This is a genomic window from Bacillus sp. B25(2016b) (genome assembly GCF_001679765.1).
GTDB classification, from domain to species: Bacteria; Bacillota; Bacilli; order Bacillales; family Bacillaceae_G; genus Bacillus_A; species Bacillus_A thuringiensis_K.
On the sequence record NZ_CP016285.1, the window covers coordinates 915,192 to 1,030,534 of the forward strand.

Here is a 115,343-nt window from a genome sequence, read left to right on the forward strand (position 1 = left end):
CTAGACTATTAAAATTCTTTCGATTCCAGACACCACGTTGATCATCAAAGGACTCCCCTTGTTGCGCACGTTTTACCCACTCAATAATCTGGGCATCGCTCTTCACACCGAGTTGTTCACGAATTTCTCGCAATGATTTTCTCTCTTCTAATCGAAGACGAACTGCTTCTCGCTTTAGTTCTTCTGTATATTTTTGAAATGATTGTCCTTTTCTTGCCATAAAAAAATCCCCTCCAGATAAAACAGTATTGAGTCCATCATATCAGATGGACTCTTTTTTTACTGTCTACCTATAGGGGATAATACCATTTGTACTACTCTTTTCTTCTCTGTCTCATTTTAAGAAGAATCCATTGGTAGGTTTTTTATAAGGAGATTTTCTAATGAAGAAAGTAATCATTTGGGTTGTATCTGCTCTGGTGCTCATAGCAGGAGGATATTTTACTATGGAATACTTAAAACAAAAAGAAAAAGAAGAAAAGTTTTGGAAGGCACAAGAGGCACGAGTAGAAAAGTATATTCATTACAATATTCAAGATGTAAAATCGATTACATTTAAAGAACACAGTGTAAGTCCAATGGGTGTTCCTTCTGTAGAAGGATATATAAATAATGATAAGGAATTATGGTTTGATGCAAGTATAAGTACTACAGATAAATTTGAGGATAAGTTTGGTTGTTCTGGGGAATTAGATAAAATGATTAAAAAACCAGCAAAATCGGTATCGGAAATTGAAAAAGAAGAGAAAGAAAAAAGAAAAGAGTAGTCTTTGAACTACTCTTTTTTTGTATCCTATTCTAAGAAAAATGTATTGGTAAATGTTTTTTATAAGGAGAATTTCCAATGAAGAAAGTAATGATTTTGATTGTATCTGCTGTGATACTCATAGTAGGAGGGTATTTTACTATGGAATACTTAAAACAAAAAGAAAAAGAAGAAAAGTTTTGGAAGGCACAAGAGGCACGAGTAGAAAAGTATATTCATTACAATATTCAAGATGTAAAATCGATTACATTTAAAGAACACAGTGTAAGTCCAATGGGTGTTCCCAGATTAAAAGGTTATATAAATAATAATGAAGAATTGGATTTTATAGCTTATATTAGTACTACAGAAAATTTCGAAGATGATTTCACACGTTCTGGAGAACTTGGAAAACTTATAAAAGACCCTGAAAAGTCGGTATCTGAAATTGAAAAAGAAGAGAAGGAAAAGAAACAAGAGTAGTCTTTAAAATGTACCCTATAGAATAGACACTTGAAAAAAGTCTATTCTATAGGGTACATTTTAGTAAGTACTGATTTTTGTATTTTCTTTTTTTTATTCATGTTTTAACCTCCAATATGTGCTGGTAAAAAACAAGTACGGTAATTAGAATTCTGGTACAAAAACCTCAAAATATTTACAATTAATCTCCAAAACTTGGACACATTTATATTATTACTCTAAACAAACGTAGATTTCTCCTTTTCCACATGCATATAAACTTCAGAAATAATCTTTCTTCCTTCACTTTATATTTTGATTATACGAAGCAAAGTTCTCGTTTTTCTTACTTGATACTTACAAATTCCTTAAGTAGAGGATATTTTAAAAATGGATTTGTAGCGGTACTCCTATGTTAAGAGATAGCTTAAGGACCGAGGATTTTATTGTTTTTATAAAGAGTTGATGTTATGTTTGTTTTGTAATATATGGTGTTTTATGTATGTAGGAGGATTTATTGAAGAAATTATTAATATTGTTTTTATTAGCTACATTTTGTCTACAGATTACAGGATGTTCTAATAATATGGGTGCACTAAGGGAGAAGTCTAAAACTTCAACACTTGTGAAGTTTAAACACATCAATAAAGGGTGGTACAAACATATGTAATAATTTGTATCACCCTTTGTTGATGTTAGAAGTCATAAGGAAAAGGTTGATAGTTAGATACTTTTCATAAAGAAAAGACACCCATATAAGAGTGGCCTTTCTAATAGTTTTTTAGCAGAAGCAACTGCATCCGATAATGATTAATAGTATAAAGAGTACAACAAGCAAAGCAAATCCTCCAGCAAAACCACAGCCTTCTCCGCAACTACCACCATAGCCCATAATAGTTCCTCCTTTAGGTAAGAGGATTAAAACTAAGGGCCATTCATGTATTTTAACGGGTTCACTTTACTTTATGTTTTTAAGAATGAATGGAGTAGGTCCTTTTTTATTTTATCGAAAGTAAACTTTTAGCCAGCAGTTTATTTTCATACTATTAATTTTTATACGTATTTGGTGAAAAATCAAGGAGCTGCAAAAAAATACTATACCGAAAGTTCGGTATAGTAACGTGCATATAAAAGATCCCACTTTGCTATATCCCAAAAAGAGTCATAAAAATCTATGTTTTTTTAATTCAGTTGCAAACTACAAAACTTCTTTTTAAAGAAATGTATGTACATACAAATTATATTTTATTCCATAACTCTCTAACTTTTGTTCGTGGTAGTCTGATATTGAAAAAATATAATATTTGGTACGACATCACTTTGTTTTTTTATAAAGTTTTGTAATTAAACTATAATATTGTATTTTTTTTTGTATTATTGAAATTAGTAATAATAAAATGTATTATTGAAAAGCACAATTTATAATTCAAGTAATCAGGACTATGCGCCCATTATAATTTGAACATTCAGAAATTATAATATTGTCTAAAAATGAGGTGAGATTCATAGAAACAGTACATATTAAATGGTATGGAATGTATAGTATAAATGATTTTTATAATAGGGAAGAAGCTTCTAAGAAGGGGATATTTGCAATCTCTAGAGTATGTGCTAAGAGTGTAACATTGCTATATATAGGACAAACCAAAAGAAGCTTTATACAAAAGATAAGGGAACTTAATAAGGAGTGGCCTTTCGATGAGAGCGAATTAAAGATTACATTAGGAATAATAGAATTTCCTAGTGGTGAAATTTACTCTGAAAAGAAGGTAAAAGAGATAAAATCCCTTTTGATTTTACGACATACCCCATTAGAAAACGAAACATCTTTATTATACTATAGAGGGAAATTTAATTTAAAAATTATAAATAAGGGAAGAAGAGGTTTAATTGTTAAAAAGCTTTCTACAGGAGATCTAATATGGACATAATTGGAATCACCTTTGAATAAAATTGAAGGTTTCTTAAGTGCAGAAGCTTATCAATTTTTAATGTATTAAACTATTTTGAATAACATATGTCAGATACTTGAAAAAACACAAATTTTATTATGATATGAAATCCTGTATGGAAAGTGTAGTTTATTTCTATTGTTTAATAAAAATATTAAGAATTTTAGGGATAATACATAAAGAGTAGAGGAGAAAGTAAACACGGAGGTTTGAAGAATGGGACAAGTAAGCAGATTTCAAGAAAAACAACAGAATCGTCGTCAAAAGGCAATTTTTAATATTGCATTTACTTTGGTATTAGTGACAGTTGGTATAGTGACATACCAGTTATTTACCGCTTCTAATACATCAAAGAAAGCAATTGCTCAAGAAAAGAAAGTAACAAAGATAGAAGAGAAGAAAACTGAAGATAAAGAAACAGCAAAGATAGAAGAGAAGAAAGCTGAAGATAAAGAAACAGCAAAGATAGAAGAGAAGAAAGCTGAAGATAAAGAAACAGCAAAGATAGAAGAGAAGAAAACTGAAGATAAAGAAACAGCAAAGATAGAAGAAAAGAAAACTGAAGATAAAGAGGCAGCACAGCTAGAAGAGAAATCAAAAACAGAAAAATCGGTAAAAACGAACGGAACTGAAAATAATGAGGAAGAAAAAACGACATCTCAAGAAAAGGGTTCTCAAACTAATCCTTCTTGGAAGCCAATTGGTACCGAGCAAGGAGCAAAACCTGAAATGAAATTTAAAGAAGGAACAGTAGATTGGAGTGAGATGAAAAAAGCAATTTCTTATGCTGTTGATGTTCCAGAGAGCCAATTGATTTTCGATTTTATTGGGAATAATGGTAATAATAAAGCCTACGGTAATGTACGAGATAAGCAAAATAATAAAAAATATAAGGTTAATATTGATTGGGTAGAAAATCAGGGGTGGAAACCAGTATCTGTACAAGTGGTAAGATAAATAATAGAAATGTAATGATGTAAATCAGCTGTCCATATGGACAGCTGATTATTTTTTTGCTTAGCGTATTTTTTTGAAAATGCTGGTAGTACCTCGTTGAGAAACATGAATTAAATCTATATTTTGTTTTATTTACCTCACTACTTTATCCATAATTTCTTTATATTTATAATAGTAATTAGTTTCAAATAAATAGTTGTACGGAAGAAAATGTTCCTTGTAAGTAGTAAGCATCCTTTGTAATTTTAATTTATAATTATTTATAAAAAAGAAAAGACACCCTAAGGTGCCTTCCTTCGACTTGAACCATCTTAATTTTAATAATATATTGGACTCCCATCCAAATATTATTTTACCATGTTAAATTGTTTTATTCATTGAGAAATATAGTTTCATTTTATACTTAAAAGAATTCTATAGGCTAGAACCACCTATTAATTAGGGGAAACTGACATGTTAAGCTAATATTATAATACTTCTAGAACGGAAATTTTGAGCAATATGTATACGAGCCACATATTAAAAAAAGACACTCTCAAGAGTGCCTCTCCTTAGCAGCCGAATCCGCCGCCCCAACAGCTAGCGCCAACGATGATTAATAAGATGAAGAGCACAACAAGTAAGGCAAATCCGCCGCCGAAACCACAGCCTCCACCACAACTACCGCCATAGCCCATATTAACTCCTCCTTCCATAAAGACCATTTATTAATGGATTTAATTTACTTTATGTTTTTAAGGATGAATGGAGCAGGTCCTTAAAAAATAAAAGGATTTTGGAAGTTAAAAAGAGTTGACGACCTTATTTTTGTCACCGGTATTTCGTCTGCTACATATTGTATTTTATTCTGTGTATTGGGGGAAGGAGGATCTTATGGCTAATTCTGAGATGATTTTACGTTTACTTACGGATTTAAAGATTGAACAACAATTGTTGAAAGAACAGTTAGAGAAAATGCAAACAGCTGTGACTATTCTTGAAGAAAAATCAGTGACGCTTAAAGAAAAACCAGCGACTCTTAAAGAAAAAACAATGACTCCTGAAGAAAAACCATCTGTTACAAAGCAAAGAGCTTTTTCTGGACGCCCAACATCTTTTCGTGATTGGAGAGCAGCTGCTCAAAAAAATTCATAAAATTATAAAAAAAGAAGACATCAATTAAGCTGTCTTCTTTTCTTATCCAATCCAAATGAGTTAAGAAGGTATATCCATATTGCTTTAAAAATAAGAAGAAAATAACGATTGTCGACTCCTATTTTAGTATAGCGTATAATAATCTATATATATATGTAATTTTACATAAATATATAGATTATATAATGTTAAGCATATATATTTTAGTTGTCTGTTATTTGTTTTAATTCATTTATTCTTATTATTTTTTAAGAGCCCCAGTAATGGGGCCTTTTTATAATTGTGTTAAAGTAGAAACCCCTCAAGCATAAGGAGGGGTTACATAACTAGGAAAATAGTTATTTGTGTTTAATGAGAGGAAGTTCAGGGTGTTGTTTCTGAATTTCTTCTAAATGATTTTCGCTTTTGCCTTTTAAAGTTTGATCGAAAAAGCTAGTTACTAGTTTATTAATCAGTTTGTAGTTTGTGGCTACATCTTCGCCAGGTTCATTAATAATAGGTGAAAATGCTGCTAAATCTGTAAAACTAGTATGGTTTGTTTTTGGAATTACCACTGTGTACACGCCCGGTTTTTCAATGGTTTTATTTCTTAAATAGACTATTTCCAATAATTCATTTGGGATTCCGGTTGTCTTTGGATTCTCAGCCTCTTTCATAAAATGAATCGTAGCTTCAGCATTCATCAACATGAATGGTTTTTGAGGACCGTCTTTAGGCATTGGATCGCCATACAATCCACCATCCATATTAATTGCAGCTTTAATACGCGTATCCTTCACTAACATTTGTGCGGCAGTTGCTCCACCAAAAGAGTGACCGAACATTCCAATTTTGTCATAGTCAATTAAGTCTGCAATAGTTTTAAAACTTTTATCGAAATTGCCTTCTATTACTTCATTTAAAACAAAAGTAGTATCCTGTTCCCATTTTTGAACTATGGTATTTAAGGCGGTAGGTGTATATTCAATTGGTATAGAGTCTACACGGTTTCCATTAGGGAAAATCGTTGTTGCTGCATATCCTGTAAAATTAAGAGCGATTACTACATAGCCTTGACTAGCTAATTCCTCTAACTGGAATGTATTTTGTTGACCATATAATCCCATCCCATGGCCGAATAAAAGGAGGGGGAATTTTTCTTTATCTTGAAGTGGCTTAGCATTCTGATAAGAATGTGTTTTTGTCAGCCCTAAATGTGTCGTTACGATATATGGAGCACCGTTTGTTACTGCCAATTGTTCAGCCAGCTCGTTTATGTTCTCAAAATAGGCAGAAGGCTTCCCTGATCCTTTTGCGGCAGGATAGTATACTTGTATCATTAACTCACGATTTCCATGATTATTTGGTACAGTGGTTTCTTTTCGATTTGTATCAATTAAATGAAAAGCTTTCGTTCCTACTGTATATTTTCCAGTAGGCTCTGGGAGTGTTATGATCGGAAAAAGTAAAGGTAATGTAAACATTGCGATAGCAGTTACGATAATTCCTAAACCTTTTAAAACTTTCATCACTAACTTTTTAGAAACGGCTGTAGTTTTTGGTTTCAAAAAAACTTGTAATGTTAAAACGAACAATAAGAAATAGGCGGGAATCATACGCCAGTTTGCACCAATTACAATGATGGTGGCAAATAATAATGCATAATTTATTAGTAAAAGGACTCCATTTTTTTTCGTCAAACCCCGTTTGATAAAGATGGGAATGATACTAGATAAAAGTAATACAGCAACAAAAATGATTTCTAACATTTTTAGCTCCTTTCCTAATCAATATAGATATAGATTGATAATTTACAACCTTCCCAATTATATAACTATAATTGATGATTGTATGCATGTAAGTAAGTTTAGAATGTTTTTATATGACATTAAAAAAGTACTCATACGAGTACTTTTTCTTAAATGAATTATTATTTATTTTTAAACCGTTCCCCATAAATGATAAACCATACCGATAACAAAAAATGCTAGTCCTACAAACAAAACGATTAAAGCAAGCACTCCATTTTTATTATGTTCCATAAAATTAGCTCCTTTTCATTTACTTATCTACAAAAAGCCTTTAGTCGTAATTATGGCTAAAGGCTTGGATCTTCATACTTTGTAGTTTATAAAAAAGTTGCACTTCTGTATTAATTTGGAATATGATTATTTAAAGAGAAGGTGATGAGTACATGCAGGACAAAAAACAATTCCCGCTTATATCTGGAAATCTCTCATTAGATTTAGTAAATACAGAGCTAGTTAGGCGTGGACAACGTTATGATTTATTAATAACAAATGAAGATGTATTAGAATGGCTACATGTAATAAAGGTTAGTCTTCCTTTTTGGAATGAAAAAACATTTATAAGGATTCAAGAGCGCACGAATCAAGTGACATCTATTATATTGGAAGTAAGAGAGGTACTGAGAAAACAGTTTGAGGTAATTGCTGATCAGCACGAAATTTCCAATGATTTTGTTACGTATTTAGAAACACAAATTGAGAAAGCACCATTTACATATAAAATCATTGAACAGCAGCTAGTATCTATCCCGGTTGGAGAAATCGAGGATGTACTCGCATCGTTAATTGCATTTGATGCTTTAACGTTAATAGCATCAAATAAGCTGATTTCCCTTAAAAGGTGTTCAAATCCTGACTGTGTTTTATTATTTATAGATAAGAGTGGGAAACGAAAATGGTGTTCTATGAAAATATGTGGGAACCGGAAAAAGGTAGCAAAATTTCAGGATCGAAAATTTGAAGAAGTCTAGAGAATCAACTTATAACAGTTGATTCTTTTTTTTTCTTCTTTAACTAACCTATAAAATTAATATTTACAGGTTAGTTATGTCGAGTTATAATTGTTGGTAAATAAAGGAGGAGAATGATGGATAATATAACAGCAACTAAGCAGGAAGATCCTCAACCAATAAGTGTACGATATTTTACAAAAATGAAAGGGAAAGGAAGAAGTCCATTACAAGTAAATATAAAGGACTCTTTAACAGGACTACTAGGGGGATTTTTAACAATTATTACCTTAACATATTTAACGAGCATAACCTCTACAGAATTATTAATGGCTCCATTTGGGGCGAGTTGTGTATTAGCGTTTGGAGTTTGGAATGCGCCATTATCTCAGCCGCGTAATATTATTGGAGGACATTTGATTTCAACTTTCATTGGTCTATCAATATATCATTTGTTTGGGAATGAATATTGGACAATTGCTTTAGCAGTGGGGATGGCAATAGCCGTTATGATGTTAACGAGAACGACGCACCCTCCGGCAGGGGCCGATCCGATTATCGTTATTTTAGGGGCAAATAGTTGGAGTTATTTAGTAACACCAGTTTTAATTGGCTCCGTTGTTATTGTAGTTATTGCTTTATTCATTAATAATATGAGTAGTAAAAGAAGCTATCCAACTTTTTGGATTTAGTTTATAAAGCGAAAAACAATTTAAGTAAGTATGTCGTTTTTACTATGTTTTAATTTTTTTATAGAAAAAAGCCTTTAGTCGTAATTATGACTAAAGACTCCATGTCTCAAACTTTTTAATTTAAAGAGAAAAGACACCTTAATGCGCCTTCCTCCGACTTGAACCATCTTAATTTTAATAATATGTATTGGACTCCCATCCGAATATTATTTTACCCCTCAGAACGAAAAATTGTGCTTACTTGCAATAAAAATCTCATTTTTTCGTTTTGGGGTGTTATAAAATCTTGAAGTTGATGGGCATAGGGTGGGACCCAAAACAGTACGATTTTATTTCAAAGACACAACGATTTTACTACACACTTTTTATTTATCCCACACTCTCATCTGCTAGTATTACTATTTTTTATTACTAATGTTGCCGTTTCACTCGGATGGCTAAGAGGAAAATGATGGCCATATGGAACAAAATCAACATTACCAAGATGCGATGGAGCAGAATAGGCTCTGTCATAATCCCCCCAAATAATGTGAAGATTATACTTTGTTACTTCATTGAAATCACCTTGATCGTTTTTCAGTAGTAAACTGTTAAGCTGAACCGTAGTATTTAAAATTCTAGGAGAAGTAAAACTGTTACTTATCTTTTCAATATAATGTTCAGGGATGCTCTCCATACTTTCAAACAAACCATTACTTAATAAATAACGCTCTATCAAATTAGTAGTTGCTAATTTTAATGTCCATTTGTTCATAAATTGAGGAACATTTAGTGATTTAGCATTTTTTTTAGCAACAGGTGGCTGAAGTAAAGTGATTGCATACTTCTTATCTATGTACTCTTGTACCAATGCTTCCAGAAGAATAAACGCACCGAATGAATGGCCAATTAGATGTGCACCATTCGTAGCTTTCTCCAATAACTTTTTCACTACATTCAAATAGATATCTAGAAGATTTTTCTCTCGTTTAAAAGGAGAACGTCCCAAACCTGGAAGATCCAAGATCCATATAGGTTGACCAGTTTTTTCATGAAGCTCTTGTGCTAAAGGAAATAAATCTTCTCCATCACTCAATAAACCATGTAATAAAATAAACGGTTTACCCTCTCCTTGTAATTGGTAAAGGGTAGTGTTATCGCATAATGTTCGTTTAAATAAATGATTATGCTGGCCATTTTGATACATCATTCGATAATCCAGATCAGCTACTACGGCAGGCAAAAATTTTATTACACTCGTCTTCTTAAACCAATCTCCTCCCATAATTTTTTTCGCTGAAACATTTGGGAAATTTTGTTTTGTAATAAAATTCAATCCATCAGAAGGAATTTTTGTTATTTTACTTACTCCACTATTCATAATTGCTTTCATAAGTGGCATTGGAACAGAGATTTTTGGTGCCCTCATATTCATACTTTCCGACATAATATTTAATAATTCAGCAATGTTCTGATCGTACTGTTTGTCTTCAACAAGTGTATATGTTTGAATAGTCGGTTGCTCCAATCTGAAAACCTGCATAATAAACTTCGCAAGCTCATCGTTTGAAATAAGTGGTAACCTATATCCCTTACCTCCAGGAATCATTGGCATGAGCCCTCTTCGCATACTCATCACAAGCAAACCTAATCCTGCTATCTGCTCTGTACTCCCTGTTTTACTACTACCGACTACAGTTGGCGGATTAATTACAGAAAGCGGATAACCTACTGCGGATGCCTGCTGACGGATATAGAGATCTGCTAAAAATTTTGTTCTCTCATATGGATTTTTTATTTTTAAATAATTGTTTCCTTCTGTAAACACATCAATTGCAATCTTGCTATTTTTATCATCAAAGGGACTCATATAACCTACAACATGAATAAATTGTTGCAAGCCCTTCAATTGATGAATACTTTTAGCTAATTCACTAATATGTTTGGCGCCATTTAAAAATACGGAAGCTGCCTCTTTACTTGTCGCTTGAATATCCATGGGGCCTCCTGCGTGAATAATCACATCCGTTTTCAATACCCTCTCCTTATCTTCAGCACTTAGACCTAAATCTATTTTCGTCAAATCACCTTCAATAAAGTGCATAACTTTCTTTTTTAAGCTGCCTCTTTCTTGAAAAAGGCGTATTGCTTTACTTTTCGACCTTACTAAAAGAAGAATTTTAACATCCTCTTTGGCTAATTCTTTCACTAATTGCTTTCCAACAAAGCCTGTTCCACCAGTTAAAAATACTGTTCTCATATAAAATCCCCTTTGTAGTACTAATTAGTACTAATTTGATGTAAAAAAAAAGCTTCTTTTATCGAAGCAATTTAAAAAAATGATCTGCTGTTTTCGTGATTACAGTTGCATCTTTCAATGTTTCTGAAATAAATAACGCTCCCTCAAGATTTGTAATAAAAAGTGATGCAACCTCATCAATATGAATCGTATTTCTGAATTCTCCATTCTCTACCCCTTGTTTAAGTAATAGAGAAACTTTCTCTTGTAATCCTGTAAAAAAAAGACCTATTTTTTCTTTTATTTGCGTGGCCTGTGTAGGACTTTGAATATAAAGAGTAATAAATGGACAGCTCCCCTTATACTCTCTCGACTGAACTCCTTGTGATAATTGCTTTAAAAACAGTTGGATACGATCTTCAACTAAAAATTGGTTCTGAGAAAGTACGTCATCAATTGCAGATTGATACATTTCAATCCAATAATCAACGACTTCTTCTAATAATTGTTCCTTATTAGAAAAGTGATAATACACATTAGACTTTGAAACTTTGCTTACACGTACTAATTCATCCATACTTGTATAAGCAAACCCTTTTTCTAAAAATAATGTTGCAGCTACTTCAATCACACGTTTTTGATTAATTAATTTTACCTTTGTCATAACTAGAACTATATAGTACTAATTTAAATATTGCAAGTATTTATGTTAATTTTAAAAAAATTTCCACTAACATTGATTTTACTGCAAAAAAAATCTTATTTTGAATAAAGTTGAACTGAACCCCGAAATTGTTAATTTATTATCGTCTAATAGGGGTCACCATATATGCCCATCAACTTAAGAAAAAGAAATGCCCCCAAAACGAAAAAATGAGCACCTTCTCAGAATAACTATCTGTAGAGAAAGAAAATTTTAATTTAGGGGGATATGAAAATATTAGCTTGATGATGATGGGGTAGTACCAACGAGTCGCTTAGAATTGTAAATCTGTCTTTTCATAATCCTACTCCATAAAGAAAAGACACCCTAAAGTGCCTTTTATCGATTTGAATTATTTATTGTATGTAGTTCATATTCGTTAGCATAAAACTCTTTTATTAGTTTTATTTCATTCGTATCTGGATTAAACTTAAATATTTTAATTTGATTAGATTCGTCTTTGTATGCAAATGTATACTCACCAACTTGGGTCATATTGCTGGTATTTAAGATAGGATCGCTACCGTGATCAGTAATTTCCACAGTTTTCTCACGATCCCAAAACGCGATGACAATAATCAAAATGATGAGGTATACACGTATGAAACGTAGTTCTCTTGCAACAGGATGTTCCATCTGTTAGTTTCCTTTACTGTTTGATAGAGTCTGTTTATAAAAGAGATAATTGCAATGAATATAAATAAAAAAGACACCGTAAAGTGTCTTTTTTATTTTAGTTATGCGCATTACTTAATAAGACGCTAGTTCCTCAGTCTGGCTATGAGTAACTATGTAGGGTAATTCTATTATAACATTTTAACCAGTAATGGGTCTATATGGAATTTTATTGATTTTCTTTTTGATTATTCAGAATGACTTACCAAGTATTTGGATGAGGAAAGCAGTGAGACAGAAGCGACTAAACTTGTTTTAGAAGAGTGTCTTCTTTTTTGTATCATTGTGAGTAAAGTGTAGAGTTATATTTCCCTTTACACGAAGATAACGGTATACTATAGTTAAGTTAAGTAAACTTAACTATTAAGCGAAACGAAATAAAAGCATGGAGGAATAACGCTATGACTAGAACTTATAAAGAAGTAATTAATGAAATGAACCGAGCTTATAATGAATTCTACATTTTACTATTTCAGGAGTTAAAAGATGAGTTCGGTCTTACAGGACAGCAAGAGAGCATGCTATTTCATATTAATTTAAATGAAAACACGACAGCAAATCACATTGCGACTACCTTTAATGTATCCAAAAGTGCCGTTAGCCAAGTTTTATCGAAATTGGAGAAACAGAAGATGATTTCAAAACAAGTAAACCCTAATAATAAAAGGGAGTATTTTCTTACACTTGGTCCAAACGGTAGTAAGTATATAGAGCGGTTGTCTGAGTTAGATGATGTATTAATTGAGAAATACTTTTCTAAAATCGATATAAATGCCCTAGAGCAAATGACAGAGACGTTAACGAAAATAAATAAAGTGATATTGGAAGAAAAGCAGAAGGATCTTGATTGTAATGAGTAAGAACTTAGATGAAGCAATTAGTAGAAAGGAGGGGAAGCATGTGATGAGTTACATACCAAATATGATTACGATAGCAAATTTTGTGTGTGGGCTTTTGGCTATTCATGCTGTTTTCGTTGACGATATGTACGGTGCAGTTATGTTCATTATTACAGGTATGGTCCTTGATTTGTTTGATGGCATGGTCGCTCGGAAACTTGATTGTGTTTCAGAAATTGGTGGAGAGTTGGACTCATTTGCGGATTTAGTTACTTTTGGTGTGGCACCATCTATTCTTGCATATAATGCCTCGTTAAAAGATTTGCAGTCTATCGGGATGATATGCGCGCTCGCTTATAGTATTTGCGGAATGCTTCGGCTTGCGAGATTTAACACACAGCAAAGCAAACTCCCGACATTTATCGGAATGCCGATTCCATTCGCGGCAATGTGTCTCCTTATTTTATGTTTTTTAAAGAATCCAGTTTCCGTGGTGTTTGGTACATGCGTACTCGCTTATTTAATGGTGAGCAAAATCAAATTCCCTCATTTAAAAAAAGATATAGCTGAAAGCTTGAAGCTTGGAAGATTGGATTGATGATACGGAACTACAATGAGAAAGATAAAGGAGAATAAAATGATTCGTATGGCATTAAGATCATTCAACATACAAATGTATTGTTTGCTAGGCGTAATGTTATTGGGATGGCTCGTGACACCTTTTTCAGCCCAGTTTGTCGGGATAAGCATTGGCCTTTTGGTGAGTATGTACTGCGCCTGGATTTTAGGAAGGCGTATTGAAAAGTTTGGAGATAGCATTGTAAAAAAAGAAAAAGCACCGATGCTCGGAATGATAAATCGGTTCGCAGCGGCAATACTTGGCGCGATTATTATGTATGAAATTGAACATCATGAATTCATGTGGACATTTGCAGCTGGAATTATGGGTGGGTATTTCTTGATTATTATTAATTTTGGGTATTACAGTATGAGGGATGCGAAGGAATAGAGTGAAAACTAAGTTTAAGCATACTGTTGCCTAACAATGAATAGCGGATTATTAAGAAGAGCAATAATTAAACCCAACATAAGATTTAAGAAAAATTTTATATTTACCCCACTTTTTATTTTAAAAGTTTTTCCTATCCTATAAACAAGTTACATCAAGGAGGAGACTGAAAATGAAGAAGTGGGGATTTTATATTTTTAATATATTCCCTATATTCGAAGACAAAGTAGAAGATTAAATATATGAACAAAGTACCAGTTCTTGAACTATGTTCTAAAATAATAGATGAAAATGTAAAGTTAGGGGATTCCACATGCATACAGGAGTTTTGATGAGTTATTTATATACTTATTTTTTTACTATTATGTTTTGTATTATGTTTCAAATTGGATTTTATTTTAAAGCGAAAAGAAACATATCTATTCGGCATTTTCTATGGGTATATATTTTTCTATTCTATCTTTCGCTAGTGTATAAGGTGACGCAGATTGCGACTGTATGGGATATAAGTAGATATGAAACGTGGATTCGTGTAAATCAAATCAATTTGACTCTATTTGATACGGCGGGTAGTACTACGTATCTTTTGAACATCGTACTGTTTATGCCATTAGGTTTTTTATTGCCGACTATTTGGCCGCAGTTTAAAAAAATGAAAAACACCGTATGCGCGGGATTCTTTTTTTCATTGGCAATTGAGTTAAATCAATTACTAAATAATAGAATTACAGATATTGATGATTTATTTACGAACACCCTCGGGGCGATTATTGGGTATTTATTATATAGCGTTTTATTTAAAATGATATGTAAAAGAGATGAAAAAAAGTTTGATACGAATTCTTCTCTAGTCATAAAATACGAGGCTGTTTTTTGTTTAGTGTGTTCATTTGTAGGTGCGATGTTAATTTATTATCCAGCTTTATTTGGAAGACCTGTAATTATTCAGTGAGGTGATTAAGAATTTCTTGTTAACGCCTGTACGATATTTCAATTTGCAAAAAGCCTTTAACACGTTATAGTTAAAGGCTTTTATCATCATAATTTTTACTTACCAATTACCCACTCTAACATCCGCCTTCAACCACTTCACCCAATCCAAGTCCTCTACTTTAAGCAAACTAAGCGAAACACCCTTCATATCTAAAGAAGTCAACAGCGTACCAACCTTTACGAATGTAACTTGCAATCCTTCAAGTTCACACAAACGGCGAATGTCGTTTGCGAAAATGTATTGTTCCATTAATGGTGTCGCACCGAGTCCGTTAATAAGGATGGCGAAGTTGTCGCCTTTTCTCCAACGATAAATGCTTTTTAGTTTGTTCATCAGTTCAATCGCTAATATTTCAGAAGAGGACAGCGATTCTTTGCGGTAACCTTTTTCACCGTGAATACCGACGCCGTAAAAGACTTCATCTTCGTTTAATGTGAATGAAGCTTGTCCTTTCACTGGATCGTTGGCAGGTGAAAGGGCGACTCCTAATGTGTGTAAGTTTTCAGTGATAGAACGGCCGAGTGCAGTCAGTTCTTCTAAAGAATGTCCTTCAAGAGCGGCTGCACCAAGTATTTTTTGAATGAAAACAGTACCAGCGACGCCGCGTCTTCTTTTATTAAAGGAAACATCATCTTCAATTGAAACGTCGTCATTTACGATGATGTGGTCAATTTTTCTTCCTTCTTCTTTAGCAATTTGCTTTGCCGCTAGAAAGTTTTCAACGTCATCTTTAAAGTTTTTAATGATGAATAAAATACTTTTATCTTTCGGCATAAGGCGAGTTGCCATTATAATTTGTTCTACTGTAGGCGGAGTGAAAATGCTGCCGTTTACGGCCGCTGTAAGCATTCCTTTTCCTACATAGCCAATATCAGCAGGCTCATGTCCGCTACCACCGCCGCTTATAATAGCGACGTCTTGCTTCATTTTTTGGATATCTTTTACATAAATGATGTTATGTGTTTCGTCGTAATTTACTTTGTCATTATGTTCAAAATAAAAGCCATGCAGCATATCTTGAACGATATTTTGTACATCATTCATAATCTTTTTCATTGCTTTTGCCACCCTTTAATTACTTTGCTGATTGCTCCAGTAATAGTAGTAATTGATTGTTTATCATATTTTTCATGAGAGAAGACATAATGGAAGGATCTACTTCGCATTTGCTTTCAATCCAATCTTTTATCGTTCCGGCGAAGCCGTGACTATAAAAGGAGGCAATCGTATTTTTTGTCTCATCAGAAAGGCTGAATCCACAGCTCACAGATAATTCATCAATAATCTTCATATATAAGTTTTTCGTATGCTCAAATAAATAGTGATTAAACGAGTTTTGTTCAATAACTTTAAAAGCATTTCGGTAAAACTTTTGATTTTCATAAAAGTAATCAAATAATAAATCAAAAATGTTTTCCCACGTTTCATAGTCAAGAAAATCGATAATGTTCTCTTTCGTTTCTTCTCTATAAATCCAGCTTAATAGTTCAAATTTATCTTTAAAATGATAATAAAAAGTTTGCCTACGCATTTGACAGTGTAACATAATATCGCTCACTGATATTTTATGAAACGACTCTGTTTCCATTAAATACTTCAATGAGTTCGCGATTATCTTTTTAGAAATTATAGAAGAGGTCATCTCAATCATCCCTAGAATGTTAGTAATATGAAAATCCTACCCATAAATGAGAACGGTGTCTTTAGACAGATTGTCCATTTTGTCCGTTTACTATAAAACGCTTTCATTTTAACATGGATAGTAAGAAGAAGATTTCAAATATATCACAATATATTAAAGGAATTGAGGGATAATCACAATGAAAAAGATTATAAACAAACCAGAAACATTAGTAATGGAAATGTGTAACGGAATGGTTATGGCTCACCCAGAGCTTGAACTTTTGAAAAAATATAAAGTTATTAAGAAGAAAGAAATGAACGAAAACAAAGTAACGTTAATTAGTGGCGGCGGTAGTGGCCATGAGCCGGCACATGCAGGATTAGTCGGAAAAGGAATGTTAGATGCGGCGGTGTGCGGAGATGTTTTTGCTTCTCCTTCACAAATTCAGGTATACCAAGCAATTAAAGAAACAGCTAGTAAAAAAGGAACGTTATTAATTATTAAAAATTACAGCGGCGATATTATGAATTTCAAAAACGGAGCTCATTTAGCGACGGAAGATGGAATTGAAGTCGACTACGTAAAAGTGGACGATGATATTGCGGTAGAAGATAGTCTGTATACAGTAGGACGCCGCGGCGTTGCAGGAGTTATTTTAGTTCATAAAATTGCCGGCGCAGCAGCGGAAGCAGGGATGGATTTAGGAGCGGTGAAAGCTGTAGCGGAAAAAGCAGCTGCTAACGTGCGCACAATCGGTTTAGCATTAACTTCTTGTACCGTTCCAGCGAGTGGATCACCTACTTTCACACTTGCGGAAGATGAAATGGAATACGGCGTAGGTATTCACGGCGAACCAGGAATTAAACGTGAAAAAATGTTGTCAGCAGATGAACTAGCGAACCGTATGACAAACGATCTTGTAAAAGATTTAGGAGTAAAAGAAGGCGAAGAAATTGCACTTCTAGTTAACGGTTTTGGCGGAACACCACTGCAAGAGCTCTACTTATTTAACAACGCAGTTACGAGAGAACTAGCTGCAAGAAACATTAAAATTAATAGAGTATTTGTCGGTAACTATATGACGAGTATTGATATGGCTGGTATGTCTTTAACGGTAATGAAGTTAGATGAAGAGCTAAAAACATTACTATCAAAAGAATGTAATACACCCGCGTTTAAAGTAGACGGTCCAGTTGAAAGTGTAGAGTATGTAAATGTACTGGAAGAGACCGAAGAGAAGGAAGTTTCCTTTGAACTAGAAACTGCGGAAGAACACGCTGTTATTAAAAATAATGTCATTACATTAAACAACATGATTTATCTCGTTGATAAAATGAGCGATATTATTATTAAAAATGAAGTACCGTTCTGTGAGCTAGATACGCATGCTGGTGACGGCGACTTCGGAATGAGTGTAGCAAAAGGATTTAAGCAATTAAAACGTGAGTGGCATTCGATTGTAGATCAAGAGAACGTAACGATCGGATTATTCCTTGACGGTTGTTCTATGATTATTATGGAACATTGCGGCGGCGCTTCTGGTCCAATTTGGGGCGGAGCATTCCGCGCAGCTAGTAAAGCAGCAGGCGAGAAGCGTGAGTTAACAGTGAAAGAATTCGCTGCAATGCTGCAAGCAGCATTGCAAGGCATCCAATCGATCGGTGAAAGATCATTCGGCAGAGGAGCAGTAGTTGGTGACAAAACACTTGTTGACGCGCTTGCTCCATGTGTAGATTCTTGGTTAGATAGCGCCTCAAACGAAGTAGACGTAAAAACTGCCTTTGAAAAAGGTGCAGAAGCAGCGGTTAAAGGAGCAGAGTACACGAAAGAAATCGTAGCTCGCATGGGCCGCGCTGGTACAGTTGGCGAAAGAAGTTTAGGATACCCTGATGCAGGTGCACATGCGCTTGGGGTTATCTTTACGGAGATTGCGGGTAGTTTGAAATAGGAATTGGAAAGTCCCTCTGCCTTAAGGTGGAGGGACTTTTCTATAATTGATTAATATATAATTTCGTTAGATGTTTTCTCTGTAAAGATATGTATGTTTATAAATACTAAGATAATAGTTTTAAAAGAAGAAACGTGAGTTCCTATAAATAGGGAGTTTAGGTTGTTTAATTGTGTTTTGGAAAACTTCTCAATTGATAAAAAGTACTTCAAAAGGAATAAATTAATAATGGAAGATATGAAGGAACGGGGAAAAAAAGATAGAAAAGAAGTTAGAGCTAAGGGATGATAATCTTATGAAGATGGTCAGGGAGATTCACGATGCTAAACGTACTAATGTATCAGCTCAGGAAGAAATAGCGGCAGCCAAGTTTAAGATTTTGGAAATGAGTATCATTTTTTACTTGTAGGGTATTTTACTGTTTTCGCTCAAATGGATTGTCTTATACATCTAAGTTGTTTCTACATAAATATCTGTAATCTCACCTATTACTATATCTTAAAAAAATTTGCAACAGTACCAATAAAGCGTTATAAAAAGTATTTAAAATAATAACAAATAGGTATAATGATTCCCACTATAGAAAATACAATACTTCCTAAATTAAATGCAGAAAGTTTCGCACGATGAACTTGAATTTCACCTAAATCTACCCCTCCACTAAAATGCTTATCCATAACTTTAGCGACGTTTTGTTGTTGATTAACAAAATAAGGTATTAGCCATATACAGCAGAACAAAATAATACTACCAAAAAAGAGTGTGTCAATAATTGAAGCTTTCCAATTTAATGAAGTAATGACTATGAGAACAAATTCTCCCACCATAACAATTATCATAGTTCCTACATATCTGGTTTTTTCAGAAACGTTTTTAAATACAGTCTCGTCCATAATTTTTTCTATTTTAGTCCATATTACACTGATTAACACGATTAGGCTAATTAAGAAAATAGTAAATAAGGCTTTAACTAAAAGATACTCAAACACTACCGACACCACCTAGTAATTTCTAAATTAGAATATAAAGTTGATTTTTTTAACTCTATCAAAAGATTAAATTCAATAATCTATTAACTAGCTTATCGAAAAATTTATTGATTTAAAGATACAACGCTATATGTATTAGTTATATAGGATAAGATCTCCCAAAATTCCTTTTCTAATATATATATCTTCTAATCATTGTTGGACTTCAATTGTCTAAATATTTTATTTAGCACTTTATATCAGTTAACGATTAGAATTTTCTGAATTAAAACTCCTTGATATATGTTAAGAACATAATTATTATTATGATATTTCGATGTGATTGCTGCTAATGCTTTATCTTCAAGGGGAAATATAAGGTTTTCGTTACCATAATACTAATAATGACCTAACAAATTGAATGGTTACCATAAAATACTAAAAATGCCCCCTCAGCAATTTACAGTATAGTACACTTTTAGGAAAAATGGAATATCAAAATATTTTATTATTAACAATAATGAGAATTTTTATAACGATTATAATTATTGTTCGGATTAAAGATAACTCATTTTTGGTGATCTGTATTCATTTTTTCTAGAGTTTATATTAACTTAGAAAACTTTGTAACAGAACCATAAATAAGATCAAATATCATAAGTTTTTTATTTTTTATACAGTAACCATGTGTCAGCCAGTCCCCTTTTTAATTTAGAATATTCTGTTATTTTTTATCAATTTATAATTGCGGGGTGAATTGTTATATAATTTGCGGAATTATGGTAATATTTAGGTAAAAAGAAGTGGTTGAGGAGGACGTAGTGATATGAGCACAAATATTTTAATGCATGAAGCAGTTATGCAACAACTTAATGATTTTTATCAAATGATGTTGTCGCAGCAAATTATAAAAGCAACTGAATTAAAGAAATAGATGAAAAAATTGAACAGATTAAACATGCAGAAGAAAAAGAAAATCAAAATCAAAATTTATTATTATATTATTCTTTACTAGACCTAAAATATAGAATGCTAACTGATCGAGTAAGTATTCGAAAAGATAGTTTTGAAGCAATTGATACATTCGATGAATCGACAGATACACTCACAACTTATTACTATCATTCTTTTAAAGCAGAACATGCTTTAATGTTTAGTAACTATAATGAAGCCCGAAGACAATATGAAGAAGCTGAGAGCCTATTAGAACATATTTCTGACGAATTAGAGCATGCAGAGTTTTATCAAAAATATGCGGTGTTAAATCATCATATGTCTAGTATGCTAATATCTATTGAATACGCAAATAAAGCGAAAGAAATCTTTGAAAGACATGCTGGATACGAGGTGAAAGTCGCTTCTTGTGAAAACACACTAGGGACAGCTTGTATATTCTTAAAGCAATTTGAAAAAGCGGAAGAACATTTGAATCGTTCCATTGATCTTTTGCAAAAACATAATGTGGAAAAATTGATTTTAGTAGTAAGGCATAATTTAGGATTATTATACGCAACTCAAAACTTATCTACATTAGCGATTCGTCATTTATCAGAAGTGACAGAGAAGAATCCTGCCCATTTTAAAGCATTGTTCTTACAAGCACGTGAACACTATAAGCTAAGAGAAATAAATATTGCAAAAGAACTTATTGAAAAAGGATTAGCAGTTTGTATAGAATTAGGAAATGAAGAGTATGTATATCATTTCAATATTTTACGTTCTCTTAATGAAGATGAAGCAATTGAACTCTTAGAAGAAGAAGTGGAAAAAAGTATTTCTTACTTCGAAAAGCAGGATTTATGGGATTTCGTAGAAGAATATGCAGAAGTATTAGCGGTTCGCTTCCGCAAATTGAATAAGCATGAAAAAGTTAGTGATTATTTCAATGTATGTTACGAAGCGAAACAAAAATTACTAAGAAAAGGGGCGTTAAAATAATGAAGAAGCTTATATTAGCGGCGTTAGGATTAGTGATAACATTATCATTTAGTAACAATACAGGTGATACACAACATGCTCTAAAAAAGGAAGAAATTATACAATACTCACATGCTGATCATTTTTAATTGCTAATTAACAAAGGGACTCCATAATTGGAGTCCCTTTGTTAATGCGGTAACGATTTAGTTTATCTGATTATAAAAATGCAAAGGGTTTCTAAATTTGCAGAGGTAATTATTTGTTAATCTTTTAAAACTTTGGCTTAGTAATACCGAGGGTTATTATAAATATATTAATCATATAATTTGTCCATATCAAAATGAACGTTTTTTGCATCTAATATATTGTAAATATATTTTATTTTGAAAGAATGTGATTATATGGCTTATAAATCTACGGGAGTGTTTCGAGTTCCAGTTTCTAGAAATGGGATTATTCCAACTGCTCTCAACATTATGTTAAACAATGATTCACGTTGCCATACTAGTAATGTAACGGTAACTGTTAAGAGAAGCCGAAACACTTTTTTCCCAACTCAAAATGAATTAGTTGAAATCTCTCGTACTTTTGTTTCTTTAGAACCAAACAGAACAACTAAGATTGTGTTGTTTACTCCAGAATTCCAAGTAGAAGATTTCCTTGATGTCATCATTAGTGGAAATAGAGAGGATGTTAAGGATGTTCTTGTATATTCTTTCTTAGCAGATTCAGTAGGTCATAATCTGCCATCTACTGTTTTCAGAAATGCAGAATACACTTTTGCTTGCTGACACCGTGATGATGTATTCTTTACTGTCGTATATCTGAATTGAAATGTTACAAATAGCACTTCACGGCATACAATCTATCGGTGAAAGATCGTTCGGCAGAGGAGCGGTAGTTGGTGAAAGAAGTTAAGGATATCTAGATGCAAGTGCGTATGCGCTTTGGGTTATCTTTACCGAGATTGCGAGTAGTTTGAAATAGAAATTAGAAGATACCTTCTACCTTAAGGTGGAGGGAGGGTCTTAATATTGTTTTTTGATATATATTGCTAAATATGTTCCCATAATTCATTCTATTGTATTGAGAATAATGTCATCTACATCAAAAAAACGGCTTATAAAAGGAATTAGTATTTGAAGGAGTTCCACCTCAAACATACTCCTATGCATATAAGTATGTTTGAGGTGGATTTATTAGCGAATTTTATATATAGCATGAATGAAAATGAGATAAATAAAACAATATTCCCTATTATGTTTTTAAGAATTAATTGAGCAGGTCCTTGTAAAAATAAAGAAAAGACACCAAAAGGTGCCTTCCGCCGGCTTAAATTATTTTAATATTATCGATCTAAGTTTAAAAGCTATAGGGATTTTTTCTGTGGGTTTTGTAAGTAGTTTTTACGAAATTATGAGTGTTTTTTATTTTGTATTTCAATAAGTTCATCTGGTATCACTTTTGTATAATATTCTTTTTCTGTTAGTTCAAATATAAATAATGCTTTTTTCCAGTTATAAATAACCTCTTCTACATTATGTTGTTTAATTTTTAATAAACACTGCACTGACCTTTTAAATAGAATAGTTCACCTAGTAGGTATAAAGTATTTAGATTAATTGCTAATTTGATACCTTTATCAATGTACTTTATTGCCTCTTCATGTTGATATGTGAAGTCGAAACATTTTGCTAAATTTAACATGAGTTTTAATTTAATTTCTTTATCTCTAGGAAAATCTAGCTTATTAAAATTAGTTAAACATTTTTTGAATATATTAATACTTTTTTCATATTCTTTATTTTCCGCATAAAATATAGCCATTGTTTGCATAATATCTATTTCTCTTTCTGATAAAAAATCAGAATTAGTTAAAGTCAGTTTTAATGCATTATTTAAAAAATCTAAAGCAGTTTTTATTGATTTATCCACCACAAATATAGCAATTGCTTCATGCCATATTAGAAATTGTTTCTCATCTTTTGTTTGAAAATTATTTAAGTTTTTCTCTTTTTTTACTATTTCATAAAGTTCTTTATATTGTTTTTGTTTTAAGCAATCTTTTATTACATATTTTAATCTTTTGTTTTGAGTTAGTGCAAATATGTTATTTGGATCAATACCAAGTCTTTCTGATAATTGATATAACAATATACTAGATGGATAAATCATACCTTTTTCAATCTTACTAATTTGACTTTGTGAACATATTCCATGACATAATTCGGATTGTGATATATTTTTTTTAATTCTAAGTTCTTTAATGGTAATACCCAAATCGTTAAATTCCATTTTGCCACCTACTATTTAGCACTTTATTAATATAAGAACATTCTCTAACCTTAATGTAATGTAAAATTAATATAGTTGCAATTATTGTTTTAAAGGGCTTATCGTTTCTATAAGATGGTGAGATTTTTTTATGTAAAAAAAGAAACCAAAAGGTGCCTTTCGCCGACTTGGACCACGTTCATTTAATATAAACCTATCTGTATTTTCACATGCTCATCTAATAATCCCTCTATATTCCATTTGATAAAATAAAATCCTAATATTACCAATGATTAAATAAATATTTCTATATATTCAAGATATTTACATAAATTACAAAAGTGATACATTTAAGTTGTAATCAATAAAAACTATTAAAGGGGGATTTATTATGTTCAAGAAATTAGTAGTAGGAGCGTTAGCAACAGGTATTGCATTAACAGGAGGAATTGGTGCAGCTTCAGCTGATACACAAAAAGCTGTGAGCTCTCCGAAGCAAGCAACATGCTCAATTCCTTATGAGTACTCTAATGGGAAATTCAAAAGAACTCTTTATTACTCAAATGGAGTATATGCTAATAGTTTTAATGAAAATGTTTGTGGCGGGACGATTACGTGGTATTTAAAACATGTTCAAAATGGAGTTGCTTTTTACGAAGGTAATTTAAAATAGTAGATTTTTTGAACCTCATTTATTGAGGTTCCTTTATTTTTAGTTTTTAAACTGATTCTCTATAAAAAAGACACCCTAAGGTGCCTTCTTGAGATTTGCTCCATTGTAATATGGTATTGGATGCCAGTCCAATTATTATTTTACCACCTTAAATAGTTTCGGTTATTGAGAAAAAAGACAACTCATTATTTGAATGCAAAAAGTCCTAGGGGGACTAGGACTTTTTGCTAGAATGAATATGATTTAAAAAAGGACTTATATAACGTAACATATGAATGTTTCGTAAATGTATCAAAAAAATGAACAAAAAAGTTATTTTAAATAAAAAAAGCTCCGCGATAAAAGCTGCGGAGCTTCATAAGGTCGAGTTATGTCGTACTCACAAGGGATTTTAACATGAATGTTGTGGTAAAAATACTGGTAAATTTATCCCGTAAAATCCCGATTGGTTTAACTAATAATCAGTGGGGGATGAATAAAACTCCCACTGATTAAAGTTTCACTTCATTCGAAGGAATTCATGTTTTATAAATTAGATTATGAGAGTTGATATTCTCCATATTGACCAGAAAAGAACTAAAAATTCTAGTGAAATTCCAAGTGTTCGTTTCCTAGTTTTTTGAAATTCTTTTATTAAATAGCCAACAGCACTAATTGCTATAAGAATGAAAAGAATAAGTTCGAGTGTAACTGGCATTTTATCTACCCCTAATACATTAATTTATTATATAAAGATTATAAGATATTTTTGTGGCTAGTAGTGAAAAATTTAATAAAACTATCTCTAATGGAGTTTTGTTTGAACTTCTAAAAGAATTTGTGAAAACCATTGTACGTAAAGTTTCTGCGTATGTTTTAGGAAACAAATTTTAGAAAAAGATAACAAAAAAACCACTCCTCATCGTTGTCGGAAGCAAAAGGGTGGGTTTTGTAAAAAATAAATGAGCCCTAATGAATATAATGTACAAAAGAAAAGACACCCAAAGGTGTTTTACTCCGACTTGATAACAACATTTTATGTATTAAAGGTCATCAAAAAATGTTGTATTTGAAACACGTGACGTTCCATTAATATATTATAAATTTAGTATAATTATATATTGAATATAAAATTTAGAAAGTTGGTGGGAATAATAAAATACATAAAATCCTTATTAAAAAAGAAGCTCTAGGATTAGGGGGCTAGGGCTTCCTGTGTTGGTATATCTCGCACGACATTATAAAAAGAAAAGAACTTAATGAAGATAACAGAGAAATGTTTCGTAAATGTATCAAAAAAATGAACAAAAAAGTTATTTTAAAAAGAAGAGCAACTAGCAAAAATTAGATACTGATGTATAAGAAAGGAATAGATTGATAATTTAATATACAAAATACAAGATATGAAATATTGCATATCTTGTATTTCATATTACATTTAACCCAATCATGCCTTGAATGGAGAGGGTTTAAAAGAAATATAATAATCTAAATTGTTTGTCGATTAATATGGTAAATTATAGATAAATAAAGAAATTTATGTTAATGTACTTATGGTAATATATTGTTAAAAAAAGGAAGAGGTGAAAAGTTTATATGTTTAAAAAAGGCGTATCATTGCTATTGATTCTCATTCTATCTATTTCTACATTTAGTATAGTAACTCACGCTGCTAGTAGTTCAGAATATGTGAATCAATCATTCTATGGGTATAAGGAGCCATCTTTTAATTCAGCTAAAACAAATGGTGGGTCAGAGTATGGTGCTCAAAATGTAGGAGTAGTGGAAAAAAGAGATAATGGCTGGTGGAAGATTGAAACATGGGAAGGTCCAGTTTGGATTAACTTAAATGGGGAAGAACGTGTCATGGGAGATTTCTATGCATATGATGAACCTTCTCTCTCATCAAAGGTTGCGAATGCTGGAGCGAAGTACGGACGACAAACATTTAGAATAGTAGATGGAACAACAGATGGTTGGCTTAAATTTAAGACGTGGGAAGGCGATAAGTGGATGAATCCTGCGGCTGAACAAATTACCGTCAACAAAACGATTTATGCATATAATGAGCCTTCATTTAATGCAAAGAAAGCAAATTATGGAGCACCATTTAACCCACAAAATTGGGGAGTAGTAGAAAAAAAAGAAAATGGCTGGATGAAAGTAAGTACTTATGAAGGTTATAAGTGGATCAATCCAGATGGAGAAGAAAGATTCATAAACAAATCATTCTATGCGTATAACGAAGCTTCATTTAATGCAGCAAAAGCAAATGCTGGAGCATTATATAATCCGCAGAATTTTAGAGTTGTGGATGGGACACCTAATGGATGGTTAAAGGTTAAAACATGGGAAGGCGAGAAATGGCTGAATCTAGATGGAGAAGAAAGATTTATAAATAAATCATTCTATGCATATAATGAACCTTCATTTAGTTCAGCAAAATCAAACGCTGGAGCATTATATAGTCCGCAGAATTTTAGAATAATAGATGGGACAACTAGTGGATGGTTGAAGATTAAAACATGGGAAGGCGACAAGTGGATTAATCTTAACCAAACAGATTCTGGTAATTCTGGAGTAGTTGATCTTGCTTTAAAACAATTAGGAAAACCATATGTATTTGGAAATAGTGGACCTAATTCATTTGATTGTAGCGGTTTTATTTATTATGTATTTAAAAATAATGGATACAATATTGGAAGAACAAGCGTAGCTGGATATTGGGGAATGGTTACAAAAATAAGTGATCCTCAACCAGGAGATTTAGTATTCTTACAGAATACATATAAAGCGGGTCCTTCTCATTTAGGAATATATTTAGGGAATGGTGAATATATTCATGCTGCTGACGAAACAACAGGTGTAATTAAAAGTAAGATAAATAGTTCATACACTCAAAAGCACTTCTTGGGGTATGCTAGATTTTCAAAATAATTAAATTGGATTCAATAAAAAGACAGTTATCTATGGATAGCTGTCTTTTTATTATTTGTGTTGACTTGACTACTTATATATATTCACAAGCGAAACAACATAATATTAATACGGAAAAATATATTAATATGAATTTTTGCATATTTTAAAATTCAATATATCCCTCAAAAACTTTTAATTGTATAATATATTTTGTCATATTTTTAGATTTTTCGACATAAACCAACAAAAATAGAGAACGTATTGGGAGAAGACATTATGTATACAAAATTATTAAAATCAATTACATCATTATCACTTATTGGTGGTGCGTTGTTATATACAAATGGCAGTGATGTGAAAGCTGCTGAAGTGGGTGTTTTTTCTGATGTGCCGACATCACATTGGTCATATCCTGCAATTAAAGATTTAGCGAGTAAGAATATTATTTCCGGTTATGGAAATGGGATATTTGGTTTTGGAGATGTTGCGACAAGGGAGCAAGTTGCGGCTTTAATTTATCGAGTGTTAGTACCGAATAAACAAGGCGGTTCGTTTAGTAATGATGGAACTCGTTTCGTATTAAAGGATGGGTCTACGTTTAAAAATCCTTACGGTGATATTAATCAAAGTTCTACAATGTTCCCAGAAGAGGTATTAACTTTAACAAATTTAGGAGTTTTTAAAGGTGATGAAAATGGCCAATTTAGACCGAAAGCTTCTGTGAGTCGTGCGGAAATGGCACAAATTCTTACAAATGCTTTCCATCTTGCGGCAAAACAAAAACATACCTTTAAAGATGTTCCAAATCCGTTTTGGGCAGAAAACGCAATTAGTGCAGTGCAGTCAAATGGAATCGCAGATGGCACAGGAGACGGAAATTTTGAACCGTATGGTACAGTAACACGTGAACAGTATGCGCAATTTTTATATAAAACTTTAAAATATAAAAATGCTAATGTGAAAGATACAGGAGATGCGGCATTATTAACAGGGTTTAAAGAGGAAGTACAAAAGCGTATTAATATGTATGAAACGAATATTACACTTCCATATAAAACGAAAAATAATAATACAGAAGAAGTGATGAATACACTCTTTAACGCATATAAAGAAGTTGCAAGTAAAAATGAGTATACAAATAATAATAGATCGAATGTTTCATATGGACTTTCTGGATCACCTGGAAATTATACGTTTACGCTTAAGATTACATATCGTGAAACGAAAGAACAGACGGAATATGTCATGAAACAAGCGAAAGCAATCGTTTCTTCTATTACTCAAGTTGGAATGGATGATCACGAAAAAGTGAAGGCGATTCATGATTATGTAGTAAAACATGTTTCTTATGATACGTCTTATAAAGCTTACACAGCATATGAAGCACTTGTAAATCGTTCTGCAGTTTGCCAAGGTTACGCACTATTAACCTATCAATTATTAAAAGAAGCAGGAATTGAAAATCATTTCGTGACAGGAACTGGGGACGGACAACCCCATGCTTGGAATTTAGTGAAAATCGAAAACAAATGGTATCATCTTGATACAACATTCGATGATCCGGTTCCAGATGAGCAGGGCCGCGTAACGTATTCGTATTTCAATTTATCAGATGAACAAATCGCAAAAAATCATGAGTGGAACCGCGGAGACTACCCGCAAGCTACAACAAATTATTATAGTACACTGACAAATAAAATTGCGGCAGGTAGTACGAAAACGCCTGCATATCAGCAAATATTAAAAGATACAAAGTTAAATTATTTAGGAAATGAATATATCGCAAATAACTATACTGAATTAAAAAATAAAATGCAGCAGCGCTATAGTGCAAAGCCAGAAAAGATAGAAGTACTTTATAAGCAATCAATGAACGGTGCACTGCAAGATGTGAAAAAGGCAATTGGGGAAATCGGTTATCCGCAAGGGGCAAATCGAGTTTCTTATAAAGCGGAGCCTTACAATGCGAAAGAAGGATATTCTTTAGTGACGATTACGTTTACGTATTAAGAATGAAAAAAAGCATCTGTTTTAGATGCTTTTTTTATTGTATTAATTCGACAGAATGTGCCAAGTGAAAGGGCTTTGGTCTGTTATGATAATTTTTGAAATTTTACATTTTGGAGGATTAATAATGAAGAAAGTGAAGATGACATTTTTTCAGATCCAATGTCACGAGCAGGGAAGTATAAGCGTCTATCTAAAACATTTTTAGAATTAGCGATTTGTTATTTGCCGATATTATTTTTATTTATGTATAGTAATACAATGAATTTAGGAGCCTTTGTAAATCCGAAAGAACTATACTTGACGCCAGGATTATGGGATAAGCAAGGTGCATCATTTCTATGGTCATTCTTATTTGAAACGCCATTTGCATTAATGAGAGGACTTTTTTTGACATTTATCCCCGTTGCGACATGTATGTTTTTCGTTTGCTCGTATAAAGCAAATCGATTGTATGAAGAGAGAAGATGATAGGAAAAATCCCCTTAAAGTAGATGCTTTGAGGGTTTTTTTGAATTTGTAAATGACTCTTCTTAAAATAGATATGAGCTTAGAGAAGGACAATGATGTATTGGAGGTCACCATATCAAAAAAAGAAAATTGTACGTTTAGACGCATTTTAAATACAAAATAACCGATTCCTTATACGTTAAGAAACCGGTTATTTATTTTCCTACTTTTTTAGAGGGCTTTTTCTTATAATGGTCTTAAATCATAAATAAAAGATAGAGTAAAAACTATATACGAAATAAATGTAACGAAAACAAGGAAACATATAAACTGAGAATTAGATACATATTGTTCTATTCTTTTTTTCATGTTAATTCGTATTATTTTTCAAATGTGAAGTATCAATTGGAATTTGAGCTTTCCAAGAACCAATTACTTTTCCAATTCTAGTTATATTTACGTCTAAAGTAAGAGGCTGTTTAAAAACGTCTTTTTCTTCAGTAGTTATAACAAATGTAGCAACACCTTCAGGTCTATCATTATCACGAATGCCTATTTTATCTAACTTTTTACCTGCTGCCATAAGTTCAAAAGGAAGATAATCATCAGAATCATGGATAAATGATAGTCTCCCGTCATTTTTAATCTCAGGGTTTTCCTCTTGTTGCCCATCAATTTTACCATCACTTGCGAGATCTAACCCTGATGTATCAAATTCAAATGGTACTAAACTTCCGTCCGCTTTTTCCATTCTATAATGAACTGATATACGTGAATCTGCGATAAATACTTCTTTGAGATGTACAGTAATACCTTGATCTGTAATTTTTTCATCAATAGGAATATATTTACCATTCTTCATCATATCTTGTGTGATATCATTTTCATCTTTTATTCCTTCATTTACAACTTTATCATTTGTAATTGCATTAGAAAAATATGAAGCAACATTTGCAGCCGCCACTTGTACTTGTGGAATCATTGCTGTTGTGAAAAGTGCAGCTGCAGCTACTGCTGTATAAATGAAACGCTTTGATTTTTTACTCATGTTTGTAAAGATTCCCTTCTTTTGTTGTTTTTTGTGATTTATATTAGAAACATTGTCTAACTTGGAACGACTTTCAAATGTTTTCCATGCTTGTTCTATATCAATTTTGATTTCTTGTGGTGAATTTGCAGACTCTTCATCTAGCATTACGTTTTCCCATTGATTTAATCTATTGATTTCTACTAATAAATCTTGGCATGCTTCACATGTATCTAAGTGCTTTGTGAATTCCTTTCTTATATCATGAGAAAGTTCTCCATCAATATATGTTTGAATAAATCCGATATCATAACATTTCATTTGTTATGCCTCCTCCATTTGTTTATAAATCTTGCGAAATTTCATTTTGGCTCGAACCAATAATGTTCCAATAGAAGATATTTCAATTTGAAGTACTTCTGCAATTTCTTTATATTGAAAACCAGAGAATTTCATTAGTAAAAGGGTTCGTTCTCGATCATTCATTTTATTTAGTATCGTTTGGACCTTTGTAATTTCTTCTTTTCTTATCCAATCATCGTCTAATGATGAAACATTTTGTACTTCATGGTATTGTATTTCTTTATCAATCTTCGCTTGTTGCCTTTTTTCAGATCGAAAATGGTTATAGGCTACATAAGTAGAAGATTTAATCAACCATCCAGGTATGTTTTCAATTCCTTTCCAATCACTACGATATAATTGTAAAAATACTTCTTGTGCTAACTCTTCAGCGATAGATTGATCTTTAACAATCCAGATGATTTGTTTCACAGCGTAAGCATAGTACTGCTTAAATAAATCTTCAAAGGTCATATCAGAAGCATGACTTTCTTCATTTTCCATGATTAACATGTTTGTTTAAACCTCACTTTCAATTTGATACCTGTATTATAGAGAAACCAGAAAAAAGGATTTTGTGACAGTTTTTCTGGATATTTTTTATTATGTACTACAAAAAGCATTCGTCTGATTAAAAGATAAATGCAAAAAGGAAATGAAAACATAAAAACTATAACTCTTGCAGTAGTTGTCTATTAATGCACAAGAAAACAGTTAGTTTTTTGCCAAATGGCATCTATTCCAGCTTTCGTTCCTATTGTACCTAAGTTTTTTAGAGAAAAGATGTTAAGCTATGTTTCTGGAGGAGCAGAAGCAAATGACGATGAGCCTATCGCTAAGTTAATCAAGCCGGGTATGCGTAACTATAAACTGAAAATGCCAGCGCCTAATCTATTTAGTAAAGAAGACTTAAAAAATATTGATATTCCAGTGCTTGCACTTATGGCTGAAAAAAGTACAATGCACAATTCGGTAAAAGCAGTTGAAACTGGAAAAAAATACGTTAAAGATATTGATATAGTTAATTGGAAAAATGCATCTCACGCAATCAATGGTGAATTCTCTAACGAAGTTAATGCTAGGATCCTTGATTTTGTAGAAAAACATTCTAATGATAAAAATATGTTGTAATAACAACTCCATCTTTATATAGCTATTTAGGGGATTTAGCTCATTTTTTATTTTGGCATATTTTAATTTTTTTATTTTCGTGAATATGTATAATTACATAAAATTTTAGTGAAAAAGAGAGTATACTTTCGTATTGTGTAATAAAGATAAAGCCTGCCTACGGAAATAGGCGGGCTTTTTTTACATATAAAGAAAAGACACTCACATGAGTGTCTTTTCGATAGTTTTTTAGCAGAAGCAAGCAGCTCCAACGATGATTAATAAAATAAATAATACAACTAATAAAGCAAATCCTCCAGCGAAGCCACAGCCGCCACAACTACCACCAAAGCCCATAACAGTTCCTCCTTTTAATAAGAGGGGAAAACCAAGGGGTCACTCATGTGTTTTAACGGATTCCATTTACTTTATGCTTTTATGAATGAATGGAGCAGGTCCTTTTTAAAATAGATTTATTTATTCTTAGAAGGAATTCAAAGGTAAAATCAAAATAGGAGAATTTATATTATTCTTTAAGAGCAAATAAATGAAAAATAAAATATCTACAAATATAGATAGAAATCCGCTTTTATACCTTTCAATAAAAGAATACTAGCATTATATATTATAAGGAATACTTGTCCTTAATTATAAATGAAAAGGGGGGGATTGGTATGAGTTATGGCTATGGTCACCCTCCAAAAAAATGCTTTGAACATCACAATGAAACTTTATCAACGGGTGTATTACGTAGACATTCCGCTACGTTATTTCTTACTGTTGAAGCTATGAATGTTGATCCAGATGATACTCGTAGAGTAACAGTTGAAATGTTTGATTGGTCATCAGGTTCTCCGGTATTGTTACCATTAATAGACCCTTCAATACAAACATTGCCACCTAATCGATATGTTACTTTTCGTTCAGCAGCTCTTCCTCCAGCACTTTTTGCTTATGAAGTAAGAATCATTCGTCCGAAAGATAGAGATGTTGTTACGAATGTTTTTGGTCTTAGTGCAATCGTATTTAACCCACAAGAAGGAAATAATGTTTTACAACATGATTTAGCAAAATTAGACCTTAAATAGATTTTATAAAGGTCTATTTATTGAGCATGATTAAAAAAAGAGTAGGGTGTAATCCTACTCATTTTTTCGTTAACTAGAATTTTAAAAGAAATCCTTCATCATTTTAGCATCTTTAATATTCATTATCACACCTTCTACCTTATCTTTCTTCTCATCTTTAGTGATTGTAATTTGTTCCTTATTATCAACCCACACAAGAAATTCTTCTTTTGAGTCATCTTTATATGTAACGGTAATAGTAGAATGTGCAGATTCTCTCTTTTTTTGATCTAAAGTGATTGTTTTAGGTGTACCATTTTGAACTGCTGAAACGATAGATTTTATCATTTCTTCGTTATCTGTTTGAGATTTGGAAGTAGTATGATTTGTTGTTTTTAGTATTTCAATATCTGAAATATTTGCGGAGTTTAATTGAAAGGTATGTTGAGTGCGTTCTTGCTTAACTTGTGAAGCTTTATCTGTAGCCGAGGTGCTTGTACAACCTATTAAAGTGAAAGATAGAGCGGTTAGAGCGCATATAGATATGGTTTTTTTCATAGTATCCCTTCTTAAGTTTAATTATAACAATTTTCTTTTATTTTAGGTGGTTATTGTAAGAAGAAGATGTTTTAAAGTGGTAAATGATGTTGTTCATTTTCTATTAAAATTAAAATTCACATAACTTTTTTCATATTTTATGTTTAACATTTCGAAAATAGGTGTACTACATATAATATAACAAATGATTCATTTTAAAGGAGGAAGTTAAAGATGGAAACGAAGTATAGTAAACCTTTTGTATATGAATTTATTACGGAGAAAGAGGTCATGAATGCGGCGAATGATCTAGTGAAGAAAGGAATAGACCAAAAAGATATTTACGTGTTAACACATGAGAAAGAGAGGACAGATAGAATCGCAGATAATGCAGACGTGAACACGATTGGAATAAAAGAGGAGGGACTTGGGACAAGTATTATTAATGTCTTTCATAAAACGGGAGATCAGTTAAGAAATAAGATGCAAGAGTTAGGACTTAATGAGGAAGAAGCTAACTTTTATGAAGAAAAGCTGGATGAAGGAAAAATCTTGTTATTCGTTAAAGATTTAGAAAGAGTCGGTGAATGGTTACAAGAAAGAAGATGCATGTATTCTATTTAAATTTGTATCCTGTAAATCTATAAATCTATTACGAAAAGGAGATTGTAAATATGAGTGAGAACGGACTAAAAGAACAAATTACAGGTAAAGTTGAAAAGAAAAAAGGACAAGTAAAAGAAGGAATTGGTGAAGTTACAGAAGATAGAGAGTTGAAAAATGAAGGGAAGTGGGAAAAAACGAAGGGAACGATAAAAGAAAAAGTCGGAAAAGTGAAACAAAAGATAAGCGATGAATTGGATAATAAAGAATAATATATGTTCATCAAGCTTTGGTTACATACTAAAGCTTGATGAATCCAATATAAAACGAATATAGGAGGTTTAATTGTGGGACTTATTATTACGTGTATTGTAGGTGGACTTATTGGTGCGTTAGCTGGAATGATTACAGGAAAAGACTTTCCGTTAGGTATAGTTGGTAACGTGATTGCCGGATTAATCGGATCTTGGGTAGGTAGTGCGTTATTTGGTCATTGGGGTCCTGAATGGGGAGGCATCTTTATTCTTCCGGCGTTATTAGGTGCAATCGTCTTTATTTTAATCGTTACATTCTTTTCTAGAATGCTACGGAAAGCGTAAGTATGGTAATGAATAGTAATCTTGAGTTTATTATATATAACTATAAAGTGAATAAACTGATAAATATACATAAAAAAGCATCCAATTAAACTAATTTGGATGCTTTTTTAATGTAATCTACATAGAAATGAGTGGAGGATGAAGAACCCCCCACTCATTAAAATTACACTTTCTATTATGTATTAAGCCATCGTTACTTTTTTACAACTATTTATTCTTACGACCTGCCGTGGCTCTATATGAGATAAGTCCTCGTTATTACCTATATCAACTACAATTGTATTCGTTAGTATGTTAATAATGGAACCAACTAATTTTGTAGCATGATCGTGTCGATAAGAAAATTGAACGAAATCTCCCTTTTTAAAGTTGTGCTCTTCCATAGATAGATCCCCCTAAAAATAATGTTTATACATTATACATACACAAATTTATAAAGTTTAAACATTTGGTAGTATTTTTTTAGTATTAAGCTGAGAAAGGTGTAGAAAATTTATTTATAATTAAAATGAAAAAATATGTTTAAAACTAATTTTTAAGGGTAATTAAATAGTAGTAGTTTGAGATAAGGGGGCGGAAATGATGAATTTGGAAATAAATATTTTGCAAAATGATGTAGGTTATACGGTACAACTTAATGGTGAAATTGATGCATATACAGCATCAGATTTGAAAAATAAGATCATGCCTATTGCAAGTGAAAAAGAGGTTCATATTGTAGTAGATTTTCATAACGTAGATTATATGGATAGTACAGGCTTAGGAGTTTTTATAGCTTTATTAAAAGCAGTTAAGAGAAATGATGGGAAGCTAGAGTTTACTGGTGTGTCTAAAAGGCTAAAAAGATTATTTGATATTACAGGGCTAACAGAAATATTAAATTTGAATTCCGATTTTGAAAAAGTAGAAAGAAGGTGACTAGGGATGATGGAGAGATTTGAAAAGATAGAAATGAAAATTCCTGCAAAAGCAGAATATGTGGCTATTATTCGTTTAACAATGGCTGGTGTTGCGAATCGAATGGGTTTTGCTTATGACGATATAGAAGATATGAAAATTGCTATTAGTGAAGCATGTACAAACATTGTACAACATGCATATAAAGAAGACGTTGGAGAAATTACAATTGTCTTTGGCCTATATGAAGATCGATTAGAAATTATGGCCGCGGATAATGGAGTTAGCTTTGATTTTAATAGCTTAAAAAGTAAAGTTGGTCCGTATGATATTAATAAACCAGTAGAGTATTTGCCAGAAAATGGTTTAGGTTTATATTTAATCAATACGTTAATGGATGATATACAAATTATGCATGATGAGGGCATGACAGTTTTAATGACAAAATATATACAAAGAGAGCAGGTGGAGAATGATGGAAATCCAATCTCAACCTACAAATCTTACTAAAGAAGACGTTATTAAACTAATTGCAGACTTCCAACAAAACCAATGTGATGAAGCACAGGAAAGATTGGTTAATCACTATAAAAATCTCGTATATTCCATTGCATATCGCTATTCAAAAGGTGGGCCGATGCATGAAGATATTATACAAGTAGGAATGTTAGGGCTCTTAGGTGCAATAAGAAGGTATGATTATTCGATAGGGAATGCTTTTGAGCCGTTTGCAATACCTACAATAGTAGGCGAAATAAAGAAATATTTACGTGATAAAACTTGGGGTATTCACGTTCCAAGGCGAATTAAAGATTTAGGCGGGAAGATTAAACTTGCGATAGAGGAGCTAACAGATCGTTTGCAGCGTTCACCCAAGATTATAGAGATTGCAGATCATTTAGGACTATCCGAAGAGGAAGTGCTAGAAATTATGGATGCGAAAAATAATTATCGCGTATCTTCCTTAGATGATGTAGTTGAAAATTCATCTGATGGCAGTTCGGTAGCGAGGATTGAATCTGTAGGTGAAGTAGAGCAAGGATATGAAGAGACAGAAAGGCGTCTCGTTTTAAAGGATATTTTTAACGTATTAAATGAGACAGAAAAGAGTGTTATTCATTATATATTTGGAGAAAATTTAAATCAAAAAGATACAGGGGAACGGTTAGGTATTTCACAAATGCACGTTTCTCGTATTAAAAGACAAGCGATAAGTAAATTGAAGCAAGCAGCATTTTTAGATACATAAAAATTTAAAATCATTATGTTTAAAACATGAGAAAAGGGGTAGTTATTAAGTATAGGAGGAGATATAAAAATGTCACACGATGTGAAAGAACTAATCGAAGGATTGAATGAAGATTTAGCAGGAGAATACTCAGCAATTATTATGTATAACCATAATGCAGCTACAGTTTCTGGTATATATAGACAAGTGTTAAAACCTTTCTTTGAATCTGAAATTAGTGATGAACAAGGACATGCCCTATATTTAGCAGAGAAAATTAAGACGTTAGGTGGTACACCTACTACGATCCCTTTACCAGTGAAACAAGTAGAAGATGTTAGAGAAATGTTAGAATCCGCTAGACAATCAGAATATGAAACAATTAAGCGTTATGAAACGAGAAAAGAACAGGCAGCGAAATTAAATATGACAGAATTAGTTGTAAAGCTAGAAGATATGATTGCAGATGAAACAAATCATATGGAAGAATTAGATCGTCTTTTAAATGATAAAGCAATGGTGTTAAATTAAAAGTAGAAATTTATAGAGTGAAAGAACAAATTCCTATTTCTAGGGGTTTGTTCTTTTGTTGTATAAAAAATATATATGAGTAGGAAATTTTCATTTTGTAACTGAGTATGTAATACTAGAAAAATAGAAAATGATAATAGATTTACATTTTAAATAAGAAAAGGGGAAATAACTTGTGTCCATTTTAATTGTTGATGATAATCCGGTTAACATATTTGTAATTGAGAAGATTTTAAAACAAGCCGGATATCATGATCTTGTATCGCTCAATTCTGCACAAGAGCTCTTCGAATACATACAGTTTGGAAAAGATTCTTCCAGGCATAATGAAATTGATTTAATACTATTAGATATTATGATGCCTGAAATTGATGGACTTGAAGTTTGTAGGCGATTACAAAAAGAGGAGAAGTTTAAAGATATTCCTATTATTTTTGTTACAGCTTTAGAGGATGCAAATAAATTGGCCGAAGCGCTTGATATGGGGGCAATGGATTATATTACCAAACCTATAAATAAAGTTGAACTATTAGCACGTATGCGTGTAGCGTTACGCTTGAAATCGGAATTAAATTGGCATAAAGAACAAGAAGAAAATCTTCGGAATGAATTAGATTTAGCTACGCAAGTACAAAGAAACTTATTAAGTAGCCCATTAAGAGAAGATCATATAAAAATTGAAGCAAGTTACTTACCTTCATTTAAACTAGCTGGAGATATGTATTATTGGTATAAAATCGATGAAAATCGCTACGGTATTATATTATTAGATGTGATGGGACATGGTGTATCTGCTTCATTAGTTTGTATGTTTATTTCGTCTGTATTACGTGAAACAATTAAATGTTTAATTGATCCAGAACTCGTTATTAAAGAATTAAATAAATATATGACCCTTTTACATAATGAAAATGATAATATTCCCTATTATTTTACGGCTATATACTTAGTTGTTAATACAGAAGATAGAACAGTTGAATATGTAAATGCAGGGCATCCTTCTGGATATGTTTTAGTTGATGAAACAAATGTAGTTGAACTAGATCGCGGGAGTTGTGCGGTAGGATTTTTTGATGAAATAAAAGTTAAAAAGACAGTTATACCTTTTGAGAAGAACGCTCAAATATTATTGTTTACAGATGGTGTTCTTGAAGCAATTGCAAATGATGAATTTGAGGCTGAAGAGAAATTACGTACTTTTACAGAAAGAAAATGGGGAGATTTAGAAGAAGAGATAGAAGGGTTTTACAAGGAAGAACAAAAGAAAGCGCAATCAGATGATATGTGTCTAATTATGATACAAACGAATGCGAAATAAAAAGCGTATGAAATCCAAACAGAGGATTTCATACGCTTTTATTGTATTTTTTGATAGATTTGTTCGTTCGGATTAAATTGGATATAATGCGGCATTATATCGGAAAAACGTAGAGTTTCTTTATTTCCTAAACATAGGAATCCATTGTGACCTAAGCTTTCATAAAATAGTTGTTGTACTTGGTTTTGAAGTTTACTCGTAAAGTAAATTAAAACGTTACGGCAAAGTATAATATGAAATTCGTTAAAAGATTGATCAGTTACTAAATTATGCTGCGCAAAAATAATGTTTTGTAAAAGTGACGGATTAAAATAAGCAAAGCGATTATCTGTTGAATAATAGTTAGAAAATGCTTGTGTACCGCCAGCTTGTAAATAATTTTTCGTATAAGTTTGCATTTTATTTAACGGAAGGATAGCTTGTTTTGCTTTTTCTAACACATTTGTATTCATATCTGTTGCATAAATAACAGCTTTTTCACTTAATCCTTCTTCGTGAAGTAAGATGGACATGGATAATACTTCTTCACCAGTTGCGCATCCAGCGTGCCAAATTCTAATTTCAGGATACTTTTTTAATTCAGGAATGACATGCTCTCTTAGCGCTTTAAAAAAGTTAGGGTTACGGAACATTTCAGTTACATTAATGGAGAAATCATTTAATAACTGTTCTAAAAACCCTTCCTCATGAATTACTTTTTCAATTAACTTTGAAATGGTTGGGATATTAGAGATCTGCATTCGATTACAAATTCTTCTATAAATAGATGTACGAGCATATTGGCGGAAATCGAAGCCAGATAGTTTAAATACCGCTTCTAATAGTAATTCAATTTCTAAGTTCGTACGCTTATCCATATCTACAGATGGATCAAAATTATAATACTTATTTTCCACTTAAACTAAACCTCACTTATTTTATTAACCATACACTCATTACCGAATAAAGTTGATGTAAATTTAATGGTTTACTTATATAATCTGAAGCACCAGCAGATAAACATTTCTCTTTATCATTTGGCATTGCTTTCGCAGTTAATGCGATAATAGGTATTTCATGTAACCCTAAGTTCATTCGGATATGTTCCATCGTTTCATAACCGTCCATATTCGGCATCATAATATCCATTAAAATAAGGTCAATATTTGTATTGTTTTTTAGTATGTCTAAACACTCTATACCATTTTGTGCAGTAATAATGTTGGCATGTTGTTTTTTTAATGCATTTTGTAATGCAAATATATTTCGGTGATCATCATCGACAATTAAAATAGTTTTCTCTTGGAAGACGTTATTTGTTTCTGGAGTCACGATAGTCTCTTCCGCAACTTCAGCAGGAATAACATCTTCTATCGTTGCTGCAACTTCTAAATTGGATAACTGTATATCATGTAATCCATTTGGAAGGTTAGGAATATATACAGTGAAAGTACTGCCTTCTCCTACATGACTCTCTAACGTAATCCAACCACCTAACAATCTAGCAAATTCTTTACAAATAGATAATCCTAAGCCTGTACCACCATATTTCCGAATCGTTGCGCCATCTGCCTGTTGAAAGGCTTCAAAAATAAGTTGATGCTGTTCTTTAGCGATACCGATACCAGTATCTTTTACCGAAATTTTCATCCAATCATTACTGATAGATTGCATATCAGGACTTAAATTAGTTGTTTCTATTGAATCGAAATGTAAAGAAACGGATCCTGTTTCCGTGAATTTAAATGCATTGGATAATAAGTTTTTAATAATTTGTTCAATCCGTTTTGCATCTGTATAAAATAAATCAGGAATTGTATCACTATCTTCAATCGTAAATTCGACATTTTTTTGTGCAGCTATATGTAAAAAGTTTTGATGCATACTTGCTGCCATGTCATTTATATTTGTTGCTTCAAAAATTACATCTAGTTTCCCAGCTTCTACTTTCGATAAATCTAGTATGTCATTAATTAAAGTAAGTAAATCTTTCCCTGATGAATGAATGACGGTTGCTAATTCAATTTCATCGTCGGATAAATGATTATCATGATTTTCTTTTAACATTTCAGATAATAGTAAAATACTATTTAACGGTGTGCGTAATTCATGTGACATATTTGCTAGAAATTCAGATTTGTATTTTGAGCTACGTAATAACTCACTTGCTTTTTCTTCTAATTCTGATTTAGTAATTTGTAAGTCAGCTGTCTTTTGCTCCGCCTCTTCCGTTCTAGACTCTAGTTGTTCATTCGTTGTTCGTAATTCTTCGGCTTGCATTTGTAGTTCTTCAGCTTGCGTTTGTAATTCTTCTGATTGAACTTGCAGCTCTTCTGTCATTGCTTGTGATTCATGTAAAAGAGTTTGAATTCGCATACGTCCCATAATACTATGGATTGTCAAACCTAAATTATCAACAGTTTGTTGAATTAAATCTTGATGCAAGTCTGAAATCTCAGTTACACTTACTAACTCCATTACTGCAATTACTTCATCCTCAAATAAGATAGGGATGACTAGTAGGTTTTTAGGGCGTATTTCTAATAATCCAGTAGTAACGTAACGGAATTCTTCAGGTATATCCCTGAGAATAAAACTTTTCTTTTCTAAAGCAGACTGTCCAATGAAACCTTCACCCATTTTAATAGACTGTTTTCCAACATCAGGACCTTGACCAGCGAAAGAAGCTTTCTTCACATAGTAGACAGTGTCTTCAATTTCTTCACGAACATAAAATGCACCGCAAGAAGTTTGCGTTTTTTGTATAACCCCACTAAGAATTTTGTTACCTAACATCTCAATAGAAGATACACCTTGATACATTAAAATTAATTCTGCAAGCTCGGTTTGCAACCACTCTCTTTTCGATATTTCGTCTAGTAAGTGGTTCGTTGTGTGAGCTAGATCTTTTATTTCATCACGTGTGTTTACATGAATTCTTTCCGTAATTTTTTCTTTAGAAGAAATGGATTTAATAGCTTGAATTACATTTTTAATCGTTTTTGTAATGGAATTCGAAATATAGAGTGAAATGATAATAGAAATACAAGAAAGTAAGAACAATAAACTGTATAACCAAATCTCTAATTTATTATTTTCAGTATCTAATTGTGCTGCTCTTTTTTTCGTTAATTGCTCCTCAGTGCTACGGAAGTTAGTTACCTGTGACTGTAAGGACTGAATTTGAGTCGTGTCGATTGTTTGTACATTATTACTATTATTATTTGTAATGAGTGGGTGAATCTCTTTATTAATCCAACTAGTAATGTTTTCGTTAATCTGTTTTAATTTTTCTTGCTGAGATGGGTTATCCTCTAATAATGAGAAAAGATCTTGATAATGTTTTTCGTAATCCTTTTCCGCAGCGTTAAGGGATTGAACGTAATTTGCATCATTAGAAGTGATAAATCCTTTCGTTTTATTTTCAATTGTGAGTAAATCTTTCTCCACTTGATTCGTTAAATTAAGAACTTTAAAATCGTGCTCAATAATAAAATTACGAGATTTTTGTAAACTGGAAATCTCATTGTTTAGCATAATGAAAGAAATAAGTAAGAACAAAATGATAACTAAATAACCAGCCATAATTTTGTAACGAATACTAAATTTTGCTTTCGATTTCATCAAAAATTCCTACCTTCAAGATTATTAAAAGTTTTCAATCGTAAAGAATGAAAACGTAATATATATTATATCAGTTTTCGTAAGGCCAAACTAGAAATCCCCCTATTGTATTAGGGGGTTCGTTTTTCATAGAGGAAATCATGTTGAAATATAAAACTATATATGAAAAGTAACAATCGAGGGAATAGGGGGATCATAAAACTTTTAAGCAGGAAAAAGTGTTCTTAAAGCTTTTTTTGCATCTATTCCTTCAAAGATAAATAATACAAGTTCTTTCTTTTTGACAGTAAGGAAAAAGGATACTAATGTGCTTAAGTTTTTAATAGAAGTAAGTGCTCCATGTTTACCTATAAATACATTCGTTTGAAATGTTGTCATTAAAGCATAAAAATGATGAATCTGCGTTATTGTAGGTGTTTCATTATAAGAAATAGTAGTAGATTGAATGACATTCATCGTAATATTCCTTTCCATATAGTAAGCATAACAATATAAACATACCCGTTTTAAAAAATGTTAAACATATAAATAAGAAAAATATAATTATAGTTTTTTTACGTTTAGAAAAGGTTAGGAAGGGTATACATATACTACAAAGAGATTAACTGAAGATGAATTGTAAGATGTCTATGTTTAGTAGATTAGTCTATCAAAATATACTTTTACTTTAAATAAAAAGGAGCCTGGTATACATGAATGAAATGATGATTAATATTACATTTGATTTAATTTACTTGTTAAGTAGTTCACTTGTAGTGCTTTTACTATTCGCTTTTTTCGTAAATGGTTATGTTAATAAGAAGATTAGTGTATACAGAAATGAAGAAAAATAAAGATACATTATATAAAACTTTAGGAGGTTAATAGTTATGAATGTAGATAGAAAAATAGTAGGTGTTTTTAGAACAATTGATGATGCGGCACTCGTTATTAATGAATTAAATGATAAAGGATACTCAGCTAATAACATTTCAGCTATTGCAAAGGATCAAAAGGAAATTGAACATCTGGAAGAAAAATCGGGTGAAAAAGTGAATAGCGAAACTGCACATAAAGCAGATATCTTTTCAGCGACAGGGCTTGTAGCTGGAGGAGTAGCAGGCGGACTCGGTGGTTTATTAACAGGTCTTGGTATACTTGCCGTTTCTGGAATGGGTCCAATCGTAGCAGCAGGACCAATCGCAGCAGCTATTGGAGGAGCCGGTATTGGCGGAGGAGCTGGAAGTTTAATAGGAGCATTTATAGGATTAGGAATTCCAGAAGAACATGCTAAAAAGTATGAAGAATACATTTACGATGGCAATATATTAATTTTAGTAGATGCAAAATTAGATGATAAGTTAGAAATCTATAAAATATTCGATAAGCACAATGCGTATAACTCTGATTTCTTTAAATAATATGTACGTCACATATTTAAACATAATGAATATCGTTTTTTGATCTTACAACTTTGGCGCGACCGAGGAGTCGTATGACTATAAGAGAGGAAGGGCTTATAGTAAAAGATCAAGTCCTATTATGATATTGAGCAGGGAAGAGGTGTCTATTCGTGATTGTAAAAATATTAAAGGATAGTAGTAATAGTTTCCTTTGTACAGTTCAAAATAAAAATGGAGATCAGTATGTGAAAAAATGGTTTAGTAAACATGAAAATAATAAAGAATTAGGGCGACCAACTTTTAAAGAAGTAGAAAAGGATTGGAAAGAAAATAGAGAATCGTTTATGTATCCCAATATTAAAGCGCTTTATTAAAATGAAACATAAAGCGCGTTTTATTATTACAAAATTGTCACACTCCTGTAAGGTAATTCAATAGATTAGTTACTTTTTCCATGTCATAATAAAGATATAAGAAAGCTAATCAAAAATTATAATTTATAGGAGAGTGTCAGTCATGATTGTAACAACAACGTCTGGAATTCAAGGTAAAGAAATTATTGAGTATATCGATATTGTAAATGGTGAAGCTATTATGGGTGCAAATATTGTCCGCGATTTATTCGCTTCTGTTCGTGATGTTGTCGGTGGTCGTGCTGGTTCGTATGAAAGCAAGCTAAAAGAAGCTCGTGATATCGCAATGGATGAAATGAAAGAACTTGCAAAACAAAAAGGTGCGAACGCTATCGTTGGTGTTGACGTAGATTACGAAGTTGTTCGTGATGGAATGTTAATGGTTGCTGTAAGTGGTACAGCTGTACGTATATAAGTAAATAAAAAACAGGCTCACCCCTTGAAGTTTATGCTTTGAGGGGGTTTTTTGTTTTTAAGTTATAGAAGTGAAATTCAGTTGTAAGGGCGAGATGAAAAAAGAAACAGTGATGCTACATATATGTAATGTGAGTGCAAACTTTATAATAAAGTTGTTATTTGAGATAATGGAAGAATTAGTGGTATAAATAACTTTATAGATAATAATCAAAATAGAGAAGACAGAATGTTCATGGATGGAATGGTTAAGGGGATTTTCCAATCTGTAATAAAAAACCGAGGTACCGAGAGCGGTTTACAGATGTCTACTACATAAAATTTATAATGGATTGGGGGCAATTTTTATGTTTTGGTTAGGAGGCTTTTTAGGATACATTGTAGGTTCTATTACTACATGTGCGCTACTTTACTTTGGTTATAGAGCCGAGAAGAACAAAAAAGCGGATATGCGAAAGAAAGAGGAGAGAAACATCAATAAAAAAGGTGTATAGGATGTGGAAGAAAAATTGATAACATTGATGCAAAAATAAAGGACAGTTACATATTTTATATGATCACTATGTACTGTCCCGCTTATTCCTTGTGGCTTAACAAAAATCTTTTGCTGTCTTGCTATAAAATCCATAGGCGAAAAATCCAAATAAATAGCCTATTCCAGCTCCTAAACTAACTGAAAGCAGTGAGAAATCGGGGGAAAACATGCCGAAAATCAAACCGATTATACAGCCGACAAGCATTCCTATAGGTATGAAACTGTCTAATAACAGTTGAGCCTCTTTTGATTTTTTCTTACCCAAATTGCCGTGCTTATATTTATGTTCCAATCTTTTTATTACAAATACTACAATCCCCCCGACTAGTATAATAGGCCAAATTGCCGAAATTAGCCACATGTTAGAAGCTCCTTTCACCTTTCAATATAATTGTACCAAAAAATTACAATTATAGACTGCTAAACGTACTATCTAGTCTATTTAAAAGGTAAATGCAAAAGACTTCTTCTTTTGCATTTAATAACTCGTCAAAAACACTTTCCGATACGATAAACTTAACTAAATCTATAAAATTCAATCAAATTTACACAAGTTAGTGCTTCAAAGTGTTCTCGCAGCCCCAAAGGGACGAGGGGTATAACACTCCACACGAGGCAGTATCGTTACCTCCTATTATCAAGCATTTATTTTACCCATCTTGATAAATTTATCGACGCATTTACATCCCTATCGTGATGGCTATTGCATGAAGCACAACACCATTCACGAATCTTTAAACTCCACTGTCCTTCTGGTTGAACTGAATGGTCGTATTTTACGCCGCAACATGAACAAATCTTGCTTGAAGCGAACCATTTATCAGCTTTTACATACGCAATGCCGTACTTCTCGCACTTGTATGACAAACATTGAAAGAAGAAGTTTAATTTTTGAAATGAAAATGCTTTCGATAGTTTTTTGTTTTTTAACAGGTTTGAAATAGATAAGTCTTCCACAACAATCCTGATTGGTTTGGTTTTCACCAATTTAGCTGTTGCTTGATGGATATGGTTAGTTCGGATATTCGTAATTTTCCTAGATAACCGCAGGTGCTCAGCTTTCGCTTTTTCATATCCGGCAGATTGAATTTTTGCACCTTTTTTAAATCTCCTAGACATATCTCTTTGTGCTGACTTTTTCCTTTTCAAAAGTTTTTTAACCTTGGCATCTTTGTTTATATTTCGTTCTTTCATACCATTAGAAGCTACAAAAAGCTCTTTTAAACCAACATCCACACCAATCGACTCATTCGTTAGTTCTTGTAATTCAAAGTCTTCTTGGAACCCTACACTAATCCACCAGTGACGACCATCAAAGGTAACTCTTGGATTGGATGGTTTTTTATTTCTTGGTAGTTGTTGGCTTGTTTTCACTTCTCCAATAGACTGAATGTGAACTACTTTCTTTCCTATAATCAGTCTTTCATAATTAGCATAAAATCCTTGGATTACATCTTTTTTGGATTTATAAGAAGTGTGAGAACCATTTTTGTACTTTTTGAACGAATTTTTTCTCGCCGCATCAAAATCTCTTGAAGCCTGTTTAGGAACTTGTGCATTAATGTCTTTTAACCACTCATATTTCTTTCGCTTCTTGATCTTTGTAAATCGTTTCTGTAAAGCTAACTGTGAAACAGATTTTCCAAATAGCTTATAATATCTATCACTCATTCTTTTACAATAGTTATAAGCAAATCTTGCAGCACCAGCATGGTTTCTAAGCACTTTTTCTTGTTCAGGCGTTGGAATTAGTCTAACTTTCTTCGCCAATATCATCAGAATGTAACTCCTTTAATGAAAGATTTGTTCTTCTGAATCGTAGCGTGTTCCACCAGCATTCTCCTGAGACCACTCGGATGCAAACCTGTTAATTCCGATACTTGACTAACTCGTGAAAATTTCATTATTATTCTCACCTCATCGAATCAAACACAGCACGTACGTTCGATAAAATCAATAAAGTTTGATAGATTCAATAAAATTTATCTCGTTCAACTAAGGGCGCAACTCCTTAGCCAGTTCTCTTATGAACTTCTCATGTTTTCACATGAGCGCAGACTATATGTTTATCTACTTAGAGATAGAGGATTTTTCCACCACCATAGGCTTGTGATGTACTCTCGTCAGTTATACGAGATAGTCGTTGAACGTTCATCTTATCCATTTTGACTTAGATGATTCGAGGCGGAAGACCCATTGTTCTAGTGTTTAGGATTTAACCTTGCACGATCTGATTGATTTTTTCTGCTTTCGCGACATTCACGCTCACTATTTCTAGCCACGTTGTAGTTCAATCAGCTTTAGGGATTGCCCGCAGTTAACCCTCACTACTAGCCAATCACTTGACTAGCAGGGCTTACTGATATATTTAATTAACTTTCGTTATAATTGGTTAAATAAATCGTAACAGTTAGTTACCCTTTCGTTTTCTCAGCGGACTGCACAACATCAACTGCTGCTTTCACATCTGCTAAGTCATACGTAGAATGTACCGTCATAAAACACAATTGCTTATTTTCTACTAAGCGAATTAAGTGACGAAACGTTTCTTGCCATTTATATGGTGACACTTCTTTATTCCAATGTCGTAAATGAAATATGTTCGCGTGTACTTTGGCTTTCGTGACAATTTCTGCCCAGTTTACTTGTATTCCTGATAGAAGACCGATCGTTAAAAAGTGCCCGTTTGGACGTAAGGAGAAAGCTAATTCATTTCCAGCCGATCCCCCGATAGAATCAATTGCAGCATCCGCACCGAGCCCGTTTGTTAATTCCATAACAGTTTCATAAAGCGGGGCAGTGGAAGTATCAATTACATATGCAGCACCAAGGCGCAGTAATTCTTCTGTATGCTTATTATTTCTTGTAACAGCAATTAATCGGAAGTTTAAAATTTGTGATAACTGAGCAAATAGATGTCCAATAGCGGATCCACAAGCATTCACTAATAAAACGTCATTACTCTGTAAGTTTAACGTTTCTGTACAAGTAACCCACGCCGTAAGAGGGTTAATATACATTTGCGCCGCTGTAAAATCATCGATGGAATCAGGGATAGGGACTACAAAATCAGCTGACGTCTTCACATACTCCTGCCAAGTACCTTCTCCGCGTAACGGTAAAACACGTTTACCGATAAGGTCTCTCGTAACGCCCGCACCTACATCTTCTACAATACCAACACCTTCATAACCAGGTATGTTAGGTAAAGGAATTCTATGAGCGTACGCTCCGGTTATTGGAATTAAGTCAGATGGATTAATCGGTCTAACTAACATACGGACCAAAACTTCATTCTCTTTTAGTGGTTCTATATTTTTATATTCAACTTGTAATACATCTTTTGGGTTGCCAAACTTGTGAAATTGAATGTGTTTTCCGTGCACGATAAATGTTCCCCCTTGGTTTGATAGGATTAATTATAGCATTTTTGGTTGGAGTGATTATTTGGTTATCAAAAAATAAAAGGGAACAGAAATTCTTCGTTTATCTATTTGATAAAATCGGTTTCTTCTGAATACGTAGTAATATAAGAAAAAGACGCTCTTGTGAGCGTCTTTTTCTAACTTGAGATAGATGCATTATTATTGTTCTACTAGGTTACATAGTTCTCGTATAAAGTTTTCTCACACAAATGATCTGTATATCAATTTGCTTTTGATATACAGATCATTTGTATGATAATTATTATAGATAATTGCTGAATGATAACCTTACATGAATGCTTTTAAAAGTTCTTGAACTAATGGAATTACTCCACCTACAAATTTTAAAACTGCCATTGCGATTTCCATATGAGTGCCTCCTTTTTTAATGGTAAGATACAATAAATCTTTATACGCTTATTATAGTGAGCGCTTACAATTATATCAATGCATTTCGATATGCAATATTTCATATTTGTATTCTGTAATGGGGATGGGAGAAAGCCCCACTAATTAAAGTTTCACTTTATCAAAATGTAAGCTGCATCTTGTATAATATAATGGTGGAGGTCGAATATGAAAAAATGAATTCAAATATAGACGTGGATACAAATGTATTGGAAGCGGTATTTATTCCAAGAAGGTTTATTGTTTTATGGATTACACTCGTATATATAGCTTCAATGCTTTTAGAATTTCGTAATAATATTCTCTCAATGGATAGTTTCTTCTTCACAATAATTATTGTTATTCATACTATCTTTCATTGGTATGCAAGTTCATTAAAGAATAGACAATTGTTGTATTTCTTTTTTGTACAACTCTTCATTGTGTTTCTTGCTGCATTTATTGTACCAAATGGTTCAATAGCTATTTTTGTTGGATTAACCCCTATTTTAATTGCCCAAAGTTTATATGTTTATAACAATATATTTAAAGTAATGGCGGTTTTCACTCTCATGTATGCCATATTTTGTACTGCGATTAGTATGAATTATGGTGTGAATAAAGTAGCTATTCTTATCTCTATGTTCCTTTTAGTACTAGCAATTATTATTCCTTTTTCTTATATTAATAAGCAGCAATATGATGCACGTAATCGTATACAGAGCTACATTCAAGAGTTAGAGTCTGCATATATGAGAGTAGAAGAATTGACATTAGCTAATGAAAGGCAACGAATGGCAAGGGATTTACATGATACGTTAGCGCAAGGTGTAGCGAGCTTAATTATGCAATTGGAAGCAATAGAAGCCCATATGCAAAAAGGGAATACAGGGCGATCGCAAGAGATTATGAAACAAACTATGATAAGAGCGAGACAAACTTTACATGACGCAAGGCTGGTTATTGATGATTTGCGTCATACTACTAATTCATTTAATAAAGCTGTAGAGGAAGAAGTTCAACGTTTTTCTGAGGCTACGTCTATACATGTGAGATTTACTATTCAAAGTCCCCCGCATATTTCAAGATTAGTAAAGGAACATTGTTTATATGTAATTAGTGAATGTTTAACGAATATCGCAAAACATTCACAGGCAAAAGATGTAAATTTGAAAGTTGAATATAGTGATAACCTTGAAAAACTTACTATTGAAGTTGAAGATAATGGAATTGGTTTTGACACTGGATATATCGGTAAGAATCCTGGACATTACGGCTTAATTGGCTTAAATGAGCGAGTTCGATTGATTAATGGAGAAATACATATATTGAGTGAAAAGATGAAGGGTACGAAAGTGTGTATTCAAGTACCTATTAATAATGAAGGAGATAGCGATGAAGTATAACGTATTAATTGTGGATGATCATTTCGTTGTAAGGGAAGGTCTGAAATTAATAATAGAAACGAGTGATTCATTTCAAATTATAGGTGAGGCTGCAAACGGAGAAGAAGCCCTTTCTTTCATAGAAAAAAAGAAACCTGATGTTATTTTAATGGATTTAAATATGCCTAAAATGAGTGGTTTAGAAACAATTGAGGCTTTAAATAAAAAACAAAATCATACGCCGATTATTATATTAACAACTTATAACGAAGATGAATTAATGTTAAAGGGAATTGAGCTAGGAGCAAAAGGATATTTGCTAAAAGATACGGATCGTGAGAATTTGTTTCGAACATTGGAAGCGGCTATTCGAGGTGAGATTTTACTACAACCTAATATTATGGAAAAGATAGTGAATTATAAAAGGAAAGAAGTATATGCTGATAAGGTTGAAGAAAATAATTTAACAGAAAAAGAATTGTTTGTGTTGAAAGCTATTGCGCGTGGAAATAAGAATAAAGAAATTGCATTCGATATGGGAATAGCTGAACGAACAGTAAAAGCGTATTTAACAAATATATATAATAAATTAGGTGTTAATTCAAGGTCAGAAGCAGTAGCTGTATCTATTGAAAGGAAGTTAATTCATTTTTAAAACGTTATATATGCCCAATCGTACATTATAGGCTTGCCCTTTTGTACGATTTTTTTATTATTTTCTCATGTTATGCTTTAGAAAGTATGAGAGATTTAAGAACGCTCTAATTGCATTACACAGACGTTTTTAATGTGGGAAAGGAAGAATGGGGGAGTTAGCGTAGATGTTTCTACTTATTACTACATTTGATAGGTTTATTTGGCTGGGGAATGTTGCTTCGTCTTCAGAAAAGATTAACAGGAATCTAGCGTTTTCGAGGGCTGAAGAAAGTAATGCTAATTTGCGTAAAAAGAAATGTATAGGTTCAATTAATAATATGCATCAAAAAATAACGATAGCTTCTGTGGAATATGGTCATAATTTTGTGTTGGGTCGTGCAGAACCTCATTCAACAATTGTCATAACAAGTGGTGATATGTATGTTGGAAGCGGACGGGTTAATAAGTATGGGAAATTTAAAGTATGTACGAATGATTATCTAGAAAGAGATTTGGTAATAGAGATTCAGTTAATAATGGGTGGTTTTTATCAAGAGAGTATAACGGTAAAGATAGAACGTTAAGATAGAATTATTTCTTTTTTTCCACTATATAAAAAGGAAGCAACCGTAGTTGCTTCCTACATCAATTAAGCCGAAGCCTTCTTCATTCTCTCAAGTAAACTAGATAACACATGCGTACGATAAGATTCTAGTTTTTTACCTTCATAAGTACGGATACCTAATTTTTTAAGTTCTTTTACATACCAACCTTTGCTTCCGAAATACATGTGATCGCTCCCCTTCAACTTTGTTTTTATTTATCCTGATTGCATATGGAGGTACAGGAATTATAATGAAGGAAATGAATTTCGCACGAAAATGGTTAACTTTGTTGCAAAAGACATATATACTAAAGATAGTATACAACGAGGTGGACAAGACGTGATTATAGAGAAGCACGAAATTCAAATTGACCAAATTACGAGTGGTAAAGTGAATATCTTTACTTTCTATAGAAATAGAAAGCAAATTGATGATCATTTTTTACGATTACAAGAACCATCGCTTACAGCAAACTACTTCTTCCATTTTCATTTTGATGCAGAGAGCTTGCATCTATTGCAGAAAGAGTTTCCGAGCGTATATCCGTACGACGGTAGTGAAACGATTCACGACTGGACGGAAAAGATGAAAGCAGAATTGCAACATCAGATCCAAACAGGTAAATGGAATAAACGCGTACGTATCGGTAATCGCATTCTAGATGTGGTGTTTACGTGGTGTGACGAAGATATAGTAGAGTGAAAAAGAAGCGGATGACGCTTCTTTTTTTAGCGCTGGAATAAAACGAGCTTACCTGCAGAAGATGTGCAGCGATGTGTTTTCTCATACAATCCTTTTTCTTTTAAAATAGATTCACCTTTTGCTTTCGCTTCTTTTTCAGTTGCCGCCTCGAATGATTCGTCTAATGCTTTAGAACCATCTTTTTCAAAGACTGTTAGAACGTATACTCCCATGAAAATTCCCTCCAATAATAAAATCAGAATCTTATAACTATTTTGGCATAAATCACTAGAATATGCAAAGAAATATATGACATTGCGTGTTACAATAAGGTGAAACTTTTGAAACATAGAAAGGATCGTTATTTGTGAAACAAGTAAAGTTTATACATGCGGCTGATTTGCATTTGGATAGTCCATTTAAAGGGATGGAGATGAGTGTACCGCAGTCTGTTTGGGAAAGAATGAAGCAAAGTACGTTTGAATCGTTCGAGCGTATTGTTGATAAAGCGATTCAAGAGCGCGTTGATTTCGTATTACTAGCCGGGGATTTGTATGATGCGGAGACGAGAAGTTTGAGAGCGCAAGTGTTTGTGCGCGAGCAAATGAAGAGACTTTCGCAGTACGATATCCCTGTTTTTATTATTCACGGTAACCACGATCATTTAGGGGGAAGTTGGGCAGCAATTGAGTTTCCGGAAAATGTTCACGTGTTTACGGAGCCTTATGTAGAAGAGAAATCATTTTATAAAAATGGTGAGTTGTTAGCTTCTATTTACGGTTTTAGTTATTTGCAGCAAGCGGTAACGGATAATATGACAGCGCAGTATACGAAAATGAGTGATGCGCCTTTTCATATTGGTATGCTTCACGGAAGTGTGGAAGGGGATGCAGAGCATAATCGCTATGCGCCGTTTCAAATTCGTGAGCTGAAAGAAAAGCAGTTTGATTATTGGGCTCTTGGCCATATACATAAACGTGAAATTTTATCAGAAGAGCCGTATATTATTTATCCGGGGAATATACAAGGTCGTCATCGTAAGGAGACAGGGGAAAAGGGTGCGTACCTTATTGAACTTACAAAACAAGGATCGCAATGTTCATTTTTCCATACGGCGGATGTTGTGTGGGATGAGATAGAAGTGAATATTGATGGACTTGAAACTGTTGATGAACTGATGACGAGCGTATCGAGTGCGATGAATGAATGCCGAAGAGAAGAGGAAGGGACGCTACTTACTGTCGTATTTACAGGACAAGGGCCACTTTCTCCTTATTTACGTGATGAAAAGCGCGTAGAAGAGATTTTTCATATTTTAGCATCTGGTGAAGAGCGAAAAGATTTCGTATATACGATGAAGTGGAAAAATGAGACAGTCTCTTTTGCAGAAATCGAGCGTTTGAAAGAAGAAAATCATTTCGTCGGTAGTGTGCTGAAGGAGTTAGAAGCTTTCACCAATATGGACGGTGTGTTGCGCACGATTTGGACATCTCCTGTAGCACGTAATAGTATTGAATCTTTTACAGAGGAAGAGAAGAAAGAGATTCAAAAGGAAGCAGAAAATATTATTTTAGAACAATTATTCCAGCAAGAGAGGGATAAGAAATGAGAATTGAAAAACTCCATATTTATGGGTACGGAAAATTAGAAAATGTGGAAATGGATCTGTCAATGCTGACAGTGTTATATGGTGAAAATGAAGCGGGGAAATCAACAATTCGCTCATTTATGAAAAGTATTTTATTCGGTTTTCCGACGAGAGGACAGCGCCGTTATGAGCCGAAAGAAGGCGGCAAGTATGGCGGTGCGATGACTGTGCAAACAGAGAAGTACGGCCGTTTGAAAATTGAACGATTGCCAAAGATGGCAGCTGGCGAGGTGACCGTTTATTTTGAAGACGGGAAAACGGGCGGCGAGGAAATTTTACACGATATATTAAGCGGGATGAATGAAAGTTTATTTGAATCTGTCTTTTCATTTGATATGCATGGCCTTCAAAACATTCATCAGCTTGGTGAAGCGGATATTGGCAATTATTTATTTTCGGCAAGTGCAGTCGGGAGTGATGCGCTATTGCAGTTAGATAAAAAGCTAGAAAAAGAAATGGACCAGCGCTTTAAGCCGAGTGGTCGTAAACCAGAAATTAACGTGTCATTGCAAGAGATGAAGAAACTTGAAGAGAAGATGAAAGAGTGGCAAGGGAAAATTGGCACGTATGAAAAGCAAGTGGAGCAGTTAAAAGAAAGTGAAGAGAAGCTTGCTTCTGTTCGCGGGGAAAAAGAGAGTGCAGAAAAACGAAAGCAAGATTATGAAATATTAGCAGCGCTTGAGCCACTCGTTATTGAAAAGCGTGCGCATGAGAAAGTGTTAGAGAACGAGAGCGGGCAGTTTCCTGTAAACGGAATGGCGCGTTATGAAGCAATTAAGGCGAAGATGGAGCCGCTTCAATTACAAGTGGACTCACTTCATAAAAAAATTGAGAATGTGCAATCTGAAATGGAATCGATTCAAATAGATGAAGAGTTTTTGCAAAAAGAAAGTTATGTAGAAGAACTTCGAATGCAGCATATGTCTTACGAAAATGCACGCCAAGAAATGCGTGATCTGACAGGAAGTATTACGAATATAAAAGAAGAAATCGCAGAACTGGAACAACAAATTGGTGCTACTTTTGAAAAGGAAACAGTTCTTTCATTTGATATGAGTTTGGCAACGAAAGAGTTAATTACGCAAACAGTGCAAAAGGCGCGCGAATTAGAAACGCAAAAAGCACAGCTCGATGATCGTTTTAAAGTAGCGCAAGAGCAATTAGAAGAACAAGAAGAAAATATAAGGCAGATTAAGAAACAAATGTTAGTGGATGAAGAGAGAAATGTGTTAGTTGAGAAAGAGAAATCGTTCCAAGATGCGGCGTTTATCGGTATAGGCGCAGAGAGAATGAAGCGCAAGTATGAGGAAAAAGCAGGAACAGCTAAGCAAAAGAAAAAGCAGTGGCAAAGAGTTTGTCTTCTATTACTTCTTATTAACACAGGCGTTTTATTCACAAGCTTATTTATAGATAACCGAGCGCTCTTATTTATTAGTGTCATTGTTTTTGTAGGGATTGTTCTCGCCCTTGTTTTATATAAAGATCCATCAAGTGGATTACAAGAAGAGCTCCTTACACTTCAGCAAAGTGCTGGCGGGAGACAAAGTGAAGAAGCGATGTCTGTGCGCTATGAGTTAGAAAAAGATGAAGAGATACGTAAACTATTTGAGCGTGAGTCATATAAGTTACAGCAAATGGAACGAGCGTATGATAAAGTCGTTTCATCGTATGAGGAATGGGAGAGAGAAACGTTCCAGGCGGGAGAACAAGTCGATGCATATAAAACGCGCTATATGTTTCCTGAATTTTATACGTATGCACACATATTGCCGGCGTTTGAGCGTATGGAAAAAATGCAGCAATTATATCGTGATTTAGAGAAGAAAAGTGAGCGCAAATCTTCATTATTTGAAATGATTTCGCAATTTGAACATAAACTAGAAACTGTTATCGGTAGTGCGGAGTATAGTAAGCTACACGAGGCACAAAGCCGTATGCAAAATGAGAAAGAGAAGCGCCAAACTTGTAAGCAGTTAAAAGAAAAACTGGCGGAATGGCAAGAAGAATATGAGTTTATGCAAGAACGATTGAAACATCTGTTAGTAGAACGAGATGGTTTATGGCATATTGCAGAGGCTACAGATGAAGAGATGTTTTTAGAAGTAGGTAAACTAGCGGAAAAACGTGAAGATGCTGAGAAACAAGTGGGGCGTTTATTACCGCAAATTGATCTGTTGGAACAGCGTTTAACGAACTTATCATTAGCTGAACATTATGAAGCTGACGGTTATGAAGAGAAATTAAAGAGAGAAATGACAGTCGTGCAAAACTGTCTTACGGAAGAGAAAGAACTGACAGAGCGTATTGCGAAACATCGTATGGAAATTGCGAATTTAGAAGAAGGTAGTACATACGGCGATTTAATGCATGAATGGGAAATGAAAAAAGCGCAAGTGCGTGAACAAGTGAAGAAGTGGGCTGCTTATGCGGCCGCAAAAACGGTGTTAACGAAAACGAAGCAATATTATCACGAAGTACATCTTCCTCGTATTTTACAAAAATCAGAAGAGTATTTCGTCTATTTAACAGGCGGACGATATAGTAAAATCTTTTCACCGTCAGAGGCAGAACCGTTTATCGTTGAACGTAACGATGGTATGCGTTTTTACAGTCATGAACTAAGCCAAGCGACAGCGGAGCAGTTATATTTATCGCTGAGATTTGCACTCGCGAAAACATTCGAACATGATTATCCATTTATTATTGATGATAGTTTCGTGCATTTTGATGCGGTAAGGACGAATCGAACGATTGAACTTATAAAGGAAATTGCAAAGGATAGACAAGTCATATTCTTTACATGTCATGCGCATTTACTCGCGTATTTTACAGAAAAACAGATTATAAAATTAACACATATGCGTAAAGAAAATGAGTTGTAGTGTGCTATACTAAAAGTAACTGATTTGGTGGAGGAATTCGAATGAAAAAGAAAATTGCAGAATATGAAGTTGGTGAACAAGTCGATATTTTCTTGTTAATTAAAACAGCGACAAAAGGTATCGCAAGCAATGGAAAGCCATTTTTAACAGTAATCTTACAAGATCCAAGTGGAGATATTGAAGCGAAGCTATGGGACGTATCACCAGAAGTTGAGAAACAATATGTAGCGGAAACAATCGTGAAAGTAGCTGGAGATATTTTAAACTACAAAGGCCGTATTCAATTACGTGTGAAACAAATTCGAGTTGCGAATGAAAATGAAGTAACAGATATCTCGGACTTCGTAGAAAAAGCACCAGTGAAAAAAGAAGATATGGTCGAGAAAATTACGCAATACATATTTGAAATGAGAAACCCGAACATTCAACGTCTAACAAGACATTTATTAAATAAGCATCAAAACGAATTTTTAGACTATCCAGCAGCGACTAAGAACCATCATGAGTTCGTATCTGGATTAGCGTATCACGTCGTATCGATGCTTGATTTAGCGAAAGCTATCTCAAATCTATACCCATCATTAGATAAAGACTTACTGTATGCAGGCGTTATTTTACATGACCTTGGTAAAGTAATCGAATTATCTGGCCCAATTTCTACAACGTATACGTTAGAAGGAAATTTACTAGGTCACATTTCGATTATGGTGAACGAAATTGGGAAAGCAGCAGATGAGCTGCAAATCGATGCAGAAGAAGTATTAATTCTTCAACACATCGTGCTTTCTCACCACGGAAAAGCAGAATGGGGTAGCCCAAAACCACCATTAGTAAAAGAAGCAGAAATTCTGCATTACATCGATAACTTAGATGCAAAAATGAACATGATGGACCGTGCATTAGGACGCACGAAACCAGGCGAATACACAGAACGTGTCTTTGCACTTGATAATCGTTCGTTCTATAAGCCGTCGTTTCATAATTAATAGTGTGAATAAAGTGGCCTCATTAAGTGTTAATATGCTTAGTGAGGCTGTTGTATAATGATAATAAAGTTATTGAATTTTGATTATTAAAAAGCTAAGAGCCTTACTACATTCTACGTAGCAAGGCTCTTTAAAGTTGTTTCAAATTACATCCATCTGTTCGTTCAAGTGTAACTATTCGTAATTATTTGATATTATACAGGTGAATAGAAAGATGAATTAAAATTTAGTTTCGTAGTTGTAAAAGGAGGTTATTTATATTATTCTCTTATAATTTTCCAAAAAGGAGAGTTTATGAAAAAGATTATTGTTTTTGTATTAACGATATTTATATTATTCTCAGGATTTGCAACACAAAGTTATGCGTTGTCAGATTCTCAATCTGCGGCAATACAAGCGTTGCTAGATGATGCCTGTCGTATATCAGGTGTGCCGGGAATGTCAATCTCAATACTTGCTGATGATGAAGTGTTCTACTTTTCTTCAGGGTATGCAGACCGTGAAAAGGGGTTGTCTGCAAGTGAAAATACACTCTATGAGTTAGCCTCGGTCAGTAAAGCTTTTACCGGTATGGGTATTATGCTATTGGAAGAGCAAGGGCTGCTTTCAATGACTGACCCTGTCCAAAAATATTTACCTTGGTTTACATTAAAGTATCAAGGGAAACTTGTTGATATGCAAAGTCTTACACTAAATAACTTTCTTCACCATACCAGTGGTCTAACAAATATTAGGCATCTTCAAAATATTCCACAAGGCAATACACCAGATATGTTGCAAAGGACTGTAGAAATGCTCGTGGATGCTGAATTGGCGTTCCCTCCCGGTGAACAGTATAACTATGGAACCGTTAATTATGACGTATTGGGTTTGGTTATTGAGATTGTGTCGCGACAAAGCTATGAAGACTTTATGAAGGAACAGGTATTTCAGCCGTTAGGTCTTCACCAGACGTATGTTTATAAAGAAGCTGCTCAAGCCACTGGACAGTTGGCACAGGGCTACCGTTCTTCATTTTTTATGACAACTCCATTTAAAGCTCCGGATTATGCTGGGAATAAACCCGCAGGCTACATCATTTCTAATACAAAAGATATGGCGCGTTGGATGGGCATACAGATGGGGATCGTGCAGGACATACCCGAAATATTTCACATGGTTATCGAAAAATCACATAGGGGTGATATGTCTGTTTCGGCTGTCAACGGTATGTATTATGCGGCAGGCTGGTCCGTAAACGCCGAACAAACGATTATAGAACACACTGGGGGCAATCCAAATTTCAGAACCGAAGTAGTCATACTGCCAAATGAACGAACAGCCGTCTCCTTGCTGAGCAACGGCGCAAATACCAATACAAACATGGTACTAAAAGTTAAAGATATATTAGAAGGCAATCTCACTCAGTCATATGAAATAAGCGGCACACAGCTTTTGGATATCATTTTGTCGTCTATCACAATTATTCTTTGCCTATTGGCCGTTTTGCTATTTCTCTTAGGATTACGCAGAAGGAGAACGAATGAGCGGCAGCCAATGACAAAAAAGAGAATAACCGTAACAGTTATTTTCCTGACTGCTACGATTGCCCTAGGTATACTGTGCTGTGCTTTCGATTGGTCAACAATACTTATGTGGCAAACATATAGTGTTCTTACAGCTTTGATTTCGTCAGCATTATTAACAGCAAGCATTACATGGTTTGTATACACTCACCGATAAAATACCTCGCTCCCAAGATAAGCATAATGTTAAGTAATTAAATTTTAATTTATCGGTATGCTTAATTTGAAAAAAAAGACACTTCGGTGTCTTTTTTAATATCATCGACAAAATTCCCAGCCAAACCTAATTACCATAGATTCCACGAACCTGCTCCGTTCGTGGAATAAGGATTTTTAAACAACTATATTATTTCTGCACAGCTGTTTTTATAGGAAGTACATAAGACTTTATAAAAAATATCTCGAATTTGAGATAAATCGCTTGCTTTTTAATCACTTGAGTTGTAAAGTGATAGTAACGAAAGCAATTGAGCCATATGAAAAACATACACTCAGTTGTTTTCGATTAAAAAACGAAGTAACTTATTTAGTAAAAACTAAGATGAATTTACAAAAACATAATGAGAATAAATTGAAAAGCTAAGAAGCATATTATTTTTTAGTTATCACTTGACTAGTAAAATGAAACGGAGGAATTATCAATGTATGAAATTAAAGGGCATCATCACATTTCAATGGTTACGAAAAATGCAAATGAAAATAATCACTTTTATAAAAATGTGCTTGGATTACGTCGTGTGAAAATGACAGTAAACCAAGATGATCCGTCAATGTACCATTTATTTTACGGAGATAAAACAGGAAGTCCGGGTACAGAGTTATCATTTTTTGAAATTCCATTAGTAGGAAGAACATATCGCGGTACAAATGCGATTACTCGAATTGGATTACTCGTTCCTTCAGAGGAAAGCTTACATTACTGGAAAGAACGATTTGAGAAATTTGATGTGAAACATAGTGAAATGACAACATATGCAAATCGTCCTGCTTTACAATTTGAGGATGTTGAAGGTCTTCGCTTAGTACTACTCGTTTCAAACGGGGAAAAAGTAGAGCACTGGGAAACTTGGGAGAAATCAGAAGTTCCTGCAAAGCATCAAATTCAAGGAATGGGTTCTGTAGAAATGACAGTTCGTAGACTTGATAAAATGGCGAGTACACTTACAGAGATGTTTGGTTATACAGAGGTTAGCCGCAGCGAAGAGGAAGCAATTTTTCAGTCCATTAAAGGAGAGGTTTTTGGAGAAATCGTTGTGAAATATTTAGATGGTCCTACTGAAAAGCCGGGCCGCGGTAGCATTCACCATTTAGCAATTCGTGTAAAGAACGATGCAGAGCTAGCTTATTGGGAAGAACAGGTAATAAAAAAAGGTTTCCATTCTTCTGGCATTATCGACCGTTTCTACTTTAAAAGCTTATATTTCCGTGAATCAAACGGAATCCTTTTTGAAATTGCGACAGATGGACCAGGATTTACAGTTGATGGAGATATGGAACACTTAGGAGAAAAACTTGATTTACCACCGTTCTTAGAAGATCAGCGTGCAGAGATTGAAGCGAATTTAGCATCTATTGAAGAGAAGTAATAGAAGAAAATATACAACTTTAACATATAAATGAAACCCATTGGAGGAATATAAAATGAACCAATTAAAAGGAATTCACCACGTTACAGCGATTACAAGTAGTGCAGAAAAGAATTATGAGTTTTTCACTCACGTTTTAGGAATGCGTTTAGTTAAAAAAACAGTAAACCAAGATGACATTCAAACGTATCATTTATTCTTTGCAGATGATAAAGGTAGTGCAGGAACAGATATGACATTCTTTGATTTCCCAGGTGTTCCGAAAGGAGTACACGGTACGAATGAAATTTCAAAAACTTCATTCCGAGTGCCAACTGATGCAGCGTTAGCATATTGGGTAAAACGTTTTGACCGTCTTGAAGTAGAACATACAGGAATTAAAGAGCAATTTGGTAAGAAAACTCTTTCTTTCGTTGACTTTGATGACCAACACTATCAATTAATCTCAGATGAACTTGATAAAGGGATCGAATCAGGTACACCATGGCAAAACGGACCAGTTCTATTAGAATATGCAATTACTGGTTTAGGGCCTGTATTCATCCGTATTGCAAACTTTAGTTTCTTCAAAGAAGTGTTAGAAAAAGTTTTATTATTTAAAGAGGTTGCGCAAGAAGGAGAATTCTATTTATTTGAAGTGAACAAAGGCGGAAACGGTGCATCTGTCATCGTAGAACATAATACGGTTCTTCCTGAAGCACAACAAGGTTTTGGTACAGTGCACCATGCTGCATTCTGCGTAGAAGATCGCGCTGTATTAGAAGAATGGATTGAGAGAATCAGTAGCGTTGGACTTCCTTCATCTGGTTATGTAGACCGTCATTTCTTTGAATCATTATATGCAAGAGTTGCACCACAAATTTTATTTGAATTTGCAACAGATGGCCCAGGATTTATGGGAGATGAGCCATACGAAACACTTGGCGAAAAATTATCTTTACCTCCATTCCTAGAGCCAAAACGTGAAGAAATTGAAAAATTAGTTCGTCCAATTGATACAGTAAGAAGCACGAAGGAATTTATTAAAGAGTAAAAATAGAGCAAGTAGTTTTAGCGGAGTGCTGGAACTGCTTGCTTTTTTATTTATTCTAGTAAGTTTTCTGACAATTGTTTCTCAAGTTGTTAAAAAGGAAAACTTTGGTATGATTAATTAAAATATAGAATTTTCTAATAATTATTTTTCAATACATAGAAAAGGAGTGGTAATATAAAATTTTGATAATTGTATAAAAATCCTAATTTTGTATTTTTGGAGAAAAGGGGATGCGAGTGTATGGGAGCAGATGTAGTAACACGGGAGCAAATGAAACATTCTTTAGATGATTGGTATCGTGTAATGTTGCAGCAAAATATAGAGAAAGCTATGGAAATGAAAGAGGCGATTGAAAGTAAGATTAGTGGGTTGGATGTGGATCAGGATGTATTGCTTTATCATGCGTTGTTGAATTTTAGATATGATGCATTAGTGGATTGGATTGGGGTTAGAGAAGATAGTTTTGATAAAGTGGAATCTTTTGAAATCCCAGCAGAAGGTGTTCTAGCTTATTACTATCACTTTTTTAAAGGGTTTCATTGCACATTAATTTCAAATTATAACGAAGCGAAAGAACAGTATGAGCAAGCTGAGAAGTTATTGAAATATATTGCAGATCCGATAGAACATGCGGAGTTTAATTATCGGATGGGGAATTTCTATTATCAAAAATATGACCAAGTTCATGCAATAGATTACTTGAATAGGGCAAAAGCAGCATTTTTACAATATCCAGGTTATGAAATAAAAGTAGGATTATGTGAAAATGCTTTTGGACTATGTTGTGTAGACATAGATCACTATGAATTAGCGGAAGAAAACTTTAATTCTGCTATGGAAGTATTGCAAAAAGCAGATCAAAAAAAATATATGCTAATGGTTCGGCATAATTTAGCTTGGCTTTATGCTAGTCAAAATCTTTCAGAATTAGCAATTCGTCATATATCTGAGGTGACCAAAAACTACCCAGAACACTTTAAAGCCTTATTTGTAGAAGCGCGTGAACATTACAAATTAGGACAATATAATTTAGCGAATCCAATCGTTGAAAAAGGTTTAAATATTTGTGTTGATTTAGGAGAAAAAGAATTTCAACATCGGTTTAAAATTTTGAAAGAACTCAATGGAAAATCTTCAGTATCAATTATTGAAGATGTAATTTTAGAAGGACTTTCTTATTTTGAGAGAGAAAGATTATGGGATTGTATTCAAGAATACACTGAAATTTTAGCACTGAAATTTTATGAATTTGATGATCATGTTAAGGCAAGTAAATATTTTTATATGAATAATAAGGCTCAAAAAAATATATTGGAAAAGGGAGCGTTAAAATAATGAAGAAATTTCGTTTGGCTATTGTTGGGACTGCATTAGTAGGGGTATTATCAATTGGGTTCAATAGTTCTTTTACAAATCAAGCTGTAAATATTGGTGACACAGGAGGGGCACCAGCAAGACCAGACTACGTTAATATTGGTGACACAGGAGGAGCACCAGCAAGACCAGACTACGTTAACATTGGCGACACAGGAGGAGCACCAGCAAGACCAGACTACGTTAACATTGGCGACACGGGCGGAGCACCAGCAGATAATAAAGGCGATGGTGGAGCACCAGCCAACTTCAATAAAGGTGACGGTGGCGGTATTAGCAAGCAAGACTCACACGCTGATCATTTTTAAATTAAATAATAACAAAGAAAGGGATCTCACAACGAGGTCCTTTTCTTTGTTATTAGGCCATGTAGAGAAAAGAATTGACTTACTTTAAATATGTAACTATAATAGTTACAGAATAACCATTAGTAATAGAAGTGAGTTATATTTTTTTAGTATAATTGTAACTGTTTTAGTTACAATTAAAAAGAGAACATAAAATAACCAAAAAATGTAAAAACTTTTAAATAGCAACAAGAGAAAGGAGACGGGAACTTTGAAAAGGTTTAAGTTTTATATGATTAGCGGTATTGTGCTCGTTTTGTTAATTGTTTGTAATTTCGTCGATAAGCCGATTGCGAAGGTTGGAGAAGTGAAAGATACTGTTATGATGAAGCTGCATACGAAAGAGAGTATGGCGCAAATTGATGGGCAGATAATTTATTTTAAGCAAATTGGAGAGGGGAAGCCGCCTTTACTTATGCTTCATGGGTTTGGTGGTTCATCTGATGGGTTTAGTGATATTTATCCGGAACTTGTAAAGGATCACACGATTATAGCGGTTGATATTTTAGGATTTGGGCGTTCTTCTAAGCCAGTTGATTTTCAGTATTCGTTTCCTGCGCAAGTGAATTTATATTATAAGTTAATGAAGAAGCTCGGATACGATCAGTTTGCGGTGCTCGGTCATTCGATGGGCGGAGAGATGTCCCTTAATTTAGCGTATTTATATCCGGATGCAGTGACGCATCTCATCTTGGCGGATGCTACAGGGATAGAGTCTTTCCAGCAAAAAGACAGTTATGAAGTGCCGCCGCTATCGACGGACTTACAAACTGTAACTGAGATTACGAAGTATAATAAAAATGAAGTGAAAAATAGTCGTGATGATAAAGAGCATTATGATCAGCTTACGAAAATGAGAGAGCGCCGCATTGCGATGGAAGCTGATAAAATTAAGGTGCCAACTCTAATTATATGGGGACGACATGATAAGAGTGTTTCTTGGGAAAATGGTGAACTGTATCATGGGCTATTTGCAAATAGTACGTTTCATATTATTGAAAAAGGATACCACGCACCGTTTCGTCAGGAACCAATCGAGTTTATGGAATATGTACAAGCGTTTTTCGCGAAGCATCCACAATAAAAATTTTAAGCATAAATCCACTTCTTTCCTCATAAAGTGAAACTAATAAGGCTTGTCTAAGGAAAGGAATGAAGTGATTTGGAAACTTTACCATGGTGGGTGTATCTTGTAATTGTCGGGATTGTACTAAGTGGCTACATGGTTTTATATACTTCGAAAAAAGAGCAAGATATGGATAATGAGTTTATTGAAAAAGAAGGCGAAGTATATATGAAGCGCTTAGAAGAAGAACGCGAGAAACGTAATCAGGATAGTGATAAAGATTCGGTATTGCTTTAATAAAAATTTTGAAAGGCTACCACCTAGTAGGATTTTACATCTAGGTGGTAGCTTTTTTTCTTCTGCGGGAGCAGTATATGTTCATCAAGCTAAGGTTATATTAGTTTAATTTTACATGTATAAGAGAGTCATCATAAACTTTTATTGATGGTATTTATATATATTTTTACTCATAAGAATGGAACTAGTGGGGATTTTACTGGGGGGGGATTAACAATGCATAGGGATGAAACTTCATTACATCCTGATACAGGTGTTACATCTGTAATGTTTGTTGAGCGTTCATTAAATGAAATTCGTTTTTGGTCTAGAATCATGAAAGAGCATTCTCTTTTTCTTCGCTTAGGGTTTAGATGCGAGGATACGCAATTAATCGAAGAGGCGAATCAATTTTATCGATTGTTTGAACATATTGAACAAATAGCGCATTCCTATACAAATGAAACAGATCCTGAGCAAATAAAAAGATTTAATGCAGAAGTACAACAAGCCGCAACTAATATTTGGGGATTTAAACGAAAAATTTTAGGATTAATTCTCACATGTAAATTGCCAGGACAAAATAACTTTCCACTTTTAGTTGACCATACAAGTAGGGAAGCTGATTATTTTAGAAAACGTTTAATACAATTAAATGAAGGTAAATTAGATGCGCTTCCTGATGCTATTATTAAAGAAAATGTTTTCTTTTTACGGATTATGGCAGACCATGCTAAATTTATTGGTCATCTTCTTGATCCATCGGAAAGAAAGCTTGTAGATACAGCACGAAATTTTAGCAATGATTTTGATGAATTGATGTATCAAGCAATTGACTTAGAATCTATGAAACCACAATCCCAAACAGCTCCTCTTTTAGATCAATTTTTAGATCAAAATCGCGTGTCGGTTGCATCTCTTCGGGATTTTAAGAAAACAGCACGTGATTTAATTGAGCAATGTAAAATAAAGAGTATCATTCATCCATTATTAGCAGACCATGTTTTCCGTGAAGCTGATAGATTTCTTGAAATCATTGATATGTATGATGTTCACCTTACAAATATTCAATCACAACCTAGATATTAGAAGATAAGGAAAGATACTATTTTTCCTTAGGCTGAGAAGTTAACAATTTATTGTTAGCTTCTTTTCTTTGTGATTAAAATTTTCTTTTAAGGACTACATAAATCCCTTTGACCAAATATGTAATTCTTTGTAAAATGTTATATATGGAAATATTATGAATATGCAGGAAATCTATGGATAATAGATTTTAATAAATTATTCAAGGGAAATTTATTAGTTAAGTATATTAACTTGTTTGCACTACATTTTACAAATAAAGGGGTATTAGTAATCATGAAAGCAAAGAAATTAGTAAGTTTAGCGCTACCAGTTATGTTATTGAGTGGTTGTATTACAATTGAAACTGATGGTAAGAAAGCTGAACCAAAGAAAGAAGAAACGCAAAAGGTAGAGAAAGAGAATAAGACTTCTGAAAAAGAGAGTAAGTCAACTGATAGCAAGAAAGAGGATAGCTTATCTGTAGCGAAAGGTGAAGGTACAAATAGTAGCTCATCAAGTAGTCAACCAAGTTCTTCTTCAAATAATTCAACTTCTTCTAGTTCTTCAACTGGTAAGGTAACTGGTTCAGATGTTGAAAGGTACAAGGCAGATATCATAAATAGTGCTACTCAAATTGAAGATACAATGAAATTAATTGAAGGAATAGCAGATTCAGACGTAAAATCATACAAACAAAAGAAAAGTGAAGTACAACTGAGTTTAGGTGGAGCAAAGGCAACTGCAACGAAACTGAAGAATCTACAAGCGCCTCCTGAGTTACAGGGAGAACAGGCGAAGATAAAGCAGTCGATGGAACTATATGCGGATTGTTTTCAACTTCTATTTGATGCATTAGATCAAGAAGACGAAAGTAAAATGCATCAATCACTAAGTAAAGCACAAGAAGGTTCGAAACTGTTTGAAGAGGCAGCGAAGAGTATCGGTAGTAAAACCAACTAAGAATAAATTATTTTAAGGGGTACTTGTGGGTGCAGTTGGTGCAAGTGAAGAGTTAGGAATTAGTTATGGAAACACATTACAAATTTATCAAATGGACGATAATGTTCGTATTCGATATATAAAACAATAAATAATTGGTGAAAAACTCTGTAATAAATTTTACAGGGTTTTTTGTTAGTTCTAGTTTATTTTTTTGTCTTCCTAAGCGCTAAGCATACTAGTATAAGTTGAGAAATGAACAAAACGATAATGATAGGCAAACCTTTCTCACGATGTAACTGTAACCATCTAAAGCCCAATTCATACACTATGATGGAGGCTTTTTACTTACTAATCGGATGAAAAAGGAGTGTAATCATGAAGAAATGTACTGTTAATGAAGCGGGAGGGAATGTGCCACAACCAATCCGCAGCGACGGAGCAGGTGCGATTGATTCTGGACCTCGTAATGTTATGCGGGATATTCAAAATCCGAATATGCTTGTTCCGCCTATAACGGATGCAGGGTTAGTTCCTAACTTGAAGTTTTCATTCTCGGACACTTCTATGATTTTGAAACAAGGCGGGTGGTCTCGGGAGATTACTGCTCGGGAACTACCGGTTTCGACGACGATTGCGGGAGTGAATATGAGTTTAACGGCCGGTGGAGTACGAGAACTACATTGGCATAAAGAGGCAGAATGGGCGTATATGCTTTTAGGACGGGCGCGCATAACGGCTGTTGATCAAAATGGGCGTAATTTTATTGCTGATGTTGGGCCAGGTGATCTTTGGTATTTTCCTCCTGGTATTCCGCATTCCATTCAAGGATTGGAACATTGTGAATTTCTACTCGTTTTCGATGATGGGCATTTTTCTGATTTATCTACTTTAGCTATTTCTGATTGGTTTGCGCATACGCCAAAAGAAGTGTTGTCGGCTAATTTCGGAGTACCTGAGAGTGCTTTTCGTTCTATTCCTTCAGATCAAGTTTATATTTATCAAGGAGAGGTGCCAGGTTCGCTTGAAAGTCAGGAAATTCAATCACCTAAAGGAGAAGTTCCTTTAACATTTAAACATGAATTGTTAAAACAAAAGCCGATTAAGACTCCTGGTGGTAGCGTTCGAATTGTAGATTCTACAAATTTTCCTATTTCCAAAACAATCGCAGCAGCGCTCGTTGAGGTTGAGCCTGGCGGAATGAGAGAACTTCATTGGCACCCGAATAATGATGAATGGCAATATTATTTGACAGGGGAAGCGAGAATGACTGTGTTTCTTGGAAATGGTACCGCTCGTACATTTGATTATAGAGCTGGCGATGTCGGGTATGTACCGTTTGCGACGGGGCATTATATTCAAAATACAGGTACCGAAACATTATGGTTTTTAGAGATGTTCAGAAGCAATCGTTTTGAAGATGTATCGTTAAATCAATGGATGGCACTGACTCCTAAAGAAATAGTGGAGAGTAATATACATGTTGGCCCGCAAGTAATGGATTCCCTGCGTAAGGAGAAGTGGCCTGTTGTGAAATATCCGGGGTTTTCATATAGTCCGAAAAGTGATGAGTAAAAATGAAAATTTGCGTTATTCTTTCTGGAGACTGATAAGAAGGGATGGCGCATTTTTTATGCCTAATCTAGTCTTTATCCCGCTATTTGCCGGGTAGTAAGACCCCCACCTCAAAATTCAGCTGAAGTAAAGAAGTTAGGTGGGGGGGCGGGCTGTCCGTAAAAGTCCGATTGGTGAGGGCTGATTAAAGTTTCACTTTATTAGTATCCATTCTTTGTATTATTGTTCGGGAAATTATTATTGGAGCATAGTATAGGGAAGAAACATATAAAATAGCGCCATTATAAGCTGTAACGCATAAGTTGCGCAGGAAATGCAACGATAACTCGCTTTACTCTTCATCATTTATTTGAACATAATGGGCATAGAGAGGTGATAAACACAGTATGATTTTTAGTGAGCGTTTAAAAGAAGAAAGGGAAAAAAGAAATTGGTCGCAAAATGATTTGGCTGAAAAACTTCATGTGAGCAGGCAATCTGTTTCGAAATGGGAGACGGAAAAGAACTATCCGAGCATTGAAATTATTATTCATTTAAGTGACCTGTTCGGTATTACAATTGATGAACTGCTAAGGAGTGATGAAGAATTGACGCAGAAAGTAATTGAAGATAGTAAGCAATTGGCATATCCAAAATGGAAGGTGTTTTTTGATAGTCTATTTATAATAGGAGTATTTTTGTTTATTGCAAAAATCGTTGTATGGATGCTAAACAAATTTGCTGGAGCAAGTATTACAATTGTAGCAGATGCGCCATATGTAATGAATCTTTTGCCCCTTGTATTCATGATTATAGGTGGTATAGGTTCTGATAAGTTGAAGAAAATATATAAATAGAGGAAAGATTTGAAAGAAATCCCCTACACTAGCTGTTCTTTTCACTTAAATTGTGTACTATAAAGGATAGGATGACATAAAGAAGGGGATATAGAGAATGGAATTTCATGAACAGAAAATTTTGCCGGCAGTGAGGCAAATTAAAGATTTGGAAAAGCTATTACATAGTTCGTATGAATATATCGTTATTTTAGATATTCATGTCGGCCAATTGAAGAGTGTTATCTCGCTTGCGAAGCAATATTGTAAAAAGGTGTTTTTACATGTGGATTTAATTCATGGTTTGCAGAGTGATGGGCATGCGACAGAATATTTATGTCAGGAGTTTAGACCGTACGGGTTACTTTCAACAAAGGCGAGCGTTATTATGAAGGCGAAGCAAAAAGGTGTTGTGGCAATACAACGCATCTTTTTAATCGATTCGAGTGCGATGGAGAAGAGCTGCAATCTTTTAGATAAGACGAAACCGGATTATATTGAGGTACTTCCTGGAGCATTAACGGACGTTATCGCTGAAGTGAAAGAGCGTACTGGTGTACCGATTTTAGCGGGTGGTTTTATTCGTACTGTAGAAGATGTGGAAAGAGCTTTAAACGCTGGTGCGACAGCAATTACGACATCAAAACGCGAACTATGGAAACATTACCAAAAAAAGTGACGAAAATGTGAATTTTTTCGTTGACACCGCTTTCATTTACGGTTAACATTATAGACAAGTTAATAAACGTGACGGAGAAAAGTAGAGATCCACATTTCATTGTTTCTATATAAATTTATATAGAAGCGTGCAAGCTGTGGGTCTTTTTCTTTTGACAAAAACGAATGGCCATTCATTTTACCTCTATCACATTTGGAAGCGTTTAAATTGATTGTGGAGGGATACTATGTCAGCATTTTTAGGAGAGTTAATAGGGACTGCGTTGTTAATCGTACTTGGTGGCGGCGTTTGTGCTGGTGTAAGTTTAAAGAAGTCGTTTGCGAAAGATTCTGGTTGGATTGTAATTACAATGGGCTGGGGCTTAGCGGTAGCGGTTGCAGCATATGCGGTTGGATCAATTAGTGGGGCACATTTGAATCCAGCTTTAACAATAGGATTAGCATTTAAGGGAGCGTTCCCATGGAGTGACGTACCAGGTTATATCGCAGCACAAATGATTGGGGCAATTATCGGGGCAGTTATCGTATATTTACATTACTTACCACACTGGAAAGAAACAGAAGATCCAGGAACAAAGTTAGGTGTATTTGCAACAGGTCCAGCAATTCCGAACACATTTGCAAACCTTTTAAGTGAAATGATTGGAACATTCGTTTTAGTATTTGGTATATTAGCAATTGGTGCAAATAAATTTGCAGATGGATTAAATCCATTCATCGTAGGTTTCTTAATTGTAAGTATTGGTTTATCATTAGGTGGGACAACAGGATACGCAATTAACCCAGCACGTGATTTAGGTCCGCGTATCGCACACTTCTTCCTTCCGATTGCAGGAAAAGGCGGTTCAAACTGGAAGTATGCATGGATTCCAGTAGTTGGTCCAATTTTAGGTGGATCACTTGCAGGTTTATTCCATCAAGTTGTATTTGAAGGAAAACAAAATTCAGCACTTATTTATGTGATTATCGCAACTGTGATTGTACTAGCAATCTCTTATATGACAAGTAAAAAAAGCGGAAGCAATACAAATAGTAGAAAAGTAGCATAAGGGGGAAACCGATATGAAAAAATATATTCTTTCATTAGACCAAGGAACAACAAGCTCACGCGCAATTCTTTTCAATAAAAAAGGTGAAATTGTTCATTCAGCTCAAAAAGAGTTTACACAACATTTTCCAAAGCCGGGCTGGGTAGAGCATAATGCACAAGAAATTTGGGGATCTATTTTAGCAGTTATCGCAACTTGCTTAAGTGAAGCAGATGTAAAACCAGAACAAATCGCTGGTATCGGTATTACGAACCAACGTGAAACAACGGTTGTCTGGGATAAAACGACTAGTAAACCAATTTACAACGCAATCGTATGGCAATCTCGCCAAACAGCTGAAATTTGTGATGAGTTAAAAGAAAAAGGTTATAGCGAAATGGTTCGCGAAAAAACAGGTCTTTTAATTGATGCATACTTCTCTGGTACGAAAGTAAAATGGATTTTAGATAACGTTGAAGGTGCAAGAGAGAAAGCAGAAAACGGCGATCTATTATTCGGAACAATTGATTCGTGGCTTGTATGGAAACTATCTGGTGGTAAAGCACACGTAACAGATTACTCAAACGCATCACGTACGTTAATGTTTAACATTCACGACTTACAGTGGGATGATGAGCTTCTAGAAATGTTAACAGTACCAAAGAGCATGCTTCCAGAAGTGCGTCCATCATCTGAAATTTACGGAGAAACAATTGATTATCACTTCTTCGGCCAAAATGTACCGATTGCAGGTGTAGCTGGTGACCAACAAGCAGCATTATTTGGACAAGCTTGTTTCGGTGAAGGTATGGCGAAAAATACTTACGGAACTGGTTGTTTCATGTTAATGAACACTGGTGAAAAAGCAGTAGCTTCTGAGCACGGCCTATTAACAACAATTGCATGGGGAATAGATGGTAAAGTAAACTACGCATTAGAAGGAAGTATTTTCGTAGCAGGTTCTGCAATTCAATGGTTACGTGACGGAATGCGCATGTTTAAAGATGCAAGTGAGAGTGAAGTGTACGCAAATCGCGTTGAATCAACTGACGGTGTATACGTTGTACCAGCATTCGTTGGACTAGGAACACCTTATTGGGATAGTGAAGTACGCGGCGCTATGTTTGGTGTAACACGCGGTACGACGAAAGAGCATTTCATTCGTGCAACGCTAGAATCTTTAGCTTACCAAACGAAAGATGTATTATGCGCAATGGAAGCAGATTCAGGTATTGAACTGAAAACATTACGCGTTGATGGCGGAGCGGTTAAAAATAACTTCTTAATGAAGTTCCAAAGTGATATTTTAGATGTTCCTGTAGAGCGTCCAGTGATCAACGAAACAACGGCTCTAGGTGCAGCATACTTAGCTGGTCTTGCAGTTGGATATTGGAAAAACCAAGATGAAATTAAAGAACAGTGGCATATGGACAAACGCTTTGAGCCAACGATGGAAGCGAAAACAAGCGAAGAGCTATATGCTGGATGGAAAAAAGCAATTGAAGCAACAAAAGCTTTCAAATAATCATAAACAGTGTTATAATGGTGACAAGTTAATAATTCGGTAGGAGATTTGGAGAGACCACAACGCGCTATAGAGGCGAAATCTATAGCGGAGTTTGTGGTCTCTTTTTTCGTTATCAAAGGGAGGAATTACCATGAAATTTTCAAGTAAACAACGTAAAGACGTATTAAACGGAGTAAATAAACAAGAGTTAGATGTGATCGTAATTGGTGGAGGTATTACTGGTTCTGGTATTGCATTAGATGGAGCAACACGCGGGTTATCAACAATTGTGTTTGAAATGCAGGACTTTGCAGCAGGTACATCAAGTCGTTCAACGAAGCTTGTACACGGTGGTCTACGTTATTTAAAACAACTTGAAGTGAAAATGGTAGCAGAGGTGGGTAAAGAGCGTGCGATCGTATATGAGAACGGTCCCCATGTAACAACACCAGAGTGGATGTTACTTCCGTTCCATACAGGCGGTACGTTCGGATCATTTAGTACATCAATTGGTCTTCGTGTATACGACTTCTTAGCAGGTGTAAAACGAAGCGAGCGCAGAAAGATGTTTAACCGTGAAGAAACATTAAACAAAGAGCCTCTTGTAAAAAAAGAAGGATTAAAAGGCGGCGGTTACTACGTAGAATATCGTACAGATGATGCGCGTCTTACAATTGAAGTAATGAAAGAAGCAATTGAGCACGGCGCAAAAGCTGTTAACTACGCAAAAGTAGACAGTTTCTTATATAAAGATGGAAAAGTATGCGGTGTACGTGTAATCGATTTACTAGACGGTGAAGTATATGAAGTGTACGGTAAGAAAATTGTAAACGCAGCTGGCCCTTGGGTAGATACACTTCGTGAAAAAGATAACTCGAAAAAAGGAAAAGTACTTCAGTTATCAAAAGGTGTTCACTTAGTAATTGACCAAAAACGTTTCCCATTAGGTCAAGCAATTTACTTCGATACACCAGATAAACGTATGGTGTTCGCGATTCCTCGCGGCGGAAAAACTTATGTAGGTACAACAGATACGTTCTACGATAAAGACGCAGCTGTACCACAAATGACAACAGAAGATCGCACATACATCATTAATGCGATTAACTACATGTTCCCAAGCGTGAAAATTACAGAGAAAGACATTGAATCAAGCTGGGCTGGTGTACGTCCGTTAATTTATGAAGAAGGTAAGAGTGCATCTGAAATTTCTCGTAAAGATGAAATTTGGACTTCTGAATCTGGTTTAATTACAATCGCAGGTGGTAAATTAACAGGATACCGCAAAATGGCTGAAATGGTAGTAGACTACGTAACGAACTTACTACAAAAAGAAGGTCATAGCGCATATCCGAAGAGCGACACGAAACATATGCCAATCTCTGGTGGACATGTAGATGGTTCACACGGATTCCCAGCATTCGTTGCGAAAAAAGCTGGCGAAGGTACGAAATATGGTTTAACAACAGCACAAGCAGAAGAATTTGCGAAATTCTACGGTTCTAACGTTGACGTACTATTTGACTTAGCGAAAAAACATAAAGACGAAGCGAAAGAATACAACATGCCGCTAGACGTTCTAATCCCGCTTGTATACGCAATGGATTACGAAATGACAGCAAAACCAGTTGACTTCTTCGTACGCCGTAGAGGCGCTGTATTCTTCAACATCCACTGGGTATACGAGTGGAAAGAAGCAGTAATCAACTACATGGCTGCGAAACTAGGCTGGAGCAAAGAAGAACAAATGAAATATACAGCTGAACTAGAAAAAGCATTAACAGACGCTGTAATTCCTGTAGATCAACAAGAACAGGCAGCTGCGTTAGCATAAAATAGAGAACCACCTGAAGGGGAGCCTTTAGGTGTTTTTTTTTATGGGATATTCTTCTAACTATATTGCATAACGACATATGTTGTTATACGATGTATATAAGGTGGTGGTATTGTTGGACAAAGAAATCTTGAAGGGAAGTATAGATATTTTATTACTTTCTATCATTGCAAAACGTGATACATATGGATATGAAATAGCTCAAAGTTTAAAGGATGCAAGTGAAGATTTGTATAGTATGGGGCAGGGAACTTTATATCCTGCTTTAAAGAGATTAGAGAAAAAGGAGTTTCTTGAATCTTATTGGAATGAATCTGAGAATGGGATGAAAAGGAAATTCTATACTATTACAGATAAAGGGAAAAAAGAATTGCAGAAGAAAGTGAACTCTTGGGAGAGTGTAACAGCATTAATTCAAGCTTGTCAGAAAGGAGTTATTTATGAGTGAATTTGATGAGTATATTAAGTCTATTTTAGCCTATTCAGAACTTAGTGATATTGAACAGGATGAGTTATTTCTAGAAATGTATGATCACTTGAACAGCTTGAAAGAAGAATATATGGAACAAGGTATGAATGAAAAAGCAGCGATTTATAAAGCGATTCAAAGTTTTGGAGAATCAAAAGTTATTGGCGTAGAGATTAATAAATCGGTATACGAAGTTCCTAGGTCATTAAAGGTATTATCAAAAATTTTATGTATTCCTTATATAATCATTTGTTTTATTGTCTTTTTAGGAACGTTTATTTCAACTTCTACATTTGACTCTGTTCGCAGTTTGACAGGTGGGACTGTCTATCATCCCATTGAATTTTGGCAGCAATTTTTACATATATCTGATTTAGAAACGTTATTACAACTTTTTGGAATAACACTTTGGCAAGTTGAAGATTTTATTGCACATCCAGGTCCTTGGGGAAACTCAACTTATTGGCTAAGTGTTTTACAACATATAATATTAGTAGTTCCATTTGGATTTTTCGTTCCAGTGCTTATTAATAAAGTGACTAACTACAAGAAAGCTCGTAAGTGGTATGTTATGACCTTTCTTGTTTGGGAGATATTACATTTACTAACTTTGTCTGATGTTTTTGATGTGTGGCGGATTGCTATAAATATGCTCGGTGCGTCGGTAGGATATCTTTTATTTATAAGCATGATACAAATAGATAATAAATTTAGGATAATGCGCAAGAAGATATTTGAAAATTAGCTTGCTATTCTGTAGTTTAAATTATACAAATTTAGTTTGATGGTAATAGAGTATTGCTGAAAACATAGGTGTTATATAGTGAGAGGATTTTTTATATTCGTAATAGGTGTTGTTCCTTGTTTACTCATACTGTTATGAAGCGGGTACATAATCCGTCTTTATTGGTGCTATAAATGATGAGAGCGGCACAGCTGAACTAGAAAAAGTCTAGATCAACAAGAACAGGCAGCTGCGTTAGCATAAAATAGAGAACCACCTGAAGGGGAGCCTTTAGGTGGTTTTCTCTCTTGACTAAAAATAAATAAAATGTGTTACAATAATGATAGAGTATGTAGTATGAATTTTGCATAAAATAAAGAGGACAGAAGCCTGAGAAACTTCTGCCTTGTGTAACCTAACTTGCTATTGTGGTGGTAGTAGGTGCGGTTATAAGACAATTACATTAACGTTTTAGCCGAGAACCGCCCTTACCCTTTCCACGAAGCAGGGTGGTTCTCGCTTTTTTGTATACAGAAATTAGCCACGGACCGACGTATCTTCTACCGATGACAACGCCAGCTCCGGTTAGGATACCATACACTAATTTAATTACAAACATCGCGATCATATTATCACCTCCCCCTTTTTTCAAAATGGAAGAGATGATTGCCACACCTACTAGTTATAGCTTATTAAGTTACGTATTCATTGTATTATGTTTTAAAATAGGGAACAAGACATATGGATGAAAAGCCCTAGTTTTAAATGGTGGTTGTGTAAATTGTGGTTTATCATGTATAACCTGTTTATGAGTTTCCTACAAGTTAAGGTTTTCATTCAATTGCGTTATGTATAGAAGTTTAAATCCTACACTTGTATGAAGAATGTATTGGTTTTGATATTATCGATCCATCTTTGTATGGCCATGATATATTAGATTCTTTAAATGAGCATTAGAAAGAAGGAGGACTCGATTAAATCGGTTCTCTTTTTAATTTAGCGATGAGGGGAATCTTGGCGATATAAAACTAAGACAAAATCCTTATTGTAAACTTAAAGAGCGCCTTGGGAGAGAGGCGCTCTTTAAGTGAATGTATTGTAACGACTATTCGGTTTATTATATGTAAGTAGCTGGAAAGTGTTTTATAAAAAACGTGATTGCCGTCCGTATTTTTTATAAATTTATAAAACTTTTTCATACAGTGCGTCGTCTAATATATGGGAAGGAGGAAATGATGTGGATGAATTAACGGTAGAAGCGTTTGAAATAGAAGATAAGGAACTCCTTATTGATGAAATCATGAACAAGTATGGACAAGAAGTCCTGCAGCTTGTGTATTCATATGTAAACAATAAAGAAATCGCTGAGGATGTAACGCAAGATATATTTGTGAAATGTTATAAGTCTCTTCATACATACAAAGGGAAGTCGAATGTGAAAACGTGGTTATGGAGAATTGCGATTAATCAATGTAAGGACTATATAAAAAGTTGGTATAACAAAAAGGTGATCGTGACAGAGGATGAATCTGCTTATATGGGGGTTCAAAATGATAGTGTCGAACAAACTGTTATGCAAAATGCGGAGGATCGTGAGCTCGCTTCTGCGGTAATGAATTTACCGATAAAATACCGAGAAGTCATTTATCTATTTTATTATGAAGAATTATCAATTAAAGAGATTGCTACTGTAATAGACGTGAAAGAAAACACGATAAAAACGAGACTGAAAAAAGCGAAGGAGCTTTTGAAGAAAGGATTGGAGGAATAATCAAATGGAAGATCGATTAAAAGGCTTGCGAAAATCAATGGAGAACACAACGTTTAAACATTTGAGTTTTTCTGATCAACACCAGAAGCAGGTGCGCGAAAAAATTAAGCAATCGTCCGAAAAGGAAGAAGATATCCTTTTAGCAGTGTTACAACTTCTTATGAATGAAAAAACAGGTTATGAATTGATGCAGTTACTACGGGGGAGAGGGATTCAAAAATTCGAAGGTGATGAAGGGTCTCTATACACTTTATTACATCGTCTAGAACAGAATCGCTTTATCCAATCTAACTGGGATCACGCAGGAGCTAAATATTATCAATTAAATGATAAAGGAAACAAGATGCTGCGAAAGGCAGAGAAGAATGCTACGAAGGTACAATTTATATTAAAAGGCTTAGTACAGGAGTGAGGCGAAATTGAATAAAAAAGGGGATCGTTTTGTAAGCGAAGTTACGAATCATATTAAATCAAAAGAAGCAAAGAGCTTTGTAGCAATTGAACTAGATTTTCACTTAAAACAGGCGAAGAACACGTGGATAGAAAAAGGTTTAAGTGAGGAAATTGCTGAAAATAAAGCTGTGGAACAGATGGGAAGTCCGAGTAAATTAGGGCGGGAACTTAACAAACTACATAAGCCAAAGGTGGATTGGTTCTTACTTATTTTATTGGTGGCTGCTATGGGGTTAGGGTTTTTGCCAATAATCGCTCTTGGGCATACGAACGATTTACTAATGAACAAAGTAATTTTTGTAATTCTCGGCATTGTAACAGCTATTGGGATGATGTTGCTTGATTACCGGAAGCTAGAAAGATTCGGGTGGCTGTTTTATACAATTGGAATACTTATCTTGTTAGCTATAAAATGTTTTCCGACTGGTTACGTGATTGGGGAAGCAATAATAAAAATTGGTCCCATCAAAATTGACTGTTTAATGACGATACCATTCTTTTTTCTAGCCTGGGCTTCATTTTTTAATAACAGTAGATTAAAGTTTATGCATCTTTTCATGCTGTACGTATTTTCTTTATATTTATTTTTAATTACATCCGTCCTAGTGCCAATTTTTATTTATATTACGATGGTTTTCGTTATGCTTTGGTGGAGTAAGCTAGGAAAGAAAACGGCATGGCTCATTACAATGTTACCGATTTGTTTCTTTATTATTAGGGATTTATTTTCCTGGTCTGCTGTAAAAGAATACCGGATAGCTAGAATTTTAGGAATGTTAAATCCAGAGCATGATCTATGGTATTTACGTTTAAAAGAGGCGATGTCTTCAGCAGGTTGGTTTGGTACATATGGAAATATAAAGTCTATCCGTGCTGCTCATACTGATTTTGTATTTGCAAGTTTGACTTACTATTATGGATATGTACTTGCGCTAGTTCTTGTCGTGATTCTTTCTCTTTTTGCAGTAAGAATAATGAACATAGCTTATAAAATAAATGATGGTTATGGTAAATTGCTTCTCGTTGGCGGAGTGACTCTTTTTGTAATCCATTTTATTTGTAACGTTGGCATGACCCTCGGGATATTACCACGTGTTTCTATATCATTACCATTTATTAGCTACGGATTGATACCAACTCTGTTTCATGCATTTATAATGGGAATTGTGTTAAGTGTATATCGACGTAAAGATATTCCTTTTAGAATGAGAAAAACACCTTGATAATCATCAAGGTGTTTTAGTTATTAGCTCAAAACTATACGAATCAGCCCCAAGCACAAAAGGACTAACCTCGCCAACGCTATAAAGTTGCAATTCATGCATCGCGCGCGTACAAGCAGTGTAGAACAATCTACGAACGCTCTCAGTGCTGTACACATCTTTAGAAGCATCGTAAATAATAACGGCATCAAATTCGATACCTTTCGCTAAGTAAGCAGGGATCACGACAATGCCTTGCTCATACTCGGCTGAGTTACTCTTCACGAGTTTAATATTATCGATATGATTAAGTGCTTCGTATGCAGCGGCGCTTTCAGCTGCGGATTTACATATAATTGCGATTGTATTGTGCTGCTCTTTTTGTAGTTCAGCAACTTTGGCAGTAATATGTTCGTGCAGTTCGCTCTCATTCGCTACTTTCGTCACTGTGGGTTTCTCGCCGTCACGTTCAAAGGCGTGAATGTTCTTGCCTTCCGGTACGAGAGCGCGTGTGAATTCAATAATCGGTTTTGTGGAGCGATAGCTACGAGTTAAGTTAATGCCGTTTGTTTCGTCTGGACCGTATAAATTTGTAAGTGTATCGAAATTAACTGTTTCACTCGCATGAGCAAATATCGCTTGGTTAAAGTCGCCGAGTACTGTCATTCTCGCGGCAGGGAAGAGACGTTTTAAAAACTCGAACTGAAACGGCGAATAATCTTGCGCTTCGTCTACGAGTACGTGTTTAATCGATCTGTTCGTTTGGAAGCCTTCAATTAACTCTTTTAAAAGTAAAAATGGAGTTGCGTCCTCGTAATATAGTTTTCCTTCATCGAGCATGTTTACTGTTAATGAGCAAATGTCATCCCACTCTTTCGGTTTTTCCCCAGTAACCCATGATGCATCTGTGAAGAGCTGTTTATATATGCCTGTGAAATTGATGAAACGTAAAGTTTGAACGCCTTTACGAAGTGGCTTCATTTTTTTACGGACAATCATACGTCCAAGTACTCTCGTTTCTTTTTCAAAATCATGGAAGGAGTTGTCGTCAAACTCGCCCTTTTTCTGTAAATATTTATAAGCCTTTTGGTATTCATCTTTACTAAGTAATTCAATTTCCTCTTCTACCCAATGTTTTTTCAGTTCTGTTTTTTCAATCTCATCTATTTGTTTATTTAGCCAATCTGTTAACTTTTCAATTCGATTATGGAAGCGGAGGGAGGAATCAGTATTGTAAAACTGCTCTGTAATTTCTTTAGCAGAGACAATTAACTTTCCTCTAAATTTCATTCCTCTAAATAGCATGCCTGAAGATTCAAGAGATTGTCTGTACGTTCTAATCATCTCGAAAAATTGAGTAGATGCTTTAAATCGAATGCTCGCATTTCTCGTTTTATAGATAGGGCTATTCGTTTCAGTTAACATATATTCTAATTGTTCATAAGGATCTTCAACGTCAAATGACTTACTTAGTCTATGGTTTAAATATTCTTGAAATGTCACTTGCTGCATATTTTCTTCACCAAGTTCAGGTAGTACGTTAGAAACGTAGCTATTAAACATAGAGTTAGGGGAGAAGAGAATAATTTGATCCGCTTTTAGCCATTCGCGATATTTATATAGTAAGTAGGCGATTCGTTGCAGGGCAGCTGACGTTTTACCACTACCAGCAGCTCCTTGCACGATAAGAAGTCGGCCTTCATCGTGACGGATAATTTCATTTTGCTCGCGCTGAATCGTAGCAACGATGCTTTGCATATGTTTGTTCGTGCCTTTTCCAAGCGCTTGTTGTAAGATTTCATCACCAATTGTAAGGCTCGTATCGAACATAGAATCAATCTCGCCATTTTGAATAATGTATTGTAATTTTTTCTCCACATTACCGTGGATTACGCCGCCTGGTGTACTGTATTCAGCAGGTCCTGGTGGATAATCATAGTACACACTCGAAATAGGTGCGCGCCAGTCATATATAAGGAAGTTTTCTCCGCTTGCATCAGTAAGTGTAGCGACGCCGATATAAATTTGATCCGCGGCAGATTCTCCTTCTTCTTTGAAATCAATTCGTCCGAAATAAGGTGCTTTATGCATGCGTCTTAATGCGGCAAGTCGATTATAGGTGTGCTTATGGGTAATTTGTGTAACAGCTAGTGACTGAGCTTGTTGTCTTAAGTTGATAACTGTTTCAAGATAATCATCGAAAGTATCAGTATTCACTTTCACGTCATCCCAAAAGTGTTTACGAATATTGATTACTTCTGCCCGGCGTCTGCCAGTTTCGTTTTCCAGTTTATCAATTTGCTCCGTAATTGTTTCAATTACGGTATCCAATCGTTTTTGCTCTAAATCAAGGTTTTTGTTCATACGGTAAGCACTCCTTTAAAAGTGAAAAATAGAGGTTGACTGAAGATGTATTTTGGTGTACAATTAAGATACGGATAAATACGTTCCTTTTGTTTTGTGAAACGTGTTTCTGTTCTAATTTAACATAGTTTTTTCATTTAATCAATGATAATAAGATAAACCTTGGTTCCGTGTGGCGTGAATCGAGGTTTTTTTTGTTTTTCTTTAAGGGAGAATTGTAATTTTATTAAGGAGAATGTAAGTAAACCAAAGCAGAAAATCAGGAATAGGGGGATACTGATGGAAAAATATTTTGAGGAAGCACATCGTTTTTGTTCTCGTAATAGAAAGCACTTAGAAAAGGATGTTATATGTGGTTGTTTCTATTGTTTAGAAATTTTCCATCCAGAAAAAATTACAGAGTGGTGGGATGATGATAACACAGCAGTTTGTCCGCATTGCGGGATTGACTCTATTATCGGAGAAAGTTCTGGATGTAAAATAACAGAAACGTTTTTAAGTGAAATGCATAAAAGATGGTTTTAGTTAAATGAATGACAAAATAAACTTTCGTTAATGAAGAGGATACATAAAAAAAGCTCGGGCTAATCCCGAGCTTTTCATTATTTCTTTTCGTCTTTCTTAGCGTCAGCTTTTTGCTCTTTGAAAAGATCTTTTAAATCTTTATCGTCAACTTTTACGTCAGCTTTTTTGATTTCTTTCATCATTAAGTCATTCATAAATTGAGCATCTTGCGTTTTTTCTTGAGCTAGTGATTTTTTAATATCAGCTTTTGATTTATCGAAAGTTGCATCTGCGTGATTATCAGTTACTTTAATAATATGGTAACCGAATTGTGTTTTTACAGGTTCGCTTACTTCATCTTTTTTCAACTTTTGAGCTGCTTCTTCAAATTCTTTTACCATTTTCCCTGGTCCGAAGAATCCTAAGTCGCCACCTTTTTCTTTTGAACTTGTATCTTCAGAGTATTGTTTTGCTAATTCTTCGAAAGATTTACCTTGAGCAAGTTCATCTTTCACTTTTTTAGCAGTTTCTTCATCTTTTACAAGGATATGACTTGCTTTAATTTCTTTTTTATAATCCTCGAATTTTGCTTTTACATCTTTATCAGTAATCGATTGTTCAACCGCTTTTTCTTGAGCTAATTGAGCACGCACACTATTTTTGATAGTTTCTTCTTTAATACCTTGTTGTTTCATTAGTGTATCGAATTGATCACCGTATTGTTTTTTCATTTCATCGAACTTTTTGTCTACATCTTTGTCTTCAACTTTGTAGTTTTTAATAAGAACTTTTTCCATAACCATGTTGTTTAGTACTTGTTTACCAGCTTGTGTCTTCATTTGATCGTAGAATTCTTCTTTTGTAATGTCACCAGCTTTAGATGTAACGATTTTGTCTGATGATGATGTTCCACATGCTGATAATGCGATTACACTTGTTGCGGCTAAGGCAAGCATAGCTTTCTTCATTCAATAAACACTCCTACTATTATGTATTTTTAATTTATCCTACACCAATGAATTTTGATTCATAAGAGCCCGATTAAGTCTCACTGATACTTTTGCTTTTTTATATTGGTAAAGCGCGCTTAACAGGGCTTACCGTGGCTGAGGATAAAGTTTTGATGAATGTTTTGTTCTATAGTATAAGCAATATGTACAAAATTTAATATATCATATTTCGAACCGTTTTCATATTGATAAAGAAAAATTAACCAGCACGTGTCAGATTTTGAAAGTGTGCCATATTGGGCGCATGCCGCATATACAGAATAGAGGAGGGGATGGGGATGAATTCTCAACTTATTTTATTACTTGTACTGTTTATTTTATTGGTTATTGTAGGTATAATTTGCTTATAGAGGAAAAAAGTGAGGAAGGGGCTTTCCTTCCTCACTTTCCATGAAATATAATTTCTATATAACTAGAAATTAATAAAATTGTTATACATACATTAATAACCCGAAAGACACCGGGCTGGCGGCTCGCAGCTATTTGTTTTCGTTCACACAGTGTATGTGTCATGAAATTCGTGTAAAATATAACAAGAAGTGCGAATGCGACAAAAACAACTGTTATAAGTGTCATGAGGCGAGACCTCCTTTTGGCTAAAATACATATACATATATTGTATCACACGATATTTTGTTCGTGTTACAAAATTCAGAAATAGAAGACTTTGTGTTAGAAAGTGAGGGAGAAAATGGACGTTGTTAGAAGATTAGAACAAGCTGAATACTATGTAGACCTACTATTTAAAATGATTGATGAAGAGAAGTGTCCATTTTATTCTTTGATCATAAAGAAAAAAGCTCGTAAAAAAGATATTGAACGTATACTAAATCTTTGTGAAAAACTGAACGAGCAATATGTAGTGGAGAAAGCAGAAGGGCTTCTTTTGTTCGATGCGCTGTTAGATCAATTTGAAAAAGCGCTTCCACATCAGCTCGAAGTACACGAAACTGCGGAAGCGCTAGCAAAACAAGGTTTATTTAAGCCGCTTATGAATGAATTCTTAAGCATGATTGCGAAAAAATAAATAGATTATTTCTTAACTAACTTTTGATCGGATTCTGTAAAGTTCTCTTCAATATCTTCTAATGATTTCTCAAAAATATCGATAAAGTCTTGTCCGTAAATGTTACGCAGGATTGCAATCAGTTCGATATTTTCTGGGAACTTCCCATAAAAATTACGGAGTGCAAGAGCTCCATTAAACACTGAATTATTTTCAGGATCATACTCCTCCATTAAGCGAAGTAGTAATTCTTCCCCTTTGTCTGTAATTTCAATGTACGTATTTCGTTTATCATCTTCCTTTTTTGAGAATACAAGATAGCCGCGTTCTTCCAGCTTTTTAGAGAAGTTAAACGCCGTTGATACGTGCATAACTCCAAACTTAGCAATCTCAGAAATAGAAGCCCCTTTTAAATGATAAGCGATTGTTAAAATATGATGTTCATTAATATTTAAATCGTAAGGTTTAATCCACTGCTGCCAATCTTTCTCTACACATTTCCATAACGCTTTCGATAATTGAGCAATGCGTTGGCTGAAAATCATCGCTTCTTTTACCGAGTAATCTTTTTCTCCACTTTTCATTTACTCACCCACTTTAACATTCTTTTTTCATTACTATCTATTATGCCAGTAAAATAAAAATTAATAAAGTCTTTTTGTGAGAATTGTGAAAATTTTTCGGAAAAATGACATTCTATACAAATCATGCATAACTATGGAAGCGTTTTATGAGTCGTGAATACATACGTTGTCCTTACATGTTAAGTGATAACATATATTGTAAATGCATAAAAACACGGCATATCTATACGATATGCCGTGTTAAGGTCAATTTATATAAAAAATATTTGTTATATGCAAAAAACTAAGCAGGAATTTGTTTACGCTTTTTCTGGAACAGCTTCTTGTAGTTTCTCAATTGACTTTTGGATGTCCAAAATTTCTTTCTCAATATGGCGCTTGTTTTGAGAAATATCTTGCTTCCAGTTAGAAAGTGTATCGTGCATATCGTCTTTTAATTCTTGAAACACTTCTTTACCTTCTGAAGCAGTTTCAACGATTTGACGTTTTAATAATTTCGTATCAGCTGTAATATCAGCTAAAGTCTTTTTAATATCATTTCCTTTTTCTTTTAACTTGCCGCGCATGTCTTTACCAGAAGAAGGAGTTGAGAAAAGAACAGCTAGTCCAGCAACTGCTCCGCCGCAAATAACACCTGTAATAAAGGATTTAGCTTTTGACATAAAAGGAGACCTCCTTATTTTTTGTTCGTATTCATGATGGAAAAAATATGCATATCTTTCTTATCTGTGCTATGCACAAACAATCATCCCTGAGCATTTTAAGTGAAGAAACAAGCCATGCGGAATTTGATGACTTCAGGGAAGTGGCTTGTTATGTATTACGCCTTCTTATAGTGTCATTATTTCACACTATTTGCAATTGTACTTGCGATGTTTTGTAAATTTTCCATAGTGTATTCATTTTGGTGTGATTTCCAAACAGCACCGAAACCATCTTTTTCACCGTAGCGTGGAATTAAATGAAGGTGGAAGTGGAACACAGTTTGTCCAGCTTTTTCACCGTTATTGTTAAGTAGGTTAAAGCCAACTGGATTAAACTCTGCTTTAATCGCATTTGCGATTTTTGGAACGACAGAAAAAATGTGTGATGCGATTTCTGGCGTTAACGCAAAAATGTCTTGTTTGTGAACTTTCGGAATAACAAGAGTATGTCCTTTTGTTACTTGACTAATATCTAAAAATGCAAGCACATGTTCATCTTCGTATACTTTTGAGCAAGGGATTTGCCCGTCAATGATTTTACAAAAAATACAATTGTCTGCTGTATGATTCATTGATCTCATCCTTTCAAATATCCTTAGCCGTATTTTACCATAATTACATAAGAGAACAAACACGAAAAACAGGAAGCTGACTCAGCTTCCTGTTTTCTGAAGAGGGATTGAAAAAGCATTATCGTAATTTACGTTTCGCAGACACCTCATTTATTTAAGAAATGCACGGTAAATCGGCTAAAGTTTCTGCCGTAGACACCCCATTTTCAAGTGAAATGAATTGCAATCTTTTTTAAAATGAAATTGTTTATTTTTTAAAACAGTATATGCTCTTTCAGAGACACCCCGTTTCGAAAATGAAACAAATAATCTGGTTATGTGTAAATTTCATTGTCCAACTTGGACACCCCATTTCATGATGACTTCACTATGTTGTTGTACTCATCAATTGGTGGTTGCTTTTTCAATGTGTTCCTTCTTCAATAATTATGATGTCCGCTTTCGGAAAAATATATGCTAATAAATTTAAAAATTTTTTTGAGTACATGGATACTATGTAGTACGGCATAATTTTTGGTAAGATGAATATAGAATGAATACTAATGAAGAAAGTGGTGTCGTATGAGCGAGTTATTGCGTGTAGAAAATGTTACAGGAGGATATACGAAACGACCTGTATTAAAAGACGTTTCGTTCTCTGTTAATAAAGGCGAACTTGTCGGCTTAATCGGTTTAAATGGAGCTGGTAAAAGTACGACGATTAAACATATTATCGGTTTAATGGAACCGAAAAAAGGAACTGTCACAATTAATGGGAAAACAATTCGTGATGATATGACAGCGTACCGTTCCAGCTTTTCATTCATTCCAGAAACGCCGGTATTATATGATGAATTAACGTTAGAAGAGCATTTGAAATTAACAGCTATGGCGTATGGTGTTGATGAAAAACAATATGAAGAACGTGTAGGACAACTACTACAAGAGTTTCGTATGAAAAATCGTTTAAAATGGTTTCCATCTCATTTCTCAAAAGGGATGAAACAAAAGGTAATGATTATGAGCGCATTTTTAGTGGAGCCATCTCTTTACATAGTAGACGAACCTTTCGTTGGATTAGATCCGTTAGCGATTCAATCGCTTCTTCAAATGATGGACCAAATGAAAAAGAGTGGCGCGGGTATTTTAATGAGTACACATATTTTAGCGACGGCAGAGCGTTACTGTGATTCGTTCATTATTTTGCATCAAGGTGAAGTAAGGGCGAAGGGAACGTTATCTGAACTGCAATCACAGTTTCATATGCCAGGTGCAACGTTAGATGATATTTACATCGCGCTAACAAAGGAAGAAGATTATGAATAGCACAGCGTTATGGAAAGAACGATTTCGTCACTTTCTAAAAGAAGTTCGTACATATAGTAAATACGTATTTAATGATCATTTGAAATTTATTTTCGTGTTCATCATCGGTGCGGGAGCGTATTATTACCAGCAATGGTTACAAACGTTAACATCTTCGTTTCCGGCGGCGCTCGTAATGGCAGTATTAATTGGACTCGTGTTAACGGCTGGATCCATTCAAACGTTATTAAAAGAAGCGGATCTCGTTTACTTACTGCCAGTTGAAGAAAAGTTAAAACCTTACTTCACAAAGGCATTTCTTTTTACATTTATGATTCAGTTATACATAATCGCAATCGTAGCAGCTGCGCTTGCTCCGTTATACTTCCAACAAATGAAGCAAACAGGAGCTGGCTACATATGGATCGTACTCGCATTTGTCATTGTAAAAGCGTGGAATTTATTTGTAGCGTGGGAAAAGTCATTTTTAACAGATCAAAATATACAAAGGGCTGATTGGTTTGTTCGTTTTATCCTAAACGGTTTATTTGTATATTTCCTTGTAGAACGTACTTCAGTTCTTTTCATTGGTGGAATCGTCCTTCTCATGGTTTTATACCTGGCTATCATGCATCAAATGGTAAAGGGAAAGCCGCTAAACTGGGAGTATTTAATTTCTGAAGAAGGTAAGAAGATGATGTTGCTGTACCGCATCGCGAATATGTTCGTTGATGTACCAGCATTAAAAGAAAGAGTATCTCGCCGAAAATGGCTTGATTTCATTCTTTCGATAATCGGCGAAAAGCGTACATATTTATACTTATATACGAGAACGTTTTTAAGATCAGGTAACTATTTTGGATTATATGTGCGTTTGCTCGCTCTTGGAGGAGTTATTTTGTACTTCATTCCGTTTTTATATGGACGATTTATCGTAAGCTTTATCTTCCTATACTTAATCGGTTATCAGCTCTTAACTTTATGGAAGCATCACCGTATGAAGATTTGGCTTGATTTGTATCCGGTTGGGGGAGAAGAGAAGAAGAAAGATTTTCTTACTTTATTAAATGCGATTCTAATCATCGGGAGCGTAATCTTTACAGTTATATTTGCACTAGCAACGAAAAATTTCATAATGACAGGAATTTTACTTATCCTAAGCATATTATTTAGTATCGGTTTCGTTTACCAATACGGGGCGAAGCGCATTGAGCGTTTAAATTGAAAGGAATGAACCTATGATTACATACGAAGAGAAGGTTATAAAAGAATTGGAGCAGTGGAAAGCTACATTCATGAAAGATTCTTCTATGATGACACGGTTCTCCAAAAAAGTGCAGACGAAAGTGCAACAGCTCATTCCGGCGAAAGTACAAAAGGTACTAACAGAGACGATTCGTATGATGGTGCAAACGATCAGCGCCGGGTCAAACTTTATAAAGCCGAAGCTAAAAGAGACGACATGGTCACTGCAAAGACGTGACGATGAAGTGCGTAAAAAAATGGATGAGTACAAAAAAATAGCAGCGGCAGAAGGAGCAGGGACGGGGGCTGGCGGTATTCTCCTCGGTCTTGCTGACTTTCCGCTTTTACTTACAATTAAAATTAAATTTTTATTCGATGCAGCAACGTTGTACGGATTTGATACGAGTAAACAAGAAGAACGTCTTTTTATCCTTCACGTTTTCCAACTCGCCTTTTCAAGTGATGATCATAGAAAAGAAATATGGAAAGCAATTGAAACGTGGGATACAGAAAAAGAAAATCATATGGACTGGGAAAAGTTCCAAACAGAGTACCGAGACTATATTGATTTAGCGAAAATGCTTCAGCTCGTACCAGTAATCGGTGCCCCAGTCGGCGCATATGCGAACTATCAATTGCTGCAAAGACTTGGAGAAGTGACGATGAATTGTTATCGTATGCGATTGCTGAATAGGGATTAAAAAGAAGGCGTCCTACATGTGTAATGTGGGACGCCTTTTCTTAGAAGCCAAGTCCGATATAGTTAACTCCAACTATAATCAATACGATAAAAAGTAAAATGATTAATGAAAATCCGCTCTTACCAGCTTGTCCCGCTTCACCGCCGCCATTACCCCCACTACCCCATTACCACCAAGTCCCATACGATATCCTCTTTATTGTTATATATTGCTTTTACTTTATAATTTTCGGTATTTTCCTATAAATACCTTATGTAGTACTAATTAAATTGAAAATCATTTCGTTTTGTTTTATAATTTACTTACCGACCGGTAAGTAAAAATAAGTGAGGTACAGTATGACGAAGAATTTACAAACATCGCAGAACATTGTAGAGGCATCATTTAAACTTATGGCAGAACACGGCATTGAGAAGATGAGTCTTTCCATGATTGCGAAAGAGGTAGGTATTTCAAAACCGGCTATTTACTATCATTTTTCTTCTAAAGAAGCGTTAGTTGATTTTTTATTTGAAGAGATTTTTTCTGATTATCATTTCGCAAATTACTTCGATGAAGAGCAGTATACGAAAGAAAACTTTGCAGAAAAGCTAATCGCAGATGGTTTACATATGCTCTCTGAGTATGAAGGGCAAGAAGGAATACTACGCGTTATCAATGAATTTATCGTAACTGCATCGCGAAATGAAAAGTACCAGAAACGTTTATTTGAAATACAAGAGGATTTCTTACATGGTTTCCACGATTTATTGAAGAAAGGCACGAGACTGGGCGTTGTGTCACAACATGAAACGGAAGAAAATGCTCATACGCTAGCACTCGTGATCGATAATATGAGCAACTATATGCTCATGGGATTCCAGTTAAAGTATAAAGAAATTTGGATTCGAAATGTGAAAAACGTAATGAAGGAGGAGTAAAAATGAAAATGCAAAAAAACTGGTGGCTCGGTTTTCTTGGATTTATTGGGGTTTATAAAATACCAGGTATGATTGAAGCTTTTCAAGCGGATGGAAATTGGATGAAGTTAATCGGTTTCATTTGGCTACTTTGGTTCGGATATTTTATTCCTGAGAAGAAAGAAGATTGAATTTCAATTTTCTGTAAAGTTACGTAAAATATAGATTAAGAGTATTCATATATTAGATTACTAGATTTGGAGTGGTTACATGGAGCCATTGAAAAATGAAATTCACCCTGACATGGTCAAGGTGTGGAAAGTTCGTGCTGTAATTGAAGAAGGGATCGGTATTCTCGTCATTTTAGCTTACCTTTTCCTCATGATAAAGTTTGATTGGTGGGCATGGATTTTGTATGTGATGATTGGGCTAACAGTTGTGTTCGCACCATTTTCGTACTTCTTATTCCCGAAACTACGTCAACGTTATTACAGTTATCAATTAAATGAAGAAGAGCTTGAAATTCAGCACGGTCTTTTCGTCGTAAAGCGCGTATTAGTACCGATGATTCGTGTGCAGCACGTGACAATTGAACAAGGACCGATTATGAGAAAATATGACTTAGCAGAATTACATATTTCTACAGCGGCAACTTCTCACAGCATCCCAGGCTTAACGATGTATGAAGCAGAAATGTTGAAAATAAAAATCGCAGAATTAGCGAAAGTGAGTGATGAGGATGTATAAGAGGCAGCATCCAATCACGATGTTATTGGAATTAAAAATAAGAGATTTTATACCACTCTTTATTTTCATGTTTAGCTTAAATGGAAAATTCCCGTTTTGGTACTTAATTCCCGCTGCATTTGGTTTACTCACTGTCTTTTCAGCGTTTGAAAAATGGTATTACACAACATACTGGGTTGAAAATAACGTATTACATGTGAAGCAAGGTCTCTTTGTGAAAAAGGAGAGCTACTTAAATAAAGAACGTGTTCAAACAATCAATACAAGCTCTAACGTGTTATATCAAATGCTTGGCTTAAAGAAAATCCAAATTGAAACAGCTGGTGGGGGCGATGATGCGGAGGTTAGCTTAGCCGGTATTACAGTAGAAGAGGCAACTGAGCTTATTGCTTTGCTAAATGAGCCAACTCCAGAAGTGAAAGCAGAAGGAACGCTAGACGAAAAAACGGAACATGAAGTAGAAAAAGAAATCGTTACAGAAGAAAAACAAACGACAGAATATAAATTGACTTGGAAAGAAATTTTACTAGCCTCTGTTACATCGGGGCAGTTTGGACTATTATTCTCGTTAATCTTTTTCGTGTATCACCAAGTACAGGAGTACATTCCGAAATGGATAGAGAATAGCGTAAAGTCATATGTAATGGAGTATGATATATATGGCTGGATTTTCATGGTAGCTATTTTGCTCGTCCTTTCGTGGATTATATCTACAATCGGTTATGCGCTAAAACATGGAGATTTCACAGTGAATCGAAGAAATGATGAAGTCCGCATTTCGCAAGGATTACTTGAGAAAAAAGAACTCGTACTAAAATTGCACCGTATTCAAGGTATTACCATAAAAGAAAGTATTTTACGTCAGCCATTCGGCTATTGTGCTGTGCAAGTAGAAGTGATTCAAAGTAAGGGAACGGATGATGAAAAAGAAAAAGTTACACTGCATCCAATCATTCGAAAAGATCGAGTACAACAGTTACTCGCGCATTTACAACTACCATACGAACTGGATACAAATATTATTTCATTACCAAAAGCAGCATTACGCCGCTATCTCATTGATAGTTTAATCTTTTTCGCTATTCTCGCAATCCCGCTTACTGGAATAAGCATATACTTTGAAAAGTATTACATCATGTGGGCATTACTACCGCTCGCAATCCTTATCTTTACACTTGGCTACGCAACATTTAAAACAAATGGTTACAGTGTTAACGGAGAACAAATTACACTTGTCTATCGTAGCGTCGGAAAATATACAGGACTTATTAGAAGAAGACACGTCCAATCAATGGAGAAGACACAATCATATTTCCAGCGCCGTGCGGATTTATGTACGTATAAGTTTTCGAGTGCATCATCTAGTTACAAAATAGAGCATACGAGAGTAGAAGATGCGGAGAGAATGCAGGATTGGTATAAGAAGAAAATAAATGAGAAATAACCAGAGAGAGCTTGCCTATTATGAAGGGCAAGCTTTCTCTGGTTATAGGGAAAAGAGTGGTTTAATCCATATATCAGTACAACTACAGCACACATGTACCAATACGTATGAAAAAAGGTAATATGCTTCTGTTTTAGGAAAATATGTGGGATTTTTGATATAAATGGTATAATAAAATGGAAATAGTATTAGGAGGTTATATATGATAAGTCAGTTGAAAAGAGAAGCACTTGATGCATTAAAAGGAAGATGGGGATTAGCGGTAGGGGCAACCTTATTAATTGGAATCCTTATTGGCGTTGTTGAAATGCTAACAACAGGTATTTTCTCGATATTTTGGGGTTGGGAAGAAGCAAGTGATTCATTTACAGTAAGTATTATTGTAATGCTTGTTATAGGTCCATTAACAATAGGTGCCTATTATCTTGTTTTAAATGCAATTCGTGGGACTGATGCTAGCATTGGTCATATATTTAGATGGTTTAGCGATGGAAGTAAGTTGATGAAGTCGTTTTTAACATATTTACTAATGTATGTATACTTGACTCTATGGACATTACTTCTTATTATCCCAGGTATTATTAAATCATTTTCTTATTCTATGACATATTTTATTTTGAATGATCATCCAGAATATACAGCGAATCAAGCGATTACTGAGAGTCGTCATATGATGAATGGACATAAAATAGATTACTTTTTACTATGCTTAAGTTTCTTAGGGTGGTTCATTTTAAGTATTCTTACTGTAGGAATTGGTTTCTTATGGTTAGTACCTTATTTCTACTCGACATCGGCAGCATTTTATGAAGAGATTTCAAAAGAATATTATAAAAAAGTGAGCACTACTTTCTAATAAAACATATAAACCACCTGTTCCCTATATTCTTTAGGGGATAGGTGGTTTTCTTTTTTGAGGAATTCGTCTAATAAATAGGTATAATTCTTTTTAGGAAAAATAAAAGGAGTAACAGAAATGAAATATACTTATCTATTTTGCGGATATAAAGTGAAACTTTAATCAGTGGGGATTTTGTTCATTCCCTACTAATTATTAGTTCTCACCAATCGGGCATTTATGGGCAGCCCGCCCCCGCCTAACTCCTTTGTTCTAGCTGAATTTTGAGGTGGGAGTTTTACTGCCCGTTAATGCGGGGTAAAACATTAGAAGAAGAACCACCAGGTACATATGAAATTTGTAATATATGTTATTGGGAAGATGATCCGGTTCAATTTGAAAATCATGACTATGAAGGTGGGGCAAATGAAGTCTCGTTAAGGCAAGCACAGAAAAATTTTATTGCATATGGTGCTTGCGAGGAATGTTTTATTGGATCAGTTAGAAAACCGACTAGTGAAGGATGCTAGTTGGCAGCGAATTTGTTAAGTAAAATGTTATTACTCAATTCAATGGGGGTAATAACATTTTTTATTTAGTGCTGAAAGAATTACTGCCGTCTTAAAGTAATAAGAAGGACTAAATCGGTAAATTTTATTAATGGATATATTTTCAATAAATACAAAAGTATAGATGTATAGTCAACTTTGTGTATTTAATGTTATCATATTGAATGATATGGAAATTTTTAATAGAATAAGTAACTAAAAATTCAAAGGTAATGCAGCTTTTGTTGTATAAAGAAAATACTTAGTAGTAATCAACAATATTAAAAATAAGATTCGTATTTATATAAATTTAGTAGAAATGGGGTTTTAAAAAGGAATGAGTATAAGCATAACGCGGCAAAAGATTTTAGCAGCTGCTTCTCAAATTGTACAATGTAAAGGGGTTGCTAAATTAACCTTAGAAGCAGTGGCAAAAGAGGCGGGTTTAAGTAAAGGTGGATTATTGTATCACTTTTCAAATAAAGAAGCTTTAATAGAAGGTATGATAGTCAGAGGGGTAGAGGATTATGAAGGGGCCATTTACAATAAAGTAGCGGAAGACTCAGAGAGGAAAGGGAGATGGGTTCGCTCTTTTGTAGAGGAAAGATTAAGTAATGAGAGAAGAACAGAAGAGTTGTCTAGCAGTATGATGGCAGCACTCATGTTAAAACCTGAATTACTTGAGCCGTTACAACAATCATTTCAGCAACTGCAAAAGAATATAGAAAATGATGAGATAGATTCAGTGTGTGCAACAATTATTAGATTAGCAGCAGATGGATTATGGTATTCGGAATATTTAGGGGTTGGAAGACTAAGGCCAGAGTTAAGAGAAAAAGTGATTCAAGCTCTTATTAGTAATTCATATAAATAGAATATACGAACTATATAATTTTAAAATAATTCACCATTGCTTCTTTAATGTAGTGCTGAATTGTTTTTTTTATTAGAAAAATAGAACAATTTTATAGAGTATTGAATTATAACCGTCCAGACGGTATAGTAATATTTGGTTTAAGAGGAAAATGAAACAAAAAAAGAATAAAAGATATTTTTAGCACACTATTCGAAAGGATAGGCCGCAAAGCTTAGAGTCTACGGTAATACATATTGGTTACTAAGATCGTCTGGTTGCACATTTTTGATGCAACCGGACGATCTTTTTTTGTTATATAAATATAAAAATTTAGGAGGGAACTATGCAAATGAAAAGTACTAAAAGGCACATTTCAATGGTTTCATTAGTTTTTCTAGTATTATTTTCAGTGCTGAATGTATGGGCTCCAGTTATTCAAGCTGCTGTGATGAAAAGTCCAGTGGACGAAATTAATATTTCCCGTACTGATGGCACGACATCTGAACCGTATCAAGCCTCAGATGGAATGAAAGTAGAAGTGAAGTGGTCAGCTAAAGAAAAAATAAAAAGTGGAGATCAGTTCACAATTGATATGCCAAAAGAGTTTCGAAAAGACCTTATGAATATGAGTTTTCCCTTAAAAGATGCTGAAGGAAAAACAGTTGGTACATGTGAGATGAAAAAGGGTTTATTAACATGTACTATGGGTGATTACGTAGAAGGAAAGAATAACATTAAAGGTTCTTTATTCGTAGAATTCTACTTTGGTCTAGAAGCATATGATGGTGTTAAAGAAATTCCATTAGAATTTAACGTTGATGGTCAAATCGTCAATAAAGAAGTAAGTGTAAATAATACGACAGAGAGACCGAAGCCACAGCCCAATACGGAAAATTTATTGAAATGGGGTTCTTATAATCAAGAAGATCCTTCAATTGCTGATTGGCTTGTATATGTAAATGCAACTGGAACAGAAATGCAAGATCTTAAATTAACAGATACATTAGGACCTGGGCATGAGTTAATTACAGACAGCGTAGTATTAGAAGAGGCTGTATTTGAAGATGGTTATGCACCAACAAATATTAAGCCAGCAGATTTATCTAACATTAAAATTAATGCAACAAAGACTGGATTTACAATTGAATTTCCAGACAGTTCAAAAGGCTATATTTTAAGATATAAAACAAAGGTTACAAATCCTGCTGCAAAGCCTCATAAAAATACTGTGAAATTAGAAGGTAAAAATATTGTAACTGAAGAAAAAGTAGGACAAGTATTTGTAAGTGGTGGGGGAGGATCCGGTTCAGGTGACGATAATCCACCTAGTATTGAAAAAAATATAGTTGATGAGAATGGCAAGCTTGTAGAGAATGAGCAGCTAACACAAATGGATCAAGTTATTCAATACCAAGTTGGTACACATATACCAAAAGATCCTCTTAAATACACATCAATGGTAATTAGTGATGATTTAGAAGATGTTTTAGAAGTATTAGAGGCAAAAGTGTATGATCAAAATGGCCAAGATATTACATCTAAAGGAACGTTAAATATAGATAAACAAAGAAGTGAAGTAACATTTACGTTTGGTGAGAATTTTGACTATAAGTCATATGAAGACCAGATAATTAATCTCAGTATCAAGGCGAAAATTAAAAATGATGCAGACTTATCTTCTTACGTAGATAAGAAGATTCCTAATAAAGCGGAATTACATTTTGATGATAAAACATTAACATCAAAAGAAGTAACTATTACGCCGCCTGAAGCTCCAAAAGATGGTACAGTATCGATTCATAAAATAGATTCTGAGAATCCGAACAAAGGGTTAAAAGGTGCCGAATTTGAAGTTCGAAATAGTGCAAATGAAGTTGTTGCAAAACTGAAAACGGACGAAAAAGGTTTTTCAGTACCTCAAACTTTAGCTCCTGGGACGTATAAAGTTTATGAAACAGTAGTACCAGAAGGATATCAAAAATTAACAAGCCCAGTAGAGGTTACACTTCAAGCTGGAGAAACAAAAACAATTGAAATTAAAAATACTATGCAAAAGGGTCAAATTGAAGTAAAGAAAATTGATTCGGAAAATGGTGAAAAACCATTAGCAAATGCAGAGTTTGATATAGTAAAAGACGGTGTAGTAGTCGAACATATTGTTACAGATAAAGATGGTAAGGCAACTTCTAAACCGTTAGCACTAGGAAAATATATTTTAAAAGAAACGAAAGCGCCTGAAGGCTACCAATTAAAAGAAATAGAGTTCGAAGTAAATGTAACAGGGGACGGCATATTTCCAATACAAGTGGAAAATGCAATGATAGACAAAGGTAATATAGAAATTACAAAAGTGGACAAAGAAAACGGGGCAGTATTAGCGAGTGTCGAATTTGAAGTCCAAGATGAGAAAGATGGAGTAGTAAGAAAAGTAGTAACAGATAAAGATGGAAAAGCAAACGTTTCAGATTTATCAGTAGGAAAGTACAAATTAGTAGAGACGAAAAGCTTACCGGGTTATAAAAAGCTAACAGAACCAGTACCATTTGAAATAAAAAAAGGTATGACAAAAGCTTTAGCAATAAAAGTAGAAAATGAGCAGTTAGACAAAGGCTCAGTAGAAATTACAAAAATAGATAAAGATAGTCAAAAAGTATTAGAAGGCGTAGTCTTCGAAGTGCAAGATGAGCAAGGCAAAGTAGTAACAGAAGTAAAAACAGATAAAGATGGTAAAGCAAAAATCTCTGATTTATCAGTAGGGAAGTACAAATTAGTAGAGACGAAAAGTTTACCAGGCTACAAAAAGCTAACAGATTCAGTATCATTCGAAATTACAAAAGGTATGACAACGGTCCTATCGTTGAAAGTAGAAAATGAACAGTTAGATAAAGGTTCAGTAGAAATTACAAAAGTAGATAAAGACAGCAAAAAAGTATTAAAAGGCGTAGTCTTTGAAGTGCAAGATGAAGCTGGAACAGTAGTAAAGGAAGTAAAAACAGATAAAGATGGTAAAGCAAAAATCTCAGATCTATCAGTAGGAAAGTACAAATTAGTAGAGAAAGAAAGTTTACCAGGCTATAAGAAACTAACAGATCCAGTATCATTTGAAATAAAAAAAGGCATGACCGAAGTTCTATCATTAAAAATAGAAAATGAAATGGTAGATACGGGAAATATAGAAATTACAAAGATAGATAAAGATAATAAAGCACCGTTAGCGGGAGTAACATTCATCGTCCAAGATGAAAAGGGTAATGAAGTTACAAAAGTAACGACAGATAAAGATGGAAAAGCAAATGTTTCAGATTTACCTGTAGGAAAGTATGAATTAGTAGAGGTAGAAAGTTTACCTGGTTATAAAAAGTTAGAAAAACCAATATTATTTGAAATAAAAAAAGGCATGACCGAAGTCCTATCATTAAAAGTAGAAAATGAAATGGTGGATACAGGGAATGTAGAGATAACAAAAATAGATAAAGATAGTAAAGCTCCATTAGAAAATGTTGTATTTGAAGTACGTGATTTAAAAGGAAAAGTAGTTGCGAAAGTAAAAACGGATAAAGAAGGAAAAGCAAACGTTTCAGATTTATCTATCGGGAAGTATGAGTTGGTAGAAGTAGAAACACCGGCAGGATACAAACCACTAGAAAAGCCAATTTCATTCGAAATTGAAAAGGGTAGAGTAACAGCGCTAAAGCTAACAGTAGAAAATGAATTAGTGGATACAGGAAATGTAGAAATTACAAAAGTAGACAAAGAAACGAAAGATGCTTTAGCTGATGCAGTCTTTGAAATTCAAGATGAAGCAGGACAAGTAGTCGCTAAAATAACGACAGATAAAAAAGGACAAGCACAAGCTACTAATTTATCAGTTGGCACATACAAGTTAGTAGAAGTAAAAGCACCAAAAGGATATAAACAATTAGTAGATCCGATTACTTTCCAAATTGAAAAAGGCATGACAAAATCTCTTGCTTTAACAGTAGAAAATGAAATGTTAGACAAGGGAAATGTAGAAATCACAAAAGTAGATAAAGATAGTCAAAAAGTATTAGCAGGTGTAGTCTTCGAAGTACAAGACGAACAAGGCAAAGTAGTAACAGAAGTAACGACAGATAAAGAAGGAAAAGCAACAATTTCAGATTTATCAGTAGGAAAGTATAAATTAGTAGAAAAAGAAAGCTTACCAGGCTACAAACAATTAACAGAACCAGTATCGTTTGAAATTAAAAAAGGTATGACGAAAGTTTTATCATTGAAAGTAGAGAACGAACAGTTAGACAAAGGTTCAGTAGAGATTACAAAAGTGGACAAAGAAAGTGGCGCAGTATTAGCGGGCGTAACATTCGAAGTGCAAGATGAAAAAGATAAAGTAGTAACGAAAGTAACAACAGATAAAGAAGGAAAAACAACAATTTCAGATTTATCAGTAGGAAAATATAAGCTAGTAGAGGTAGAAAGCTTACCAGGATATAAAAAACTAGCGAAACCAGTATCATTCGAAATCAAAAAAGGTATGACAGAAGTCTTATCACTAAAAGTAGAGAATGAACTAGTAGACAAAGGCTCAGTAGAAATCACAAAAGTAGATAAAGATAGTCAAAAAGTATTAGAAGGCGTAGTCTTCGAAGTACAAGATGAAAAAGACAAAGTAGTAACAAAAGTAACAACAGATAAAGAAGGAAAAGCAAAAATCTCAGACTTATCTGTAGGAAAGTACAAATTAATAGAAAAAGAAAGTTTACCAGGTTACAAAAAATTAACAGAACCAGTATCATTCGAAATTAAAAAGGGTATGACAGAAGTTCTATCATTAAAAGTAGAGAATGAACAGTTAGACAAAGGTTCAGTAGAAATTACAAAAGTAGATAAAGATAGTCAAAAAGTATTAGAAGGCGTAGTTTTCGAAGTACAGGACGAACAAGATAAAGTAGTAACGGAAGTAAAAACAGATAAAAATGGTAAAGCAAAAATCTCAGACTTATCTGTAGGAAAGTACAAATTAGTAGAGAAAGAAAGCTTACCAGGCTACAAACAATTAACAGAACCAGTATCGTTTGAAATTAAAAAGGGTATGACAGAAGTTCTATCATTAAAAATAGAAAATGAAATGGTAGATACGGGAAATGTAGAAATTACAAAAATAGATAAAGATAATAAGGCACCGTTAGCAGGTGTAGTCTTTGAAGTACAAGACGACAAAGGCAAAGTAGTAACGAAAGTAACGACAGATAAAGCTGGAAAAGCAATAGTTGCAGATTTATCAGTAGGAAAGTACAAGCTAGTAGAAGTAGAGAGTTTACCAGGCTACAAAAAATTAGAAAAGCCTGTACTATTTGAAATTACAAAAGGTATGACAAAATCTTTAGCGTTCACTGTAGAAAATGAAATGGTAGATACGGGGAATGTAGAAATCACAAAAATAGATAAAGACAGTAAAGCACCATTAGAAAATGTTGTATTTGAAGTACGTGACTCAAAAGGCAAAGTAGTTGCGAAAGTAACAACGGATAAAGAAGGAAAAGCAGACGTTTCAGATTTATCTATTGGAAAGTATGAGTTAGTAGAAGTAGAAACACCAGCAGGCTACAAACCACTAGAAAAGCCAGTTTCATTCGAAATCAAAAAAGGTATGACGAAAGTCTTATCATTGAAAGTAGAGAATGAACAGTTAGACAAAGGTTCAGTGGAGATTACAAAAATGGCTGCTGAAAGCAAGGAAGTCTTATCAGGAGCTGTGTTTGAAGTTCATGATGAAAAGGGAAAAGTAGTAGTGAAAGTAACAACAGATAAAGATGGAAAGGCAAAAATCGCAGATCTATCTGTAGGTAACTACACACTAGTAGAAGTAGAAGCACCAAAAGGATATGAAAAATTAACTAATCCAATTCCATTTGAAATTACAAATGGAATGATAAATGCAGTTCAATTAGAAGTATTAAACAAATTGAATCATTTAGCACCACCAGGTCCAGAAACACCAGATCCAGAAAATCCTGGAACACCGGATCCAGAAAATCCTGGAATACCAGATCCAGAGAAACCTGGAACACAAAATCCAGAAAAAACTGAAAAAGAATTACCGAAGACAGGGCAGAAAATGCCTGTGGAACCATATATGGGAGCACTTCTTGTAATGATGAGTTTTGGATTACTCGTATTAGGTAGAAAACAGCAGAGATAATAAATGTGAAAAGGTATCCTCAAAGTATTTGAGGATACCTTTTTTAGCATAAAAAAAGGCATCTAGCAAAAGTACTAGATGCAAATAAAAACACAAGGGAAGACAAAATTCTTCCCTTTTCCCGTATGTAATTATATCAAAAAATTTATAAAAAACTAGCTATATTTCAAATATAATTTTAAAAAAAGTTATATACATAAATAATTGCAATACACGCAGTTTTATCTTTCTGAAAAATCTATTTCTTTATTTTTGAATATTAAGACTAATGTTGATAAATCTTCAGATAATTAGAAAAAATACCCGAAAGGATATATAATATTGCTTAATAAATAATTTTAATGAATTACGTATATTTCATTTGGTGTATTAATTGAATATCATAATTTTAAATTTTATTAAGCAAGAATCTCGGTTACTTATTGCATTTCTAACATAGGGTGAGATAGAAAAATACAATAGTGTGGAGGTTTTTATAATGACGTTTGTTCTTAGTAAAATGAGTGGCTTTAGCATAGAAGAAAAGGTACATGAATTTGAATCTAAAGGATTCCTTGAAATCTCAAATGAAATCTTTTTACAAGAGGAAGAGAATCATCGTTTATTAACACAAGCACAGTTAGATTATTATAATTTGGAAGATGATGCGTACGGTGAATGCCGTGCTAGATCTTATTCAAGGTATATAAAGTATGTTGATTCACCAGATTATATTTTAGATAATAGTAATGATTACTTCCAATCTAAAGAATATAACTATGACGATGGCGGGAAAGTTAGACAGTTCAATAGCATAAATGATAGCTTTTTATGTAATCCTTTAATTCAAAATATCGTGCGTTTCGATACTGAATTTGCATTTAAAACAAATATAATAGATACAAGTAAAGACTTAATTATAGGTTTACATCAAGTAAGATATAAAGCTACTAAAGAAAGACCATCTTTTAGTTCACCTATTTGGTTACATAAAGATGATGAACCAGTAGTGTTTTTACACCTTATGAATTTAAGTAATACAGCTATTGGCGGAGATAATTTAATAGCTAATTCTCCTCGGGAAATTAATCAGTTTATAAGTTTGAAGGAGCCTTTAGAAACTTTAGTATTTGGACAAAAGGTCTTCCATGCCGTAACGCCACTTGGAACAGAATGTAGTACGGAGGCTTTTCGCGATATTTTATTAGTAACATTTTCTTATAAGGAGACAAAATGAGAGAGAATAAAATAATTATGATTTCTGGAGCCAATAGCGGTATAGGTTATGCTTGTATAAAATACTTTTTAGAAAAATCATTTCATGTAATAGCGCTTGATATTAATAATAATAATTTAATAGATTATATGAAAACAGATATGCCTTTGAAAGTAGTGCAAATTGATTTAAGTAATAGCGAAGCAATTCATAATCTTTTTACTCAATTAGATTTAGAAAAGCTTTCTCCTGATATATTAATAAATGCAGCTGGTATTCGAGAGATAACACCTGTTTTACATTTATCCGATGATATGTTTAAAAAAGTAATTGATGTAAATTTAGTAGCCCCATTTATCCTTTCTAGGGAAGTAGCGAAGCGATGGTGTGAATCGAAAATAAAAGGTTGTATTGTGAATATAGCATCGGTTTCTGGATTAATGGCTGAACCAGAGCGAGCTGCTTATGTTGCATCAAAGCATGCTTTAATCGGATTAACTAAACAGATGGCTATGGAATTTGGGAAGCAAAATATAAGGGTAAATAGCATTTCTCCTGGTGTTATTAGAACTGAACTTACAGAAGAATACTTTAGTAATAAAGCCTTGATGTCTATGATAAAAAGTAATCAATCTTTAGATACTTGGGGGTTGCCGCAGGATGTTGTTTCATGTATTGAGTACTTGATTTCTGATCAGGCCCGCTTTATTACTGGTTCTAATTTTGTAATTGATGGTGGTTGGACTGCTGGGAAAAATTTATAATTGAGTGTTTTTGAGGAAAAGCACCTGTCCTTTTTTAGGCTGGTGTTTTTCTCACTATAAACCGAGTTTTTATTGGAGGGGGATTAATTTGCTTCAAAAAAGTTTTAAGCAAGAGAAAACGGTACCGGCCTTAAAGATGATAGCGTCAATGGTTATCTTTGGATCAGTTGGATTTTTTTCGGTTCAAACAAACTTACCTTCGTTTGAATTAGTGTTTGTAAGGTGTATTTTTGCGACAATATTTTTAAGTGTATGCTGGTTGCTTACAGGGCAATATAAACAAGATAAATGGGAACGAAAAGAAGTTATTCAAGTTTTAATATGTGGCTTTTTCTTAGTATTTAATTGGGTTTTCTTATTTAAAGCCTTTGAAAATATGTCAGTTACAATTGCTATCTCAGTTTATCATCTTGCACCAGTAATTGTACTGTTAATTGGAAGTATCGTCTTTAAAGAAAAATTAACATTAATATCTATCATTTCAATAGTTGTGTGTTTTGCAGGAGCTTTATTAATTGCTGGTATCGATGGAAGCTTCTCTGTCGGCTCATTAATGTCTTCAGGTATGATATGGGGATTTCTTGCAGCTCTCTTTTATGCATTTACAACTTTATTTGGTAAAGGGATTAACAAAATGAGTGCGTATGCAATGACATTTTTACAAACATTCTTGGGGATATTTCTTTTAATACCATTTATAGATTTAGATGCTTTTAGTGGCCTCACTCAAAGTAATTGGACATATATTATAGCTACTGGTTTTATTCACACAGGGATAGTATATTATCTGTTTTTTGATAGTCTACGTTATTTATCTACAAAAACAATCTCAATATTAGTTTTTTTAGATCCGGCAGTGGCAATATTATTAGATACTGTACTTACTGGATTCCGTCCAACTTTAATGCAAATAACAGGAATTCTTTTTATTTTTATTGGCATGACTTTAACATTAAAAAAATCTAAAGATAAAAAACTGAGCCAAAAAGAAAATCAAATTGAAAGCGATGCTAGTATATCTCAACAATAATGAAATATATTGTGCATAAAACGATAAACCTTGCATGAATTATGTAAGGTTTATTTTAGTTCAAAATAATTCATATTTATAATATATAATTTTCAAAACTGAGGTATGTGTTTCTTTAATATGCTTTTGATTCATATTTTTTGATAATATATAAGTAATAAATTCATAGAATTGGAGTGATGAGATGCAGCCGTTAGAAAGAGAGATTCATTCTAATATGCTGAAAGTGTGGCGAATTCACGCTTTAATTGGGGCGGCAGTTATACTAACAGTCGTAATTGCGTATTTCTTTTTTATGATTAATTTTAACTGGTGGGGCTGGTTGTTTGGACTATTAGTAACAGGAGCCATTATATTTATTCCACTTGATTATTTTGTGTTTCCAAATTTACGTCAGCGCTATTATAGTTACAGATTAAATGAAGAAGAGATTGAGATTCAAAAGGGAATGTTCGTTGTAAAACGCGTACTTATTCCGATGATCCGTGTGCAGCACGTAACGATTGAGCAAGGGCCAATCATGAGAAAGTATAATTTAGCAGAATTACATATTTCAACAGCCGCAACTTCTCATAGTATCCCAGGTTTAACGAAAGAAGAAGCAGAACAGCTGAAAAGACAAATTGGAGAACTTGCGAAAGTGAGTGATGAGGATGTATAAGAGGCAACATCCGATTACAATATTGTTAGGTATTAGGGTTGCGAGTTTGTTGCCACTTATTATTCTTGTTTTATTTAAACCTGATGAACAAGTGGAACCTTGGTATTTATTTTATCTTTTTCTTCTGGTTGTTTTATTCATCATGGCTATTTTTTCAGCAATTAAATGGTATTTTAAAGTGTACTGGATTGAGAATAATATTCTACATATAAAGCACGGTGTTTTTGTAAAGAAGGAAAGTTATTTAAATAAAGAACGTGTGCAAAATGTTAGTACGTCTTCTAACGTTATTTATCAGATGCTTGGACTTATGAAGTTAAATATAGAAGTAGCGGGTGGTGGTAGTGAACCAGAAGTGATGTTGGCTGGTATTAAAGAAGACGAGGCAAAACATTTAATCGCTTTATTACATAAGAAAGAAACTACTGTAAAAGAAGAAATAGAAGAGGAAGAAAGCAAGACGGTTTATCAGTTAACAGCGAAAGAGGTTTTAGCAGCAGCGATTACCTCTGGTCGGTTCGGACTAGTGTTTTCTGGACTAGTACTTCTTTACACAAAGTTTGATTTTATTCTTCCTGAAGGATTCACAAGTAAAGTAGAAGCGTATGTGATGGGAAACGGTGTTTATAAACTAATTGTAATAGCATTAATTTTAATGGCAATTTCATGGATTATTTCCACGGCTGGATATGTGTTGAAATATGCAAACTTTAAAATTGAGCGAAAAGGGGAAGAAATTCGTATCGTTCAAGGTTTATTTGAAAAGAAAGAGTTTGTCTTAAAATTGCACCGAATTCAAGCGATTACTGTAAAAGAAGGTATGCTTCGCCAGCCATTTGGTTATTGCGCTGTTGAAGTGGAAGCAATTCACAGTATTGGAGCAGCAAGTAATGAAGTGATGCTGCATCCGTTTATGAAGAAAAAAGATGTACGGCAACTGCTCACATATTTAGAGTTACCTTATGAAATTGAAGCGGAGATCGTTCACTTACCAAAAACAGCGTTGCGTCGTTATTTCATTATGGGCTGGTTAATAAGTATCATACTAACAGTTCTAATTGCCAGCGTTAGTATATATTTAAAACAATATATTGCATTGTTTGTTATTTTACCGTTATTTATCGTATTTTCGTTACTTGCGTATGCTAGATATAAAAGCGGCGGTTATGAATTAAGAGAAAATCAACTAACGGTTGTATATCGTGATTTTTCGAAATATACAGGAATAATGCGAAGAAGACATGTTCAAGCAGTAGGTTATAATCAATCGTATTTTCAAAGAAAGGATGAATTATGTACAACTCTTGTAGCGGTAGCGGGGCGGGGTTATGAAGTAAAGCATATGAGAAAAAAAGATTCACTTCGTATATATAATTGGTACAAAGAAAAAGGAAACACCGGTGTGTAATGGTGTTTCCTTTTTATGTCATGATTTGTCGATAAGTCGATATATTCGAAGAATCGCTGATATAATTCGAGTTACGCCGATATATTCGAAAAATCGCCGATATAATTCGAGTTGCGCTGATATATTCGAAAAATCGCCGATATAATTTCACATACCGAGAATTCCGAACTCCAAACTCCAAAAAATTAAACTAACACATTAAAAGTAGTCACAAAAGATGGACGTGAGAAAATACTCTTTTGCTGTTCCGCATGTGGATGTGCCGGAGCTTGTCCTTCTGCTTGCGTGGGACGTTTTTTATGAGCGTTTTCGAATGAACGTGATTCTGTCCAGTCTTTAAAGTTTTGCTCTGTTTCCCACATCGTTAAGATAACATATGTATCGTTACTTAATGGGCGTAGAACACGGATCGCTTGGAATCCTGGTTCGTTTTCGATAAGGCCTGCGCGGTTTTTAAAGCGGTTTTCAAATACAGGGCGACCTTCGTCTGTGACAGAAATGTTGTTACAAACGATATAGCCAGGTTGTCCTTTAAATTCACCGACAGCATCTAGTACGTCATACTTAAGTGAGCCTTCTACAGATTCTTCTGTATTTTCTTTATAAAACATATTTTTTTCATCATTTTTTGCAGTGAAATGTGCTTGTTCTAGAGGTGTTTCATATGAAATAATAGCCTTCATTTTAATGCCCCCTTAATAGTTTGTTTCTATTATATCAACTCTCTTAAAAAACTTCGAAGATAATATACATAAAGATACTTCTTTTTCAAATAATAAATGTACCATCATTTGGAAAGAAGGACGATGTATGAAGAAAGTAAAGTGGACTTTATTAGGCGGCGTCGCAACGTTCGTAGTAGCGATTGTACTCTATAAACTTATCGTGTTAGCTGGTGGCTATATGATGGATGAAAAGCAGCTCGTTTTCCACTCTTCATCACGTATCGTTGACCAGAAAGGGAAAGAAATTACGAAATTATACGTAGAAAATAGAGAGCTCGTACCGATCGAGCAAATTCCGAAGTATGTGCAACAGGCATTTGTTGCGGTGGAAGATTCTCGTTTTTATGAGCATCAAGGAATTGATTATCCCTCTATATTCCGTGCTCTTTATAAAGATACGTTAGCTGGAGAAAAGGTAGAGGGCGGTAGTACCATTACGCAGCAACTCGCTAAAAACGTCTTTTTAACTCGTGAAAAAACATTTACGCGCAAATTGAAGGAAGTCGCAATTTCTCTTCAATTAGAGCAAAAATATACGAAGCAACAAATTCTTGAAATGTATATGAACCATATTTATTTTGGTCATGGGGCTTACGGTATTCAAGCAGCAGCAAAGTTATATTTTAATAAAAATGTTGAGGATTTAACAGTAGAGGAAGGGGCAATGCTTGCAGGCCTTCCGAAGTCACCAAACGGATATTCACCGTACTATTCTGCAGAGAAGAGTAAGGAACGCCGCGATCTAGTATTGTCACTTATGCATAAACAAGGCTATTTGACTGCCGAAGATAGCGTACGTTATCAAGGAAAGACGATTGCTTTATATAAAAACTTAGACGAAAATGAGCTCGCATATATGCCGTATATTGATATGGTCATAGATGAAGCAGCTCGTTTATACGGATTGTCTCATCAAGAAGTACTTCGCGGAGGATATACGTTTGTCGTACCTATGGATGAAAAAATTCAAAAGGTAGCGTATAACCAGTTTCAAGATGCAAGGAATTTTCCTGGGAAAGAAGAAGGGGCACAAGGTGCATTTTTATTAATGGATAATCGTACGGGAGGGATTAAAGCGGCGATTGGGGGAAGAAAGTACGTCCCGAGAGGATTTAATCGTGTTTTTGCCAAAAGGCAGCCCGGATCTGTTTTAAAACCACTTATCGTTTATGCACCAGCACTAGAAACGAAAAAGTATAATCCGTATTCTTTATTAACGAATGAAAGAAATTCTTTTGAAGGGTATGAACCTCGAAATTATAATCATGAGTATTCAAAAGAAATGACGATGTATGATGCGATTTTAGAGTCGGCAAACGTACCGGCAGTTTCTTTATTAAATGAGTTAGGGGTAGAAGAAGGAAAGCAATATTTAGAAAAAGGAAATGTCCATATTGCAGATGCTGGTTTAAGTACAGCGCTTGGCGGATTGAAAAATGGCGTTTCAACATTTGATCTTGTAAAAATGTATCGTTCATTTTTAGCAAATGGAAATATTATCGAGCCGCACGTTATTGATAAAGTATTAAATAGACACGGTGCAGTCATTGGGGAATCTCCAAAAGTAGAGACGAAAATCTTCTCGAAGCAGACAGCATGGTATATGACGAAAATGTTAGAAGGAGTTGTGAAGGAGGGGACAGCGAGAGCAGGTGTATATAACGGTGCGCTAGCTGGAAAAACGGGTACAACTTCATTGCCAAATGACGATAAGGGAGCAAGAGATATGTGGTTCGTCGGCTATACACCGAACTTAGTAGGCGCTGTTTGGATTGGTTATGACCGTACGGATAAGGAACATCAGTTGCAAGGAGAAAGTGCATCTGCGACAAAATTGTTTAAGAAAATTTTAACGAAGGCTAATGTAGAACATAAAGAGAAGTTTATGAAGCCTGAAGGTGTGGAAACAATCGGTGCTCCGATTCGGCTGCGCAAAATTGAAGATGTAAAAATGAAACTATCATTTAGCCCTTTCGGTTTATTTAAAGCAAAATTAAGTTGGACGCCACTTCCAGATAACAGAATTATGTACCGAATCTATAGAGTGGAGAACGGAATTCATACGCATGTTAGCACTGTAAATGGTGCTGGAGAATATGAGGAAAAGTTCGTTAACATATTTTCAAAACCGAGCTTTTACGTTGTACCATATAATTCACAAACGAATCGCGAAGGAGAAAAGTCAAAAGTAGCTAAACCATAGTTTTTCTCTGTGTTATAATAAGAATGTTGTGAAAATAGTAAGCGTTTTTACGAATGTTTGTGTCAATTTAATGAACAACGTACATAATATTATGCATTTTGTTTTTACAAGCTGTATAGTAAAAAAAGATAAATATCGAACGTATTCGAAGCATTGGTAAGGAAGGGAGCAAGGGTCTTGGTAAGAACTATAAATGAGACATTTTTAAAAGCATGTAGGGGGGAACGTACCGATTATGTACCAGCATGGTATATGCGTCAAGCAGGTCGTTCACAGCCGGAATATAGAAAGATTAAAGAAAAGTATTCTTTATTTGAAATTACACACAATCCAGAGTTATGTGCTTACGTTACAAAATTGCCGGTTGATCAATATAACGTAGACGCAGCAATTCTTTATAAAGATATTATGTCACCACTACCTGCAATTGGTGTGGATGTAGAAATTAAATCAGGTATTGGCCCAGTTATCGATAACCCAATCCGTTCTTTACAAGACGTAGAAAAACTAGGGGAAATCAATCCAGAAGATGATGTACCGTACATACTAGATACAATTCGTTTATTAACGACAGAAATGTTAGACGTACCGTTAATCGGTTTTTCAGGAGCTCCATTTACATTAGCGAGCTATATGATTGAAGGCGGTCCATCTCGTAACTACCATAATACGAAAGCGTTCATGTATGCAGAGCCAAAAGCTTGGTTTGCTTTAATGGATAAGCTAGCAGATATGGTTATTACATATTTAAAAGCGCAAATTAACGCAGGAGCAAAAGCAGTTCAAATTTTCGATTCTTGGGTTGGAACAGTAAATGTAGCAGATTATCGCGTATTTATTAAACCAGCAATGGAGCGTATTTTTGCAGAAGTTCGTAAGATGGGTGTACCGATGATTATGCACGGCGTAGGAGCTGCACACTTAGTGAATGAGTGGCACGACTTACCGCTTGATGTAGTCGGCTTAGACTGGCGCTTACCGATTGAAGAAGCACGTGCACGCGGCGTTCTTAAGGCGGTACAAGGAAATATGGACCCTTCATTCTTACTTGCACCATGGTCTGTTATTGAAGAACATGTAAAAGGTATTTTAGATCAAGGGATGAAACAGCCGGGTTATATCTTTAACTTAGGTCACGGTGTGTTCCCAGAAGTAAATCCAGATACATTAAAACGTTTAACTACATTTATTCATGAATATTCTAAAGGGAAGTTAGCGAAGTAAAGGAGAATTGCTGTATGAAAAAGAAAATTGGTTTGCTTGTAATGGCATACGGAACGCCATATAAAGAAGAAGATATTGAACGTTACTATACACATATTCGCAGAGGAAGAAAGCCAAGTCCTGAAATGTTGGAAGATTTAACAGAGCGTTACCGTGCAATTGGTGGTATTTCTCCTTTAGCTACTATTACATTAGAGCAAGCTAAGAAGTTAGAGAAGCGCTTAAATGAAGTACAAGATGAAGTAGAGTACCATATGTATCTTGGCTTAAAACATATTGAACCGTTTATTGAAGATGCAGTGAAAGATATGCATAACGACGGAATACAAGATGCAATCGCACTTGTTCTTGCACCTCATTATTCTACGTTTAGCGTGAAATCATACGTTGGACGAGCACAAGAAGAAGCTGAGAAACTTGGAAACTTAACAATTCATGGCATTGATAGCTGGTATAAAGAGCCGAAATTCATCCAGTACTGGGTTGATGCAGTGAAAGGTATATATAACGGTATGTCAGATGCAGAGCGTGAAAAAGCAGTATTAATTGTATCTGCACATAGCTTACCAGAGAAAATTATTGCAATGGGCGATCCATATCCAGATCAATTAAATGAAACAGCGGATTATATCGCGCGCGGAGCTGAAGTAGCAAACTATGCAGTAGGCTGGCAAAGTGCAGGAAACACACCAGATCCTTGGATTGGTCCAGATGTACAAGATTTAACGAGAGAACTAAATGAAAAGCACGGTTATACTTCATTCGTATATGCACCAGTTGGATTTGTTGCGGAACATTTAGAAGTTTTATATGACAACGACTTTGAGTGTAAAGTTGTAACGGATGAAATTGGTGCGAAATATTATCGTCCAGAAATGCCAAATGCATCGGACGCATTTATTGATTGTTTAACAGATGTTGTATTAAAGAAAAAAGAATCTGTACTGTAAGAAGAAAGGGGGAGCCTGCTTGAGGAAAAAAGTTGTGATCGTCGGCGGAGGTATTACTGGATTAACAGCAATGTATAACTTACAAAAAAATATTCATGAAAAAAACTTGCCGATTGATACATTACTTATAGAAGCATCGGGTAAACTTGGCGGAAAAATTCAAACCGTTCGAAAAGATGGATTTACAATTGAGCGCGGACCGGATTCTTTCTTAGCACGAAAAGAAAGTGCAGCTAGATTAGTGAAAGAATTAGGCCTTGGCGATGAACTTGTAAATAATCAAGCCGGTCAATCATTTATCCTCGTAAACAATCGATTACATAAAATGCCGAATGGATCAATGATGGGAATTCCAACGCAAATTACGCCGTTTCTATTTTCCGGGCTGTTCTCCCCAATTGGTAAACTAAGAGCTGGTTTTGATCTATTAATGCCAAGGTCAAAGCCAGTATCTGACCAATCACTCGGACAATTCTTCAGACATCGTCTTGGAAACGAAGTGGTTGAAAACTTAATAGAACCGTTACTATCGGGTATTTATGCAGGGGATATTGATGAAATGAGCTTAATGTCAACATTCCCGCAAATGTATCAGATTGAGCAGAAACATCGCAGCATTTCACTCGGTATGCGTACGCTCGCTCCGAAAGAAGAGAAAGCTGAACCGAAAAAAGGAATCTTCCAAACAGTGAAAACAGGTTTAGAATCTATCGTTGAATCTCTTGAAGCAAAGATGCATGAAGGTACGATAATAAAGGGAACTCGCATTGAAAAAGTTGCAAAACAGGGTGATGGTTATACGATTACTCTTAGTAACGGAAAAGAAATAGAAGCAGACGCTATCGTAGTGGCAACTTCGCATAAAGTATTGCCGTCCATGTTTGCTCAATACAAGCAGTTTCGTTTCTTTCGTAATATTCCATCCACATCCGTTGCGAATGTCGCACTTGCTTTCCAAAAGTCCGCAATCCAGCGCGATATTAATGGTACAGGATTTGTCGTATCACGAAATAGCGATTACACCATTACAGCATGTACGTGGACGCATAAAAAATGGCCACATACAACGCCAGAAGGAAAAACACTCCTTCGCTGTTACGTTGGACGTGCTGGTGATGAAGCGGTTGTAGAACAAACTGAAGAAGAGCTCGTTCAGCTCGTACTAGAAGATTTAAGAAAGACGATGGATATTACAGAGGATCCAGAGTTTACAATCGTAAGCCGCTGGAAAGAAGCGATGCCTCAATATACAGTAGGCCATAACGAGCGAATGAAAAAGCTCACAACATTTATGGAGAAAGAGTTGCCTGGTATATACTTGGCAGGTAGCTCCTATGCTGGTGCTGGACTTCCAGATTGTATTAATCAAGGTGAGGAAGCTGCAAAGCGTGTATTATCTCATTTGGAGAAAGTAATAGATGCTGAATTAATCGCACAATAAACGAAACGCCTTCAATCATATTGAAGGCGTTTCGTTTATTATATAAAATACTTATTCGCCAATAAACATATATAAGTTATTTGGCTTTATAACAGCATCTCCTGCATAAATAACCCATTCTGTTAAGTTATCAAAATCTAAATGATAACTATTTCCTTCACTCATATCTTCTATGAAATATGGTTCATTAATGAGTATTCCTTGAATGAAATCTTCCGTAATGTTTTGCATTTCAAACCACATATGTTCACTTTTTCCTTCTTCGTAGGAGACGCCAAACTTAGCAAGGAAACGAAAATCTTCATTTGATTGTTCAATGTGAAAAATGTTGCTGAAATACCCAAAAGTATTTTTCGCATTGTAAGCCATACGATCGGTTTCACTATTTGTTTTATAGAACATGAGCCCTGTAGCTTCCTCGTGTTCTTTGAAAAAACTTTCAATATATTCTTCTGAAGTATTAAATTTGAATAAGAGAACGGATGGAGATTGATGGTATTCATCTCGGGCATCCATTCCGCCTAAGAATGCATTTTGTGAATCTATTGGTTGTAGACTCACTTCCTCATCTTCGATTGAAGATAATTGGTCCATACTCGTTTTATGCCCTATATAAGATAATCCTTTTTCCCACGGAACAGCGACTGTATGTATAGAACCTTGCTGACTATGCGCGATAACGATAGGCTCATTCATAGGGACTTGTCCATTCTCAACGGCATTATTAGCAAATGTTTGAAAGAGATCGCTAATGCCGTAGTAGGAAGAAATGCGATTTGGAATAATTAACTCTATTTCAGTTACGCCTGCTCTTAAAAGACCATGTGTATGAAACCAATATTGCGTAGGCTCACCGTCTTTATCGTCTTCATAAACGGAATGAATAACGTATAAGTCAGGAATGTCAGGTAATAATTCATTTTCAACGTGATATTCAATATAGCTTCTAGATATCACTTTCATTGCTGCACTTGAATCGATTACAAATAACAAATCTGGGGCGAGATTCCATAAGAACTGTAACTGCTGGAAAAAGCAGTCCAGTACATCGCCTACAAATAGCGTACGAGTGAAAATTTCAGTGCCGAAAGCTGCATCTTCAAAATTACGATCTACGATTGTAGTATCTTGTCTATTGTACATTTTATATCCTTCTGGATCGTTCGGTTCATCAATATGCAGTTCATACGGTATGACTGTTTCACCCATATGTAATTCAACAATAAGGCTTGTCTCATCACTATAAACAATTTTTAAATCATCAACTTTAGTAGCGATCGTTTCTAGTCGCTGTTTTAACTGCTCAATTGTAATTCTAGTTGGTATAACGGCAATCATATCTGAAAAATGACGTTCTAATGTTCCATTCATAGCTGCGCGGTATGTTTCTGTTTGCACTTCCATCCAATCACTCCTATTCAAATGAATCCATTTTACATGCCAATTAAATGTCGATATTTTCTGTTTTCTCTCTCTAACATTATAGAGTGTATTTGTAGAAGGTGTAAAATTATTATTTTGTATTATAGTTTGAAAGCTTGTAAATTAAATAAATCTTTTGTAAAATTTGTCGAAATATAGTTCTATATAACGAATCATTTGTTATGATAGAAATGCTGAGAAAATATGAAATAGAGAGAGGAAAATGGCTGTGAAGAAATTGTTAAGTGTCTTTTTATCATTCTTGCTATTGCTTTCATTTACTGGAACTTTAGCGCAAGCAGAAGAAACTGCTTCTATGTCAGTAGAAAAAGCAATTGAAGTATTTAAGCAGCAAGGGAAAACGAAGGGGATAGTAGAAGGATATATTGTTGGATATACGCAAAGTTCTTCTAAATATACGAAGGATCCAGCTAAGTTTGATGATACAAACGTAGCAATTGCAGATTCGCCAAACGAAACGAATCCAGACAAAATCATGCCCGTTCAGTTACCGAAAGGTGATGTGAGAACGGCAGTGAATGTAAAAGATCACCCTGAAAATATCGGGAAGAAAGTTATTTTGACTGGGACTCTTGAATTATATTTTAGTAACCCAGGTCTAAAATCAGTAACGGCTTATAAGTTTCAAGGTGAAGGACAAAACCGTGTTAGCGATGTAGTAGCTTCACCGAACGGCGGAGAAGTTGCTAAAGGAACAGCGGTAACATTAACGACGAATATAGAAGGCGCAACAATCTACTATACGTTAGATGGCTCTAATCCTAATAATAAAAGTGTTCGTTATAATGGACAAATTATAGTGAATGAAAATAGTGTAGTAAAAGCAATCGCAGAAAAAGAAGGACTTACTCCTTCAGCAATTTCGACATTTTCATTTATTATCGTAAATAATGAACAGGTTCGTATTCATGACATTCAAGGAAAATCACATATGTCTCCTTACAACGGGAAGAAAGTATACAATGTGGAAGGCGTTGTCACAGCGCTTGATAAAAACGGCTTTTATATAGAAGATAATCAACCAGATAATGATCCAGCTACTTCAGAAGGTATGTACGTATATAAAAAAGATGCGAATGTAGCAGTAGGAGATCTTATTCAAGTTGATGGAGTAGTAGAAGAATATGTTGGACCAGGATATGCAGAGCGATTTGAAACAGACTTAACGACGACAGAAATTAAGGCGAGTCGCGTTGCTGTAGTCGCAAAAGATCAATCTTTGCCGGCACCGATTGTACTTGGCGAAAACGGTGTGAAAATCCCGGACCAGATTATTGATAATGATGCATTTGGTTTATTTGATCCAACTGAAGATGCAATCGACTTCTATGAAAGTATAGAAGGTATGCGTGTTACGATGCCAACACCAAAAATCATTACAC

General features: G+C 34.4%; 113 protein-coding genes, 9 pseudogenes and 1 riboswitch (1 of these 123 only partly in view). Of the genes and pseudogenes, 87 read left to right on the forward strand and 35 right to left on the reverse strand.

From position 1 onward, the window contains the following. Window positions 1–220, reverse strand: a 220-nt coding sequence (locus BAQ53_RS04720; protein WP_133257857.1) for a transposase, incomplete at its 3' end; no start/stop codon positions are given. A gap of 163 nt (window positions 221–383) precedes the next feature. Here BAQ53_RS04720 and BAQ53_RS04725 point away from each other — a divergent pair. The 3 genes from BAQ53_RS04725 to BAQ53_RS04735 all read left to right on the forward strand — a co-directional run bounded on the left by BAQ53_RS04725 (window position 384) and on the right by BAQ53_RS04735 (window position 1,877). Then, complete coding sequence (locus BAQ53_RS04725; protein WP_208906542.1) at window positions 384–767, forward strand: DUF1433 domain-containing protein; 384 nt, start codon at window positions 384–386, stop codon at window positions 765–767. A gap of 77 nt (window positions 768–844) precedes the next feature. Then, window positions 845–1,228 carry a DUF1433 domain-containing protein gene (locus tag BAQ53_RS04730; RefSeq protein ID WP_089149417.1) on the forward strand — a complete coding sequence of 128 codons (384 nt, stop codon included), beginning with the start codon at window positions 845–847 and terminating at the stop codon, window positions 1,226–1,228. A gap of 496 nt (window positions 1,229–1,724) precedes the next feature. After that, window positions 1,725–1,877 carry a hypothetical protein gene (locus BAQ53_RS04735; RefSeq protein WP_208906543.1) on the forward strand — a complete coding sequence of 51 codons (153 nt, stop codon included), beginning with the start codon at window positions 1,725–1,727 and terminating at the stop codon, window positions 1,875–1,877. Between the two features lie 111 nt (window positions 1,878–1,988). On the opposite strand, the gene BAQ53_RS04740 is transcribed toward BAQ53_RS04735, so the two are convergent. Next, window positions 1,989–2,099 carry a YjcZ family sporulation protein gene (locus BAQ53_RS04740; protein WP_000540371.1) on the reverse strand — a complete coding sequence of 37 codons (111 nt, stop codon included), beginning with the start codon at window positions 2,097–2,099 and terminating at the stop codon, window positions 1,989–1,991. 604 nt (window positions 2,100–2,703) lie between these two features. On the opposite strand from BAQ53_RS04740, the gene BAQ53_RS04745 reads away from it, so the two are divergent. Next, on the forward strand, window positions 2,704–3,138 hold the full coding sequence (locus tag BAQ53_RS04745) for a hypothetical protein (RefSeq protein ID WP_002100802.1): 435 nt from the start codon (window positions 2,704–2,706) through the stop codon (window positions 3,136–3,138). A gap of 237 nt (window positions 3,139–3,375) precedes the next feature. Further along, window positions 3,376–4,116: a YrrS family protein gene (locus tag BAQ53_RS04750; protein ID WP_208906544.1), complete on the forward strand. Its 741-nt coding sequence runs from the start codon at window positions 3,376–3,378 to the stop codon at window positions 4,114–4,116. A 551-nt stretch (window positions 4,117–4,667) separates the two neighbouring features. Here the strand turns inward: BAQ53_RS04750 and BAQ53_RS04755 are convergent. Continuing rightward, the gene (locus tag BAQ53_RS04755; RefSeq protein ID WP_000540377.1) at window positions 4,668–4,793 is read right to left on the reverse strand and encodes a YjcZ family sporulation protein; all 126 of its coding nucleotides are present in this window, start codon (window positions 4,791–4,793) and stop codon (window positions 4,668–4,670) included. Between the two features lie 196 nt (window positions 4,794–4,989). Between BAQ53_RS04755 and BAQ53_RS04760 the strand changes: the two genes are divergently transcribed. After that, window positions 4,990–5,250, forward strand: coding sequence for a hypothetical protein (locus BAQ53_RS04760; protein WP_000013691.1), 261 nt, complete (start codon window positions 4,990–4,992; stop codon window positions 5,248–5,250). Between the two features lie 338 nt (window positions 5,251–5,588). Here the strand turns inward: BAQ53_RS04760 and BAQ53_RS04765 are convergent, their stop codons facing one another. After that, window positions 5,589–6,998 (reverse strand): alpha/beta hydrolase family protein, encoded by a 1,410-nt coding sequence (locus tag BAQ53_RS04765; RefSeq protein WP_208906545.1) that lies wholly within the window; start codon window positions 6,996–6,998, stop codon window positions 5,589–5,591. Between the two features lie 425 nt (window positions 6,999–7,423). On the opposite strand from BAQ53_RS04765, the gene BAQ53_RS04770 reads away from it, so the two are divergent. Continuing rightward, window positions 7,424–8,008, forward strand: coding sequence for a CGNR zinc finger domain-containing protein (locus BAQ53_RS04770; protein WP_196478701.1), 585 nt, complete (start codon window positions 7,424–7,426; stop codon window positions 8,006–8,008). A 116-nt stretch (window positions 8,009–8,124) separates the two neighbouring features. After that, window positions 8,125–8,679, forward strand: coding sequence for an HPP family protein (locus BAQ53_RS04775; protein ID WP_000368838.1), 555 nt, complete (start codon window positions 8,125–8,127; stop codon window positions 8,677–8,679). 382 nt (window positions 8,680–9,061) lie between these two features. Here the strand turns inward: BAQ53_RS04775 and BAQ53_RS04780 are convergent, their stop codons facing one another. From BAQ53_RS04780 to BAQ53_RS04790, 3 genes are all read right to left on the reverse strand, one after another. After that, window positions 9,062–10,918, reverse strand: a complete 1,857-nt coding sequence (locus tag BAQ53_RS04780; protein ID WP_208906546.1) for an alpha/beta fold hydrolase — start codon at window positions 10,916–10,918, stop codon at window positions 9,062–9,064. A gap of 58 nt (window positions 10,919–10,976) precedes the next feature. Then, window positions 10,977–11,561: a TetR/AcrR family transcriptional regulator gene (locus BAQ53_RS04785; RefSeq protein ID WP_208906547.1), complete on the reverse strand. Its 585-nt coding sequence runs from the start codon at window positions 11,559–11,561 to the stop codon at window positions 10,977–10,979. 378 nt (window positions 11,562–11,939) lie between these two features. Beyond that, the gene (locus tag BAQ53_RS04790) at window positions 11,940–12,236 is read right to left on the reverse strand and encodes a YmzC family protein (protein ID WP_000400974.1); all 297 of its coding nucleotides are present in this window, start codon (window positions 12,234–12,236) and stop codon (window positions 11,940–11,942) included. A gap of 440 nt (window positions 12,237–12,676) precedes the next feature. Here BAQ53_RS04790 and BAQ53_RS04795 point away from each other — a divergent pair, with 440 nt between their 5' ends. The 4 genes from BAQ53_RS04795 to BAQ53_RS04810 all read left to right on the forward strand — a co-directional run bounded on the left by BAQ53_RS04795 (window position 12,677) and on the right by BAQ53_RS04810 (window position 15,075). Beyond that, the gene (locus BAQ53_RS04795) at window positions 12,677–13,135 is read left to right on the forward strand and encodes a MarR family winged helix-turn-helix transcriptional regulator (RefSeq protein WP_000198943.1); all 459 of its coding nucleotides are present in this window, start codon (window positions 12,677–12,679) and stop codon (window positions 13,133–13,135) included. Further along, complete coding sequence (pssA, locus tag BAQ53_RS04800; RefSeq protein ID WP_208906548.1) at window positions 13,128–13,712, forward strand: CDP-diacylglycerol--serine O-phosphatidyltransferase; 585 nt, start codon at window positions 13,128–13,130, stop codon at window positions 13,710–13,712. The genes BAQ53_RS04795 and pssA overlap by 8 nt, the downstream gene beginning before the upstream one ends. 39 nt (window positions 13,713–13,751) lie before the next feature. Then, window positions 13,752–14,123, forward strand: a complete 372-nt coding sequence (locus BAQ53_RS04805; protein ID WP_208906549.1) for an ATP synthase subunit I — start codon at window positions 13,752–13,754, stop codon at window positions 14,121–14,123. Window positions 14,124–14,436: 313 nt separating this feature from the next. After that, complete coding sequence (locus tag BAQ53_RS04810; protein ID WP_000556870.1) at window positions 14,437–15,075, forward strand: VanZ family protein; 639 nt, start codon at window positions 14,437–14,439, stop codon at window positions 15,073–15,075. 99 nt (window positions 15,076–15,174) lie between these two features. Here the strand turns inward: BAQ53_RS04810 and dhaQ are convergent, their stop codons facing one another. Beyond that, window positions 15,175–16,173, reverse strand: a complete 999-nt coding sequence (dhaQ, locus tag BAQ53_RS04815) for a DhaKLM operon coactivator DhaQ (RefSeq protein WP_061883852.1) — start codon at window positions 16,171–16,173, stop codon at window positions 15,175–15,177. 19 nt (window positions 16,174–16,192) lie between these two features. Next, window positions 16,193–16,759, reverse strand: a complete 567-nt coding sequence (gene dhaS, locus BAQ53_RS04820) for a dihydroxyacetone kinase transcriptional activator DhaS (RefSeq protein ID WP_208906550.1) — start codon at window positions 16,757–16,759, stop codon at window positions 16,193–16,195. A gap of 178 nt (window positions 16,760–16,937) precedes the next feature. Here dhaS and dhaK point away from each other — a divergent pair, with 178 nt between their 5' ends. Both dhaK and BAQ53_RS04830 read left to right on the forward strand, forming a co-directional pair. Continuing rightward, window positions 16,938–18,689, forward strand: a complete 1,752-nt coding sequence (gene dhaK, locus BAQ53_RS04825) for a dihydroxyacetone kinase subunit DhaK (RefSeq protein WP_208906551.1) — start codon at window positions 16,938–16,940, stop codon at window positions 18,687–18,689. Between the two features lie 210 nt (window positions 18,690–18,899). After that, window positions 18,900–19,098 (forward strand): annotated as a pseudogene (locus BAQ53_RS04830) (DUF3967 domain-containing protein); the annotation flags it as partial. Window positions 19,099–19,219: 121 nt separating this feature from the next. Here the strand turns inward: BAQ53_RS04830 and BAQ53_RS04835 are convergent. Continuing rightward, window positions 19,220–19,678, reverse strand: coding sequence for a hypothetical protein (locus BAQ53_RS04835; RefSeq protein ID WP_000464476.1), 459 nt, complete (start codon window positions 19,676–19,678; stop codon window positions 19,220–19,222). A gap of 805 nt (window positions 19,679–20,483) precedes the next feature. On the opposite strand from BAQ53_RS04835, the pseudogene BAQ53_RS04840 reads away from it, so the two are divergent. From BAQ53_RS04840 to BAQ53_RS26565, 4 genes and pseudogenes are all read left to right on the forward strand, one after another. After that, a pseudogene (locus BAQ53_RS04840) lies at window positions 20,484–21,595 on the forward strand (tetratricopeptide repeat protein). Then, window positions 21,595–21,723, forward strand: coding sequence for a hypothetical protein (locus BAQ53_RS26360; protein WP_000733501.1), 129 nt, complete (start codon window positions 21,595–21,597; stop codon window positions 21,721–21,723). Before BAQ53_RS04840 ends, BAQ53_RS26360 begins: the two are co-directional and overlap by 1 nt. Before the next feature lie 255 nt (window positions 21,724–21,978). Further along, window positions 21,979–22,368 carry a hypothetical protein gene (locus tag BAQ53_RS04845; protein ID WP_089149412.1) on the forward strand — a complete coding sequence of 130 codons (390 nt, stop codon included), beginning with the start codon at window positions 21,979–21,981 and terminating at the stop codon, window positions 22,366–22,368. 40 nt (window positions 22,369–22,408) lie between these two features. Then, a pseudogene (locus tag BAQ53_RS26565) lies at window positions 22,409–22,492 on the forward strand (dihydroxyacetone kinase, ATP-dependent); the annotation flags it as partial. A 499-nt stretch (window positions 22,493–22,991) separates the two neighbouring features. On the opposite strand, the pseudogene BAQ53_RS04850 reads toward BAQ53_RS26565, so the two are convergent. Continuing rightward, window positions 22,992–23,872, reverse strand: a pseudogene (locus tag BAQ53_RS04850) (helix-turn-helix domain-containing protein). 370 nt (window positions 23,873–24,242) lie between these two features. Here BAQ53_RS04850 and BAQ53_RS04855 point away from each other — a divergent pair. From BAQ53_RS04855 to BAQ53_RS04870, 4 genes and pseudogenes are all read left to right on the forward strand, one after another. Further along, window positions 24,243–24,524 carry an LCI fold-containing protein gene (locus BAQ53_RS04855; protein WP_000473814.1) on the forward strand — a complete coding sequence of 94 codons (282 nt, stop codon included), beginning with the start codon at window positions 24,243–24,245 and terminating at the stop codon, window positions 24,522–24,524. Between the two features lie 1,575 nt (window positions 24,525–26,099). Beyond that, entirely contained in the window at window positions 26,100–27,440 is a 1,341-nt protein-coding gene (locus BAQ53_RS04860; protein WP_208906552.1) for a C40 family peptidase, read from the forward strand. A gap of 258 nt (window positions 27,441–27,698) precedes the next feature. Then, window positions 27,699–29,432, forward strand: a complete 1,734-nt coding sequence (locus BAQ53_RS04865) for an S-layer homology domain-containing protein (protein WP_089149378.1) — start codon at window positions 27,699–27,701, stop codon at window positions 29,430–29,432. Window positions 29,433–29,555: 123 nt separating this feature from the next. Beyond that, window positions 29,556–29,900 (forward strand): annotated as a pseudogene (locus BAQ53_RS04870) (DUF2812 domain-containing protein); the annotation flags it as partial. Window positions 29,901–30,249: 349 nt separating this feature from the next. On the opposite strand, the gene BAQ53_RS04875 reads toward BAQ53_RS04870, so the two are convergent. Then, complete coding sequence (locus BAQ53_RS04875; protein ID WP_208906553.1) at window positions 30,250–31,227, reverse strand: DUF4179 domain-containing protein; 978 nt, start codon at window positions 31,225–31,227, stop codon at window positions 30,250–30,252. Between the two features lie 3 nt (window positions 31,228–31,230). Then, complete coding sequence (locus tag BAQ53_RS04880; RefSeq protein ID WP_208906554.1) at window positions 31,231–31,761, reverse strand: RNA polymerase sigma factor SigX; 531 nt, start codon at window positions 31,759–31,761, stop codon at window positions 31,231–31,233. A 216-nt stretch (window positions 31,762–31,977) separates the two neighbouring features. Here BAQ53_RS04880 and BAQ53_RS04885 point away from each other — a divergent pair. Then, window positions 31,978–32,379, forward strand: a pseudogene (locus BAQ53_RS04885) (alpha/beta fold hydrolase); the annotation flags it as partial. A gap of 228 nt (window positions 32,380–32,607) precedes the next feature. On the opposite strand, the gene BAQ53_RS04890 reads toward BAQ53_RS04885, so the two are convergent. Continuing rightward, entirely contained in the window at window positions 32,608–32,715 is a 108-nt protein-coding gene (locus BAQ53_RS04890) for a YjcZ family sporulation protein (protein ID WP_000505670.1), read from the reverse strand. A 317-nt stretch (window positions 32,716–33,032) separates the two neighbouring features. On the opposite strand from BAQ53_RS04890, the gene BAQ53_RS04895 reads away from it, so the two are divergent. After that, window positions 33,033–33,446 (forward strand): hypothetical protein, encoded by a 414-nt coding sequence (locus BAQ53_RS04895; protein WP_208906555.1) that lies wholly within the window; start codon window positions 33,033–33,035, stop codon window positions 33,444–33,446. Between the two features lie 81 nt (window positions 33,447–33,527). On the opposite strand, the gene BAQ53_RS04900 is transcribed toward BAQ53_RS04895, so the two are convergent. Continuing rightward, window positions 33,528–33,983: a hypothetical protein gene (locus BAQ53_RS04900; protein ID WP_000751338.1), complete on the reverse strand. Its 456-nt coding sequence runs from the start codon at window positions 33,981–33,983 to the stop codon at window positions 33,528–33,530. A 213-nt stretch (window positions 33,984–34,196) separates the two neighbouring features. Here BAQ53_RS04900 and BAQ53_RS04905 point away from each other — a divergent pair, with 213 nt between their 5' ends. From BAQ53_RS04905 to BAQ53_RS04915, 3 genes are all read left to right on the forward strand, one after another. Next, on the forward strand, window positions 34,197–34,586 hold the full coding sequence (locus BAQ53_RS04905; RefSeq protein WP_000448805.1) for a YflT domain-containing protein: 390 nt from the start codon (window positions 34,197–34,199) through the stop codon (window positions 34,584–34,586). Window positions 34,587–34,636: 50 nt separating this feature from the next. Beyond that, the gene (locus tag BAQ53_RS04910; RefSeq protein WP_001293464.1) at window positions 34,637–34,837 is read left to right on the forward strand and encodes a CsbD family protein; all 201 of its coding nucleotides are present in this window, start codon (window positions 34,637–34,639) and stop codon (window positions 34,835–34,837) included. Window positions 34,838–34,912: 75 nt separating this feature from the next. Beyond that, window positions 34,913–35,164 carry a GlsB/YeaQ/YmgE family stress response membrane protein gene (locus BAQ53_RS04915; protein WP_000522902.1) on the forward strand — a complete coding sequence of 84 codons (252 nt, stop codon included), beginning with the start codon at window positions 34,913–34,915 and terminating at the stop codon, window positions 35,162–35,164. 182 nt (window positions 35,165–35,346) lie between these two features. Here BAQ53_RS04915 and BAQ53_RS04920 read toward each other — a convergent pair whose 3' ends face one another. Beyond that, window positions 35,347–35,547 carry a hypothetical protein gene (locus BAQ53_RS04920; RefSeq protein ID WP_000390997.1) on the reverse strand — a complete coding sequence of 67 codons (201 nt, stop codon included), beginning with the start codon at window positions 35,545–35,547 and terminating at the stop codon, window positions 35,347–35,349. A 196-nt stretch (window positions 35,548–35,743) separates the two neighbouring features. Between BAQ53_RS04920 and rsbV the strand changes: the two genes are divergently transcribed. The 5 genes from rsbV (at window position 35,744) to BAQ53_RS04945 (ending at window position 39,138) form a co-directional block, all read left to right on the forward strand. Beyond that, the gene (gene rsbV / locus BAQ53_RS04925; RefSeq protein WP_003300267.1) at window positions 35,744–36,082 is read left to right on the forward strand and encodes an anti sigma b factor antagonist RsbV; all 339 of its coding nucleotides are present in this window, start codon (window positions 35,744–35,746) and stop codon (window positions 36,080–36,082) included. Between the two features lie 6 nt (window positions 36,083–36,088). After that, window positions 36,089–36,571: an anti-sigma B factor RsbW gene (rsbW, locus tag BAQ53_RS04930; RefSeq protein WP_002163876.1), complete on the forward strand. Its 483-nt coding sequence runs from the start codon at window positions 36,089–36,091 to the stop codon at window positions 36,569–36,571. Beyond that, window positions 36,534–37,310, forward strand: coding sequence for an RNA polymerase sigma factor SigB (gene sigB, locus BAQ53_RS04935; protein ID WP_016117354.1), 777 nt, complete (start codon window positions 36,534–36,536; stop codon window positions 37,308–37,310). Before rsbW ends, sigB begins: the two co-directional genes overlap by 38 nt. 69 nt (window positions 37,311–37,379) lie before the next feature. Then, window positions 37,380–37,820 (forward strand): ferritin-like domain-containing protein, encoded by a 441-nt coding sequence (locus tag BAQ53_RS04940; RefSeq protein ID WP_000017755.1) that lies wholly within the window; start codon window positions 37,380–37,382, stop codon window positions 37,818–37,820. A 175-nt stretch (window positions 37,821–37,995) separates the two neighbouring features. Beyond that, on the forward strand, window positions 37,996–39,138 hold the full coding sequence (locus BAQ53_RS04945; RefSeq protein ID WP_000025519.1) for a fused response regulator/phosphatase: 1,143 nt from the start codon (window positions 37,996–37,998) through the stop codon (window positions 39,136–39,138). A gap of 38 nt (window positions 39,139–39,176) precedes the next feature. Here BAQ53_RS04945 and BAQ53_RS04950 read toward each other — a convergent pair whose 3' ends face one another. The 3 genes from BAQ53_RS04950 to BAQ53_RS04960 all read right to left on the reverse strand — a co-directional run bounded on the left by BAQ53_RS04950 (window position 39,177) and on the right by BAQ53_RS04960 (window position 43,197). Continuing rightward, window positions 39,177–40,034: a CheR family methyltransferase gene (locus tag BAQ53_RS04950; protein WP_000429029.1), complete on the reverse strand. Its 858-nt coding sequence runs from the start codon at window positions 40,032–40,034 to the stop codon at window positions 39,177–39,179. Between the two features lie 16 nt (window positions 40,035–40,050). Next, the gene (locus BAQ53_RS04955; RefSeq protein WP_000836702.1) at window positions 40,051–42,741 is read right to left on the reverse strand and encodes an ATP-binding protein; all 2,691 of its coding nucleotides are present in this window, start codon (window positions 42,739–42,741) and stop codon (window positions 40,051–40,053) included. Window positions 42,742–42,945: 204 nt separating this feature from the next. Beyond that, window positions 42,946–43,197: a hypothetical protein gene (locus BAQ53_RS04960; protein ID WP_001100943.1), complete on the reverse strand. Its 252-nt coding sequence runs from the start codon at window positions 43,195–43,197 to the stop codon at window positions 42,946–42,948. A gap of 236 nt (window positions 43,198–43,433) precedes the next feature. On the opposite strand from BAQ53_RS04960, the gene BAQ53_RS04965 reads away from it, so the two are divergent. The 5 genes from BAQ53_RS04965 to BAQ53_RS04985 all read left to right on the forward strand — a co-directional run bounded on the left by BAQ53_RS04965 (window position 43,434) and on the right by BAQ53_RS04985 (window position 45,444). After that, on the forward strand, window positions 43,434–43,574 hold the full coding sequence (locus BAQ53_RS04965) for a hypothetical protein (RefSeq protein WP_001004571.1): 141 nt from the start codon (window positions 43,434–43,436) through the stop codon (window positions 43,572–43,574). A gap of 36 nt (window positions 43,575–43,610) precedes the next feature. Further along, the gene (locus BAQ53_RS04970) at window positions 43,611–44,141 is read left to right on the forward strand and encodes a general stress protein (RefSeq protein ID WP_001100093.1); all 531 of its coding nucleotides are present in this window, start codon (window positions 43,611–43,613) and stop codon (window positions 44,139–44,141) included. Window positions 44,142–44,293: 152 nt separating this feature from the next. Further along, window positions 44,294–44,497 (forward strand): DUF4028 family protein, encoded by a 204-nt coding sequence (locus BAQ53_RS04975; RefSeq protein WP_000635853.1) that lies wholly within the window; start codon window positions 44,294–44,296, stop codon window positions 44,495–44,497. A 142-nt stretch (window positions 44,498–44,639) separates the two neighbouring features. Further along, complete coding sequence (locus BAQ53_RS04980; RefSeq protein WP_000637511.1) at window positions 44,640–44,951, forward strand: YbjQ family protein; 312 nt, start codon at window positions 44,640–44,642, stop codon at window positions 44,949–44,951. A gap of 346 nt (window positions 44,952–45,297) precedes the next feature. Further along, the gene (locus BAQ53_RS04985; RefSeq protein ID WP_000498642.1) at window positions 45,298–45,444 is read left to right on the forward strand and encodes a hypothetical protein; all 147 of its coding nucleotides are present in this window, start codon (window positions 45,298–45,300) and stop codon (window positions 45,442–45,444) included. A gap of 96 nt (window positions 45,445–45,540) precedes the next feature. Here the strand turns inward: BAQ53_RS04985 and BAQ53_RS04990 are convergent, their stop codons facing one another. From BAQ53_RS04990 to BAQ53_RS26420, 5 genes and pseudogenes are all read right to left on the reverse strand, one after another. Further along, complete coding sequence (locus BAQ53_RS04990) at window positions 45,541–45,846, reverse strand: hypothetical protein (protein ID WP_208906556.1); 306 nt, start codon at window positions 45,844–45,846, stop codon at window positions 45,541–45,543. Between the two features lie 284 nt (window positions 45,847–46,130). Continuing rightward, complete coding sequence (locus BAQ53_RS04995) at window positions 46,131–47,261, reverse strand: RNA-guided endonuclease InsQ/TnpB family protein (protein ID WP_208906557.1); 1,131 nt, start codon at window positions 47,259–47,261, stop codon at window positions 46,131–46,133. Further along, the gene (locus BAQ53_RS26365) at window positions 47,261–47,389 is read right to left on the reverse strand and encodes a hypothetical protein (RefSeq protein ID WP_000672782.1); all 129 of its coding nucleotides are present in this window, start codon (window positions 47,387–47,389) and stop codon (window positions 47,261–47,263) included. The genes BAQ53_RS04995 and BAQ53_RS26365 overlap by 1 nt, the downstream gene beginning before the upstream one ends. A 510-nt stretch (window positions 47,390–47,899) precedes the next feature. Continuing rightward, complete coding sequence (locus tag BAQ53_RS05000; protein WP_000546057.1) at window positions 47,900–48,871, reverse strand: zinc-dependent alcohol dehydrogenase family protein; 972 nt, start codon at window positions 48,869–48,871, stop codon at window positions 47,900–47,902. Between the two features lie 327 nt (window positions 48,872–49,198). Continuing rightward, window positions 49,199–49,383 (reverse strand): annotated as a pseudogene (locus tag BAQ53_RS26420) (hypothetical protein). A gap of 87 nt (window positions 49,384–49,470) precedes the next feature. On the opposite strand from BAQ53_RS26420, the gene BAQ53_RS05005 reads away from it, so the two are divergent. The 3 genes from BAQ53_RS05005 to BAQ53_RS05015 all read left to right on the forward strand — a co-directional run bounded on the left by BAQ53_RS05005 (window position 49,471) and on the right by BAQ53_RS05015 (window position 51,902). Further along, the gene (locus BAQ53_RS05005; protein ID WP_208906935.1) at window positions 49,471–50,703 is read left to right on the forward strand and encodes a sensor histidine kinase; all 1,233 of its coding nucleotides are present in this window, start codon (window positions 49,471–49,473) and stop codon (window positions 50,701–50,703) included. After that, window positions 50,693–51,337 carry a response regulator gene (locus BAQ53_RS05010; protein WP_000876838.1) on the forward strand — a complete coding sequence of 215 codons (645 nt, stop codon included), beginning with the start codon at window positions 50,693–50,695 and terminating at the stop codon, window positions 51,335–51,337. The genes BAQ53_RS05005 and BAQ53_RS05010 overlap by 11 nt, the downstream gene beginning before the upstream one ends. A gap of 166 nt (window positions 51,338–51,503) precedes the next feature. Beyond that, window positions 51,504–51,902 carry a hypothetical protein gene (locus BAQ53_RS05015; protein ID WP_000479289.1) on the forward strand — a complete coding sequence of 133 codons (399 nt, stop codon included), beginning with the start codon at window positions 51,504–51,506 and terminating at the stop codon, window positions 51,900–51,902. Between the two features lie 65 nt (window positions 51,903–51,967). Here BAQ53_RS05015 and BAQ53_RS05020 read toward each other — a convergent pair whose 3' ends face one another. Next, window positions 51,968–52,108: a YflJ family protein gene (locus BAQ53_RS05020; protein WP_000273536.1), complete on the reverse strand. Its 141-nt coding sequence runs from the start codon at window positions 52,106–52,108 to the stop codon at window positions 51,968–51,970. 154 nt (window positions 52,109–52,262) lie between these two features. Here BAQ53_RS05020 and BAQ53_RS05025 point away from each other — a divergent pair, with 154 nt between their 5' ends. Continuing rightward, window positions 52,263–52,625, forward strand: a complete 363-nt coding sequence (locus BAQ53_RS05025; protein ID WP_000582785.1) for a hypothetical protein — start codon at window positions 52,263–52,265, stop codon at window positions 52,623–52,625. Window positions 52,626–52,651: 26 nt separating this feature from the next. On the opposite strand, the gene BAQ53_RS05030 is transcribed toward BAQ53_RS05025, so the two are convergent. Continuing rightward, window positions 52,652–52,837, reverse strand: coding sequence for a YhzD family protein (locus BAQ53_RS05030; protein WP_000539547.1), 186 nt, complete (start codon window positions 52,835–52,837; stop codon window positions 52,652–52,654). A 134-nt stretch (window positions 52,838–52,971) separates the two neighbouring features. Between BAQ53_RS05030 and BAQ53_RS05035 the strand changes: the two genes are divergently transcribed. The 23 genes from BAQ53_RS05035 to BAQ53_RS05145 all read left to right on the forward strand — a co-directional run bounded on the left by BAQ53_RS05035 (window position 52,972) and on the right by BAQ53_RS05145 (window position 79,451). Then, the gene (locus BAQ53_RS05035) at window positions 52,972–54,213 is read left to right on the forward strand and encodes a metallophosphoesterase family protein (RefSeq protein WP_000815731.1); all 1,242 of its coding nucleotides are present in this window, start codon (window positions 52,972–52,974) and stop codon (window positions 54,211–54,213) included. Next, a complete protein-coding gene (locus BAQ53_RS05040) occupies window positions 54,210–57,134 on the forward strand; it encodes an ATP-binding protein (RefSeq protein ID WP_001217627.1) in 2,925 nt (974 codons plus the stop codon). Before BAQ53_RS05035 ends, BAQ53_RS05040 begins: the two co-directional genes overlap by 4 nt. Window positions 57,135–57,175: 41 nt before the next feature. Further along, on the forward strand, window positions 57,176–58,120 hold the full coding sequence (yhaM, locus tag BAQ53_RS05045) for a 3'-5' exoribonuclease YhaM (RefSeq protein ID WP_000726638.1): 945 nt from the start codon (window positions 57,176–57,178) through the stop codon (window positions 58,118–58,120). Between the two features lie 294 nt (window positions 58,121–58,414). Next, a complete protein-coding gene (locus BAQ53_RS05050; protein WP_000720968.1) occupies window positions 58,415–59,842 on the forward strand; it encodes a serine hydrolase domain-containing protein in 1,428 nt (475 codons plus the stop codon). Between the two features lie 484 nt (window positions 59,843–60,326). Further along, window positions 60,327–61,271: a ring-cleaving dioxygenase gene (locus BAQ53_RS05055; RefSeq protein ID WP_208906558.1), complete on the forward strand. Its 945-nt coding sequence runs from the start codon at window positions 60,327–60,329 to the stop codon at window positions 61,269–61,271. Between the two features lie 55 nt (window positions 61,272–61,326). Next, complete coding sequence (locus BAQ53_RS05060) at window positions 61,327–62,304, forward strand: ring-cleaving dioxygenase (RefSeq protein WP_208906559.1); 978 nt, start codon at window positions 61,327–61,329, stop codon at window positions 62,302–62,304. Between the two features lie 240 nt (window positions 62,305–62,544). Continuing rightward, window positions 62,545–63,639: a response regulator aspartate phosphatase gene (locus BAQ53_RS05065; protein ID WP_000500578.1), complete on the forward strand. Its 1,095-nt coding sequence runs from the start codon at window positions 62,545–62,547 to the stop codon at window positions 63,637–63,639. Next, window positions 63,639–63,986, forward strand: coding sequence for a Phr family secreted Rap phosphatase inhibitor (locus BAQ53_RS05070; protein WP_000714519.1), 348 nt, complete (start codon window positions 63,639–63,641; stop codon window positions 63,984–63,986). The genes BAQ53_RS05065 and BAQ53_RS05070 overlap by 1 nt, the downstream gene beginning before the upstream one ends. Window positions 63,987–64,236: 250 nt before the next feature. Then, window positions 64,237–65,109, forward strand: a complete 873-nt coding sequence (locus tag BAQ53_RS05075) for an alpha/beta fold hydrolase (RefSeq protein ID WP_208906560.1) — start codon at window positions 64,237–64,239, stop codon at window positions 65,107–65,109. Window positions 65,110–65,187: 78 nt separating this feature from the next. After that, window positions 65,188–65,388, forward strand: coding sequence for a sporulation YhaL family protein (locus BAQ53_RS05080; RefSeq protein WP_000449223.1), 201 nt, complete (start codon window positions 65,188–65,190; stop codon window positions 65,386–65,388). A 216-nt stretch (window positions 65,389–65,604) separates the two neighbouring features. Next, window positions 65,605–66,456, forward strand: coding sequence for a DUF2935 domain-containing protein (locus tag BAQ53_RS05085; RefSeq protein WP_000554486.1), 852 nt, complete (start codon window positions 65,605–65,607; stop codon window positions 66,454–66,456). Window positions 66,457–66,729: 273 nt separating this feature from the next. After that, window positions 66,730–67,395, forward strand: a complete 666-nt coding sequence (locus BAQ53_RS05090) for a DUF7018 domain-containing (lipo)protein (RefSeq protein WP_000644835.1) — start codon at window positions 66,730–66,732, stop codon at window positions 67,393–67,395. Between the two features lie 357 nt (window positions 67,396–67,752). Continuing rightward, window positions 67,753–68,949 carry an oxalate decarboxylase family bicupin gene (locus BAQ53_RS05095; protein ID WP_000710667.1) on the forward strand — a complete coding sequence of 399 codons (1,197 nt, stop codon included), beginning with the start codon at window positions 67,753–67,755 and terminating at the stop codon, window positions 68,947–68,949. Window positions 68,950–69,335: 386 nt separating this feature from the next. Further along, window positions 69,336–69,785, forward strand: coding sequence for a helix-turn-helix domain-containing protein (locus BAQ53_RS05100; RefSeq protein ID WP_000577649.1), 450 nt, complete (start codon window positions 69,336–69,338; stop codon window positions 69,783–69,785). Window positions 69,786–69,882: 97 nt separating this feature from the next. Then, window positions 69,883–70,443, forward strand: coding sequence for a glycerol uptake operon antiterminator GlpP (gene glpP / locus BAQ53_RS05105; protein WP_000394285.1), 561 nt, complete (start codon window positions 69,883–69,885; stop codon window positions 70,441–70,443). Window positions 70,444–70,669: 226 nt separating this feature from the next. Then, the gene (gene glpF, locus BAQ53_RS05110; RefSeq protein WP_001272195.1) at window positions 70,670–71,491 is read left to right on the forward strand and encodes a glycerol uptake facilitator protein GlpF; all 822 of its coding nucleotides are present in this window, start codon (window positions 70,670–70,672) and stop codon (window positions 71,489–71,491) included. A gap of 13 nt (window positions 71,492–71,504) precedes the next feature. Then, window positions 71,505–72,995, forward strand: coding sequence for a glycerol kinase GlpK (gene glpK / locus BAQ53_RS05115; protein ID WP_000760009.1), 1,491 nt, complete (start codon window positions 71,505–71,507; stop codon window positions 72,993–72,995). A 133-nt stretch (window positions 72,996–73,128) separates the two neighbouring features. Further along, a complete protein-coding gene (glpD, locus tag BAQ53_RS05120) occupies window positions 73,129–74,811 on the forward strand; it encodes an aerobic glycerol-3-phosphate dehydrogenase (RefSeq protein WP_000672831.1) in 1,683 nt (560 codons plus the stop codon). Window positions 74,812–74,926: 115 nt separating this feature from the next. Then, window positions 74,927–75,259 (forward strand): PadR family transcriptional regulator, encoded by a 333-nt coding sequence (locus tag BAQ53_RS05125; RefSeq protein WP_000356630.1) that lies wholly within the window; start codon window positions 74,927–74,929, stop codon window positions 75,257–75,259. Then, window positions 75,252–76,025: a VanZ family protein gene (locus BAQ53_RS05130; RefSeq protein ID WP_001288371.1), complete on the forward strand. Its 774-nt coding sequence runs from the start codon at window positions 75,252–75,254 to the stop codon at window positions 76,023–76,025. The genes BAQ53_RS05125 and BAQ53_RS05130 overlap by 8 nt, the downstream gene beginning before the upstream one ends. Window positions 76,026–77,241: 1,216 nt before the next feature. Continuing rightward, window positions 77,242–77,775 carry a sigma-70 family RNA polymerase sigma factor gene (locus BAQ53_RS05135; protein WP_208906561.1) on the forward strand — a complete coding sequence of 178 codons (534 nt, stop codon included), beginning with the start codon at window positions 77,242–77,244 and terminating at the stop codon, window positions 77,773–77,775. Between the two features lie 4 nt (window positions 77,776–77,779). After that, window positions 77,780–78,187 carry a PadR family transcriptional regulator gene (locus tag BAQ53_RS05140; protein WP_000390148.1) on the forward strand — a complete coding sequence of 136 codons (408 nt, stop codon included), beginning with the start codon at window positions 77,780–77,782 and terminating at the stop codon, window positions 78,185–78,187. Window positions 78,188–78,194: 7 nt separating this feature from the next. After that, window positions 78,195–79,451, forward strand: coding sequence for an FtsW/RodA/SpoVE family cell cycle protein (locus BAQ53_RS05145; protein WP_208906562.1), 1,257 nt, complete (start codon window positions 78,195–78,197; stop codon window positions 79,449–79,451). Window positions 79,452–79,457: 6 nt separating this feature from the next. Here the strand turns inward: BAQ53_RS05145 and helD are convergent, their stop codons facing one another. Next, window positions 79,458–81,794, reverse strand: a complete 2,337-nt coding sequence (gene helD, locus BAQ53_RS05150; protein WP_208906563.1) for an RNA polymerase recycling motor HelD — start codon at window positions 81,792–81,794, stop codon at window positions 79,458–79,460. Window positions 81,795–82,073: 279 nt separating this feature from the next. On the opposite strand from helD, the gene BAQ53_RS05155 reads away from it, so the two are divergent. Then, window positions 82,074–82,319, forward strand: a complete 246-nt coding sequence (locus tag BAQ53_RS05155) for a hypothetical protein (protein WP_000417114.1) — start codon at window positions 82,074–82,076, stop codon at window positions 82,317–82,319. A gap of 77 nt (window positions 82,320–82,396) precedes the next feature. On the opposite strand, the gene prsA is transcribed toward BAQ53_RS05155, so the two are convergent. Together prsA and BAQ53_RS05165 are read right to left on the reverse strand one after the other, a co-directional pair. Further along, window positions 82,397–83,266: a peptidylprolyl isomerase PrsA gene (gene prsA / locus BAQ53_RS05160; RefSeq protein WP_208906564.1), complete on the reverse strand. Its 870-nt coding sequence runs from the start codon at window positions 83,264–83,266 to the stop codon at window positions 82,397–82,399. Between the two features lie 423 nt (window positions 83,267–83,689). Then, window positions 83,690–83,884 (reverse strand): hypothetical protein, encoded by a 195-nt coding sequence (locus BAQ53_RS05165; protein ID WP_000172690.1) that lies wholly within the window; start codon window positions 83,882–83,884, stop codon window positions 83,690–83,692. Window positions 83,885–83,999: 115 nt separating this feature from the next. Here BAQ53_RS05165 and BAQ53_RS05170 point away from each other — a divergent pair, with 115 nt between their 5' ends. Beyond that, window positions 84,000–84,335 (forward strand): DUF1878 family protein, encoded by a 336-nt coding sequence (locus tag BAQ53_RS05170; protein WP_000383655.1) that lies wholly within the window; start codon window positions 84,000–84,002, stop codon window positions 84,333–84,335. 5 nt (window positions 84,336–84,340) lie between these two features. Here the strand turns inward: BAQ53_RS05170 and BAQ53_RS05175 are convergent, their stop codons facing one another. From BAQ53_RS05175 to BAQ53_RS05185, 3 genes are all read right to left on the reverse strand, one after another. Then, window positions 84,341–84,898, reverse strand: a complete 558-nt coding sequence (locus tag BAQ53_RS05175) for an HTH-type transcriptional regulator Hpr (protein WP_000834924.1) — start codon at window positions 84,896–84,898, stop codon at window positions 84,341–84,343. A gap of 299 nt (window positions 84,899–85,197) precedes the next feature. Next, entirely contained in the window at window positions 85,198–85,560 is a 363-nt protein-coding gene (locus tag BAQ53_RS05180) for a YtxH domain-containing protein (protein WP_000030300.1), read from the reverse strand. Window positions 85,561–85,739: 179 nt separating this feature from the next. Then, window positions 85,740–86,174, reverse strand: a complete 435-nt coding sequence (locus BAQ53_RS05185) for an HIT family protein (RefSeq protein WP_001016835.1) — start codon at window positions 86,172–86,174, stop codon at window positions 85,740–85,742. Between the two features lie 561 nt (window positions 86,175–86,735). Here BAQ53_RS05185 and ecsA point away from each other — a divergent pair. The 3 genes from ecsA to ecsC are packed head-to-tail and all read left to right on the forward strand — an operon-like array spanning window position 86,736 to window position 89,404. Continuing rightward, the gene (ecsA, locus tag BAQ53_RS05190; RefSeq protein WP_001292602.1) at window positions 86,736–87,479 is read left to right on the forward strand and encodes an ABC transporter ATP-binding protein EcsA; all 744 of its coding nucleotides are present in this window, start codon (window positions 86,736–86,738) and stop codon (window positions 87,477–87,479) included. After that, complete coding sequence (ecsB, locus tag BAQ53_RS05195; protein ID WP_208906565.1) at window positions 87,472–88,683, forward strand: ABC transporter permease EcsB; 1,212 nt, start codon at window positions 87,472–87,474, stop codon at window positions 88,681–88,683. The genes ecsA and ecsB overlap by 8 nt, the downstream gene beginning before the upstream one ends. A 13-nt stretch (window positions 88,684–88,696) precedes the next feature. Then, on the forward strand, window positions 88,697–89,404 hold the full coding sequence (gene ecsC, locus BAQ53_RS05200; protein WP_000634142.1) for an ecs operon protein EcsC: 708 nt from the start codon (window positions 88,697–88,699) through the stop codon (window positions 89,402–89,404). Window positions 89,405–89,444: 40 nt separating this feature from the next. Here the strand turns inward: ecsC and BAQ53_RS05205 are convergent. Beyond that, a pseudogene (locus BAQ53_RS05205) lies at window positions 89,445–89,587 on the reverse strand (YjcZ family sporulation protein). A 155-nt stretch (window positions 89,588–89,742) separates the two neighbouring features. Between BAQ53_RS05205 and BAQ53_RS05210 the strand changes: the two are divergent. From BAQ53_RS05210 to BAQ53_RS05270, 13 genes and pseudogenes are all read left to right on the forward strand, one after another. Beyond that, a complete protein-coding gene (locus tag BAQ53_RS05210; RefSeq protein WP_208906566.1) occupies window positions 89,743–90,324 on the forward strand; it encodes a TetR/AcrR family transcriptional regulator in 582 nt (193 codons plus the stop codon). Window positions 90,325–90,326: 2 nt separating this feature from the next. Beyond that, on the forward strand, window positions 90,327–90,494 hold the full coding sequence (locus tag BAQ53_RS05215) for a hypothetical protein (RefSeq protein WP_000783813.1): 168 nt from the start codon (window positions 90,327–90,329) through the stop codon (window positions 90,492–90,494). 79 nt (window positions 90,495–90,573) lie between these two features. Then, window positions 90,574–91,050, forward strand: coding sequence for a PH domain-containing protein (locus BAQ53_RS05220; RefSeq protein WP_208906567.1), 477 nt, complete (start codon window positions 90,574–90,576; stop codon window positions 91,048–91,050). Continuing rightward, the gene (locus BAQ53_RS05225) at window positions 91,043–92,494 is read left to right on the forward strand and encodes a PH domain-containing protein (protein ID WP_208906568.1); all 1,452 of its coding nucleotides are present in this window, start codon (window positions 91,043–91,045) and stop codon (window positions 92,492–92,494) included. The genes BAQ53_RS05220 and BAQ53_RS05225 overlap by 8 nt, the downstream gene beginning before the upstream one ends. Window positions 92,495–92,696: 202 nt before the next feature. Further along, entirely contained in the window at window positions 92,697–93,350 is a 654-nt protein-coding gene (locus tag BAQ53_RS05230; RefSeq protein ID WP_208906569.1) for a DUF975 family protein, read from the forward strand. Window positions 93,351–93,643: 293 nt separating this feature from the next. Then, window positions 93,644–93,881: pseudogene (locus BAQ53_RS05235) on the forward strand (CPCC family cysteine-rich protein). Window positions 93,882–94,217: 336 nt separating this feature from the next. Further along, on the forward strand, window positions 94,218–94,754 hold the full coding sequence (locus BAQ53_RS05240) for a TetR/AcrR family transcriptional regulator (RefSeq protein WP_000028009.1): 537 nt from the start codon (window positions 94,218–94,220) through the stop codon (window positions 94,752–94,754). A gap of 172 nt (window positions 94,755–94,926) precedes the next feature. Then, window positions 94,927–95,019, forward strand: a riboswitch (cyclic di-GMP riboswitch). Between the two features lie 60 nt (window positions 95,020–95,079). Next, the gene (locus BAQ53_RS05245) at window positions 95,080–100,917 is read left to right on the forward strand and encodes a SpaA isopeptide-forming pilin-related protein (protein ID WP_208906570.1); all 5,838 of its coding nucleotides are present in this window, start codon (window positions 95,080–95,082) and stop codon (window positions 100,915–100,917) included. Window positions 100,918–101,395: 478 nt separating this feature from the next. Then, on the forward strand, window positions 101,396–102,133 hold the full coding sequence (locus BAQ53_RS05250) for a 2OG-Fe dioxygenase family protein (RefSeq protein WP_000144819.1): 738 nt from the start codon (window positions 101,396–101,398) through the stop codon (window positions 102,131–102,133). Then, on the forward strand, window positions 102,130–102,876 hold the full coding sequence (locus tag BAQ53_RS05255; protein WP_208906571.1) for an SDR family NAD(P)-dependent oxidoreductase: 747 nt from the start codon (window positions 102,130–102,132) through the stop codon (window positions 102,874–102,876). The genes BAQ53_RS05250 and BAQ53_RS05255 overlap by 4 nt, the downstream gene beginning before the upstream one ends. 88 nt (window positions 102,877–102,964) lie before the next feature. After that, entirely contained in the window at window positions 102,965–103,906 is a 942-nt protein-coding gene (locus tag BAQ53_RS05260; protein WP_000939631.1) for a DMT family transporter, read from the forward strand. A gap of 184 nt (window positions 103,907–104,090) precedes the next feature. Beyond that, on the forward strand, window positions 104,091–104,567 hold the full coding sequence (locus BAQ53_RS05265; protein WP_001182719.1) for a PH domain-containing protein: 477 nt from the start codon (window positions 104,091–104,093) through the stop codon (window positions 104,565–104,567). Continuing rightward, window positions 104,560–105,975, forward strand: coding sequence for a PH domain-containing protein (locus BAQ53_RS05270; protein ID WP_000278146.1), 1,416 nt, complete (start codon window positions 104,560–104,562; stop codon window positions 105,973–105,975). Before BAQ53_RS05265 ends, BAQ53_RS05270 begins: the two co-directional genes overlap by 8 nt. A 185-nt stretch (window positions 105,976–106,160) precedes the next feature. Here BAQ53_RS05270 and hmoB read toward each other — a convergent pair whose 3' ends face one another. Next, window positions 106,161–106,658 carry a heme-degrading monooxygenase HmoB gene (hmoB, locus tag BAQ53_RS05275; RefSeq protein WP_000644056.1) on the reverse strand — a complete coding sequence of 166 codons (498 nt, stop codon included), beginning with the start codon at window positions 106,656–106,658 and terminating at the stop codon, window positions 106,161–106,163. 127 nt (window positions 106,659–106,785) lie between these two features. Here hmoB and BAQ53_RS05280 point away from each other — a divergent pair, with 127 nt between their 5' ends. The 4 genes from BAQ53_RS05280 (at window position 106,786) to hemY (ending at window position 112,518) form a co-directional block, all read left to right on the forward strand. Next, a complete protein-coding gene (locus tag BAQ53_RS05280; RefSeq protein ID WP_000756299.1) occupies window positions 106,786–108,903 on the forward strand; it encodes a transglycosylase domain-containing protein in 2,118 nt (705 codons plus the stop codon). Window positions 108,904–109,080: 177 nt separating this feature from the next. Continuing rightward, a complete protein-coding gene (hemE, locus tag BAQ53_RS05285) occupies window positions 109,081–110,127 on the forward strand; it encodes a uroporphyrinogen decarboxylase (protein ID WP_000252606.1) in 1,047 nt (348 codons plus the stop codon). A 14-nt stretch (window positions 110,128–110,141) separates the two neighbouring features. Further along, complete coding sequence (hemH, locus tag BAQ53_RS05290) at window positions 110,142–111,077, forward strand: ferrochelatase (protein ID WP_000726775.1); 936 nt, start codon at window positions 110,142–110,144, stop codon at window positions 111,075–111,077. Window positions 111,078–111,096: 19 nt separating this feature from the next. Then, window positions 111,097–112,518: a protoporphyrinogen oxidase gene (gene hemY / locus BAQ53_RS05295; protein WP_001228098.1), complete on the forward strand. Its 1,422-nt coding sequence runs from the start codon at window positions 111,097–111,099 to the stop codon at window positions 112,516–112,518. Window positions 112,519–112,569: 51 nt separating this feature from the next. Here the strand turns inward: hemY and BAQ53_RS05300 are convergent, their stop codons facing one another. After that, window positions 112,570–113,922: a DUF4026 domain-containing protein gene (locus tag BAQ53_RS05300; RefSeq protein WP_000453723.1), complete on the reverse strand. Its 1,353-nt coding sequence runs from the start codon at window positions 113,920–113,922 to the stop codon at window positions 112,570–112,572. Between the two features lie 241 nt (window positions 113,923–114,163). Between BAQ53_RS05300 and BAQ53_RS05305 the strand changes: the two genes are divergently transcribed. Then, window positions 114,164–115,343: the 5' portion of a DUF6359 domain-containing protein gene (locus BAQ53_RS05305; RefSeq protein ID WP_208906572.1), read on the forward strand. The gene runs 1,187 nt beyond the window's last position; 1,180 of the gene's 2,367 nt are visible here — the first part of the coding sequence; its start codon is at window positions 114,164–114,166; its stop codon lies beyond the right edge, outside the window.

Coding starts and splice junctions, on each gene's coding strand:
- BAQ53_RS05100 (WP_000577649.1), top strand. CDS start 69,336: ATGATTTTTAGTGAGCGTTTAAAAGAAGAAAGGGAAAAAAGAAATTGG.
- BAQ53_RS04900 (WP_000751338.1), bottom strand. CDS start 33,983: ATGAAAAAAACCATATCTATATGCGCTCTAACCGCTCTATCTTTCACT.
- hmoB (WP_000644056.1), bottom strand. CDS start 106,658: ATGAAGGCTATTATTTCATATGAAACACCTCTAGAACAAGCACATTTC.
- BAQ53_RS04780 (WP_208906546.1), bottom strand. CDS start 10,918: ATGAGAACAGTATTTTTAACTGGTGGAACAGGCTTTGTTGGAAAGCAA.
- rsbW (WP_002163876.1), top strand. CDS start 36,089: ATGATGGAGAGATTTGAAAAGATAGAAATGAAAATTCCTGCAAAAGCA.
- dhaQ (WP_061883852.1), bottom strand. CDS start 16,173: ATGAAAAAGATTATGAATGATGTACAAAATATCGTTCAAGATATGCTG.
- BAQ53_RS04995 (WP_208906557.1), bottom strand. CDS start 47,261: ATGATATTGGCGAAGAAAGTTAGACTAATTCCAACGCCTGAACAAGAA.
- BAQ53_RS05050 (WP_000720968.1), top strand. CDS start 58,415: ATGAAAAAGATTATTGTTTTTGTATTAACGATATTTATATTATTCTCA.
- dhaK (WP_208906551.1), top strand. CDS start 16,938: ATGAAAAAGATTATAAACAAACCAGAAACATTAGTAATGGAAATGTGT.
- ecsC (WP_000634142.1), top strand. CDS start 88,697: ATGATTACATACGAAGAGAAGGTTATAAAAGAATTGGAGCAGTGGAAA.
- BAQ53_RS04860 (WP_208906552.1), top strand. CDS start 26,100: ATGTTTAAAAAAGGCGTATCATTGCTATTGATTCTCATTCTATCTATT.
- BAQ53_RS04980 (WP_000637511.1), top strand. CDS start 44,640: ATGATTGTAACAACAACGTCTGGAATTCAAGGTAAAGAAATTATTGAG.
- BAQ53_RS05215 (WP_000783813.1), top strand. CDS start 90,327: ATGAAAATGCAAAAAAACTGGTGGCTCGGTTTTCTTGGATTTATTGGG.
- BAQ53_RS04730 (WP_089149417.1), top strand. CDS start 845: ATGAAGAAAGTAATGATTTTGATTGTATCTGCTGTGATACTCATAGTA.
- hemH (WP_000726775.1), top strand. CDS start 110,142: ATGAAAAAGAAAATTGGTTTGCTTGTAATGGCATACGGAACGCCATAT.
- BAQ53_RS05265 (WP_001182719.1), top strand. CDS start 104,091: ATGCAGCCGTTAGAAAGAGAGATTCATTCTAATATGCTGAAAGTGTGG.
- glpP (WP_000394285.1), top strand. CDS start 69,883: ATGGAATTTCATGAACAGAAAATTTTGCCGGCAGTGAGGCAAATTAAA.
- BAQ53_RS04785 (WP_208906547.1), bottom strand. CDS start 11,561: ATGACAAAGGTAAAATTAATTAATCAAAAACGTGTGATTGAAGTAGCT.
- BAQ53_RS04865 (WP_089149378.1), top strand. CDS start 27,699: ATGTATACAAAATTATTAAAATCAATTACATCATTATCACTTATTGGT.
- BAQ53_RS05210 (WP_208906566.1), top strand. CDS start 89,743: ATGACGAAGAATTTACAAACATCGCAGAACATTGTAGAGGCATCATTT.
- BAQ53_RS05015 (WP_000479289.1), top strand. CDS start 51,504: ATGTTTCTACTTATTACTACATTTGATAGGTTTATTTGGCTGGGGAAT.
- BAQ53_RS04725 (WP_208906542.1), top strand. CDS start 384: ATGAAGAAAGTAATCATTTGGGTTGTATCTGCTCTGGTGCTCATAGCA.
- BAQ53_RS05185 (WP_001016835.1), bottom strand. CDS start 86,174: ATGAATCATACAGCAGACAATTGTATTTTTTGTAAAATCATTGACGGG.
- BAQ53_RS05095 (WP_000710667.1), top strand. CDS start 67,753: ATGAAGAAATGTACTGTTAATGAAGCGGGAGGGAATGTGCCACAACCA.
- BAQ53_RS04775 (WP_000368838.1), top strand. CDS start 8,125: ATGGATAATATAACAGCAACTAAGCAGGAAGATCCTCAACCAATAAGT.
- BAQ53_RS05005 (WP_208906935.1), top strand. CDS start 49,471: ATGGTGGAGGTCGAATATGAAAAAATGAATTCAAATATAGACGTGGAT.
- BAQ53_RS04750 (WP_208906544.1), top strand. CDS start 3,376: ATGGGACAAGTAAGCAGATTTCAAGAAAAACAACAGAATCGTCGTCAA.
- BAQ53_RS04770 (WP_196478701.1), top strand. CDS start 7,424: ATGCAGGACAAAAAACAATTCCCGCTTATATCTGGAAATCTCTCATTA.
- BAQ53_RS04985 (WP_000498642.1), top strand. CDS start 45,298: ATGTTTTGGTTAGGAGGCTTTTTAGGATACATTGTAGGTTCTATTACT.
- BAQ53_RS05020 (WP_000273536.1), bottom strand. CDS start 52,108: ATGTATTTCGGAAGCAAAGGTTGGTATGTAAAAGAACTTAAAAAATTA.
- BAQ53_RS05165 (WP_000172690.1), bottom strand. CDS start 83,884: ATGACACTTATAACAGTTGTTTTTGTCGCATTCGCACTTCTTGTTATA.
- BAQ53_RS05175 (WP_000834924.1), bottom strand. CDS start 84,898: ATGAAAAGTGGAGAAAAAGATTACTCGGTAAAAGAAGCGATGATTTTC.
- BAQ53_RS05140 (WP_000390148.1), top strand. CDS start 77,780: ATGGAAGATCGATTAAAAGGCTTGCGAAAATCAATGGAGAACACAACG.
- BAQ53_RS05155 (WP_000417114.1), top strand. CDS start 82,074: ATGGAAAAATATTTTGAGGAAGCACATCGTTTTTGTTCTCGTAATAGA.
- BAQ53_RS04955 (WP_000836702.1), bottom strand. CDS start 42,741: ATGAAATCGAAAGCAAAATTTAGTATTCGTTACAAAATTATGGCTGGT.
- BAQ53_RS04855 (WP_000473814.1), top strand. CDS start 24,243: ATGTTCAAGAAATTAGTAGTAGGAGCGTTAGCAACAGGTATTGCATTA.
- BAQ53_RS04910 (WP_001293464.1), top strand. CDS start 34,637: ATGAGTGAGAACGGACTAAAAGAACAAATTACAGGTAAAGTTGAAAAG.
- BAQ53_RS05055 (WP_208906558.1), top strand. CDS start 60,327: ATGTATGAAATTAAAGGGCATCATCACATTTCAATGGTTACGAAAAAT.
- BAQ53_RS05245 (WP_208906570.1), top strand. CDS start 95,080: ATGCAAATGAAAAGTACTAAAAGGCACATTTCAATGGTTTCATTAGTT.
- BAQ53_RS05270 (WP_000278146.1), top strand. CDS start 104,560: ATGTATAAGAGGCAACATCCGATTACAATATTGTTAGGTATTAGGGTT.
- BAQ53_RS05240 (WP_000028009.1), top strand. CDS start 94,218: ATGAGTATAAGCATAACGCGGCAAAAGATTTTAGCAGCTGCTTCTCAA.
- glpK (WP_000760009.1), top strand. CDS start 71,505: ATGAAAAAATATATTCTTTCATTAGACCAAGGAACAACAAGCTCACGC.
- BAQ53_RS05065 (WP_000500578.1), top strand. CDS start 62,545: ATGGGAGCAGATGTAGTAACACGGGAGCAAATGAAACATTCTTTAGAT.
- BAQ53_RS05060 (WP_208906559.1), top strand. CDS start 61,327: ATGAACCAATTAAAAGGAATTCACCACGTTACAGCGATTACAAGTAGT.
- glpD (WP_000672831.1), top strand. CDS start 73,129: ATGAAATTTTCAAGTAAACAACGTAAAGACGTATTAAACGGAGTAAAT.
- BAQ53_RS04920 (WP_000390997.1), bottom strand. CDS start 35,547: ATGGAAGAGCACAACTTTAAAAAGGGAGATTTCGTTCAATTTTCTTAT.
- BAQ53_RS05255 (WP_208906571.1), top strand. CDS start 102,130: ATGAGAGAGAATAAAATAATTATGATTTCTGGAGCCAATAGCGGTATA.
- BAQ53_RS04895 (WP_208906555.1), top strand. CDS start 33,033: ATGAGTTATGGCTATGGTCACCCTCCAAAAAAATGCTTTGAACATCAC.
- BAQ53_RS04765 (WP_208906545.1), bottom strand. CDS start 6,998: ATGTTAGAAATCATTTTTGTTGCTGTATTACTTTTATCTAGTATCATT.
- BAQ53_RS05090 (WP_000644835.1), top strand. CDS start 66,730: ATGAAAGCAAAGAAATTAGTAAGTTTAGCGCTACCAGTTATGTTATTG.
- yhaM (WP_000726638.1), top strand. CDS start 57,176: ATGAAAAAGAAAATTGCAGAATATGAAGTTGGTGAACAAGTCGATATT.
- BAQ53_RS05170 (WP_000383655.1), top strand. CDS start 84,000: ATGGACGTTGTTAGAAGATTAGAACAAGCTGAATACTATGTAGACCTA.
- BAQ53_RS04990 (WP_208906556.1), bottom strand. CDS start 45,846: ATGTGGCTAATTTCGGCAATTTGGCCTATTATACTAGTCGGGGGGATT.
- rsbV (WP_003300267.1), top strand. CDS start 35,744: ATGATGAATTTGGAAATAAATATTTTGCAAAATGATGTAGGTTATACG.
- BAQ53_RS04795 (WP_000198943.1), top strand. CDS start 12,677: ATGACTAGAACTTATAAAGAAGTAATTAATGAAATGAACCGAGCTTAT.
- BAQ53_RS04890 (WP_000505670.1), bottom strand. CDS start 32,715: ATGGGCTTTGGTGGTAGTTGTGGCGGCTGTGGCTTCGCTGGAGGATTT.
- BAQ53_RS04760 (WP_000013691.1), top strand. CDS start 4,990: ATGGCTAATTCTGAGATGATTTTACGTTTACTTACGGATTTAAAGATT.
- pssA (WP_208906548.1), top strand. CDS start 13,128: ATGAGTAAGAACTTAGATGAAGCAATTAGTAGAAAGGAGGGGAAGCAT.
- BAQ53_RS05070 (WP_000714519.1), top strand. CDS start 63,639: ATGAAGAAATTTCGTTTGGCTATTGTTGGGACTGCATTAGTAGGGGTA.
- ecsB (WP_208906565.1), top strand. CDS start 87,472: ATGAATAGCACAGCGTTATGGAAAGAACGATTTCGTCACTTTCTAAAA.
- BAQ53_RS04960 (WP_001100943.1), bottom strand. CDS start 43,197: ATGAATGTCATTCAATCTACTACTATTTCTTATAATGAAACACCTACA.
- BAQ53_RS04805 (WP_208906549.1), top strand. CDS start 13,752: ATGATTCGTATGGCATTAAGATCATTCAACATACAAATGTATTGTTTG.
- BAQ53_RS04755 (WP_000540377.1), bottom strand. CDS start 4,793: ATGGGCTATGGCGGTAGTTGTGGTGGAGGCTGTGGTTTCGGCGGCGGA.
- BAQ53_RS05010 (WP_000876838.1), top strand. CDS start 50,693: ATGAAGTATAACGTATTAATTGTGGATGATCATTTCGTTGTAAGGGAA.
- BAQ53_RS05130 (WP_001288371.1), top strand. CDS start 75,252: ATGAGTGAATTTGATGAGTATATTAAGTCTATTTTAGCCTATTCAGAA.
- BAQ53_RS04845 (WP_089149412.1), top strand. CDS start 21,979: ATGGCTTATAAATCTACGGGAGTGTTTCGAGTTCCAGTTTCTAGAAAT.
- helD (WP_208906563.1), bottom strand. CDS start 81,794: ATGAACAAAAACCTTGATTTAGAGCAAAAACGATTGGATACCGTAATT.
- BAQ53_RS05220 (WP_208906567.1), top strand. CDS start 90,574: ATGGAGCCATTGAAAAATGAAATTCACCCTGACATGGTCAAGGTGTGG.
- BAQ53_RS05040 (WP_001217627.1), top strand. CDS start 54,210: ATGAGAATTGAAAAACTCCATATTTATGGGTACGGAAAATTAGAAAAT.
- sigB (WP_016117354.1), top strand. CDS start 36,534: ATGATGGAAATCCAATCTCAACCTACAAATCTTACTAAAGAAGACGTT.
- BAQ53_RS26365 (WP_000672782.1), bottom strand. CDS start 47,389: ATGAAATTTTCACGAGTTAGTCAAGTATCGGAATTAACAGGTTTGCAT.
- BAQ53_RS05300 (WP_000453723.1), bottom strand. CDS start 113,922: ATGGAAGTGCAAACAGAAACATACCGCGCAGCTATGAATGGAACATTA.
- BAQ53_RS04965 (WP_001004571.1), top strand. CDS start 43,434: ATGAATGAAATGATGATTAATATTACATTTGATTTAATTTACTTGTTA.
- BAQ53_RS04810 (WP_000556870.1), top strand. CDS start 14,437: ATGCATACAGGAGTTTTGATGAGTTATTTATATACTTATTTTTTTACT.
- BAQ53_RS04970 (WP_001100093.1), top strand. CDS start 43,611: ATGAATGTAGATAGAAAAATAGTAGGTGTTTTTAGAACAATTGATGAT.
- BAQ53_RS05230 (WP_208906569.1), top strand. CDS start 92,697: ATGATAAGTCAGTTGAAAAGAGAAGCACTTGATGCATTAAAAGGAAGA.
- BAQ53_RS05280 (WP_000756299.1), top strand. CDS start 106,786: ATGAAGAAAGTAAAGTGGACTTTATTAGGCGGCGTCGCAACGTTCGTA.
- BAQ53_RS04875 (WP_208906553.1), bottom strand. CDS start 31,227: ATGAAATGTTATGATATCGGATTTATTCAAACATATATTGATGGAGAA.
- BAQ53_RS04880 (WP_208906554.1), bottom strand. CDS start 31,761: ATGTTAATCATGGAAAATGAAGAAAGTCATGCTTCTGATATGACCTTT.
- prsA (WP_208906564.1), bottom strand. CDS start 83,266: ATGAAGAAAGCTATGCTTGCCTTAGCCGCAACAAGTGTAATCGCATTA.
- BAQ53_RS05180 (WP_000030300.1), bottom strand. CDS start 85,560: ATGTCAAAAGCTAAATCCTTTATTACAGGTGTTATTTGCGGCGGAGCA.
- BAQ53_RS05030 (WP_000539547.1), bottom strand. CDS start 52,837: ATGGGAGTATACGTTCTAACAGTCTTTGAAAAAGATGGTTCTAAAGCA.
- glpF (WP_001272195.1), top strand. CDS start 70,670: ATGTCAGCATTTTTAGGAGAGTTAATAGGGACTGCGTTGTTAATCGTA.
- BAQ53_RS04940 (WP_000017755.1), top strand. CDS start 37,380: ATGTCACACGATGTGAAAGAACTAATCGAAGGATTGAATGAAGATTTA.
- BAQ53_RS26360 (WP_000733501.1), top strand. CDS start 21,595: ATGAAGAAGCTTATATTAGCGGCGTTAGGATTAGTGATAACATTATCA.
- dhaS (WP_208906550.1), bottom strand. CDS start 16,759: ATGACCTCTTCTATAATTTCTAAAAAGATAATCGCGAACTCATTGAAG.
- BAQ53_RS05225 (WP_208906568.1), top strand. CDS start 91,043: ATGTATAAGAGGCAGCATCCAATCACGATGTTATTGGAATTAAAAATA.
- BAQ53_RS05250 (WP_000144819.1), top strand. CDS start 101,396: ATGACGTTTGTTCTTAGTAAAATGAGTGGCTTTAGCATAGAAGAAAAG.
- BAQ53_RS04905 (WP_000448805.1), top strand. CDS start 34,197: ATGGAAACGAAGTATAGTAAACCTTTTGTATATGAATTTATTACGGAG.
- BAQ53_RS04740 (WP_000540371.1), bottom strand. CDS start 2,099: ATGGGCTATGGTGGTAGTTGCGGAGAAGGCTGTGGTTTTGCTGGAGGA.
- BAQ53_RS04790 (WP_000400974.1), bottom strand. CDS start 12,236: ATGGAACATCCTGTTGCAAGAGAACTACGTTTCATACGTGTATACCTC.
- BAQ53_RS05085 (WP_000554486.1), top strand. CDS start 65,605: ATGCATAGGGATGAAACTTCATTACATCCTGATACAGGTGTTACATCT.
- ecsA (WP_001292602.1), top strand. CDS start 86,736: ATGAGCGAGTTATTGCGTGTAGAAAATGTTACAGGAGGATATACGAAA.